Below are 95,326 nucleotides of genomic sequence, written 5' to 3'. Positions count from 1 at the left end.
GGCCAAACCTGTTGCAGCCAAGGCTGCGGCCAAGCCCGCAGCGGCCAAACCTGTTGCAGCCAAGGCTGCGGCCAAACCCGCAGCGGCCAAACCTGTTGCAGCCAAACCGGCAGTCAAAAAACCTGCAGCAGCCAAGCCGGCCGTTGCGGCTCAGCCTAGGCCTCCCGAAGTAATTGCGCCAAAAGCTGAGGTGTTCAATGAGGGGGTGGAAATGAAGCCTGGAGTCGCTCAAAGTCCGCCAGCGCCGGCCGCCCAGTGACCGAAGCGGCTGACTCTTAGTGTTGAGATAGTCAAAAAAGGCCGACTTATTTTTCAAGTCGGCCTTTTGTTATGCGGCTCTGCCCATGAATTTGTTTTGTTCTTTGGCGGCTTTTTCTCTCTGCTTGTCAATGTAGTCTGCAAGGTCTTTTAGATATACGCCTAAAGCTGCTTTTTGACTGTCAGCTCCTAATCGAACAATCGGTAGATCAATTTCTCCTGATAAACATTTCAGTTTGAACTTTTCGACAGTCAGATGCATATAATCCTCGCAAACACGGGTTAACGGTATTACGGCTTGAGCATTGTATTGGGCCATCAGTAAAAATAAGGTGTTCATTGCTCCTCCTCCCACTGAGCCACATTTAAGGCGTCGGCCACTGACTGTACTGATATTGAAGCGTTGCTGAGCATAAAGGACTCGCCGGCCTTAGCTGGTTTGGGAGCCTCCTCTGCGCACACGCCATCAGTGCATAGAAACAACGGATTATTAGCGCACTCTCGGCCTGTAGGCTGCGGCTCGACCAGAGCAGCGTGCTTCCAAGCTCGACGCATCCACGCGGAATAACCTGCTCTGTACGCGTAATGCTCACGCGAAAATTTGGCAGACGTGCTCGCACCAGGGGACGTAATGTACGTCCCACGCTGTTTGCAATACTGCAGCCCCTCAAGTACTGGAAATTCTTTCTCGAACTCGACGCGTTCATCAATTTGAGCGGCCTTGACGACTTCCTGCTCCAGAGCGTCCTGGCCATGCAAAAGTGGTTTATACCCCACGACAGGCTGCGCGGGCGAGCGAGCCTGAGCGATTAGCGTTGCACCAGGTGTGGCTGCCTCGCGCAGCTTTTCGTGGGGTATAAGTGCCTCGGCAGTGGCGCTGAGAGAGGCAATAATGCCTGCTACTGCGCAGCAGGGACTGTTTGTTTCAGTCGTGTCGACACCTGTGGTGTTGCGGAGCAAAGCGGTCGATGTTTGGGTGGTGTTCTGGTCCATTGTCATACCGCTTTCCTCCGATGTTCGATAGCGAGTTGGTCCATCAGGCGCTGGTGAAACGTGAGCCGGGCTTCGGTGGCGGACCATGGGCGGATGGTTTCTGCCATGGGTTCGATGCCAGTCAGGCAATCCCAGATGGCCGGATCGGCAGGCATCAGGTCGCGGCGTTCCGTTGCCAAGGCGACGAGGTCGGCGTGGCGGACAGACGCTGGTAGTTCTAGTTCGAGGTTGAAGCGGGTGCAGATGCGCTCCCAAATCCATTGCTCAACGTCCTGGTACGCATGCATCCATTGCTTCAGCGGTTGCACCATATCGCCGATGTAGGCCTCGGCCGCATCGTGGAAGAGGGCCGTCAGCTTGTCCTGTTCGGGTACCAGATCTGCGACCATGCAGGCATGTTGCGCCACGCTGTAGAACTCACGAGTGTGACCGTTGAAACGGCACAAGTGCGCCAGCGAATGAGCTATGTCACGTGGGTCGATCAGGTCGGCGTCTGGTTCGTACAGGTCAAAGCGCTTGCCGGTAGCGGTAAGAATCTGGCTCATGCAGCCTCCTTGACCAGGTCCGCCAGTAACAAGGCGTTCTTGGTGTTTTTATTCAGTTTGCGCAGGGCTTCGTAGCCGATCAGTGCAGCCAGCTGGCGATCAAACTCTTTGCGAAAACGCGTCATTTCCTGCAACTCGGTGGTCGCTTTGGTGAGCTGTTGTTGCAGGGCGCCGGCTGCTTGTGGGGTCAGGCGCAGCATTGGTGTGGGACGGCTCATGCTGCATCCTCCATTGCTGCGGGTTCTAGCAAGGCCGCCATTGCCAGGGCTTGTTCGCGAAGGGCTAGTGACTCGCGGTGGAGCTTTTTGCCGGTGCGGAATGCGCTGAAGGTTTCGGCCGCGATTCGCAATTTTTCCGCAATATCCAGCAGGGTTTGGCGTTCGGGTTCTCCCAGTTTCGAGGCGGCCAGCGCGAGCTCGTACCGGGCGTACAGTTGCTTGCGGTGATCGCGAGCTTGGTCAAGCAACAGCTTCAGATTGCGGATCGCTTCCGAGGTGTCCGATTGCTGAATGTCTTTGCCTTCTTCAATTCCCTCGACGCGGCCGTCGATGAGGCCGCCGCGATAGCCGGCCCAATAGGTGAGGCCGACAAGCAAGGTGAAAGCGATCAGTGCGCATATCTGAATTGCGGTCATGTGGTGTGCTCCTAGTTGTTTCGCTTGGCTGGTGGTGGCAGCCGTTGGTGGTTGTCTATTCGTCTTCAGGATCGGGTGGGTCGGCCAGCCCGCACATCAGCTTGGCCTGAAACTGCATGTAACCTTCATCGAGTAAGGCGTCGTAACGCCGGTAGTCGACCGCAAGGAAGCAGCACTCACCGCAAAGGCGGTCAGCTGTTTTCTCCGCTGATAGTGACGTTCGGCAGTGCCTACATTGATTGAGAGGTGACATGTCATGCTTCCGGTTTGCTGGTTGTTGGTCGCGGCATGTCTTCGTCTGCCTGGTAGGCGCGGATGTCGATCAACGCGGCAACGTGTTTGATATGGGCATACCTCAAAGCTTTCACGCTTTCGTCGATGGTCGTCACCGGGAGTTGAATCCGCCCGCTGTTGATGGCCTCCGAAAACGTCTTCTCGTTGAGGTTTCTGAAGTAACGCTCGCGCAGCTCTTCAAGGGGGATAAGCACATCGCCAAAGATTTGGTGCAGCATCTCGACGGTGGAGCTGTCCGGTGCGGGAAGTAGTCGCAGCGGTGTTTGGTTGGCATTATTCATGGGCTAGCTCGGCCTCCTTGCGTTTGAGTCGTGATGGGTGATTCCAGGCATTCAGGCAGTGGCGCTTGGTTAGCTCCCGCAGATGTTCAGGCACTTCGAGGAGCGCGGCGTTGCGCTCCTCGCGTGTGCGCATGGCGATAATCTGGCGGGCGTATTCCCTAGGCCACGTCACGGTTGTCGACCGGAATAGCGGGCAGTTCGAGCCCTAGCTGCTCGGCCAGCCAGCGCATGCCGGCTTGCCGGACCTTGGTCGACTGGCTGTATTGCATGCCAGCGATTTCGTGGTACCAGGTACCGTCCTTGATCCGCAGGTACTCGCGGTCGCGAACCGGGAATGCCGGCAGGTTGCGGTCGTTGAGAAGGCCTTTCTCACGCATGAGCGCGATCAGTTTGGGTCGGGTTAGGCCGAAGTACTTGGCGGCTTTTTCCAGGCTACGTTCCATCTCGGCCTCCTAGGCTGCATGCGCGGCAGGAGTCGCCACGGCAGCCAAGTGGTTGATGGATTCGGTTACTTGCTCATAGATCTCGGCATCGCTACCGCACACGGTGAAGCACTTTGTGCGCGGACGTTTTACGCCGATGCTCATGATGGTGGTGACGCCTGGGCGTGTTTGGGTGCGATGGATGGCGACGTGGATGGGGAGATCGAAACCCATGTCTAGACTCAACGCGCCGCCGGTACGCACAAGCTCGAAAATCTGCTGCCGGTGCTCGACATCAAACTGTGCGTATTGGCGGCTTGCATGAGGAGGCGTCAGGCGCTCAGCCGTATTGCTGGGATCTACCGGACCATTTGCAATTTCTTCAATGAAATCGGCGAGTTTCAGATGCATCCTTTTCTCGTTCTTCAAGGTCAGCGAGTGGCGTTCGCTGCCGAGTTCGACCGTGAAGTAAGTATCAGATGGATTGCGCTCCACCTTGAGGCGGAACGTCAGTGCTTCGCGCTTAGGTGTCGAACGCAGGACGTGGCTGAAGGTCTCGGTTAGGTTGACCTGGGCGTTCAGCAGTTGCAGGGTGCGGTTGTCGATTTTGAACGTGTTCATGCTGCGTGCCCTCCGCCATTCGGATCGAAGGGGGCTGGCTCGTAGCTTTTCGCGACAAGTTTAGGTTTGTTGTTGTGGATGACGATCAGGCAGCCGGTGGTGGATTGCAGCTGCTCGATCAGTTTCCGATTGCTGGTGCACGCCGGATGAACGTGCAGGGTGGCTGTGGTGTGCATGATATTGCCTCGCTCTGTGGTGGAAGAGTGAGGCAAATATCACGTATTGTGTTTATCGTGTCAACACGAAATGTGATTACTCTGGTTTGTCGTGCGCAAACCGTGATGATTTCAGTATTCCGCCTACCAGATGGACCTTGGTTACCAAATTTTGATCGAGATGGAGCGGGCTATGGTCCTGGTTAACGCTGTCGAATCGATATACCCCGTCTCGCAGGTAAATGAACTCTTTGATCATTGAGCGGCCATCTTGAGTCTGCACCATGACCTCATCTCCGGTGACGAACACTTTATTGGGTTCAATGAGAACGTATTCGCCGCTTTTTATTCGTGGATGCATGCTATCGCCAATGACTCTAAGGCCGTAAGCATTGGGGTCATCACTATAGATGTGGAGATACCCATCTCCATGACCAACTGGGAAGTCCAGCGCCCCAAAGAATCCATCCATCCCTAGCTTTGCTGTGCCTACCACGGGCACCACTCCTTCCTTCGTAGGGCCAATTGGCCTAACAACGCTTCCTGTTTTCAATGGTGGCAGGGTCGAGGGGTGATGGGTTTGATTGGCTAATGCTGAAAAAATCTGTTGGGAGTCAGTGCCACTGATCAGCTCTGCGACCGAAACGCCTAAGGCAGGCGCAAGCAGTGTCAGATCTGCAAGATTTGGCTCTCTGAGATCACTCTCGTAGTTACCTATTCGCGACTGTGATGACCAGCCGCACTGTTCAGCCAAATTTTTCTGGCTGAAGCCTTTTTGTTTTCTGAGCCGCTTGATGCGGGAGCCTAAAGTTTCCATTCGGAATTTTTATCACGTAATGAAATGTTTTTTTCTCACTTATCGTGTTGAAATAATCACGATACGTGTTTAGAGTGCGCCTATCAAAAGGAGCCAAATTCATGAATCGAATTGCCTGCCTCAGAAAGGAGGCACAGATAAAGCAAAGGGATCTGGGTGAACTGCTTGGTTGGACCCAGACCAGGCTAAGTAATTACGAGTCTGGTCACAGGATGCCGGGGCTTAGTGAGTGCAGGGCAATCACCTCCGCCCTGAATCAGTTGGGGGCCACTTGCTCACTAGATGATGTTTTTCCTCCAGAGATTGAAACATCAAAAGCTGCTTAGAAAAAAGGCGACCAAAAGGCCGCCCAGTTCCTCCCGGCTCGCACCACCACAGCGCTGTCGGGTCGCGATAAAGATAGGCGGGCACACCACATGCTAACCACCTCCCTTTATCGCGCTTTTCCAAGGTATGGAGGCCTTGGTGTTGCTGCCTTTTCCACCACAGATTGGGCAGCTTTGCGCCAGGGGTGAGCAACGGATTGCTCGCCCCGGCACGGTACCGGTGTCGATCTCTAAGATCTAGCCGGCGTTTGGGCCTCTTCAAGCCACGCGGCAAATGTATCACCACTGCATGTCGCGCGGCACTGGCAACTTATAAGGATTAATGCCATGAGCCGAATCGCTCTGAGTTCTATTCAGCGGGCGCAGCGGGAAGTTCTGCCGCTTGATCTCGCGCTTTACCATGCTGCTCGGGACTATCCCGGCGGTGCCGCTGCAATCGCCGCCACCACTGGCAGAAACGCCACCACACTGCAGCACAAACTCTCCCCCACGCACCCGAGCCATACGGTGAACATTCAGGAGTTCGGCGAGATCCTGGAGCTGACCAAGGATCGCCGTATTCTGGATGCGGTGCATGCATTGGTCGGTGACACGACCTGGCAGGAACTGGCTGAGGCGTACACCAATGACATGCCCGAAACGTTGACCACCGGTATTGCTGAGTACTTTCGGCAGGTGGCGGATTTGGCTGATACCTGGGCTAAGAGCATCGGAGATGGGGTGGTGTCCGACGAGGAACTTGCCGCAATTCGCCTGCAGGTGTTTCGCGGGATACAGGGGCTGCTCGGAATGTTCAACCGCGCTGCGTATGTCAACCAGACAACGCGGGGTGCTGACCGTGGCTGATATTGCTGATTTCGCTAACGATCTGGTGCAGGAACGCCTCGATCAGGCGCTAGCTGCGCGTAATGCTGCCAGGCCAGCCTTGGCGGCGCATTCGTTTCTGTTTTGTGAGGGTTGCGATGAGCCGATTCCGGAGGCTCGTCGGTTGGTTCTACCGGGTTGCTCGCAGTGTGTGAATTGCCAATCCATCAACGAAGCACGGGAGGCTCGCCATGCTCGATGAGGTGTTGGGGCAATTCGCAGACTATGGCCTTGAGCCTGAGCAGCCGCTGATCTTTGGCAAGCTCACTCGATGCAAGACTGCCCAGGACAAGGGTAAGGAAAAGAATGGCTGGTATGTAATCCACGAGCACCGGACCGAGAAAGACGAAACGCTGATCTTCGGCAGTTTCGGTGACTGGCGCTCCGGCGATACCCAGAAAATCAAGGTCAAGGCCGGGCGTATGAGCCCCGAAGAGCGCGAAGTTATGCGTGCTCGCCAGGAGGAGGCAAAACGCAGGGCTGCTGAGATTGCAGCCAACGCTGCACGTCGAGCAGCTAACCGTGCAGCAGGCCTGTTCAAGCGCATGCCTGAGAAGGGCAAGAGCGCCTATTTGGATCGAAAGCAGATCGTCGGCTTCAAGGTTCGCTATGCGCCCCGTACCGGCGCATTTTTAGTGCCTATGTGCAACGTGCGGGATCAGATCGTTGGCCTGCAGGTAATCTTCCCGGCAAAGCAAGAAGACACTGGGCGCGACAAGGTCTACTGGCCCGCCGGCATGTCGAAGGAAGGCGCCTTCCATCTGATTGGCCCGCACCCTGAACCGGGGGAGCCGGTGCTTGTATGTGAGGGCTACGCCACGGGGGCTAGCCTGCATATGGCGACGTCACTGACAGTCGCTATCGCATTCGATGCGGGCAACTTACTCCCGGTCTCCAAGGCCATGCGCGAGCGTTTCCCCGGTTGCCCATTGATCCTCTGCCGGGACGATGACTGGAAAACCAAACGCCCCAATGGCGAGCCTTGGAACCCAGGTGAAGAAAAGGCCAACAACGCGGCGTTAATCGTCGGTGGCCAGGTGGTTGGCCCCGTCTTCTCTGGCGAGCGTGAGATCAAGTGGACTGACTTCAACGACCTGCATATTGCCGAAGGCTTGGAGGCTGTCCGCCGCCAGGTGTTGGCGGTGGTCAAGCCTCCTGCAGCTGGTGGTTGGAAAGATCAGTTGGCCCGTACGGAAAACGGCTCCCTGATTGCGCACATGCAGAATGTCGAACTGATCTTGGGCAATGACGAGCGCTGGGCCGGCGTGATCGGTTACAGCGTGTTCAGCTCCAAGATTGTCAAGCTGCGGTCCGCCCCCTTTGGCAGCGGGGCGGGGGATTGGGCCGACATTGATGACATGCGGGTGATGAAATGGCTCGCCCAGCAGTACAACTTGCGAGTGAAAGCGTCCCATGTGATCGAGGCGGTCAGCGTGGTTGCCCACGACCATTCTTTTCACCCGGTGCGCGAGTACCTGGAGAAGCTGGAGTGGGACCGCGTGCCCCGGCTGGAAAGCTGGCTGACCGATGTGCTGGGCGTCCAGGCCAGTGAGTACTCGGCCAAGGTCGGCAAGCGTTGGCCGATCTCTGCGGTGGCCAGGGTGATGCGCCCTGGCTGCAAGGCCGACTCGGTGATGATTCTTGAAGGTGGGCAGGGTGAAGGTAAGTCCACGGCCATGGGCATTCTCGGCGGCGATTGGTTCATGGACACGCCGTTTGCCCTTGGCGACAAGGACAGTTTTCAGGCTATTCGCGGCAAGTGGATTGTTGAGTTGGGGGAACTGGACAGTTTCAACAAGGCCGAGAGCACCAAGGCCAAGCAGTTCTTTTCGGCCTCCACTGACACCTATCGCGAGAGCTACGGCCGTAGAACGAACGACGTGCCACGCCAGTGTGTGTTCGTGGGCACCACCAACCAAGAGGAATACCTCAAGGACGCCACGGGTAACCGACGTTACTGGCCGGTGTTCTGTAACAAGGTCGATCTGGAAAAGCTGCGTGAGATCCGCGACCAGTTGTGGGCCGAGGCGGTGTTCTGTTTCGAGGCCGGTGATATCTGGTGGGTGACGAAGGACGAGTCGTGGATGTTCGCCGAGGCACAGGACGAGCGCTTTGTGGTGGACGAGTGGGAAGGGCCAATCCTGACCTGGTTGGAGGAATCGCAGATCGGCGAGACCGCTACCGGCAATGAGATTCTGACCCAGGCTCTCAAGCTCGATTTCGGGCATTGGGGTAAGCCTGAACAGATGCGAGTCGGCGCGATCATGCACCGGCTGGGCTGGCGCAAGAAGCGTATGCCGGCGTTGGCAAAAAGCGGTGTCCGTCAGTGGGCCTATCAGAAGCCCGCAACGTGGGGGCGAGCTTCTGCATTGCAGCAGGCGGTGGTAGAGGAGCCTTGCTTTGATTAAGCGAATCGATGAAATGCTCAAGCTCTGGGCGCAGGACCTGCATTCACCGACTCCTGAAACCTATGGAGGGGCGAGTGGAGGCAACATGATTGCCATGTTGATGGAGTGCAAGGGCGAGCTGATACGTGGCACTCGGGGTAGTCGGGTGCTGCTGGACGAATCGGCGGATATTGAGCTGATCGTCAACAAACATCTGCCGGCGCAGCTGTCGGTGGTGGTGTGGGAGCACTACTGCAACCATGAAAGCTTTCTGTCACAGAAGTACACCCACTGCGGTTGCAGCCGCGATACCTATTATCAGCGTCTGCATGAGGCGCACCTGCATATCGCAGGTTTGTTGATGGGGAAGGCTGCATGACCCCTGGCGTCACTTCGCATGCCTTTGTCCTACTGTCCGGCCTTGTCCGACTGCCATTTAAGGTGGTCGGACAAGCGCAGGCCGCGCCATTGCTGGGCTGTCCTACTGTCCAACCTTTGCCCGCGCCATGCACACGTAAGCATAGCGGGCACATAGTCGCGCCCATGGCGCGCACGCGTGCTTTTAGTTTTCTCTCTACACACAAGGAAAAGTTAAATAGGTAGGACAGTAGGGCAGAGCCCCGAATTTAGGGGGCTGTAGCTGTCCTACTTCGACTTACGATGGTGGGACAAGTAGGACCGGGCACCAGAAGCGATAGCCGATTGACTGTGTTGTCCCTCCGTTGTACCTGCGTCATACCCACGTTGCACCCATATTGATCCATGGCATTAAAACTCGCTTGCTGCCATCGGAATCCACCTGTAAAAAGTACCCATCTTCGATAGGTGCGACCGCAGAGAGCGGCAAGCACCACACACCAAACCCGGCCATTGCGCCGGGTTTTTGCGTTTATGGAGTAGGGCGATGACGAACGAGCAGCAAGCGCTTGCAGAGATGCCAATCTGGTTAGTGATCGTCCTGGCCTTGGTCGGCGGTGTATCGGGCGAGATGTGGCGGGCGGATAAGGATGGGGCTCGGGGCTGGGTGTTGTTGCGACGCCTGGCGTTGCGGTCCGGTGCCTGCATTGCCTGCGGGGTGTCGGCGATGATGTTGATGATCGCGGCAGGCATGTCGATTTGGGCGGCGGGTAGCTTGGGTTGTCTGACCGCGATGGCCGGCGCCGATGTCGCCATTGGGTTGTACGAGCGCTGGGCGGCGAAGCGGCTGGGGGTCTGCGAAGTGCCACCCGCAGGCGGTGAAAAGGGGTGATGCTTCTTGCCGGGCCGCCGAAAATCGCCGGGGACCCCGGGGTTATCCGGAGGGTACGGGGTCGGAAACCCGCGGGAAAGTGTTAGCGGCAGGGTTGCCAGCTTACTGAAATTCAATCCATTGAAATTGAAAGGTTTGCATTGAAAAGCCGTTGAAAAGGAGGGCTTATGACAGAACCAATGTACCTGTCAAAGAGCGCCTTCGCGGCTCGGATCGGCAGGGCACCCAGCTACATCACCTGGTTGAAAAACAACAACCGACTGGTGCTGACTGCTGATGGTAAGCAGGTGGATGTCACGGCCAGTGAAGCATTGATTCGCGACACCGCTGACCCGAGCAAAGCCGCCGTTGCTGATCGACATCATCAGGATCGGCTGCAGCGTGACGTGTACAGCCAGCTGTCCAGCCAGGTCGAACCGACTTCGATGGCTGCGCCGCCGCCAGTGATTGCCCCTATCGGGCAGTTGCCCGACTTCCAGAAAGCGCGTGCACTGCGCGAACACAACCTGGCCCAGCTCGCCGAGATCGAATTGCACAAGGCCAAGGGCTCGCTGGTCGCCATGTCGGCGGTTCAGACCGGTGCTTACAACGCCGGACGCATGCTGCGCGATCAACTGCTGGGCATGCCGCCGCAATTGGCTCCTGAGTTGGCGTCCATGACGGACCCTTGGGAAATCGAAAAACACCTCACGGCGGCGATCCGTCGCTCGCTGGAAGACGCCGAGCGCATGTCTTCAGCGGACTTAGAACACGAACTGACCACGAGTTAAGCCCATGCCCACAGAGATTCCTGACGGTGCAGAGGTGTACCGAGAGGCGTATTTCCGTGGGCTGCGGCCCGACCCGGACGTCTGGATCGATCAGTGGGCCGATGAGTACATGCGCATTCCGCGCGACACCGGTGCCGCTGAGCCCGGCCAGTACCGTACCTCGCGTACACCGTACGCTCGCGAGCCCATGCGTTGCCTGTCACCGGCTCACCCCTGCAAGCGCGTGATCACCATGGTCGCGTCGCAGCTGATGAAAACCCAGATCGGTCTGAACTGGATCGGTGGCCTGATGCACATGGCGCCGTCGAACATCCTGGCGTTGCTGCCCAGTCTAGGCCTGGCCAAGCGGGTGTCGTCGCGTATTGGTAAAACGATCAAAGCGACACCGGTATTGCGCGAGCGGGTGGCGACCAGCCGCTCGCGGGACTCGCGCAACACCATGGACACCAAGGAGTTCGAGGGTGGGACGTTGTACGTCACCACTGCGGGCTCGGCGGCCAACCTCTCGGAGCTGTCGGCGCGCTACGTGTACGGCGACGAGATCGACCGCTGGGAGGTGGACATCGGCGAGGAAGGCGATCCCATCGAGCTGGCGGAAACCCGGGGCAGTACCTTCGGTCGCAACGCCAAGTTCTACTTTTCCAGCTCGCCCACGATCAAGGGCGCCTCGCGAATTTCCGACCTGTTCGACGGCAGTGACCAGCGTCACTACTACGTGCCATGTCCGAGCTGCGGCCACATGCAAACCCTGGAATGGGAGCGTCTGCATTACTCGAAGGATTACAGCGTCGTGCACTATCAGTGCGCGGGCCCTGACTGCGACGTGCTGATTGAGGAGTTCCACAAGGGCGAAATGCTTGCCAGCGGCGAGTGGCGGGCCCATGCCGAAGGCGATGGCGAGACGGTGGGCTTTCACCTCAACGCGCTGTATTCGCCCCTCGGTTGGATGGACTGGAAGTCGCTGGCCAAACAATTCGAGAAGGCAAAAAAGGCCCAGGCTAAAGGTGACCTTGAGCCGATGCAGGTGTTTTACAACACCCGTCTGGCCAAAGTGTGGGACAGCGCGCAGGAGCAAACCAAGGCCGATACCTTACGCAAACGGGCACGGTTGGAGCTCTTCGGACTCGGTTCGATGCCGGCTGCAGTGTTGATGATCACCGGTGCCGTCGACGTTCAGGCCAATCGCCTAGAGTTCATGGCCATGGGCTGGGGCGTCGGAATGGAGCGCTGGGTCATCGATTACCAGATCGTCTCGGGCGACCCCGCCGATGAGCGCACCTGGGCCGCATTGGACGAACTGCTTAAGGCCAAATACCGCCATCCGTGCGGTGTCGGTCTCGGCATTCTTGCCGTGGCGGTCGACTCTGGTGGTCACCACACCGATGAGGTGTACCAGTTCTGCCGCATTCGCCGCTGGCGCAACGTGTTCGCCATCAAGGGTGCGAGCAAACCCGGCAAGCCGGTGATCGCTCAGCGCCCATCCATGGTCGACGTGACCTGGAAAGGTCAGACCGAACGCAACGGCGCCGAGCTGTGGTTCGTCGGTACGGATACGGCAAAGGACTGGATCTACAACCGCTACCCATTCGAAGCCGGTCCGGGGGCGCTGCACTTTGCCAATGACCTGCCCGACGACTTCTTCGATCAGTGTGTCGCGGAGCGCAAGGTGGCGCGCTACATCCGGGGCCACAAGCGTATCGAGTGGGTCAAGGGTAAGGCCGAGCGTAACGAAGCGCTTGACCTGATGGTGTATTGCCTGGCCATGGCGCATTACCTGGGCCTCAACCGCTACAAGGAACACGACTGGGAGCGGGTGCGTCAGTCCCTGGCGCAGTCCGGTCTGTTCGACGAAGCGTTGGGTATCAAGCCCGTGCAAGTCGAGCCTCTCAGCAATACCGAGCAGGCTACAGCCGCTGTCGTGCCACAACCAGTCCCGCAACCCGCTGCTCCCGTCGTGCAATCACGACCTGCAGCACTGCCACCTCAACGCCGCAGTTCAAGTAGTGGTTACCTAAAACGAAGGTGAATTAAGACGACAAACCTACAAGCGGGCTGATGAGCCTAGCGCCAAGGCCGAGCGCTTCGGATACCAGTCCCCGCATGGTTTCCTTCCCACCTTCCTTGGCTGCATCCGCGAGACGCTCACCAATTGATGGACCGCCGCTCAAGCTTTCGGGAATGGCATTGAGCACCTCTAACCCTTTAGCCGTTAGTACTGCATCTGACACATGCGAACCGGGCCATACGTTTCCCGATAGGTATCCGGCATTTGCGAGCCACTGGGCAGTAGCCATGAAAAACTCAGTCTCCTCGGACGGTACCTCCATTTGTGCGTGTTCATTCCATTTCATGGGAGATTCGACGTACGCATCAGCCATGAGGCACTTCGGCTTTGGAAACTGAAGATACAAGTCGCCGAGAATCTTTCCCGTGAATTCATTAAACACATCGATATTGGAGACAGCCATGTCTGAAAACTCCGAACAAAAAGCGCAAAAGGCGCAAAAAATTAAAGCCGCCGCCGAGCTCCAACAGGAATTGCGTCGAATGGTCGGCGATCAATTAACAGGGCGAATGGATTGGGTACGCGCCCGAACCTATTGGCAGATACGACTCCCAGAAATCCCACCTGAAGAATTAGCCGACGCACTAACTCACGTCTTGGCTGGCGGCAGTTTCAGACAAGAAATTCAGTCTAGAAACCAAAATTTCATCTGACAGTTTTTATATCACATCACCAGCATTCCTCCAGAGCAGCCTCTATGTCATTTACTCAAAAGCACCTCGACGCGGTTGAGGCGGCTATCGCGCGCGGTGAAAAAATCGTGCGTTACACCGACCGCACCGTGGAATACCGCTCTGTCGACGAGCTGCTCAAAGCACGCGACGAAATCCGCACCTCGCTGGTGAACTCGGCCGGGCCGCGCTCTCGCGTCGTTCGGCTTTGCCACGGAGGCAAAGGACTCTAATGGCCCGCTATCCGACGCTCACCCGTAACGGATTCGTGTTGCCGTCGAACATCAAGGCTAGTTACGAAGGCGCCGGAGAGGGCCGCCGATCCACTGGTTGGGATGCGCCGGACAACGGAATCAACAGCATCAACACGCCGGCGCTGCGCAATCTGCGCTCGCGGTCGCGGGCAGCGGTTCGCAATGACCCGTATGCCTACAACGTGATCGACAAGCGTGTCAGCAACCTGATCGGTACAGGCATCACACCGAGGCCGAAAACCGACAACGAAGCCTTGCGCAAATTATTGCAAGAGCTTTGGGACGACTGGGTCGATGAGTCGGATGCCGACGAGCGCACCGACTTTAACGGCCAGCAGGCGCTGGTGGCCCGCACCGTGGAAACCTCGGGCGAATGTTTTGTGCGGTTGCGTCCGCGCGGCCAGGACGAAGGTCTCGCGGTGCCGTTGCAGCTGCAGATTCTGGCCCCAGAGTTCGTCCCGCACGACAAGTTCGAGACCACCCGCGATGGCAACTTCATCCGGGCCGGCATCGAATTCACCCCCGGCGGCAAGCGCGTGGCGTACTGGATGTACCTGGCGCATCCGCGCGATGCCTCGTCGCTGAATGCGGGTTACAACCAGCTGGTGCGGGTACCGGCCGCGCAAGTGTTGCACATCTTCGAACCGGTCGAACCGGGTCAGTTGCGCGGCGTGCCACGCTTGTCGCCGGTGTTGAAGCGCCTGCGCAGCCTCGACAACTACGACGACGCGGTGCTGTTCCGGCAGGAAGTGGCCAATCTGTTTGCCGGCTTTATCAGCCGGCCAGCCCCGGACTCCGGCCCGGTGCCGAGAGACCCGGTCACCGGCCAGCCGCTGAGCCTGGATCGTGACGGCTTCACGCCGATGGTCGCACTGGAGCCCGGCACCATGCAGGAACTGGGGCCGGGTGAGGAGGTTGAGTTTTCCAAGCCGCCGGACGCCGGCAACAACTATCCCGACTTCATGCGGCAGCAGCTGATGGCGGCTGCGGCAGGGACCGGGACGCCCTACGAAATCCTCACCGGCGACATGCGCGAGGTCAACGACCGGGCGCTGCGGGTGGTACTCAACGAGTTTCGGCGTCGTTTGGAACAGCTGCAGTTCAGCGTGTACGTGCACCAGCTCTGTCGCCCAGTCCGGGCGGCGTGGATGGACATGGCAGTGCTGTCGGGTGTCCTCAGGCTGGATGATTACGCCCAGCGACGCCGTGAGTACCTGCGCACCCGTTGGGTGCCGCAAGGCTGGGCCTACATCCAGCCGGTGCAGGACGTGCAGGCACGGCGGATGGAAGTGCAGGCTGGCTTCGCCTCGCGCAGTGAAATGGTCCTGCGTACCGGCTACGACGCAGAAACGGTCGACGCGGAAAACGCCGCCGATCTGGCCCGGGCCACAACCCTTGGCCTCAATTACACCACTCTTGAAGCGTTCGTCCCCGTCGACGACAAGGAGCAACCATGAGCAAGAAGGCGCGGCCACGCGTTTATAACCGGGCGGGCAAGCGCGTGCCGGTGCAGGACAAGACCTGGTACGCGCTGCAGACCAGTGGCGAGGCTGCCGAGCGGGTGATCGAAGTGTTTGTCTATGGCGAGATCGGCGGCTGGGGTATCACTGCCAACCAGTTCGTGCAGGACTTGCGCGCCATGGACGATGGTGTGTCACCGGTGATCGCTGCGTTCAACAGCATTGGTGGTGACCTGTTCGACGGGCTGGCGATGCACAACGCGTTGTCGCGTTTGGGCGAACGCTGTACCGGCCGCATCGACGCGTTGGCGGCCAGTGCCGCCAGTGTGGCGGTATGCGGCGCACACCGAGTCGTGATCGCGTCCAACGCCATGCTGATGATCCACAACCCATGGACCTACGCGGCTGGTGATGCCGACGACTTCCGCAAGGTGGCCGACGTCCTCGATCAGACGATGGAAGCGATCATTGCGGCCTACAAGGCCAAGGCTCCGGACATCGATGAGGACGAGTTGCGGCGCTTGGTCGCCGCTGAAACTTGGTTGACTGCCAGTGAAGCGGTGGCTCTGGGGCTGGCGGATGAAGTTGGTGACGGTGTCACGGTAAAGGCTTGCCTCGGCCAGGGTGCTGTATTGCAGCGTTACCAGCACGCGCCGGCCGAACTATTGGCTCAGCTCGACGAGCCACCCGAGCCGGATCCCGAGTTAGAGCCCGACGATCCGCCCTTGGTACCGCCTGTGGTCGACTCGGCCAAGCTGGCGCTGATGATCACGCAGCGCTGCGCCGAGTCGGGTATCAGCAACCTGATCGAGCCGCTACTCAGCTCCACCCGGCTCGAAAGCGAAGAGATCGTCCAGGCTGGCCTGATGCGGGCCAAGGCCGTGAACGACCTTTGTGTGGCTGCGCGCTTACCGGAGTTCAGCGTCGAGTATGTCGCGGCGGGGCTGGATGTTGCGGCGGTCCGAGCGCGGCTGTTCGACAAGATCGTCAGCAGCGGCAAGGGCTTCGAAATTGACAACAGCTTGCCGCTGAACAATGACCCCGCACCGCAGGTGCAGGCCAAACAACCTGATCCCACTTCGATCTGGGCCGCTCGACAAGCCGCTCAATCTGGAACTGCGCATGGCGCGAAAGGAGCAAGAGCATGACCATCAAAAAAGAACCGATCCACGCCGGTGAGTTTCTGCTGTCCGAAGGGGCCGGGAACATCTCACGTGAAGCGATAAACGTCGCCGCCGGTCCTGCGCTGGAGCCAGGCCAGATCCTCGGTCTGGTGACGGCCACCGGTGAGTTCGCACCGTACGATCCGGACGCAGAAGACGGCAGCGAGACGGCCGTCGCCATCCTCTTCGGTCCGCTGGGTGAGTCGGATGTGGTGCGCCGGGGGCGTGCGGTGGTGCGCTTGGCCGAAGTCAGCGAAGCCCATTTGACCGGGTTGGATCTGGACGCTGAAAAGGCGCTGGCCACTCATTTTCTGATCGTTCGCTAAGTCGATCAGCCAACTTCATGCACCCCGCTTTGTGCGGGGTTTTTCATTTCTGGAGAGTACCCATGGCCGAGATCGCCATTTTTGACGACGAAGCGTTCACTGTTACCGCGCTGACCGCCGCACTCAATGACCAACCCTACCTGCCGGGCCGCATCAGTGCCCTGGGCCTGTTCCGCGAGGAAGGCATCACCACCCTGACCGTGCAGATCGAAAAGGACGGCGACACCCTGGCGCTGGTGCCGGCCGGTGAGCGCGGTGGTTCTGGCCTGGTAGTCGCGGCCAGCAAGCGCAACCTGATCCCGTTCAACACTGTGCACCTGCCGGAGCGCTTCACCATCAAGGCTGACGAGATCCAGGGCATTCGTGCCTTCGGTACTCGCACCGAGCTGCAGGCCGTGCAGGACGTGGTCAATGCCCGCCTGGCCAAAGCGCGCCGTCAGTTGGATGCCACGCATGAATTCCAGCGCATGGGCGCGCTCAACGGTTTGATTCTCGATGCGGATGGTCACACCCCGTTGTTGAACCTTTACGATCGCTTCGGTGTGCAGCGTCAAACTTTGCCCATGGGCTTGGCGGATCAGAACACTGAGCTGCGGGTTAAGTGCGGTGAAGCGTTGGACATGCAGGAGGACGCGCTGGGTAGCGTCACCAGCACCAGTTCCCGTGCCTTCTGCGGCAAGAACTTCTGGAACAAACTGATCGTTCACGACTCGGTCAAGGAGACCTACCTGAACAGTCAGCAAGCTGCGGCGTTGCGTGGTGACGCCCGTGAAAGTTTCGAGTTCGGTGGCATTATCTGGGAACGCTACCGTGGCAAGGTGGCCGGTGTCTCGTTCGTTCACGACGACAAGGCGTTGCTGATCCCCGAAGGTGTGCCGGATCTGTACATCTCGGTGTTTGCGCCGGCCGACTATATGGAAACGGTCAACACCCAGGGCATTCCGTACTACAGCATGCTTGAGCCGCTGCCGTTCAACAAAGGCGTAGCCGGTGAAGCGCAGTCGAACCCGTTGCACCTGTGCACTCGGCCCCGGGCGCAGATCCTTCTGGAACTCTGACCATGGCCTTTCGCGACCTGATTGCCGAGGTCGACGCGGTGGTGTTCGAAACCTTGGGCGACACCGCACGGATCGAAGGCCGGGATGAGCCTGTCCTCGGCATGTTCGCGGCACCTTGGCTGCAGCCGAAGTTCGGCAAGCTCAACACCGGGTTACGCGAGCCTCGCTTTGAGATCCGGGTCAGCGACTCCCACGGCCTGGAGCAGGGCTTGTTGGTCAGTATCGACCTACCGGCCCTGGACGGCGGTGGTGACTATGACTTGCTGCAGCTGGAGCCCAGCGGTGACGGTTTGGTCGCTTTGATCCTGAGGATGCGTGCATGAGCGTTGGTAGCTATTACAAGTCCTCGGCCGGCGGTGGGATGGTCACCATCCAGTCTTCGTCGGCGGATCTGCAAGCTTTCCAGGACTTTGCCAAGGTGGTGCCCAAGGCGGCCGCGGCTGCGCATCGTCGAGCGATCAACAAGACGCTGGGCTGGTTGCGCACGCACATTGCCCGGGCGGTGAGTCGACAGGAACGCATCGCCGTCGCGGCGGTGCGTCAACGGCTGCGCAGCTATCCGGTCAACGGCGGGGCTATGAGCGGCAAGTTGTGGTTTGGCTTGAACGCCATCGAGTCCAGTCGGATCGGCCGAGCGCGGCAAACTGGCAGCGGTGTGTCGGTGGCTGGGCGGCGCTACCAGGGCGCGTTCCTCAAACAGGTCTACGGCAGCAAGCCCGATATCTGGATCCGCACGGCGAGCAAGCATTTCGACGCGGACGACTATCCCGACAGTACGGTGTCCTCAGGACGCGAGCCGAGTTCGGGGTGGGTCACTGAAAATGGCAGTCGGTTTCCACTGGCCAAGGCCAAGGTGTCCTTGGAGCAGGCACGACCCCATTTCGAAAGCTGGGTGCGCAAGGCGGATGAGCGCTTGCTGCAGATCCTGCAGCAGGAGCTCAACTTCGAGCTGCAAAAGTACTTGAGGAGGTAGTGCCGTGTCGGAAGAGCCTTTTAGCCTGGATCAGCTTTACCGGGCCGTTGAGCAACAACTGCTGGCGGAGTTGCCGGGTGTGTGTGCGGTGACGGCCTGGCCGAATATTAAAGATCGTGTGGCGCTGCCGGCGGTGTTTCTGGAGATGGCCGAGATTGAACCTGGCGTCGATATCGGCACCGGGGAAACGACCTTGGTGTGCAGGTTCGAGGCGCGGATCGTCGTCGATCCGATCAAGCCGCACCATCACCAGCAGGCCGTGCAACTGGCCACCCAGCTCGCGGTGATTTTGCGGGCGCAGACCTGGGGGCTGGCGGTTGAACCTGCGGTGTTCATTCAGGCGGGGCAGGATTGGACCCGGCCTGAGTTGGACGGCTACACCGTCTGGCTGGTGGAGTGGCATCAGCAGATTTACCTCGGTCCGCAGCAATGGCCGTGGCCGGATGAGCAACCGGGTTCGCTGTGGTTTGGCTTCAACCACGACCCGAAAGATGAGTTCTTTCCGGCGGATGACGTGCCATGAGCTACGCCCTTGCTGAGCATGACCGCATGATTGCCGCCATGCTGATGCCTTGCGTGGTGGTCGGTGTGGATTTGGCTGCGGCCACGGTTCGGGTGCAGGCCGGTGATTGGGTCAGCGCGTGGGTGCGCTGGCACAGTCTGGCGGCCGGCAATGCCCGTCATTGGCGCGCGCCGAGCCTGAACGAACAGGGGGTGCTGTTCAACCCCAGCGGCCAGGCCGGCATGGGCACCTTCATTCCTGGACTCTACGGTGATGCCGGTGGTCAGCCGGATAACCGCGACCATGTGGAGGTCTGGCGTTTCGATGATGGCGGTTCGTTGGTCTACGACTGGCAGGCCAAGAGCTACGCCATCACCCTGCCGAGCGGCACGGTGACCATCAAAGTCGCCAGCACGGAGGTGGTTGTAACGGACGCCGCTGTCAACGTGATCACCGGGAACATCAATCTGAAAGCGGCGGTGACCATCGACGGCGCCTTACACGTCACGCAGGGCATCACCAGTGCCGGCGCGATCATCGACGCCGGCGGCAACAGCAATCATCACACGCATTAATTTCAATCTTCCAATGGCCCGCCATGAGCGGGCTTCATTATGCCTGGAGCAAACACATGGCCAAGAGCGATACGCCAGTCACTGATTTACCAGCGAGCCCTGAAGCGTTGCCACAGCCGGCATCAGCTCTGGTTTCGACGCTGATGAAGTTCCGCGACAAGGTCTACACCTCCCGCCAACTGATCCTGCCAGAGAGCCAGCGCAGTCTGCCGGTGACCAAGGGCCTGGTTGAAGTGCCGGGCTCCGACACCGAAGCCGTCAAGTTTCTGAAAGCGCATGACGAATTTGAACTACTGAAGGAGTAACGCAGATGATCGGAATGGATCGCCACACCGGCCAGCCCATTTCCGGCATCGAGCATTTGCGGCAGTCAATCGGCGACATTTTGGGCACACCGTTGGGCAGCCGCCGGCATCGGCCTGCTTACGGCAGCACGCTCCGGCGCTTTGTTGACCTGCCCGTTAACGAGGGTTGGAAGAGCTCCGTGCAGGCGGAAGCGGCCAGGGCCTTGGGGCGCTGGGAGCCGCGTTTGAAGCTGGAGCGGGTGCGGGTCATTTCGGTGATCGGCGGACAAATCAATCTGAAAATCGCCGGTAAGTACCAAGGCGACGACGTGCTATTGGAGGTGGGCGTATGAGCATCGTTGATCTGTCGTCGCTACCTGCGCCGAGCGTGCTGGAACCATTGGATTTCGAAGCAGTGTATGAGGAAGGCCTGGGGGTCTTTCGCGGCTACATGGGCGACAACTGGAACGCCGCGCTGGAAAGCGATCCGGTCACCAAGGTGCTGGAGGTAGGGGCCTACATCAAGGTCGGTAACCGCGCCCGGGTCAACGATGCCGGCAAGGCGCTGTTACTGGCACACGCAATTCGCGACGACCTCGATCACTTGGGGGCCAACGTCAATCTCAAGCGGCTGGTGATTCAGGCCGAGGATCTGCTGGCGGTACCTCCGGTACCGGAGGTCAGGGAAGACGACGATCCGTTTCGTGAACGCATTCAGTTGGCCTACGAAGGGCTGACCACTGCCGGCCCGCGTGCCAGCTACATCCTGCATGCGCGCAATGCGTCGGGCCTGGTCGCGGATGCCACCGCCGAAAGTCCGGCACCGTGCAACGTTACGGTCACGGTGCTGAGTTCCGAGGGCAAAGGCGTGGCCAGTCCTGAGCTGCTGGCCACGGTCAAGGCGGCGCTGAATGACGAGGACGTCAGGCCGGTGGGGGATCGCTTGACCGTGCAAAGCGCGCAGATTATCGACTACCGCATCGATGCCATTTTGCACATGAGCAGTGTCGGGCCTGAGGCGGACGCCAGTCTGGCCGAGGCCAAAAGCCGAATTAACGCCTGGATCAATCCACGCAAGCGGCTCGGGGTCGAAGTGGCGCGTTCGGCGGTGGACGCGCAACTGCATATCGCCGGCGTGTCTCGGGTTGAGCTGGTCGGCTGGGTGGACCTGGCCCCGACCAAGGCGCAGGCGGCATTCTGCACCGAAGTCACCGTGAATCTGGCGGGCTGACATGAACAGCCTACTGCCGAGTAATAGCACGCAACTAGAGCGCGCCCTTGAGGCGGCGCTCTACGAAAAAACCATTGTCCCGCTGCGCGCGCTTTACAACGCCGACACCTGCCCAGTGCATTTGCTGCCGCACCTGGCGTGGGCCTGGTCGGTTGATCGCTGGGATTACCGGTGGAGCGAGGCGACCAAGCGCGCTGCGATCAAGGCGTCGTATTACATCCATGCCCACAAGGGCACCATCGGCGCCTTGCGCCGGGTGGTCGAGCCCTTGGGCTACCTGATCGAGATTATCGAGTGGTTCAACACGGTACCGGAGGGGGTGCCGGGCACCTTTGCGCTCAAGGTCGGCGTGCTGGACACCGGGATTACCGAGGAAATGTATCAGGAGCTAGAGCGCCTGATCGACGACGCCAAGCCGGTGACGCGGCATCTGACGAACTTGGCGATCAGCCTGGAAAGCCAAGGCGTTTTGAACGTCGCGGTCAGCGTTTACGAAGGCGACGAAATCGACGTTTACCCACCGGTGATGCGTGACATCGAGGTCAGCGGCACCCTCGGCGTGGTTGGCCGCGAACACTCCATAGACACCCTGGACGTTTATTATGATTGATGCGAATTCGCAGTTTTTCGCCACCCTCACGAATGTGGGGATGGCCAAGCAGGCGAACGCCGACGCGCTCGGCGTTGCCTGGACGTTTGCTCAAATGGGCGTGGGGGATGCCAACGGCACCGACCCGGTGCCCAGCGCGGCGCAAACCAGCCTGATCAATGAGCGCCGGCGCCGGCCGCTTAATCAGGTGAAGGTCGACCCGAACAACGCGGCGGTAATCATCGCCGAGCAGGTCATTCCGGCCGATGAGGGGGGGTGGTGGATTCGCGAAATCGGCCTCTACGACGCGCACGGCGATCTGGTCGCGGTGGCCAACTGTGCGCCGAGCTTCAAGCCGGTACTGTCGCAAGGCTCTGGCCGCACGCAAGTGGTGCGGATGAATTTCATTGTGGGCAGCACCGGAAACATCACGCTGAAGATTGACCCGGCCGTGGTGTTGGCGACCCGCGAATACGTTGATACGCGGATCATTGAAGAGCTGAATAAGCTCGACAGCAAGCAATCGGTGCGCGTGGCCACCACGGCCAACATCGTGCTGGCCGGGCTTCAGACCATAGATGGCGTGGCCCTGGCGGCCGGTGATCGCGTGCTGGTGAAAAACCAAGTCGTGGCCAAGGACAATGGCCTTTGGCTGGCGTCGTCGCTGGCGTGGGCGCGGGCGGCGGATGCCGACAGCAACGCCGAAGTCACTTCGGAGCTGTTGACGTCGGTCGAGCAGGGCGCCACGCAAGCCGACACCCGTTGGCAGTTGACCACCGATGGCGCGATTGTGGTCGGCACCACGGCGCTGACCTTTCAGAACGTGACGCAAGGCTTTGCCCCGATCAACGCGCCGGCCTTGATCAACCCTACGGGGAACACGCCGGCGCAATTCGATGCTTCGCTACGGCTAGTCACCTCGGCGTTCTTGAAGCGCATGGGGCTTGAATACGGCGACTACACCAACTACTCGGCGTCAGCGGTCTTGACCTTCGCGGACATCGGCAAGGTGGCCGCCTTTGCCAGTGGTGGGGCGATGGTGGCTACGCTACCGGTGGGCGGTGGCACCATTCCGCGCGGGGCGACTGTGGGTGTTGTCTGCGGCCTGGGCACGCTCACCGTCACCTGTGACCCGGCGGAGCAGATTGATGCGATCAACTATGTCGGCAACATTTCGCTGGCCCTGGGGGACACCGCAGAGTTTATTCGCATTGGTAACCTGTGGCGCTTGATCGGCGGCACGGTCGCGCTGAAATACGCCGGCATCATGTCCGGGCCGAACTGGAATACGCCGCCGCAATTCGACAACACCAAGACCTTTATCACTTCGGAATATGCGCGGCGCCAGGGCCTGCAATATTCCAGTTACCTCGCGGTCACGGCCAACACCGTGCTGACGTTGAGCGAGGTGGGCGGCCTGACCAGCTTTTCCAGCGCGGCCCAGGTGGGCTGTACGCTGCCGGCGACCAGCACCATTCCCGCGACGGCTGCGGCGATTATCACCGTCGCGAATGCCGGGACGGGGTTGGTCACGGTGGCGCCCGGGGCGGGCGATACGCTCAACACGCTGAGCGGCGTGGTCGGCAACATCGCGCTCGTGCAGGGTGACACCGCCGAATTTCTCCGCCTCGGTGGTCAGTGGCGCCTGATCGGCGGCACGATCGCGGCGCGTTATTCCGCCATGTTCGCCGGGTCTAACGCGGTCAGCGGTTATCAGAAACTGCCCAACGGCCAGCAAGAGTGCCGGGGCACATTCACCTCCAACGTCACCCCAGGTGCGGCGATGCCGGTGACCTTCCCGCAAGGTTTCGGGCGGGTGGATGAAGTCATTGTCACGGCGATGAATGCCTCGACAACCACCACCTCGGCGTGGGCCGACTCGCCGACGCCATCGGGGTTTAACGGCCGCTGCAATATTGGCGGGCTGGTCTGTCACTACGTTGCAAAAGGAACCTCAGCATGACGGTATGGGTTAAGTGGTCGGATGAAGATCAGGCCTTTGTGTTCGCGGAGGTCGACAACGGCGGCAATGAAATCAGTGAGGCCGACTATGCGGCACTGATGCACGGGCTCAGCGCCGGGATGATCATCGTGGCCGATGAGCATGGCGCCCCGGTGCTGGTGGCGCCCCCTGAACCGATGATCTGGGCCAAGTGGATCGACGAAGACCAGCGCTTTCTGTTCCTGGGCAGTGACAACGGCGGGGTAACAATAACCCTGGAAGCGCACCGCGCTTTGCTGGAAGGGCAAGCCGCCGGCCAGCGCATTGCGGTGGATGAACACGGTTCGCCGCTGTTGGCGGCGCCCCTGGTCGCGACGCTGGCCGAGCAAGAGAGCGCCGAGCGGATCTGGCGAGACTTGCAGTTGTCGTTGTCTGACGGCGTTGTCTCGCGTCACCGCGACGAAGTGGAAAGCGGCCTGTCAACCACCCTCGCGGCTGAGCAATACACTGCCTTGCAGGTTTACCGCCGGCAGTTGCGCGATTGGCCGCAAGGTGCGGAGTTTCCCCTGGTGGATCACCGCCCGATCGCCCCGCCATGGTTGGCCGAGCAAACCCAATAAACGCCCCGCACTGACGGGGCGTTTTCTTTTCCGTTACGCGTAACCCGATCACCCCTCACAGCCTCGCGCATGCGGGGCTTTTTCGTTTCTGGAGATTGACTATGAGTGGTTCTTTTTTTCACGGCGTCACGACTTCGCTGATCGAAACGGGGGCGCGCACCATTTCGCTGCCGTCGTCCTCGATCATCGGCCTGTGCGACACCTTCACCCCGGGCCCGACCGCCACGGCCCAGCCCGGCGAGCTGGTATTGCTCACGTCTGAGCGCGAAGCCATTGCCGCGTTCGGTGCGGGCTCGGCGATCGCCAAGGCGGCAGCGGCCATCTACGTGCGCGCCAAGGCGGTGATCGTCGCGGTGGGCGTGGCCAAGCTTGAAGACGAGGCGCTGCAAACCTCGGCCATCATCGGTGGCGTTCTGGCGTCCGGCCAGCGTACCGGACTGCAAGCGCTGCTGGACGGCAAGAGCAAGCACAACGCCCAGCCGAAACTGTTGATCGCCCCGGGGCATTCCTCCACTCAGGTGGTGGCGACCGCCATGGATGCCCTGGCCGGTAAGCTGCGCGCGATCGCCATTGTCGACGGCCCGAACACCACCGACGAAGCAGCGATGGAATATGCCGAGAACTTCGGCAGCAAGCGCATTTACATGGTCGACCCGGGGGTGCAGACCTGGGACACCGTGATGAGTGCGACAGTGGATGCCCCGGGCTCGGCCTGGGTCGCGGGCTTGTTTGCCTGGACCGATGCCAACTATGGCTATTGGGCGTCGCCGTCGAACAAAGAGTTTGTTGGCATCACCGGCACCGTGCGCCCGATCGAGTACCTCGACGGCGACGAAACCTGCCGGGCCAACCTGCTGAACAACGCGTTCATCGCCACGATCATTCGCGACGGTGGTTATCGCTTGTGGGGCAATCGCACGCTTTCCAGCGACCCGAAATGGTCGTTCGTCACCCGTGTACGCACCTGCGACATCCTGATGGATGCGATCCAGGCGGGGCACAAATGGGCGGTCGACCGCTCGATCACCAAGACCTACGTCAAGGAAGTGACCGAAGGCCTGGACGCGTTCATGCGCGATCAAAAAAACGCCGGCGCAATCATCAACTTTGAAGTGTTCGCCGACACCGAACTCAACACCGCCAGCCAGATCGAGCAGGGCAAGGTGTATTGGCGCATTCGCTTCACCGACGTGCCGCCGGCGGAAAACCCGAACTTCCTGATCGAAGTCACCAACCAGTGGCTGACCGAAGTCCTCGACGCTTAAGGAGCGCTAGATGATTCCTCAAACCTTGTTTAACACCAACCTGTTCGTCGACGGCGTCAACTTTGCCGGCGACGTGCCGAGCCTGACTCTACCCAAGCTGACGGTGAAAACCGACGAGTACCGAGCCGGCGGCATGGCCGGTTCCATCGAGATGGCCCAGGGCCTGGAAAAGATGGAAGCGACCTTTGTCACCAAGGGCGTGCGTCGCGAGTCGCTCAAGAACTTCGGTCTGGCCGATGGTTCGGCGTTCAACGCGTCGTTCCGTGGCGCGTTCCGTGGCCACAAGGGGGCCGTCACGGCGGTGGTGGCCACCTTGCGCGGGCTGCTGAAAGAGGTCGACCTCGGTGACTGGAAAGCCGGTGATCCGGCGGAGATCAAACACGCGATCGCACCGGTGTACTACAAGCTCGAAATCGACGGCCGCGTGATGTACGAAATCGACATGATCGCCGGTATTCAGGTGATCGACGGTGTAGACCAACTCGCCGAAGTGCGCGCTGCACTCGGCCTCTAAGGGAATAGAACCGGATGACCATGCAAACTGCAAACAAGCTGCCGGCCTGGCTACTGATCAACATTGACAGCGCGGTGATTACCCTCTCGCGACCGAGCGAGGTCAATGGCGTGAAGGTCGATACGTTGGTGCTGCGTGCGCCGCTGGTGCGCGAAGTCCGCGCCGCCGACCGTGCTGCCGGTGATGATGACGAGCTTCGAGAACTGCAGCTGTTCGCCAGCCTGGCCGAGGCGGGCCTCAAGGATCTTGAAGGCCTGAAGGTGGTGGACTATCGCCGCCTGCAGGCAGCCTATTCGAACCTAGTGCCGCACGTCGACTATTCGAAATCGCTCCCAGCCTGGTTGTCTGTGACCGCCGAAAACGCCGTGGTCAGCCTGTCGCGCCCGAGCGAGGTCAACGGCGTACAGATCGACAAACTGACCCTGCGCTCGCCCACGGTGCGCGAAGTGCGGGCCGCGGACCGGGCGGCAGGCGGTGACGACGAGCAGCGCGAACTGGTGCTGTTTGCGGAGTTGGCCGGCGCGGCGATCGCCGATCTGGAGGGCCTGAAAGTGGTGGACTACAACCGTCTGCAGGCCGGCTATTTTCGCCTGGAGCAAGACGACGGGGTTTGATCCGGGGGTGATGAAGATGGTGGCGAAGCGTCTCGCGGCGGACACCGGATTTTCCGCCGCCGAGATTCAGTCGATGCCGTTCTCCGAGATGGTGTGGTGGCTCACGGATTGAGCCGCTTCCGGTAATGCTCTGCACAGGGGAGCCATGACATGGCGAACAAACTCTCCCTCGGGTTGGTGATCGGCGGGGCCGTCAGTCCTACGGTCGGCGCCGCGTTCAATGAGGTCACCGGGCGCATCAAGCGCCTGGAAGCGGAAGGCAACAAGGCGCGGGTGCTACAGCGCACCATTGGCGACACCATTCGCCTGCGCGATGAATGGAAAAAGGCCCACGACAGCGGCGCCGCTGGGGCGTCCAAGCTGCTGGGTCGCTTGAATTCCAACCTCGACAGCCTGAAAAAACAGGGGGTCGAGGTCGGTCGGCTGGACAAGGCGTACCGCTCGCTTGGCCAGACCGCGAACAGGGCGGAGCTCAAGGCCAAGGGTTACCAGCAGATCGATGCCGGCAAGGCCGGGATGAAAAGCACGGTCGGTCAGGCCGTCGCCGGGGTGGCGACGGTGGGCATTGCGACTAAGGTCAGCGCCGACTTTGGGGCCATTGTCCGTGACATCGCGATCAAGGCCGGGATTGCCAACGATCCGAAAGAAAAGCAGGTGTCGCAGAAGATCATCGAGACTTCGCGCGACACTGGCATGGCGCGCAATGACGTCGCCGACGTGGTCAACCAGTTGGTCGGGGCCGGTATGGACCTGACCAAGGCGCTGGAGTATGCACCGGTCGCGGCCAAGTTTGCCGTGGGCCAGGGCTCGAATGGCGCCGACACGGCGAAGATGATCAATGCGCTGGGGCAAAACGCCAAGATCACCGATGCCAAACAGATGCAGCAGGCGCTCGAGGCCATTGCCTTTCAGGGTCAGGCCGGCAGCTTCGAGGCGGTCGACATGGCCCGCTGGTTCCCTGAGCTGCTGTCGAACATGGGCAACTTGAACATCACCGGCATGGACGCGGTAACGCAGCTGGGCGCCATGCTGCAGGTGCAGATGAAAACCGCCGGCGGTGCCGACGAGGCGGCAAACAACCTCAAAAACTGGATGGGCAAGATCGGTTCGACCGACACCGTGGAGGCGTACAAAAAGGCTGGCATCGACTACAAGGGCTCGATGCAGACCGGTTTGCAGAACGGCATGTCGACGCTGGAGTCGAGCATGGCGTTGGCGCAGAAGTACATCCAGGCGACCGACCCGAAAAGGGCGGCATTGATGGCCGAAGCCACGTCGAAGATCAGCCAGGAGGCGGATCCGGAAAAGGCCAAGGCCATGATGGCGTCACTGGAGGAGGCCTTGCGAACCGGCGACCTGTTCGCCGACATGCAAGTCAAGGCCGCGCTTTCGGCCTACCTGCAGAACAAGGCGCTGTACAGCCAGCTGAAAAACGACTCGCGCGAAGCCTCGGGCATCCTCGATAAAAACCTCGCCGAGCGGCGTGAATCGTCGTCGCAGAAGTGGGCGGAAATGGCGCAGTCGATGGACGATGCCATGCGTAGCGTTGGCGACGCCTTGCGTCCGGTGACGGATACCGTGGCGGAAGCACTGACCAAAGTGACCAAGGGCATCAGCGCGCTGGCGGACAGCTCGCCCGGAGTGGTCACGGGTATTGCGGCGGTCGGGGGTGGTTTGCTCGCGCTGCAGACGGCTGTCAGCTCGTTCAAGATCGGCAAAGGACTGCTCAACCTGGCGCGCGGAACATTGGGCAAAGGCAAATCCGGCGAGGTGCAGAAGGTCTTTGTCACCAACTCGTTAGAAGGGGACCGTGTAGGCACGGGGGCGGAGCCCAAGGGCAAGACGGGTAAGGCCTTGGCATTGGTTGAGACGGGGCTCAAGGCTTTCGCGGACCTCAAGGGTTCGTCCGAGGCCAGCGAAACCGCTGACGGCCAGGAGGGCAAGAAAGCCGGTGGTTTAGATCTGGTGGCGACCGGGCTCAAGGTGGTGTCGCTCGCCAAAGAAACCGCTGGCGGTAGTGAGGTGCAAGCCGGTCTGGAGGACGGCAGCGTCAGGAAGGTGTTTGTGGTAAATGCGGCAGCCCTGGGTGGCGGTGGACCGTTGGAGAGTCGGCCTCAGGGTCGAGGGACTCCTCGAAACTCCTCGAGGCGGCGTCGGGTTGCCACACCGCCACGACCGAGAGGTCCGTCACGCCCACCGGTAGCTGGGCCTCGATCAGCGACACCGGTACCACGACCGCCGATGCCTGTGCCCAAGACGCCGGTGCCGTTGCCTCGGCCAGCTGTTCCCGTGCCGCGTCCACCCGTATCGCTGCCGCCAACTGGTGGAGTGATGGCCAAGGTGGCCGCTGTAGCGGAAACGGTGGGGAAGGTCGGCAAGGTGGGCAAAGTGATCCCGGGCGGTTCGCTGTTGGAGGCCGGAAGCATGGCTGTCGACACTTACCTGAATGCCGAGACGAAAGATGAAAAAGCCGAGGGTTACGGTGCGGCAGCGGGGTCTCTGGCAGGCACCATGGCCGGTGCCGCTGCTGGAGCGGCCATCGGTTCGGTGGTGCCCATCATTGGTACCGCGATTGGCGGTATGGTCGGTGCGTATCTGGGCAGTATGGGCGGTACGGCGCTGGGCGGGGCCGTGGGCAAGTCATGGCTTGGTGGCGAAGAAGAAAAGCCAGCAACACCGGTAACACCGTTGTTGATGGCGCCTCGACCGGGGCCGGTGGTGCCCAGCTTGGCCAGCATGGGACGATCTTTCAACGGAGCGAACGAGCCCGGCGCGCTGCTAATGGCGGCCAGTTCCGCACCCTCCAGCCCAGCTTTGGGTGATGTCGCCCGCGCATTGGCGACACCGGCACCGGTTAAGCCGACGGCGGCGGCGATCCAACCCAAAGCGCCAGAGAAGCCGGCACCCACCAAAGTGGATCAGCAGTTCCAGTACTCCCTGAGCATGCCGGTCACCGTGCAAGGCGACGTCAAGGATCCGCAGCGCTTGGCTCAAGACCTGATGCCGCACATGCAGCGAATGATGGCCGACGCTGCGAAGCAAAACGCGTCGAGCCAGTTGTTCGATGAACCCCACTTGTAAGGAGAGCCCATGGCTTACATGGAACAATTGCAGGCTGGCCTCAAGTACCTGGTCGACGCCGGGGAGTCCGGACGCCGCAGTGCGGACGGCATGCTCGGCCCGGTCAATGGAGCGATCCGGGAGATTACCGGCGCCGCGTCCGAGCTGGAAAGCATCCCGTTCGTGGGGCCGGCAATCGGTGCCAAGCTGCAACGGGTTATGCGCGGCGTGAATGCGGCGCAAGCCAAGGTCGGGCAGGTAGTGGCCACCTACGGCAGGGCCACCCGGGCCGCCGCCGAAGTGCAGGAGCGCTTGGGGACGTTAAAGGAACAGGCGGGCAAGGCGGCGACAGCGATCAACAAGATCGCCGGCAAGGTCAGCCCGTCGCTGGCCAACATTGTGCCCACCAGTGCGTTCGCTACCGATGGCACGCCGGCGCCGGAGGCGGTGAAGCCGTTTCCGCACCTGCTGATCATTCAGCCGCAGGATCCCAAGGCGCAACCGTACTACTTCAACCTGGACACGGCGGCCTTCGATGAACTGTCGCGCTCGACCGAGTTTCGCTGGGCCTCGCAAGAGCGCCTGTCGCGTCGGCCAGCGCAACAGGCGGTAGGGGTCGGTGAAGAGAAAATCACCCTGAAGGGCACGATTTATCCGGGCTTCAAGGGGGGACTGAAGCAGCTCGATACCCTGCGCAGCATTGGCGCTCAACTGAAGCCGTTGACCCTGACCACAGGTTACGGCGATGTCATGGGCACTTGGTGCCTGAAGAGCATCACGGAAGAACAGGGCGCGCTGATGCACGGCGGGATTCCGCGTAAACAAGGGTTCACTCTGGAGTTTGGGCGCTATGGCGACGACATGCAGAACGTCTGATGGGGATCTTCTGGACACCATCTGCCATGACTTTTATGGCCACCTGGTGGGCAGTGTGGAAGCGGTGCTGGATGCCAATCAGGGTCTGGCCGAAGAGCCGCAACCCTATCGAGCCGGCGTGGTTATCACGCTGCCGGATCTGGCGACGCCGGTACAGGAACAGGTCACGCTATGGGATTGATGGTCTACACTCGTGTCGCTTGATAACTCAAGCTCCTTACTTTCATACCCGCCTTGTGCGGGTTTTTTTTTGGAAAAATTCCATGACCCCTAGGTTTCGCATCGTCGCCAATGGAGCCGACATTACGGCCTTGATCAATGATCGGCTGATCCAGCTGCGCACCGTGGACAAGCCTGGGATGGAATCCGACGAGTTTGAATTGCGCATCGATGATCGCGATGGCCAGGTGACCTTGCCGTCACGCGGCAGCGCCATCGAGGTCTACCTCGGCTACGCCGAAACGGCGCTGGCCCGCATGGGCCGCTACGTCGTTGATGAGGTCGAGGCCTCGGGACCGCCGGACACGTTAGTGATCAAGGGCAAGGCCAGTGACATGCGCGGCACTGGCAAGACCATCCGCAGTGGTAGTTGGGAAAACGTACCGCTGTCGACCGTCGTGACCGACATTGCTGCACGCAACGGCTGGCAGCCGGGGTGTCCGGTGTCGACCAAGGTGGTCCGGGCAGATCAGCTCAACGAGTCCGATTTTAACTTTCTCACTCGTCTGGCCAAGCAGTACGACTGCACGGCCAAGGTGGCTGAGGGCAAGCTGCTGGTGATGCCACGCCAAGGCGGGCAGAGCGCGAGCGGCAAGGCCTTCGGCGCCATCACCCTGACGCGCAGCGATGTCAGCCGCTGGCAGTTTCGGTTGGGGGATCGCAATGCGCACAAGGCCGTGGCGACCAAACATCAGGACAAGAAAAACGGGAAGCTGGTGGTGGTTTCCCTGGACAACGACGACGTACCCGACGGCCTCCCAGCGGTGCACACCGACCGGCATATCTACCCCAACAAAACCGCTGCCGAAGCGGCGGCCAAGGCCCGCTTGGCCGCATTCAATCGCTCCGGTGCCGGTGTGCGTCTGGAGATGCCCGGGCGCACGGACATTTTCGCCGAGCGATCGATCAATGCCCAGGGCTTCAAGGACGGGCTAGACGGTGAGTACCTGACGGATTCGGTCGAACAGGTTTACACCCAATCCGGATGGTCGACCACCGTGGAGTGCAACGGCGGCAAACAGGGTAAAGCCAAGGCCAAGGGCAAGAAGAAAAAACAACCGCAAGACCTGAAGGTGGTGCAGCTGAATCAATAGCGCCGTCTTCCGTCCCAGAAATAGGAGCAAGCGAATGCCACTAACTGAGCAACAACTCCAACGCATCATGCCCAACGCCCGCCGCCAAGCGGGCGTTTTTGTATCCGCGCTAAATGCCGCCATGGTCCACCGGCAAATCAACACGCCGAAACGCCAGGCCGCGTTCCTCGCGCAGGTCGGGCACGAATCCGGCCAACTGCAGTACGTACGTGAACTGGGTGGTGACCAGTACCTGGGCAAATACGACACCGGCAATTTGGCCATGAAGCTGGGCAACACCCCGGAAGCAGATGGTGATGGCCAGCGCTATCGCGGTCGCGGCCTGATCCAGATCACCGGCCACAGCAACTACCTACGCTGCAGCCTGGCGCTGTTCGGCGACGAGCGATTGCTGCGCACCCCTGAGCTGCTCGAGCTGCCGCAATGGGCGGCCGAGTCAGCCGCGTGGTTCTGGTGGATACGTGAACTGAACGTGCTGGCGGATCGGGGCGAGTTCGAGGCGATCACCCGCAAGATCAATGGCGGCCTCAATGGCCTGGCGGATCGACTGCAGCTGTGGGAGCGGGCGAGGGCGGTGTTATGCGTCTCGTCGACCTGATCCCGGCGCCGTATCGAGTGCTGGCCATCAGTGGGCTGCTGGCCGTAGTGGGCGGTGGCTCTGCCGCATTAGCTTGGCAGGTGCAGGACTGGCGTTACGGTCAACAGCTGGAGCAACAAGTCCGTCTGCACACCGACACTCTCAACCAACTGACCTTGGCCGCAGCCGCGCAACAGCGCGTTGAACAAGACAAACGTCTGACCCTGGAGCAGCGGCTTTCCGCCAGTGAACAAACCCACTACCGAGCCCTGAGCGATGCCCAACGTGATCAAGGTCGCCTGCGCGACCGTCTTGCCACTGCTGATCTGCGCCTGTCAGTCCTACTCGACGCCACCGATTCAGCCAGCGGCTGCGCAATGTCAGCCACCACCGCCACCGGCGGCGTGGTTCATGGCCCCACAAGAGCACAACTTGACCCAGCGCATGCTCAACGAATTATCGGCATCACCGATGCCGGTGACCAAGGACTGATCGCCCTCGCGGCCTGTCAGGCGTACGCCAAAGAAATCTCAACACCGAAGTGAAAAGAGCGACCGGTCTGGATGCGTCAACATCCAGCCCGGCCGCCGTCCCTGCAGATCGTCCCTGCAAGTCCAGCCAAGGCTCTTACTCCGTGCACGAAGCGCGGCGAGCCTAGCACCTGTTTATCCATACAGTAAAGGTCTTGCTATTTATGTCTACTCCCATCATCCCTTGGATGGGCGGCAAACGCCGTCTGGCCGACCGCCTCATTCCGCTCTTTCCGCCTCACGAGTGCTACGTCGAAGTCTTTGCCGGCGGTGCCGCGCTGTACTTCATGCGGCCCCAAGCTGCGCCCGTTGAAGTCCTCAACGACATCAATGGCGACCTGGTGACGCTGTATCGCGTCGTGCAGAATCACCTTGAAGAGTTCGTGCGCCAATTCAAATGGGCGCTCAGTTCGCGCCAGGTGTTCGAATGGCAGAAGATGACCCGCCCCGAAACCCTCACCGACATCCAGCGCGCCGCAAGATTTTTTTACCTGCAGCACCATGCCTTCGCGGGCAAGGTCACCGGGCAGACGTTCGGTACCGCCACCACCGGCCCGGCCATCAATCTGCTACGAATCGAGGAAAACCTCTCGGCCGCCTGGCAGCGCCTATCCGGCACCTATGTCGAAAACCTTCCCTGGCTGGATTGCGCAGAACGCTACGACCGTGCGCACACCTTCCATTACATGGATCCGCCGTACTGGCAGACCGCCGGCTATGGGGTGGACTTTCCGTTCGAGAACTACGAGCGCATGTCTGATTTCATGCGTCGCTGCAAAGGCAAGGTGATGGTTAGCATTAACGATCACCCAGATATTCGGCGGGTGTTCGAGGGCTTCCACTTTGAGACGCTGGATATTCGTTACAGCACCACCAACCAGCGGCAAGGAAGGGCCGAAGTCAGCGGAGAGCTGGTGATTATGAACTGGGCCCCGGCCTCTTTGGGAGGGCTGTTTTAGTTACTAAACTTGGCCGCTTCCATCGCCTTTTCGTTTCGGATGAGAAGTGAGCAGTCGAAGCAAAATCAGGATCGAGGAGGCCCGGGGCGCTCAATAAGGTCACTAGGTGAGGCTTGAACGCAGGCTTGCACTTGGGCTAATGGAATAGGGCTCCCAATGTGGGAGCCTAAAGCCCTGAAATTACTCTACTCGTCTGTCTGAGTATATCTCTGCGATTGCACCTTCTACTCTAAATTCATCCATGTATAGTAGGGTGCTGTGACCTATGTCGGTTTTGTAAACTTTTACATTCGGTTGAATAATGATAGTCGGTGCTTTTGACCCGTACATCACTGGCAATACGAAGTCCTTATGGGCAATTTTTATCTCGCCGAGATGCGCAGTATGACCTATTAGCTTTTTAGGTTGGCCTTGCTTAATTGCCCCCGCTTCCCAAGCATCGTATTCAGAGGGAGTAGCAGGTTTCAAAGCTTCATTAAATAGTGCCAGCACTGAAGATTCTAATCGTTGAGAATCTTCTCGAGCTTGTTTAGCTTCGATACCAAGTTCAATGGTTTTTTGCCGCGCTTGGTTTAATAGTATTTGCCCTTTTGGGGTAAGCTCCGAGTTGCCCCTCACCCAGCCAAGTAGTCCTTCGTCATTTTTTGCCTGATGAAGTGAAGCAGTAATTTTCATAGTCAGCTCATGTAGATTGTTCCACATGTTGCAGTGCTGAATGTCCAGAATTTTAATTTTAAACTTTTGTAGTAGGTCGATTTTTTCTGGATCAGTTTCGCAATTTTTTTGCGGGAGGTTTCTTGGGGTCTCGTGTATAAATGCGAGTACAGGTTTTCCTTGGCTGAGGGCGTAGTTATATTCTTCCTCTGTATAGCTTATGCCGCTTGGTGAGAGACTTCCATATCTTGCTGCTATCACTAAAAGGTAAATGTCGCTAGCGTCAATAATTGGTCTGATAAGGTCTAATTGATTTTTAGAAGATGCCACAAAATTTTCCATTCCTGCTGGAATGAAATCATTTCGTAAAAGTAACTGAAAGATTTCCTGTCTTTCGTCTATTAGGTCGGTATATGTTGATCCAATAAAAACTTGATATTTTCTTTCCATAAAATAACCTCAAGCTCGGTAGTGTGAATATTCTGCTATTTTTGTTTTCTAAGTGGATTCAGTTTCAAGGGCTTTTATCGCTCCCTAGGAAAGAATTTTTCCTCGACCTGATGAACGAAATCCGAATAAAAACTGAACCCTAATTTTGCTAAATTTATGGGGCTGAGGTCATCAACGGCTTTTCCTAAATGCATCGTAGGAGGGTTGTATCGTTGTCCGCAGGTTTCAACGGCTATCGCCACGGGGCGTGGTGGAATTACCGTTGCTGTAATGGGATCCCCTTTGTAGGCAACCAAACCCTCCTTCGCGTCCAGGTGCAGATGCTCAATGTACCCACCTCTGGACCCTACAAAATCGTAGACAGTGTAACCGGGCTCCAGTTTGGCAAGATCTTGGATGGTGTGATTGTCGGCATCGCGAGCATGTTTCAAATAACGGAGCAGCATGTCTTTTCTTCGCAATGCATGAAATTTTCCTTGCCAGGGTTGAAACTGAGCCTGATGCGGTGCACATGTTCGTTCGGTTTTGGTCCATACCTTCTCTAGGCAGGACAAAAACTCGCGCCATTCTGCCTCAAACTCGTCCATTTTAGTGGCGGCAGTCATAGCATCAATTGCTCGAGATGCTGACCATAATTCTGCCTTTGCTTGGCGAAGCGGCTCGTTGGCCATATGGCGATATCTTCCTTGGTTTATTGGTTTGGTTCATGGCAAAACGTGAGCCGTATCATACTGCTGTACACCGGACTCGTTGCTAGAAAACTCCGCTTTTGGCGACCACAAGCAGTGTACTGATCCACAGAGGGGGAGGCGTCCAATAAACGGCAAAAGACAGCTATTCGATCAGATGAAAATCGTCGCGCGTCCTGGGATCTTGGGTACTACCTCGGCAGTTATGCCCGCGCATGGGTTTCAGTCCTGGCAGAAACACCAGGCCCTCCGCTTCTAAAGCGAAGGACAAGGCTTGCATCGTGACCTGGCGTAATGGTCGCCTGTTTTCTTCAAGGTCTCTAATTGCCCGAACTGAAACGCCAGACCGGAATGCGAGTGCCTCTATTGACCAATCCAGCATGGCGCGTGCAATCGCGCAGTGGTCTGGCGAGAAGGCTAGCGGCAGGTCATTTATTGAAAAGCCAGCTCCCCATTCGATTCCCAGCTCCTTCAATGCTCTGATCTGCTGCAGGTCGATGATTTTTCCGGGCATCACATGAGTCTCTGCGTACTGTTTATTTGTACAGTAGAGCATGAGAGAGAGACCGAGGATAGTGCGTCACGCGAAAACGGGACCAGTCCCGGCAGTGCGGGAGATCTATACAACCGGGCGTGATCAACTGGGGAAGGTGGTGTGGAAATAGTGCTGGGGTGATCCGTCGGCGGGACAGGAGATATAGTCTAAAGCGTGCTGATGATCGTAGAGGCGCTGGTGTCTGTTTTTGCTTGTCTGGAATCTGAGAAAATCAGAAACAGACACCTTAACAGACACCAAGTTGAAGCGGGGAAGGCTGGAGGCCTTGAAAATAGTGGAGCGGTGAAGGGAATCGAACCCTCGTTATCAGCTTGGGAAACTGATAACGAGGAATTGTCCGATTACAGGGGCGTAGATTATTGCCAACGTTCTTTGGTAAATTCGCCAAGTAAGCTCTGCCTGTATTTGAAAGCCATGTAGGCGGTCGCATCTGAAATACCTTTCATTTCTGCACCGCTAATTATTATTTTCCCCATGAACAGCATGTGAAAAGCATACAGGGATATAGACTGGGAAAGTTTCTCATCTATTTTTTGCTGAAGAGCGATGATGTAAGTGTTTTTGAGGTCGTTGAAATCGGAAAATCGTGCGTTATTACTTGAAGTGAATAACGATATTAATTTGCTAGCGGAAGGGTTTTTAATGACTAAAGGTTGATCGAATTTTGTTTTGTTAAAAATATAATTCCCTGTTGCTGCATTCATTGAGGAATAATTTGGGTAAGAAGACATTAGGGTTTGACATTTTTCAGTGAACTCTTGAAGGGTTTGCTCGCGTATAATTCCATTGTTGAAGTAAGTTGAGAGCAGCTCTTTGGCTTTTGTTTCGCATTCTTCTTTCTGTTTTGTTATGTCCATAATGATTCCAAAAATTCTTAAGTGTTTTAGAGTTTTAGTCAAGAGATTTGAACTGTTGCCTATTTGAGGTTACATCCCTACAGCCAAACCTAATTTAAATTTTTCCTGAACGTTAGAGCAGCCTGGCTTGGGTGGTCTGACACGTTTTTAGGAAGGATCAAAAGTTGCCCTTCCAGCGAAGAGTACTCGCTGTATTTCAGTCGATCAGAAATTCGAATCGCCAAACTTTCTGGCTCTATCCAGAGCATCCCAAAATCGAACAAGGTGTGAATATCTGCTCGAAGTAGCAAGCCGTTGGAGACCACGTCCGTTTGGTCACCTAGGTAGGGGTGGATATGAGCAGCCTCAAGTATTGGCTCGATCTCGCATTTCGTCACGGCGCAACGCCCCTCGTAAGCTCTCAGCAGAATTTTCCTGAATCGAGTTTGGCCGCGTCGCCGAACAATAGAGGTGAGAGTCCGCTCGCGTGCGTCCTTGGAGTCAGAGGGGTCAAATGCACCCAGGGCATCTTCCTTTCGCTCAATTTCCTTCAGACTGGTATCTACGCTCTCGGTACCTTCGCGTCTTAAAATGAAGGATGTGGCTTTTGAGTCCAAGTTCGAATGGCTTTCATAAAAGAAAGCTCCCTGATAGCGGAAACCATAGGCCGGATATTCGAGTTTATTCCGGCGATAGAAAACTAGTAGTTCCAGTCCACGTTCCTTGTGCTCAAGAATTAGGTGGTCTGTTCGCCTTTCTTTTTGCCCCTGCATACCCAGAACATCGCCCGTTAGGGTGTCAACGTATTGAGTCTGCTCGCGTGGCTTTTCCTCGGTCAAAAATAGCCAAACCGAGTCATATCCCTTGGGTTGAAAAATGCCATTTTTGAGAGTGGCGTCTTTGATGTCGAAAAGCTGCTTGAGATCGTTCCTTGAGTAGATTGCGTCAGGTTTGAGCCGATCAGATGTTAGGTTTCCCATGTGGCTTCCAGTCCCATAACTGCTGGTGGTGATACTCAATTATATAGCTTGCTAGGGATTGGCGAACGTCCCTAGCCCCGGCACTGCCCACAGAGCGGCGATGGAAGTTCGTATCTGTGATCAATACCTTCTGACTTTTTTTAGAAACTTGGTGGATACATATCCATCTAAAACATAACCTTCGTGTTCGTACGAAACCAATAGCCATGTGCGATCTTCTTTTCCGAGAACTGCCACTACGGCATTTTCTGGGAGCTGTAAGATTACTTCTGAATTCATGCTTGGGTCTTCGCGCAAGTTAACATTTGAACCTTTTACTAATCGTATGTCTCCTGGTTTTCCAGAAAGCTCGATGCGGATGAAGTTTCGAATGTCATGAAAGGACTCGGTCTGCGGAACGCGAGCATTAATATCCACAATTCCTTGCCGGAGTGATTCCCAATTGGTAGCAAAATCTACCGAACTTAAAAGAAAGTGTAGCCAGAATAATAAGAACCAAGTCGGAATGCAGGAGAGGTCGACGGATTTGGTTTTTTTGCTTGGTTCTTCTGTTGTTGAAGAGGAGTGTGGTGTTGCATGCTGATCTAGATTGGTGTGTTGAGTCGATGGTCCAGCGTCAAGCCTTGTTTCCTCTGTAAATTCGGCACGGCCTTTTAGTTCATCTAGCAGTGCTTCAACGTTTAAATTTTCGAGTGCCTTGCTAACTTTTCCCGCCTGCGCGAGCCCTAGAGAGGAGATAGACGCCGCCATCGCCTCGCTATGTGTTCCAGACTGGATGAGCTCCAGTGAGGAAATAGACGCCGCCATGGCCGTGTTGAATGCACCAGCTTGGGTTAGCCCCAGTGTGGAAATAGACGCTGCCATGACTGTACTGAGTATGCCGGCAGGATTGACACTTAACGAGGTAATAGAAGCCGCCATCGCCTTGCTGAGTGCGCCTACCCGGGTGATTCCCATCGAGGAAATGGAATCCGTCAGGGCCTTACTGAGAGACCCTACCTGGGTGATTCCCATCGAGGAAATGGAATCCATCTGGGCCTTACTGAGAGATCCGGTCTGGGTGATTCCCATCGAGGAAATGGAATCCGTCAGGGCCTTACTGAGAGATCCAGCCTGGGTGAGTCCTATTGAGGAGATAGCGTCTGTCAGGGCTTTACTGAGAGACCCGCCCTGAGGGAGTCCCATCGAGGAAATAGAATCTGCCAGGGACTTACTGAGAGAGCCAGCCTGGGTGAGTCCTATCGAGGAGATAGAGTCCGTCAGGGACTTACTGAGAGATCCGGCCTGGGTGATTCCCATCGAGGAAATGGAATCCATCTGGGCCTTACTGAGAGAGCCAGCCTGGGTGATTCCCATCGAGGAAATGGAATCCGTCAGGGCCTTACTGAGAGATCCGGCCTGGGTGATTCCCATCGAGGAAATGGAATCCATCTGAGCCTTACTGAGAGATCCGGCCTGGGTGAGGCCTATTGAGGAGATAGAATCCGTCAGAGACTTACTGAGAGACCCGCCCGGAGGAAGTCCCATCGAGGAAATAGAATCCGCCAGGGACTTACTGAGAAACCCAGTCTGGGGGAGTCCTATCGAGGAGATAGAATCCGTCAGGGACTTACTGAGAGATCCGGTTGGGGCAGGAATTATTGAGGACTGCTTATCCGAAAACTGTTCAACGCTATCGTCCTCGGTCTCAATCGAGTGTTTCTCCTCCGATTCGTTTGTATCCAGAGCTTCAGTTTGCCCCAAAACGAAACTTCCCTTTTCCATTCGTTACTCTTCCCATTCCGATATCTGATTATTCAGGTTAAGCCTGGACTATTGCTCTGACCATTGGCGGTTTTTAACGTAAGTCCATAACAAACGCAGCATGTGAATTTGTTCTGGATCAGCTTGGAATGGTAGGAATAGTTGGAAATTCCCAGCTTTCAAGGACAAAACCTCGTTTCACCAAGGTAGCGCGCCAGGAATCGATCAACGATTTGAGATTGCTTGAATCAGCAAACTGTCGTTTCAGTAGTTCCTCTACGGTGAATGCAGGCTCATCTGAGCTATCGAAAACCCGGAATCGCACGCGTTCGCCATAGTCCCAGCGTTCAGCTACGCAGCGCAGTGGGGTGAATGCCGATTCAATGATTGAAGTCGCACTTTCAGCTGTAAGGTGTGAGCGAGCCATGGTTGCTCCTACGATTCTTTCCCAGAAGGGATTGGCAGGGCGTACGGGCGAGTGAAGGTCGTACCAATCATTGTACCATTGACCGTGTAAGCAGGGTTTAAACCAGGTATTCCAAAGTAAGGAATTGCCCGGTTTCACTGACCCAGAGAACCTTACGTTACCCCTTTAGAATCGCGGTGTAATTCTGCTCGGACAGAATTAGGCCCATTGCTGCCTATCGTGAAGGGCTGCAATCGAAAGCAATCAATCCGGCGTCATCATCACCGCGAGTGTCATCCTGATGAACTCTTCATTTTTTTCGATGGCTTCCAGGGCGCCGCGCACGTTGTCGGCGACCTCCGCGGCTCCCCGCTGCTCGACCCAAATCGTAAGCTCCATGATGGCGGCTTCCAGGGCGAGTTGGTTTTCATTGATCTTGAACAGCAGGGAAGGGAGCAGGTCAGCGTGTGGCATTGAGAATCCTCCTTGAAGCATTCAGCTTAGCAGTCGAGGGGGAGAGGGTGACTTACTGCCGCTAGGGAGCTCCCCCTGAAACGACACACCATAAACCGGTAGTGCCCGTGACAGGCCTGTCTCACAGCTCGCTTAAAAGTTGCTACAAGGAGAAGCAATAAAGCGGGATGGGCCAGGTGGGCCGGGGCTGCGGCGGATGGCTACACCCAATCCATCATGGGCGCGACGGAGAAACGGCGGGAGAGCGGGGCGGGTGTGGCGGTGGTTACGGACATGGGGGATCTGGAATCGGTGAGGCTGAGAGGTGGAGGAGTTTATCAGGAATGGTGCTTGTGGGGTTTGGGCATGCCTCAGGGCGATTTAGCAGGCGCTTTTTTCATGTCTGCTGTTAAATTATGGCGGCTGTGCGCGGGGCACTTTCGGGTGCGCCGGGTTCCTAGATCCCCGGTCTTCCACACCTGCGCACAGCTGCCACCCCATCATGTGGAAGTGATGCTGGCAGTTCCTTTGGTTAATTCTAGGAAGGATAACGATGAAAAAGATAACGCCTGACCCTCCGGAAACCGCAATAGCTTCCGACTCTCTCGATCTTGCTCAACTATCCGTTGACTCTCAGCGGGTGGTCAGCAAACGTCTACGAAACCCGAATCACGTTGACCCCGTCTGCCATGTTTTCACCATTCTGCCCAACGTCGATACTGAAACGCTCTTGTGTAATGCCTGCGAAACCCTTGCATCGTTGAACGTCTTGACCACTGACCTGGCTTGCAAGCTCGAAGGTTCAACACGCAGTTTGGCGCTGTCGATTCAGCAACTGGCGGTGGTGGGGGAGTTGTTGGTGAATCGAGCCTTGGACAATGTCGATCCGCAAGGTAGTGGATGTGAGAGATCGCCAGGTGCGCACGATTCCTGAACCAGCGCTGTCACGCCCCAAAGTTTCATGTTGACCGGCACAGACGAGGCATAGGATGACCGCCAAACGCCATGCCCCTCGCTTCAACCCGCAGGAATCAAAAAATGATCGTAAACCTCGTCAAAGTCTCGCTGCTTGCCGGTGCTTTGTTGTTGAGCGCCTGTTCGGGTGTGAGCGCCCATCGTGATTTTTCGGCCGACTCGGTGCAGCCGGCCGGGTTTGGCCCGGGGCCGACCAGCAGCAATCCCGACAAGATGAATTTCCATGGGAGTGCGCTCGGCAATAGCTTCGGCGAATACGGCTCAGGTTTGCTGCACGACGATTGATGCGCGCTCTGCAATGAAGAAGGGCGCTCCTTTAGGGGCGCCCTTCGTTGTGCAAAAAAAACGAATCGTTACTTGGCGCCGGGCACCGCCAGCCACTGCCGCAGAATCTTCTGGTAGTTGCCTGTCGCCTTGGACAGGTGCAGCCACTGATCGACGTACAGCTTCCAGGTGATGTCGTCGCGGGGTAGCAGGTAGGCTTTTTCGCCGTATTGCATGTAGTGCGTGGGGTTGACCGCGCACAGGCCCGGTTTCAGCTTCTGCTGATACAGCGCCTCGGAGGCGTCGGTGATCATCACGTCGGCTTTTTTATCCAGCAGTTCCTGAAAGATGCTCACGTTGTCGTGCAACTTCAATTGCGCCTTGGGCAGGAAGGCGTGGACGAAGGCTTCGTTGGTACCGCCGGCGGGTTCGACCAGGCGAACCGTTGGCTGGTTTATCTGTTCGACGGTCTGGTACAGCGCCTGGTCTTCGCAGCGCACCAGCGGGATTTTGCCGTCGACGTCCAGGATGCTGCTGAAGAAGGCTTTTTTCTGCCTTTCCAGGGTGACCGAGATGCCGCCCATGGCGATGTCGCACTTGCCGGCGAGCATGTCGGGCATCAGGGTTTTCCAAGTGGTGGGCACCCACTCGACCTTGACGCCAAGGCTGTCGGCCAGGGAGCGGGCCATGGCGATGTCTATGCCGGAGTATTCGTCCTCGGCTTTGAGGGTGTAGGGCTTGTAGTCGCCGGTGGTGCAGACGCGCAGTTGTCCCTGTTGCATGACGCTGTCCAGATGCGAAGGTTCTGCCTGGGCGTCAAGGGAGAGTGCGAGCAAGCCGCCGAGCATCACTGCTCTTTTGATTTTCGTCATTGTTATCGGGCTTATGTGCTGGAGTGGTTTTGAAAGGGGAGTGTAGTGAAACTTTCACCAGTGTGAAAAATCAACGCCCCTGAAGATGACTCACTCCACTTCCGGGCTCAACGTACCCAGCCACGCCACCAACCCCAAAATCAATATCGCCGCGGCCATTTCCACCCACACACTGCGCCGAAGCGCATGGGCTGCCACGCGATATTGGCCCTCTCGCAACGACCGCTCCAGCAAGGGGCCAAGATGAAAGCGGTTCAGCGCCGCCAACACCAGCATCCCGGCAAACAGCAGTATTTTGATCGCCAGCAAAATTCCGTAGTGGCTGAGTAAAACCTCATCGAGTTTCGGACCGACAATGAAGAGGTAGTTCACTACGCCTGTCACGGCGATGATCACAACGACCAGCGCCCCGACAAGCTCAAATCGCTTGACTGCGTGAGCCAGCAACCGTATGTGCGCTTCGGTTTGCAGGGTCCGGGGTTGCGCCATCAACGCAAACGCCAGCAGCGCGCCGAGCCAGACACCCGCCACCAACAGGTGCAGGATGTCCGTAGCGAAATGCCAATAACGGCGACTGCCTTCGTCCATGGCGCCATGCCCGCTCCAGGCCAGGCTGGCGAGGGCGATGCCGCCGGCCGTGGCGGCGATCACCAGGCTGATGCCCGGGGCGCGTGGGTTGAGCATCAACGCCAGACCCGCGACTGCTAATGCAATCATCCGCACGGCCCAGGCCAACCCGACGTCCGTCTCGAACAGCATCATTTCGAGGTGAGGGCGCAACTCGGTAACGTCCGATTCACCGCTCATGACGCAGACCATCAGCACCATGCCGGCGATGGACAGCAGCGCGCCGAGCCCGGCTGTTCCCGTCAATAACCGGCGAAAGGGCAAGACTGTCCCGGATTGCCGTTCCTGTCCCTTGAAGCTGTAGAGCCCGAACAGCGCCACGCCAAACAACAACATCAAATCCACATACAACACAAACCGCAGCACGACGTTGGCCGAGTCGCTCATCAATCATTTCACTTTGAAGGTGACGTTGCCGGTGATCGGGTGGGTGTCCGACGACACCGCGCGCCATTCGACCTTGTAGGTGCCGGCAGCCAAGGGCGCTGCCGGGATGATGAACATGGTCTTCGGATCGCTGCCGCCGCTGACTTTGGCCTTGACCGGCATCGGGGCATGGGCCATGCCGGACATTTCGGTCATCAGCAGTTTTGCACCGGAAAACTGGGTGACGAGGTTTTCGGAGAAGTGCAGTTCGATCTTGTCGGGTGATGCACCTTCTACGCCTTCCGCCGGGGTGGAAGAGAGTAGTTTGGGGTGCGCTTGAGCGAGGGTGCTAACAAGCAGGCCGCTGAGCAACGCGACTGCGATAGCGGTGGGTTTGAAGATGCGCATGCAAGGTCCTTTACCGCTCGAAGCGGTTGTTGTTGGTTTTGGGTGAGTCTGTTCAGAACCACATCCGAACACCGAGCACGAGACGGGTTTCGCTGCGGTCCTCGCCTTCGTCGTTGGCGTAATCGGCGGTGTTGCCGTAGGTGCGGTTCCAGGTCACGCCGAGGTAGGGTGCGAATTCCCGGCGGATTTCGTAGCGCAGGCGCAAACCAGCCTCGGTGTTGGACAGCCCGGCGCCGATGCCCCGTTGCGGATCGTTTTTACCGTAGGCGTTGAGTTCGACGGTCGGCTGCAGGATCAGCCGATTGGTCAGCAGGATGTCGTAGTCGCCCTCCAGCCGCACGGCGCTCTGGCCGCCTTCACCGATGAACGCCGTGGCTTCGGCCTCGAAATTGTACAGCGCCATGCCTTGCACGCCGAACGCAGCCCAGGTTTGCGGGGCACCGGGTTTGAAGTCTTGGCGCACGCCACTGACGACGTCCCACCACGGGGAAATGGCGTGGCCCCAAAGGGCTTGGACTTCCGCGTCCTCGGTCACGCCGTTGGTGCGCTCGCCTTCGGAGCGCAGCCACAGGCGGTCAATGTCACCGCCGACCCAACCGGACAAGTCCCAGGCCAGGGTGCTGCCGTCATCGGCGTCCTGCCATTCCAGTTTGTCGGCGAGGAAAAAGGAATTGAGCGTGCTGTCATGTACGTGGTGACCGGCGGGATCGACATACACCGCAGCGCGATCGGCATCGGTCAGCACCGGGATCGGCGTGCGACTTTCACTGGGCGCGGCGGGCTGCATCTGGCCTTCGTCCATGCTTTGCATCTGGCCGTGGTTCATCTGGCTATGATCCATGCCTTGCATCTGGCCGTGGTCCATCTGGCTGTGATCCATGCCTTGCATGTCGTCGCTGGCGGCCATTGCCGTCGAGGTCACGAGTGCGAAAATAAACGGGGTAAATCGAATCATGGGGTGCACCTCATTCTTCCACGCGAACTTCACGGAACATGCCCATTTCCATGTGGTACAGGAGATGGCAGTGATAGGCCCAGCGGCCGAGTGCATCGGCTGTGACCCGATAGCTGCGCCGGGAGCCCGGTGGCATGTCGATGGTGTGTTTGCGCACCATGAACTGGCCGTTCTCGTCTTCGAGGTCGCTCCACATGCCATGCAGGTGGATGGGGTGCATCATCATCGTGTCGTTGACCAGCACGATCCGTACCCGCTCGCCGTACTTGAGGCGCAACGGCTCTGCATCAGAGAATTTCACGCCGTTGAACGACCAGGCAAATTTTTCCATGTGGCCCGTCAGGTGCAGTTCCAGGGTGCGGCCAGGCTCGCGGCCGTCAGGGTCTTCGAAGGTGCTGCGCAGGTCGGAGTAGGTGAGTACGCGGCGCCCGTTGTTGCGCAGGCCCATGCCGGGGTCGTCGAGTTTCGGTGAGGTAGACATGGCTTGCATGTCCACCAGCGGGTTGTCGGTTTCCGAGGCTGGATGGGACTGCATGCCGGGCATATCGCCCATGTCCATGTTGCTGTGATCCATGCCCGCCATGCTGCCGTGGTCCATGCCGCCCATGCCCATGTCATCCATGGTCACCAGGGGGCGCGGGTCCAGTGGCGGCAGCGGCGCAGCCAGTCCTGTCTTCACCGCCAGGGTGCCCCGTGCGTATCCGGTGCGATCCATCGCCTGGGCGAACAGGGTGTAGGCCGCTTCGGTCGGTTCGACGATAACGTCGAAGGTTTCCGCCACGGCGATGCGAAACTCGTCGACGCTCACGGGTTTGACGTGCAGGCCATCGGCGGCGACCACCGTCATTTTCAGGCCGGGGATGCGCACGTCGAAGTAGGTCATGGCCGAGCCGTTGATGAAGCGCAGCCGCAGCTTTTCCCCGGGGCGGAACACCCCGGTCCAGTTCGAATCCGGCGCCTGGCCGTTCAACAGGTAGGTGTAAGTGGCGCCGCCGACGTCCGCCAGGTCGGTGGGGTTCATCTTCATCTCGGCCCACATTTTGCGGTCGGCGACGGTCGGCCCCCAGCCTTTTTCGCTGACGTCGTGGATGAAATCGCCCACGGTGCGTTTGTTGAAGTTGTAGTAATCGGACTGTTTTTTCAGCGTCTTCATCAGGCCGACTGGGTCTTCGTCGGTCCAGTCGCTGAGCATCACCACGTAGTCGCGGTCGTACTGGAACGGCTCCGGATCTTTGGCGTCGATCACCAGCGGGCCGTAGACGCCGGATTGTTCCTGAAACCCCGAATGGCTGTGATACCAGTAGGTGCCGTTCTGGCGCACGGTGAACTGGTAGACGTAAATGCCGCCGGGCTCGATACCCTTGAAGCTCAGCCCCGGCACGCCGTCCATGTTGGCCGGCAGCAAGATGCCGTGCCAGTGAATGGATGTGCTGTCCTTGAGTCTGTTGCGCACCCGCAGCGTCACCGTATCGCCTTCACGCCAGCGCAACAGCGGACCGGGGATGCCGCCGTTGATGGTCATCGCGGTGCGTGGGCTGCCGCTGAAGTTGACCGGGGATTCGCCGATGAACAGGTCGAAATCATTACCGGCCAACACCTGCGGTTCGCCGGGACTGCTGATTGCCCAAGCCGGCGTGCGCCATAACCCGAGGCCGCCGAAGAGCCCGCCGATGGCCAGGCCTTTGACGAAGGTGCGTCTTGAAGTGTGGGAGTGCATGCCGTGTGTTCCGCCCGTCAGCCTGTTGAACTTATCGACAAGGCTAGCAGGCGGTGCCTTTCAGCTGGCTGAGGCGAAGATTACAGTTTTGACAGGTTGGGTGTCGCTTACCGGCGTGAAGTGGACTTTTCCCTTGAGGCCACCGTGTCGCCGCTGCAGTTTATGTAGGAAGATGACTTCAGCCAGCGTTGGTCCGGGTAGTACGAAAACAACAATTGCCCGTCCTTCATCGAATCAATCAGCCGATGGGCAATCGCCGGTCTGACGGCCGGGCAACCCAGGCTGCGGCCGATGCGGCCATTGGCGCGGGCCAGCACCGGGCTGACATAGGGGGCGCCGTGAATGACGATGGCCCGGTCAAAGGCGTTATCGTTGAAGCCGGGCTCCAGGCCTTCCATGCGCAACGAGTAACCGTTCTGGCCGAGGTAGCTTTGCTGGGTGCGGAACAGACCGATGCTGGTAGCGTGGCTTTCGTTGCGGTTGGAGAACAGCGTGGCCATGTTTTCACCGCTGTTGCGGCCATGGGCGACCAGTTCGTGAAATAGCAACTTGCGCCGTTTAAGGTCGAAGACCCAAAGGCGTTGTTCGGTCGAGGGCAGGGAGTAATCGATCACCGCCAGTCGTTGGGCGGGGGCGACACCTTGGGCACGGCTGCATTGAGTCGCACGAACGGCCAGGGCAATCACTTTGGCGTCGGCGCCGGGTGCTGCTTTGACCAGCGCGTTTTCAAGCGAATCGGCGTAGGCTGACGTTACTGAAAGGCACGTCAGTAAAATGGCAAATAAAAGGCCAAAGCGGTTTAGCGCCATAGTCGGGTCTCATCATGATAATTTCGAGTCTAGCAGCGAGCGGAAAACTAGCCGTTTGAAACGGGGGATTAAGGATTATCCATGGTGCAGTTAACAAGGTCATTCGTCATAAGCCGCATGTTTTTTATGGGCTTTCTGATCAGCGGTGCGGCGTTTGGGCAAGTTTCGCCGATTGAGCCGGTATCTGCGGCGAGCAGCACAATCGATGCCGCGGCGCCCGACGACGCGGTCGGCCAAGCGATTCAAGCGACGCTGGAACCGCTGCGATCGGCTTTTCCGCCGGTGCTCACGTCCAGGCGCCATCAGCGTGTGGATGTCAGTCGGGTGGTGCTGGATTTCTATATGCATCGCAACTATCGCGCCGCGTGGACGGATGATCGTGACGTGGCGCAATTACTCAAGAGCCTCGAAGACACCCGGATCGACGGCCTGAATCCGGCGGATTTCCGCATCACCGAACTGGCTCAGGCCCATGAGTCGCTGGTGGCTGCCATGCCTTCCACGGCGCAACGGGCGATGTTCGACATGGCGGCGACTCGCACGTTCATCACCGCGCTGCTGCAACTGCGCCGGGGTAAAGTCGATCCGTCGCGGCTGGACATTCACTGGAATTTCGATCCTGCCGGCGGTAATGCCCACGAGGACATGAGCAACCTGTTCGCCGCCCTCGATGCCCATGACGTTTCGCGTGCATTCGCCGGTGCGCCTCCTCAGGAAGAGATTTACCGCAATTTGCGTGAAGGCCTGGCCCGGTTGCGCCAGGTTCATGATGCGGGCGGCTGGCCGAAAGTCACTGAAGGGCAATCGCTCAAACCCGGCATGGACGGGGTGGCGGTGGCTCAATTGCGTGCGCGTCTGGTGGCGGGCGGTTACCTGGACGCGCACCTGTCGAAAAAAGCCGGTTACGACGACAAGGTAATCGCCGCGGTGAAGAAGTATCAGACCGAGCAATACCTGGGGGTCGATGGCGTGGCGGGGGCGGCGACGCTGGCGGCGCTGAACGTGCCGGTCGAGGCGCGGATCGATCAGGTGCGGGTCAACATGGAGCGCGCCCGGTGGCTGTTGTACAAACTGCAGGGCACGTTTGTGATCGTCGATATCGCCGGATACAAGGTGGCGATGTACCGTGACGGTCTGCCGATCTGGCGTTCGCGAGTGCAAGTCGGCAAGCCGGTGCGCAGTACGCCGGTATTCCAGGCCGAAATCACCTACATCACGTTCAACCCGACCTGGACCGTACCGCCGACCATTCTCAAGCAGGACGTGATTCCGAAAGTCCAGAGCGATCCGGGTTATCTGGCAGCCAACCGGATCCGCGTGCTGGATCGCGAAGGCAATGTGCTTGATCCGTCGAGTGTCGACTGGAGCAACCCGCGAGGCATCCACCTGCGTCAGGATGCCGGCCCCGACAGTTCGCTGGGGCAGGTAGTGATCCGCTTCCCCAACGACTATGCGATTTACCTGCATGACACGCCACACCGCGAGCTATTTGCCAAGACAGTTCGGGCCACCAGTTCAGGCTGCATCCGCGTGGAAAACCCCTTGCAACTGGTCGAGTTGTTGTTTAACGACCCGGTGCGCTGGAACAGCGCCGGGATTCAAAAACAGTTGGCCAATGGCAGGACCGAGAACATTCCGCTACCGGTGAAAGTGCCGGTGTTGTTGGCTTACTGGACCGTGGACCTGAGTAATGACGGGCGGGTGACGTTCAAGCCCGACATTTATGATTACGATGCCAGGGTGCTGCAGGGCTTGAGTCAGCCTACGAAATTGCCAGCTCTGGATTTGCGTCGCGCAGAGATACCGCTGGTGGTGACGGGGCAGAACAAGCTGTAGCGAAAGACTGGAAACGGGCGGTCATGGGCTGATACTTGTAGGAGCGAGCTTGCTCGCGATGGTCGCTAACGATACCGCATGTTTACTGGTTAAACGCAGCGCCCTTGAGTCCATCGCGAGCAAGCTCGCTCCTACAGGTATTACCAGGCCGTTCGGCAAACTTCCTAAAGCGCCAGCCCTTGCTCGACCACGACAAGCAGATCGCTTTTCGTGAGCGCCACCGCATCCAGTTGCGCGGTGGCCTGCTCGATCGTTTGTAGCCACCAGTGTGTTTCACCGTGTTCGTCCACGGTGCGCAACAGGGCGAGCTCGTTTTCTGTTGTGTGGATCTCGACCCGCCCCTCACCGTCGGCGGTGAAGCGTGCAACCGGGTCAAAGGTAATGCTGTGCTCGTTGCCGATGATCACCAACTGGTCGATGGCGTAGTCGTATTCGTTGCCATCGGGGTGGCTCTCGTAGACGTGGGTGGGGTTGCGCCGCAGGATCAGGCCCGCTTCGGTCAACGGCTGTAGCCAGGTCTCTATTCGTTGATACAGTTCGTAGACTTGGCCCGGCCAGCCATCGATCGCCTGATCCGCGCTGGTCAGCCGTGTCTGTTTCAATTTTGCGGCGAGTTCGTCTGCCTTGCTCATGTCGATTCCCTGTATTGAGGTTTGTCTAATCGTAGCTCGTTGACGCACTGGCAGCGCTTGCCCTGGGTCATGTTTGCAGCGCAGTCAGGGTGCGGACGTTGTGTCCGGGCAGCACCGATGGGCGGTGTGTTACCGCTGGGCAAGTGGCCACCCATTTGTCCTGGATAACCCCGTAAACTACGCCCCCCCGAAGACTGAGGGCTTTGGGTCGTTGCCCATGCCTTGCCCCGACAGGATGAACTTTTGCCCACGCGCTTTAACGACCCGGACCACACCCCTGGCATCGCATTGAAACGCATACCGCTGCGCAAGGCCGCGGTATTGTTCATTGCCACGGTGTGCCTGTGCCTGTGCGGTTTGCTCTACCTGCAACTGGAACAGTCCCGTCGCCACGACCTGAGCCTGGCGCAAGTGGCGTCTTCGAACCTGACGCGGGCCATGGCGCAGCAAGCCGAAGACACCTTCATGAAGGCCGACCTGGTATTGACCAGCCTGGTGGACTGGATTCAGGTCGACGGGTTCGGCCCGGACCAACGGCCACGCTTGCAGCAGACCTTCGCTCGGCGCGTGCTGGCGCTGGATCAGTTGCACGGCATCCTGCTGTTCGACCAGAAGGGCCAGTGGGTGGTGACCTCGTTTGAAAATCTGCCTCGGGGGCCCGGCGTCGCCGATCGCGAGTACTTCAAGTATCACCAGCAGAACGTATCGTCGGTGGCGCATATCGGCCCGGCCATTCGCAGTCGGGAAAACGGTGAGTGGATCATTCCGGTTTCCAAACGGGTCAACGACAAGAACGGCCATTTCCAGGGCGTATTGCTGGCCGGGATCAAGATGTCGTACTTCGACCAGTTCTTCAAAAGCTTCAGCCTCGACGAAAACGGCTCGATGTTTCTCGGCTTGACCGATGGCACGCTGTTGGCGCGTCGACCTTTTGTAGAGGCGCAGATCGGCACGTCGCTGGCCCAGAGCGAGATTTTCCAGAAGTCCCTGCCACTGGCCAGCTCCGGCAATGCGATGTTTACATCCATCATCGATGGTGTGACACGCCTTTACGGTTACCGACAACTGGAGGCGTATCCGCTGGTGGTCACGGCGGCGGCGTCCACGGAATCCATTCTCGCTGGCTGGTACGACACGGCGTTTCGCTCCAGTCTCATTGTTGCCCTGGTATTGCTGGGTGTGGGGTTGTTCGGGTGGGTGTTCCTGCATCAGGTGCGTGTTGGCGAGCGGGTCGAGTCGGATTTGCGCAGGGCACAGCAAGCGCTGGAGCTGATTGCCACCCACGACAGCCTGACCGGATTGGCCAACCGCCGATTGTTCGAGCGGGCGCTGGACGTCGAGTTCGGGCGCGGCGCCCGGCAGACGAGCCCTTTGAGCCTGATCATGGTCGATATCGATTACTTCAAGCGCTACAACGACACCTACGGCCACGTGGTGGGGGATCACTGCCTGGCCGAAGTGGCACGCGCGCTGAAGAGTTGCTGCCACCGCAAGGCCGATCTGGCGGTGCGTTACGGCGGCGAAGAGTTTGCGGTACTGCTGCCGGACACCGACATCCACGGCGCCATGACGATTGCCGAGCAGATCCGCCGCAGCGTCATCGACAAGCACATCAGCCACACCGGCTCGCCCAATGGCTACGTGACGGTGAGTCTTGGTTGCTATTCGTTCGTGCCGTCGGGGCGTGACAGCATGGATGTGTTTGTCGAGCGGGCGGATGCGGCGTTGTATCAGGCCAAGCATTCGGGGAGAAACCGCGTGGCAACGTTGTCGATGGCCGGTGGCGTCGAGGCGTTGATGCGCTCCGACCGTTGAGGTGCTGTTGCTGCCGGTGGTCTGTCTCCCGTACCTGGCGGAATTGATCGTCTAGAGTTCCGATTGTTCTGTCGATCCCGGCAGACATCCACTCGCATGGACGATCGCCAACATGTTGATACCTCAAACGTTGACAGCCGTTGCTTTGACCGTCGCAGCCACTGCCATCTTTCCGCTGGCCAGCCACGCGCAATCGAAAATCACCGCCGAAGAAGCTCACTCGATCGGCGTGGATGCCTACATCTATTTTTACCCGCTGCTGAGCATGGACGTCACTCGCAAGCAGTTCACCAACATCGAGCCGGGCAAGGAGTTCGGCAAAGGCCCGATGAACATGTTTGTGAGTGTGCCGCAGTACCCGCCTGCCGATTTCAAAGGGGTGGTGCGCTCTAATTTCGACACGTTGTATTCGATTGCCTGGCTGGACTTGACCAAGGAACCGCTGGTGATCGCCGCGCCCGATACCGATGGGCGTTTCTACCTGTTACCGATGCTGGATATGTGGACCGACGTATTCGCTTCGCCGGGCTGGCGCACCACGGGCACTGAAGCCGGGCAATTTCTGGTGACGCCGCCGGGATGGACCGGGACGGTGCCCGCCGGGATGAGCCACCTGCCGGCGCCAACCCCGTTTGTCTGGGTCATCGGCCGTACCAAGACTGATGGCGCGGCGGATTACGCGGCGGTGCACAAGATCCAGGCCGGTTACACGGTTACGCCGTTGTCCCGGTTGGGCAAGGAACCTGAAGCCGTCACCGTGAAGATCGACCCGGCGGTGGACATGAAAACGCCACCGAAGATTCAGGTCGATTCCATGTCGGCTGCCAACTACTTCACTTACGCCGCCGAACTGCTGAAAGTGAATCCGCCGCACAGCACCGACCAGCCCATGCTGGCGCAGATCAAACGGATCGGCATCGAACCCGGCAAGCCGTTCGACATGGACACGCTGGATCCGCAAATCCAGGCTGCGTTGCAAAGCGTGCCCCAGGATGCGCAGGCCTTAATGACCTGGAAAGTGCCGACCCTGGCGCGGGAGGTCAATGGCTGGTCGATGAACACTGACACCATGGGTGTCTACGGCAACTACTACCTCAAGCGCGCCATCGTTACGCAGGTGGGGCTCGGTGCCAACCTGCCCGAGGACGCGATTTATCCGTTGAACATCGGCGACAGCAACGGCAAGCCGCTCGAGGGCGCAAACAAGTACGTGCTGCATTTCAACAAGGGCGAGGCGCCGCCAGTGAATGCCTTCTGGTCGATCACCCTGTATGACCCGGAAGGGTTTCAGGTCGCCAACTCACTCAATCGTTTTGCGGTCAGTAGCTGGATGCCGTTCAAGAACAACGCCGATGGCTCGCTGGATCTCTATTTCCAGAACGAAAGCCCTGGCAAGGATCTGGAGGCCAACTGGCTACCGGCACCCAAAGGGCCGTTCAACCTGACCATGCGTCTGTACGGCCCGAAAGCCGAGGCGCTGAATGGCAAGTGGAACCCGCCAGCGGTCAAGCCGATGTAGGCCTGCGGTGACAAAAAGCTGCCAATGACGGCATGTCATTGGCGGCTTTTGCCTGTCCAGCTGCCCGTTCCGCCGCCAGCACCGCCGGTTCCGCCACCGGGCGCACCGGTGCCGCCGCCCGCGCCACTGCCCGGACCATTGACTCCGGTGCTGCCGCTTGAAGAGCCGGGGCTCTGTCCGCGCCGGCTGTTACCCGAAGGATCGCTGGGCCTGTTGTTGTCTGGCAGCAGAATCGAATTGCGGGTTGCGCCGGGTGCCGTACCGGTCGCGCCAGGACTATCACCGGACGCCGCAAATGTGGCCAGGGACGTAGCCGACAACCATCCGGCCAGGAGCAGCGAAGTCATTTTTATGTTCATCATGGTCGTCTCCGGGGATGAGTCGTTACCTGATGTTAGTGTGAAGGGGCACGCGGTTGGTGCCGACCCGGTTGACGAGTGGCACGGGGCTTAGGGGGCACCGATCCATGGCCAAACGAGAACCTTGTGGGAGCGGGCTTACCCGCGAAAGCGACAGGTCAGGCAAATGGTTGGCCACTGATACGACGCCATCGCGAGCAAGCTCGTACACAGCTCTCAGCGTCAGCAAGGCCTATGATCGACCAGCTTGCGCTCAAGGTGCTACCGCCTCAGGGATCGCTGACGCAGCCTGCGAAACCTGTCGGTGTCACACGTCAGGCACCTCGTCATCAGGAGTGTCCGTTCATGAAAAAGTTGCGGATCGCCACGTTCAACGTCAATGGTCTGCGCGCACGCCTGCCAAATCTGTTGGCCTGGCTTGAGCGGGAAAAACCGGATATCGCCTGCCTGCAGGAATTGAAGGCAGTGGACAGCGCATTCCCGGCGGCTGAGCTTGAAGCGGCTGGCTACGGCGCCAGCTGGCAGGGGCAGGCGTCCTGGAACGGCGTGGCGATCCTGGCGCGGGATGCGCAGCCGCTGGAAAGCCGACGCGGGTTGCCCGGTGATGACAGCGACAACCAGAGTCGCTATCTGGAAGCCGCTGTCCACGGGGTTCTGGTGGGTTGCTTGTATTTGCCCAACGGCAACCCACAACCGGGGCCGAAATTCGATTACAAGCTGGCGTGGTTCGAACGGCTTATCCGTTACGCGCAGACGCTTGAAGGCAGCGAACATCCAGTTGTGCTGGCGGGGGACTACAACGTGGTGCCCACCGACCTGGACATCTACAACCCGCGCTCCTGGCTCAAGGACGCCTTGCTGCAACCGGAAAGTCGAGAGTGCTACCAGCGGTTGCTGGGCCAGGGCTGGACCGATTCATTGCGGCACCTGCATCCACAGGATCGGCTCTACACGTTCTGGGATTATTTTCGTCAGCACTGGCAGAAAAACTCGGGGCTGCGCATTGACCATCTGCTGCTCAACCCGGCCCTGAGTCCGTATCTGCAAGACGCCGGAGTGGATGCGTGGGTGCGCAACGAGCCCCATGCCAGCGACCACGCACCGACCTGGATTCAATTGGGCTCGCACAAGCGGCGTTGAGTTTTTTCATGCCGGGTGATTGGCTAAATCAATTGTCGGCGGCAGTGCTTGATCCCGTATACATAGCGACCACTGGCGGAGCAATCCGCCGCTTGCGTGCAAAAGGACTGAACGATGAGTGAGCCACGCCTGACCGACCGTGCTTTGTATCTGCAACGCCTGGGCTTCGATGCACCTCCAGCGCCGACCCTGGAAACCTTGCGCCAGCTGCAACTGCGCCATACCGGCATTTTCCCGTTTGAAAACCTCACCACATTATCCGGCGAGCCGGTGCTGATCGACTTGCCGTCCATAGAGCAGAAGGTCTTGCACGATGGTCGTGGCGGATACTGCTACGAACTCAACAATCTGTTCCTGGCCTTGCTACAGGAATTGGGTTTCGACGCCCGGGCCATCAGCGGCCGGGTGGTGATGGGCCAGCCGGAGGGCTCCTGGACTGCCCGGACCCATCGCCTGAGCCTGGTCATCATCGATGACGTGCGCTACATCACCGACGTCGGCTTCGGCGGCATGGTACCGACCGCGCCCCTGTTGCTTGATACCCGCGCCGAACAACCCACCCCGCACGAGTCGTATCGCATCGATCTGCACGTCGACGGCTTTACTCTGCGCGCCAACGTTGCGGGCGAATGGCGAGCGATGTACATCTTCGACCTGCAACGTCAGGAAGATATCGATTTTGCTGTGGGCAACTGGTACGTCTCGACCCACCCCGAGTCGTCTTTCGTCAAGCAGTTGATGGTGGCGCGCACCGGGGAGGGGTGGCGACGCACGCTCAACAATGGCAGCTTCGCGATTCACCGGATTGGCCATGACAGCGAGCGGCGGGAGGTGACGGATGTTCAGGAACTGATTGGCCTGCTGGGCAGCGAGTTCGGCATTCGCGTACCGGAACAGGCGCAATTGGCACGGACTCTGAAACGATTGATCGCTGCACCCCGGTAGCTCGCTGATCCTGGATATTACAAAGGGCTGGTCTTGATGATCGGCCCTTTGTGTTTCAGGGCTGGACTCCCGGCTCCATCACCCGTTGGATTTCGCGCAAGGCCTCTGCCAGTTTCTGCTCCAGACCCTTGAGTTCGGCAGGGGTGAGGGTTTGTTTCAGGTGTGCGCTCTTGCCTTCGTTGAGCAGGGCTCGGCGCAAGGTATTGTTGATCACCGTCTGGTATCCGTACCCCTCGTGTTCTGCCAGTGCGCGGGCTGCTTCGATGACTGTGTCATCGAGCATGATGGTAATGCGGGTCTTGCCTTTGGCGGGCGCCACGGCCCCGCGCCTGGCGTTGCTGAAATCGTATTCGTCTTTCATCGGTCATGCCTCCAGGTACTGACGACGCTCGCTTTTGGTGGCGATGCGCGCGGAAATGATTCAAACGAAATTCGGATCGCGGTGGGTGTACACGACAACCAGCAATCGGCCTTTGGCGTCCAGCCCCAGGGTGATCCAGCGTTGTTCATCATGGTGGTTGTCCTCGATGGTCAGCGCTCGCTCGTCATGGAATACCGGTTCAGTCTCTGCGAGGCTGATGCCTTGGTGCTTGAGTTTGTTGGCTGCGTTCTTGGCCTTGTGGAACTGAATTTCGAATGACTTAATTATGCATACTTTATATGTATAAAAAAGAGGCGAGCCATACCGATGGTCGCCAGGAATTCAAAAGACTAGTCAGCACGCGGGTGTGGGCGGCGAGGGATGTATTTCAAGGTTTTTGGCGTGGCCAGGAGGGTAGGTGTCAGGCGGAAATGGACAAGTATCCATTTTGTGACTGATAAGTTGTATACAACTCTATAGACATTTGTCCTATGTCTTGCATACAGTGTGCGCATAACAAAAACCAGGGAACCCCCTCCATGAAAACGCCCCATGTTTCACACCAACGGCCCGAGGACGAAAATCTTGGGATCGGCGCGAATATGGCTTATGGCCTGCAACATGTTCTGACCATGTATGGCGGTATCGTCGCGGTGCCATTGATCATCGGCCAGGCGGCCGGGCTCTCGCCGGCGGACATCGGTTTGTTGATTGCTGCTTCATTGTTTGCGGGGGGGCTGGCAACACTGCTGCAAACCCTGGGTTTACCGTTTTTTGGTTGTCAATTGCCGCTGGTGCAGGGCGTATCCTTCTCCGGCGTCGCGACCATGGTGGCGATTGTCAGCAGTGGCGGGGAGGGCGGGTTTCAATCTGTGTTGGGGGCTGTGATAGCGGCGTCCCTGATCGGGTTGCTGATAACCCCGGTGTTCTCGCGTATCACCAAGTTCTTCCCGCCGCTGGTGACCGGCATCGTGATTACCACTATCGGCCTGACGCTGATGCCGGTAGCCGCGCGCTGGGCAATGGGCGGCAATAGCCATGCGCCGGACTTCGGCAGCATGGCGAACATCGGTCTGGCGGCGGTAACGCTGGTGTTGGTGCTGTTTCTGAGCAAAATCGGCAGTGCGACCATCTCCCGCCTGTCGATTCTGTTGGCCATGGTCATTGGTACGGTGATCGCGGTGTTCCTTGGCATGGCGGATTTCTCGTCCGTAACCCAGGGCCCGATGTTCGGCTTCCCGACGCCGTTCCACTTCGGCATGCCGACCTTCCACTTCGCTGCGATCCTGTCGATGTGCATCGTGGTGATGGTGACGCTGGTGGAGACGTCGGCGGACATTCTGGCCGTCGGTGAGATCATCGGCACCAAGGTTGACTCCAAGCGCCTGGGCAACGGTCTGCGCGCTGACATGCTGTCGAGCATGTTCGCGCCAATCTTCGGTTCCTTCACCCAGAGCGCCTTCGCCCAGAACGTTGGTCTGGTGGCGGTCACCGGCATCAAGAGCCGCTACGTGGTGGCCACCGGCGGTCTGTTCCTGGTGATCCTCGGTCTGCTGCCCTTCATGGGCCGGGTCATCGCCGCCGTACCGACCTCCGTGCTGGGTGGTGCTGGCATCGTGCTGTTCGGTACCGTCGCGGCCAGCGGCATTCGGACCTTGTCCAAGGTCGACTACCGCAACAACGTCAACCTGATCATCGTCGCGACCTCGATTGGCTTCGGCATGATCCCGATCGCTGCACCTAGCTTCTACGATCACTTCCCGAGCTGGTTCGCGACCATTTTCCATTCGGGCATCAGTTCTTCGGCAATCATGGCCATCGTGCTGAACCTGACCTTCAACCATCTGACTGCTGGTAACTCCGACCAGCAATCAGTGTTTGCGGCCGGTACCGAGCGGGTGTTGCGTTATCAGGATCTGGCGGCGTTGCGTGAAGGGGACTATTTCAGCGACGGTAAACTGCACGATTGCGACGGCAAGGAAATTCCGGTGCTGGAATCGGAGCATGGCGTGGCAGAACCACGGGCGGTCCACACGAAAAGCAGTGAGCATGTCTGACGTTCACGGCAACTGAAAAAAGCCGATCTGTCGAATAGACAGATCGGCTTTTTGCTTTTCAGGCGTTGGCTTTTCAATCGACCACAAAAAAGCCCCTGGATCTTTCGATTCAGGGGCTTTTCGATGTTGCTGTCTGGCTCCACGACCTGGACTCGAACCAGGGACCCAGTGATTAACAGTCACTTGCTCTACCAACTGAGCTATCGCGGAATGGCGCGTATCTTACTGATTCAAAAAGAGAAGTCAAGCGTCGAATAACAATTTGAGCGAATCAGCGGGGCGGGCGGTGGTTTAGCGGCGATTGGCGGTTAACAGGATCGCCCCAGAGGTCTACCATGGCTGCCCGGAAGTGGTGACACGCGCTGCCGGCCATTCGCCGAAAAGGTACGCGCCATGAATCATTTGACCCTCACACCTCGACACCACGGGATGCACCCATGAGCATCTCTCAGATCAGCCTGCCCAAAGGTGTCGGCCCCCACGCCGAAAAGTTGTTCGACGCCATCACTCAGGCCGGCACCGCTGAAGCATTGAACCGTGCTGGCGGCAAGGCCGAAGGTTTTGTCCTGGGCCTGGAAAGCACTAAAGCGATCAAGAGCCAGGTCGCTGAATCGCTATACGTCGCCTACGACGACGCTGCCAGCCAGCGTGCGACCGAACTGGCTTAACCGCCGAAGGTAATCGTGCCAAGCATCAGTTTGGCGTAGAGCGCCGTGGCTCCCAATTGCACCAGCCACAGGGCCAGGCCGCCGAGGAATACACCAGCCGCGACTTGCATTACCAGGTTGTTGCCGCGTTTTGTCGGGGCGCGGGGGATGAAGTGATCCAGGTCATCCAGGTCATCCAGGTCATCGCGATCGGCGCGCAGGTCATCGTTTTTCATGTGGGTTCTCGCAGGATTCCAGGGTGTATACAGACCTGTAGGAGCGAGCTTGCTCGCGATGAGGGCATCACATTCAACATTGATGTTGGCAGGACAATCGCCATCGTCGGAACGCCGCCCGGAGCAAGCTCGCTCCCACAGTGGATAGTTGTGTGCAGTTTAGAGGGCTCGCTCTAGTTGCCGAAAATTATCTGCAACAAATAAAAAACGGGAAGCCACATGGCTTCCCGTTTTTCATTTCAAGGTGTCATCAGATGACCTGGACGATAGCGTCCGTCACAACCTTGATGTTGCTCTGGTTCAGTGCGGCCACGCAGATGCGGCCGGTGTCCAGGGCGTAGATGCCGAACTCGTTGCGCAGGCGGTGAACTTGCTCAACCGTCAGGCCGGAGTAGGAGAACATGCCGCACTGACGACCGACGAAGCTGAAATCGCGCTGAGGCGCTTTTTGTGCCAACAGGTCGACCATCTGGGTACGCATGCCACGAATGCGCAGGCGCATTTCGGCCAGTTCGGCTTCCCACTGGGCGCGCAGTTCCGGGCTGTTCAGCACTGCAGCGACAACGCTGGCACCGTGGGTCGGCGGGTTGGAGTAGTTGGTGCGGATCACGCGTTTGACTTGCGACAACACGCGTGCGCTTTCTTCTTTCGATTCGCTGACGATCGACAGGGCACCCACGCGCTCGCCGTATAGCGAGAACGACTTGGAGAAGGAGCTGGAGGCGAAGAAAGTCAGGCCCGACTCGGCAAACAGGCGTACGGCAGCGGCGTCTTCGTCGATGCCATCGCCGAAGCCCTGGTAGGCCATGTCGAGGAACGGCACGTGGCCTTTGGCTTTAACAACTTCCAGGACGTTTTTCCAGTCCGCCGGGCTCAGGTCCACGCCGGTCGGGTTGTGGCAGCAGGCGTGCAGCACAATGATCGAGCCGTTTGGCAGCGCGTTCAGGTCTTCCAGCATGCCGGTACGGTTCACGTCGTGGGTCGCGGCGTCGTAGTAGCGGTAGTTCTGCACCGGGAAACCGGCGGTTTCGAACAGCGCGCGGTGGTTTTCCCAGCTCGGGTCGCTGATCGCCACAACGGCGTTCGGCAGCAGTTGCTTGAGGAAGTCGGCACCGATTTTCAGGGCGCCAGTACCGCCAACGGCCTGGGTGGTGATTACACGGCCGGCAGCGATCAGCGGCGAGTCATTGCCGAACAGCAGCTTTTGCACGGCCTGGTCGTAGGCGGCGATGCCGTCGATTGGCAGGTAGCCACGGGAAACGTGTTGAGCGGCACGAATGGTTTCGGCTTCGACAACGGCGCGCAGGAGTGGAATTCGCCCCTCCTCGTTGCAGTAAACACCGACCCCCAGGTTGACTTTGTTGGTCCGGGTATCGGCGTTGAATGCTTCGTTGAGGCCCAGGATTGGATCACGTGGTGCCATTTCGACAGCGGAGAACAGGCTCATTATTGCGGCGGCTCTGAATGGAGTGTGGAGGGACGTGTCGCGCTCCAGCCGAATGCACTAGAGCGGTGCACAAACGGGGAGCTAGTATAGAGGCCATCCGCGATCAATGGCGACAGGCTATTCGGCTTTTAAGGTAAGTTTTTCCGATTATTTTGCGACCGTTAGTCGAATGGTGTCGGCAAAGGTTTTGCGCGATGTAGGACGTTTGCCTTGAAAGCGCTGGCAATCGGCTCCACATTGAGCACAATCCAGTTTTTTCTTCGGGCGACATCGGTCGTTTGCGGTCTTTCTCGTTCGTGCCGGTTCTGCCGGCAAGCGTGATTCCAGAGGTATTTCATGTCTGAATTCCAGCTAGTCACCCGTTTCGAGCCCGCCGGCGATCAGCCGGAAGCCATCCGCCTGATGGTCGAGGGTATCGAAGCCGGGCTGGCGCACCAGACGCTGCTCGGTGTGACCGGCTCGGGCAAGACCTTCAGCATCGCCAACGTGATCGCCCAGGTGCAGCGCCCGACCCTGGTGCTGGCGCCGAACAAGACCCTGGCGGCGCAGTTGTACGGGGAGTTCAAGGCGTTCTTCCCAAACAACGCGGTGGAGTATTTCGTTTCCTACTACGACTACTACCAGCCGGAAGCCTATGTGCCGTCCTCGGACACCTTCATCGAGAAAGACGCCTCGATCAACGATCACATCGAACAGATGCGCCTTTCCGCGACCAAGGCGTTGCTGGAGCGCAAGGACGCGATCATCGTCACCACGGTGTCGTGCATCTACGGTCTGGGCAGCCCGGAAACCTATTTGAAGATGGTGTTGCACGTGGATCGCGGCGACCGGCTCGACCAGCGCGAATTGCTGCGACGCCTGGCCGACCTGCAATACACCCGCAATGACATGGATTTTGCCCGTGCGACCTTCCGCGTGCGTGGTGATGTGATCGATATCCACCCGGCGGAATCCGATTTCGAGGCGATCCGCATCGAGCTGTTCGACGATGAAGTGGAAAGCCTGTCCGCGTTCGATCCGCTCACCGGCGAAGTCATTCGCAAACTGCCACGCTTCACCTTCTACCCGAAAAGCCATTACGTGACGCCACGGGAAACCCTGATGGGCGCGGTCGAGGGCATCAAGGTCGAGTTGCAGGAGCGTCTGGAGTACCTGCGCTCCAACAACAAACTGGTGGAAGCCCAGCGCCTGGAGCAGCGCACCCGTTTCGACCTGGAGATGATCCTCGAACTGGGTTACTGCAACGGCATCGAAAACTACTCGCGCTATCTGTCCGGCCGCGAAGCCGGCGCGGCACCACCAACCCTTTACGATTACCTGCCTGCCGATGCCTTGCTGGTGATCGACGAGTCCCACGTCAGCGTTCCGCAGGTCGGTGCGATGTACAAAGGCGACCGTTCGCGTAAAGAGACGCTGGTGGAATACGGTTTCCGCCTGCCTTCGGCGCTGGATAACCGGCCGATGCGTTTCGATGAGTGGGAAAGCATCAGCCCGCAGACGATTTTCGTCTCGGCGACCCCGGGCAACTACGAAGCCGAACACGCTGGCCGCGTCATTGACATGGTGGTGCGCCCGACCGGGCTGGTGGACCCACAAATCGAGATTCGCCCGGCACTGACCCAGGTCGACGATTTGCTGTCGGAAATCACCAAGCGCGTCGCTCTGGAAGAGCGAGTGCTGGTCACGACGCTGACCAAGCGCATGGCCGAAGACTTGACTGACTATCTGGCGGATCACGGCGTGCGCGTGCGTTATTTGCACTCGGACATCGACACCGTGGAGAGGGTCGAGATCATCCGTGATCTGCGACTGGGTACTTTCGATGTGCTGGTGGGGATCAACCTGCTACGCGAAGGCCTGGATATGCCGGAAGTGTCGCTGGTGGCGATTCTCGATGCCGACAAGGAAGGTTTCCTGCGTTCCGAGCGTTCACTGATCCAGACCATCGGGCGTGCGGCACGTAACCTTAATGGCCGGGCGATTCTGTATGCCGACCGGATTACCGGTTCCATGGAGCGCGCGATCGGCGAAACCGAGCGCCGTCGCGACAAGCAGATCGCCTTCAACCTGGCCAACGGCATCACCCCCAAAGGTGTGTTCAAGGACGTCGCCGACATCATGGAGGGCGCCACCGTGCCGGGTTCGCGCAGCAAGAAGCGCAAGGGCATGGCCAAGGCTGCGGAAGAGAACGCTAAATACGAAGCGGAATTGCGCTCGCCGGGCGAGATCGCCAAGCGTATCAAGGCGCTGGAAGAGAAGATGTACCAGCTCGCCCGCGACCTGGAATTCGAAGCGGCGGCGCAGATGCGCGACGAGATTGCCAAGTTGCGCGAGCGGTTGATTACCGTTTGATTTGTCGTGTCTGAACTGGCCTCATCGCGAGCAAGCTTGCTCCCACAAGGTTCGGTGTGATCCCTGTGGAAGCGAGCTTGCTCGCGATGAGGCCGGTCAGGGCGCTGCAAGTATCAATTAGTGTGCTTCCCCAGCCTTCAACCCCTCCGGCAATTTCTTGGTCAGCAACACCGCCACCATGCTGATCCCCAACGCAATCCCGACAAAATGAAACGCATCGTTGTAGGCCATGATTGACGCCTGCTGGTGGGCGATCTCGCTGAGTTTGCCCAAGGCTGCCGTTTCATTGCCCAGCCGGTCAGCCAGTGAGGCGATCCGTTCAGCGACCTGCGGATTGCTCGGCACGATGGATTCACGCAGGTAGTCAAAGTAAACCTTGGTCCGCGCATCCAGCAGCGTGGCGAGCAGGGCGATGCCGATGGCGCCGCCGAGGTTGCGCAGGATGTTGAACAGGCTCGAGGCCGATCCCGCATCCTGGGGCAGGATGTAGGCGGTGGCGATCAGCGAGATGGTGACCATGATCAGTGGTTGGCCCAGGGCGCGGATGATCTGGATCTGATTGAACTGCGGCCCGGCAAAGTCCGGGTTCAACACGCCCGAAGAGAAACTCGCCAACCCGAATAGCCCGAAGCCCAGTGTGCACAGCCATTTGGGCGAGACGTATTTCATCAACTTGGGCACCAGCGGAATCAGAAACAGCTGTGGCACGCCCATCCACATGATCACTTCGCCGATCTGCAGGGCGTTGTAGTTCTGGATCTGCGCCAGGTACAGCGGCAACAGATAGATCGAGCCATACAAACCGACCCCCATCCCGACACTGGAAATGCTTGATAAGCCAAAGTTGCGATTGCGCAGGATGCCGAGGTTGATCAGCGGATTCGGTTTGGAGGTCTGCACGATCACAAAGCTGATCAGGCTGACCAGTGCGATGCTGCCCAGGGTTACGATCAGGCTCGATTCCAGCCAGTCCTTGCGATGGCCTTCCTCCAGAAACACCTGCAAGCAACCGAGCCCGACGCCGAGGGTGAGAATGCCGGCGTAGTCGGTGCTTTTCAGTAATTCCCAGTGGGCTTCTTTCTTCTCCAGGCCGTACATCAGGCCGGCGATCATGATCAGGCCGGGCGGGATGTTGATGTAGAAAATGTATTCCCAGCCCCAGTTTTCCGTCAGCCAGCCGCCGAGGGTCGGGCCGATGGAGGGCGCGAAGGTGGCGGTCATGGCGAACATGGCCATGCCTTTGGCGCGGTGGTGTTCCGGGAGCTTGATCAGGGTCAGGGTGAACGCCAGCGGAATCAGCGCGCCACCGGTAAAGCCTTGCAGGGCGCGGAACACGATCATGCTTTCCAGGCTCCACGCCATGGAGCAGAGCAAGGACGCGACCAGGAATCCGAGGGACACCCAGACCGCCAGGCGCCGGGCTGACAGCAGCTGCACGAGCCAGGCCGTGAGCGGGATCATGATGATTTCCGCCACCAGGTACGAAGTAGAAATCCACGAACCTTCTTCCAGGGTCGCCGACAGTGCACCCTGGATGTCCTTGAGCGAGGAGTTGGTGATCTGGATGTCCAGCACCGCCATGAACGCACCGAGCATCACGCTCATTACCGCAATCCAGTCCCGCCGGGTCGGTTCGCTGACCGGGCGGATCAGTTGATCACCGGCCATCGTCAGGGGCGTCTTTGTGGCTCACTTTTGGGGTGATTTCATCAGGGGCGTCCTTGATGTTCACCTTGGCGGTGACCGACATGCCCGGGCGGATCTTGCCGCGCAGCGGATTGTCCGCGGCGAAGGTGAGTTTGACTGGAATCCGTTGTACGACCTTGGTGAAGTTGCCCGTGGCATTGTCCGGCGGCAACAGGCTGAACTGCGCGCCCGAGGCGGCGAACAGGCTGTCGACCCGGGCTTTGATCGGGGTGTCGCCGTAGGCGTCGAAGGTCAGTTCGGCTTCCTGGCCGGGTTGCATGTGGCCAATCTGGGTTTCCTTGAAATTGGCCTGAATCCAGATGTCTTCGTCCGGCACGATCGACAACAGGTAAGCGCCAGCCTGCACATATTGGCCTTCACGGGCTGCACGCTGGCCGATCAGGCCGCTGATGGGGGCATGGATTTCGCTGCGGGTCAGGTTCAGTTCGGCCTGGGCCAGGTCGGTTCTGGCGTTGGCGATCTGCGCGTCGAGGCGTTTGATTTCTGCATTCAGTGCATTGACCTGCTGGCGCTGGCTTTGCGCGTCGGCTTGGGCCTTGGCCACTTGCGAGCGTGCGATGTGGTTGTCGGCGGAGAGGGTGGTCACCCGTTCTTCCGAGATATAGCCGGGTTTGCGCAAGGTCTCGGCGCGGGTCAGGTCGATCTGCGAGCGACCCAGGCTGGCCTGGCTGGACGCGACTTGCGCTTCGCTGGCGGCAATCAGGCTGGCCTGCTGGGTCAGTTTACTCTGGGCTTGCAGGCGTTCGGCCTGGCGAGTGGCCAAGGCGGCATTGGCGCGGTCGACAGCGAGGCGGAAGTCGTCACCTTCGAGTTTGACCAGCAGCTGGCCTTTCTCAACATGCTGGTTGTCCTGCACCAGCACCTGATCGATACGCGCGCCCAATTGGCTCGAAACGCGGGTGATCTCGCCCTGGACATAAGCGTTGTCGGTGCTTTCATAAAAGCGCCCCTTCAAGAGCCAATGGGCAAACAAGCCCCCGGCAATCAATAGGACAATCAGCAGGAACGAGAAGAGGCGACGCTTGAGTTGGGCAGGCATGGGGCAAACTGTAGTCGAGAAATTGTAAGAGAAATTATCAGCGGGCAAATCTGGCATACAGCCGATAAGCGGTAAATGCTGTCGGCTGATTTTAGGCCATTCACCTCCCTATACGGGCGTTACAGACGCAACCTTGGCTTAAATGCCCTGTTCACTGGAGCCGGGCGGGTGTCGCCTGTTACCATTCGCGCCTTGTTTGAACTTCGCTTTTATTCTTTTCGAGACATGCCATGACCACCGTCCGCACTCGCATCGCGCCATCGCCTACCGGGGATCCTCACGTAGGTACCGCCTATATCGCCTTGTTCAACTACTGCTTTGCCAAGCAGCACGGCGGTGAGTTCATCCTGCGGATCGAAGACACTGACCAACTGCGTTCGACCCGCGAGTCCGAACAGCAGATTTTCGACGCCTTGCGCTGGCTCGGGATCGACTGGAGCGAAGGCCCGGATGTCGGCGGCCCGCACGGTCCGTACCGTCAAAGCGAGCGTGGCGACATTTACCAGAAGTATTGCCAGCAACTGGTCGAAATGGGCCATGCCTTCCCGTGCTTCTGCACCGCCGAAGAGCTCGACCAGATGCGCACCGAGCAGATGGCTCGCGGCGAAACCCCGCGTTACGACGGCCGCGCGCTGCTGCTGTCCAAGGAAGAGGTCGCCCGTCGCCTGGCCGCTGGCGAGCCCCACGTTATCCGTATGAAAGTACCGAGCGAAGGCGTCTGCGTGGTGCCGGACATGCTCCGTGGCGACGTTGAAATCCCGTGGGACCGCATGGACATGCAAGTCCTGATGAAGACTGACGGCCTGCCAACCTACTTCCTGGCCAACGTGGTCGACGACCACCTGATGGGCATCACCCACGTATTGCGTGGCGAAGAGTGGCTGCCATCGGCACCGAAGCTGATCCTGCTTTATGAGTACTTCGGCTGGGAACAGCCGGAGCTGTGCTACATGCCGCTGCTGCGTAACCCGGACAAGAGCAAGCTGTCCAAGCGCAAGAACCCGACCTCGGTGACCTTCTACGAGCGCATGGGCTTCATGCCCGAAGCGATGCTCAACTACCTGGGCCGCATGGGCTGGTCGATGCCGGACGAGCGCGAGAAGTTCTCGCTGCAGGAAATGGTCGACAACTTCGACCTCAAGCGCGTGTCCCTCGGCGGGCCGATCTTCGACATCGAGAAGCTGTCGTGGCTCAACGGCCAGTGGCTGCGCGACCTGCCGGTGGAAGAGTTCGCCGCGCGCGTGCAGAAGTGGGCGTTCAATTCCGAATACATGATGAAGATCGCACCGCACGTACAGGGCCGGGTCGAAACCTTCAGCCAGGTGGCACCGCTGGCCGGATTTTTCTTTGCTGGTGGCGTGAACCCGGATGCGAAGTTGTTCGAATCGAAGAAGCTGTCGGGCGATCAGGTTCGCCAGCTGATGCAGTTGATCCTGTGGAAGCTCGAAAGCCTGCGCCAGTGGGAAAAGGACAGCATCACCGCGACCATTCAGGCGGTGGTCGAATCCCTGGAGCTGAAGCTGCGTGATGCCATGCCGCTGATGTTCGCTGCGATCACTGGCCAGGCCAGCTCGGTGTCGGTGCTCGATGCGATGGAAATCCTCGGGCCTGACCTGACCCGTTTCCGTCTGCGCCAGGCCATTGACCTGCTGGGCGGCGTGTCGAAGAAAGAAAACAAAGAGTGGGAAAAACTGTTGGGCGCTATCGCCTGACACGCTTGATGAAGGACTGATGGCCATTGTGTGCGCCTGTCGTTGGGCTCGCAGTGGTCCTCAGACCCCTGATTTTCCGGGGGGAGGGTGGTAAGTGATTGTTATGTCGGCAAAAAATTTTAATTTTTTTGAAAAATAAGTTTGACAGGCTTTCGATACGCCCTTAAGATTCGCCCCGTCCTCAGCGATGACATCAACGATGAGGGGCTATAGCTCAGCTGGGAGAGCGCTTGCATGGCATGCAAGAGGTCGACGGTTCGATCCCGTCTAGCTCCACCAATTTACACTTCAAGGTCTGGCCACACCGGCCTTGAAGCGATCAGATCTCAGCACTGATCAGTTGTATAGAAGGGTTTGCGTCCCCTTCGTCTAGTGGCCTAGGACACCGCCCTTTCACGGCGGTAACAGGGGTTCGAGTCCCCTAGGGGACGCCAGTTTTACAGAAGCGATGTTGCAAGATGTCGCTCCGCCGCGAGGCGAAAAATCCGGGGCTATAGCTCAGCTGGGAGAGCGCCTGCATGGCATGCAGGAGGTCAGCGGTTCGATCCCGCTTAGCTCCACCAATTTTACAGTTCAAGGTCTGGCCACACCGGCCTTGAATCGATCAGCACTCAGCACTGATCAGTTGTATAGAAGGGTTTGTGTCCCCTTCGTCTAGTGGCCTAGGACACCGCCCTTTCACGGCGGTAACAGGGGTTCGAGTCCCCTAGGGGACGCCACGATTACCCGCTCTGCGGGATTTATAAGGGTCATTCAATTATTGAATGGCCCTTTTGTTTGTCTGGCGTTTGGCCAAATTCCTCCATTTCCAGAATTTCCAAAAAAACTGTTCTTCAGACCAGCGGTCACGGCCATGACTTGCTAAAATTTATTATGAGAATAATATTTCAATCGTAATATTCGGAGGCGACGATGAACGATAAAAAAGCCCAAACCCGCGAACGCATCCTCAAGGCTGCCAGTGCAGCGCTGATTCAGCGTGGCCCGGCCGAGCCAAGCGTGGGCGAAGTGATGGGCGCGGCGGGCCTGACGGTCGGCGGCTTCTACGCCCACTTCGAAAGCAAGGACGCGATGATGCTGGAGGCGTTCAGGCAATTGCTCGGTCACCGCCGTGACCTGATTGCCGACATGGATGCGCAGTTGACGGGCGAAGAGCGCCGCGCGCTGGTGGCGGCGTTCTATCTGTCGCGCAAGCACCGTGATTCCTCCGAATCGGCCTGTCCGATCCCGGCTTCGGTCGGCGAACTGGGGCGGCTGCCGGAAGCGTTTCGTGTCGCGCTCAATGAACATGTGGAATTGATGGTCGCGCAGTTGGCGGCCAGCCCTGAAGAAACCGAAAAAGCCCTGGCCGACATGGCCTTGATGGTGGGTGGGCTGGCTCTTGCGCGGGCGCTGGGGCCAGGAGAGTTGTCCGATCGATTACTGCGCGCCGCCAAATCGGCGGTGCGTTGACCTGAAGGCTGCGGCCTGAGGAGAATGCGATGAGCACGTTAAAGTGGGTTCGTGGCGTTAATGGCACCTTGGGCTGGTTTGCCCCGAAACTGGTCGCAAGCAAAATGCGACAGGCGTTCATGACGCCACGGGATCTGCCGCTGCGTGACTGGGAACTGCCACTGTTGGCCAAGTCCGAGCGGATCACCCTGCGTTTCGGTCTCTCGGCCTTGCGTTGGGGGCAGGGCCCGGCAGTATTGCTGATGCATGGCTGGGAAGGGCGGCCGACGCAGTTTGCCAGCCTCATCACCGCGCTGGTCGATGCCGGTTACTCGGTCGTGGCCCTGGATGGTCCGGCTCACGGTCGCTCGCCGGGCAGTGAGGCGAATGTGGTGCTGTTCGCCCGCGCCATGCTTGAAGCAGCCGCCGAGTTGCCACCCCTGCAAGCGGTCATCGGCCACTCCATGGGCGGCGCCAGTGCGATGCTCGCGGTCCAGTTGGGCCTGCGCACCGAAACCCTGGTCAGCATTGCGGCCCCGGCGCGGATTCTTGGTGTATTGCGAGGTTTTGCCCGCTATGTCGGGCTGCCACCGAAGGCCCGCTCGGCGTTCATTCGCCAGGTCGAGCAAGACGTCGGCATGCGAGCCGCGACGCTGGATGTCGCGCACTATCAACTCGACATGCCCGGCCTGATTGTCCACGCCGAAGACGACAACTTTGTCTCTGTGAAGGAATCCCAGCTGATCCATGAAGCCTGGTTCGACAGCCGGTTGTTGCGTTTGAAAGACGGTGGTCATCAGCGAGTGTTGGCCGACCCTCGGGTAATTGATGGCGTGTTATCACTGCTGGCTGGGCGCAGTTTGCAATCACGCCAATCCGCCTGAGCTTCCGTTACACTGCCTCGGTCGAAATTATCTGACCAGGGAGTCGGGCATGGGCTGGGATCGGGAAACGCCATTCATCATTGATCTGCAAGTGAGCGCCGAGGACATTGACGGGTTGGGGCACGCGAACAACGCCGTCTACGTGACCTGGCTCGAACGCTGTGCCTGGCGCCACTCCCAGCGTCTTGGCCTGGACCTGGTCGAGTATCGGCGGCTGGACCGGGCGATGGCGGTGGTGCGGCACGAGATCGATTACCTGGCGGCAGCCTATGAGAACGATGAGTTGCAATTGGCGACCTGGATCGTCGATTGGGATCAACGCCTTAAAATGACTCGGCACTTCCAGTTGATCCGCCCCAGTGACAACGCCACATTATTGCGCGCGCAGACCACGTTCGTCTGTATCGAGCTGTCCACAGGCAAGCCCAAGCGCATGCCGGCGGAGTTCATCGAGGGCTATGGCCCGGCGTTGCTATCGCTCTAACCAATGTAGGAGCGAGCTCGCTCGCGATGGTCGTCAACGATAACGCGACCAGCCTGGCTCCCCCGGTGGTCTCAGGCTTTTCGCGAGCAAGCTCGCTCCTACAGGGGATCTGCGATGTTCTGCAGAGTCCTGCTGAAACCAGTAAACTGCCGCACGTTTTTCCTCGAGTGTGTTTTTCATGCAAATTGCTTTGGCGCCCATGGAGGGGTTGGTCGACGACATCCTGCGCGATGTGCTGACCCGTGTGGGTGGTATTGACTGGTGCGTGACCGAGTTCATTCGGGTCAACGACCAATTACTCACGCCTGCCTATTTCCACAAGTTCGGCCCGGAGTTGCTCAACGGTGCCCGGACAGCCTCTGGCGTGCCGCTGCGTGTGCAACTGCTCGGTTCCGATCCAGTGTGCCTGGCGGAAAATGCCGCGCTGGCTTGTGAGTTGGGCTCCGAAGTGATCGACCTGAACTTCGGCTGTCCGGCCAAGACCGTCAACAAATCCCGTGGTGGCGCGGTATTACTCAAGGAACCCGAGCTGCTCAACCAGATCGTCGAACACGTCCGTCGTGCCGTCCCCGCGCACATTCCAGTCACCGCCAAGATGCGCCTGGGCTTCGACAGCCCGGACGGTTCGCTGGTGTGTGCCACGGCTCTGGCCGAAGGCGGCGCCGAACATATCGTGGTGCATGCGCGGACCAAGGTCGACGGCTACAAGCCGCCGGCACACTGGGAATGGATTCCGCGAGTGCAGGACGTGGTCAAGGTGCCAGTGTTCGCCAATGGCGACATCTGGAGCGTCGAAGACTGGCGTCGTTGCCGCGAGATCAGCGGTGTGGAAGACATCATGCTTGGTCGCGGCCTGGTTTCGCGCCCGGATCTCGCCCGGCAGATCGCCGCGGCGCGGGCCGGTGAAGAGGTGGTCGAGATGACCTGGGCCGAGTTGTTGCCGCTGATCCAGGACTTCTGGCTGCAAGCCAAGGCACAAATGACGCCACGCCAGTCGCCGGGCCGTCTGAAGCAATGGCTGGCGATGCTGACCCGCAATTATCCCGAGGCAGTAGAGCTCTTTACCGTGCTGCGTCGTGAGACCGAGCTGGATAACGTCTCGCGTTTGCTGGGGCTGCCGGTGGCGGAAGCGGCCTGAAATTTTTTGTAAAAAATGCAGAAAATAATCTCTTGAAAAGCAATCAGCGGTCCCTATTTAAGGATTACGCGATGCCGAATTCGGGTCGCGGAGACAAAAAACCTTGCTGATTGTTTTCAGGAGATTTGCATCATGGCTACTACATTATCCTTGGCCCCACTGTTCCGTTCCTCGGTAGGTTTCGACCGTTTCAACGACCTGTTCGAGACCGCCCTGCGCAACGAGCCAGGCAGCAGCTATCCACCCTATAACGTGGAGAAACACGGCGACGATCAATACCGCATCGTGATTGCCGCGGCCGGTTTCCAGGAAGAAGATCTGGAGCTCGAAGTCGAGAAAGGTGTGCTGACCATCAGTGGCGGTAAACGCGACGCGAACGAAGACGTCACTTATCTGTATCAGGGCATTGCCCAGCGTGCGTTCAAGCTGTCCTTCCGTCTGGCGGACCACATCGAGATCAAGGCTGCCGGCCTGAGCAACGGTCTGTTGAGCATCGACCTGCTGCGGGTGATCCCGGAAGAGGCGAAAGCCAAGCGCATCCCGATCAACGGGACGCAAAAAAAAGCTCTGCAACACTGAGTCAGAGCCAGAGGTCGGGCTGGGTGAGCGTCACCCAACCGACTGACACCAAAAGACCCCGACTTGTCGGGGTCTTTTTTTGACTCAAGTCCAGCCGTAGCGCACCAGATGAAAGAAGATCGGCGCCGCAAAACACACCGAGTCCAGCCGGTCGAGCATGCCGCCATGGCCTTCGATCATGTGGCCCCAGTCCTTTACGCCACGGTCGCGCTTGATCGCTGACATCACGATGCCACCGGCGAACCCCAGCAAGTTGATCAGCATGGCGATGAACAGTGACTGCCAGGCAGTGAACGGCGTGATCCACCACAAGGCGCAGCCGATCAGTGAGGCCAGCAAAACGCCGCCGACAAAACCTTCCGCGGTTTTGGAGGGCGACAGTTTCGGCGCGATCTTGCGTTTGCCGAACAGCTTGCCGCAAACGTATTGCAGCACATCCGACATCTGCACCACGATCACCAGATAGGCAATCAGCAGCAGATTTCGACCTTCATAGCCGGCAATGTCCAGGGTCAGCAGCGCGGGCACGTGGGACACGCAGAACACAGCGATCATCAGGCCCCACTGATTCCGGAGCCTCTCTAACAGTTAGTAGTTAATTATCTTCCATAAATCAATCGCTTACCTGATCTAACGGTTTTGTCTGACCTTCTGGCCAATACGCATTCCTGGTACCGGTGCTCAATTGAATGAGTAGGAGATATTGATCGGACGCTTCCCTAATTCATCCCGCTGGCGTCTTTGGCCCATCGTGGGCGGGCGCGCTCCGCTTGCGCTCGATGTACATGTCACAAACGTGTGGCTCAGTTAGCCGCCTAGCCAGGTCATCTGGGTCGCCTACATCGATTTAACCGATACGACTTCCACATACTTGTACTTCTTCCTAGCAGCCTTCACAGCCTCCTGTTCAGCAAGTAACGAGCTCAACGTGTCGACCTCATGAGTCAAGTCGTGCATCTTCCCCTCAAATTCGTTCCCAACCTGGAGCGTGACCCTAAGCCTGGGCGTGAACGCTTTCGCCACTTTTTTCTTGGCTACGGGCGCTTCTGCCGCCTTCGTGAGAACAGTCTCTGGCACGGGCTCCTGTACTAAAGGAGCAGACACCTGCTCTTCGGGCTGAGCCGTACCGAACAGGGCACGACGCATTTCTTCTTCAGTTAACTCAGAGTTCATAGAACATCTCAAAGGGGCGGCACTTAGCTCGACAAATTCTACTAGGATTGTCGCTGACAGGTGTCCTTGGGGAACCTGTATGTACGTCAAATCCCCAGCTCGATTTCAATACGGGAGCCTCGCAAGGCTCGCGAAAGCTGTTCCTTCGGCAGTCGTGTAATGAGCCCATCAGCATCCTCAACATATGAGCTAGATCAGCTGGATTCAAACTTGGGTAGCTATACTGGCTACCGCCCAGCATCGACCTAAGGCTTCCCCCATGACTCATTCGCTCAGTGGCCAGCTAGATGTAGTCATTATCGGTGGTGGTCAGTCAGCCTTGGCGGTAGCGTATTTCCTGCGCCGAACTCGACTTTCGTTCGTTATCCTCGATGCGGAGGAAGAACCCGGTGGTGCCTGGCGGCATGGCTGGAATTCGTTACATCTATTCTCACCTGCCACTTGGAGTTCGATACCGGGCTGGATGATGCCGCCCGTGCAAGACGGCTATCCCACAAAAAATCATGTGATTGACTACCTCAATCAATATGAGCAGCGCTACCAATTTCCGGTTGAGCGCCCAGTTCGGGTCGCTTCTGTGGAACGTACAGAGTCTGGCTTACGAGTACGTTCTGACGACAACTATTGGGATGCCAAGGTTGTGGTCAGCGCTACAGGCACCTGGAGCAATCCATACATCCCTCACTACCCCAATGCCGAGTTATTCGACGGTCAGCAGTTGCACTCTGCTCACTATGTCGACGCCCAAACGTTCGCGGACAAGAAGGTGTTGGTGGTGGGTGGCGGGAATTCAGGGGCGCAAATTTTGGCCGAAGTTTCTAAGGTCGCTGAGACTACCTGGGTCACCCCCGTTGAACCTTTGTTCTTACCGGACGAAGTGGACGGACGGGTACTGTTCGAGCGCGCAACTGAGCGCTGGAAAGCCCAACAGGAGGGGCGCGTCATTGAGCAACCCGTTGGGGGGCTGGGTGACATCGTGATGGTGCCGCCAGTTGTCGAAGCCCGTGAGCGCGACGTTCTCAAGTCTGTACGCCCTTTCGAAAGTTTCACTCGCAATGGGGTTATTTGGGTCGATGGATCCGAATCTGCGGTGGACGCGGTGATTTGGTGTACCGGATTCAGACCAGCCCTACAACATCTGGATACGCTGGGGGTGATCAACGCCGAGGGTCGCGTTGAGGTCGAAGGCACCCACTCGACCGAAGAGCCAAGGCTGTGGCTGGTCGGTTATGGCGAGTGGACAGGTTCGGCTTCCGCCACGCTGATCGGTGTAATACGAACTGCACGGAGCACAGTCAGTGAGATCGTGGCCTTTCTTGCCAATCAGTCCATCTGAGGCGGAATGCAGTTGGCCTTGGTATATACCGCTGACTGTTGAGGGGGGCCTTGCTTGATATCTTCCGCTGAAGCGTATAGCTGGATACTGACCATGCAGTCGTCTACTCGCTGAAGGAGGATGTCCTTCAGCAGTCCTTGGCTGTTGGCTGGACAGGTGCTCCCCTCTTTAACCACTAGGGATGCTCGCTTCTCGTCGCGGCTGATCAGGCTGCCAATCTCCGCCGTGCAATCGCCCCATTGCAGCTTGTCGGAGGAAAGCCGAAATGCCGGTAGCGCCAAAGCATCCCTATTATTGCGCCACTCACCTATAAACCATGTCCCTTCAATCGTCTTATCCATACCGGACGGACGCTTGGCTTGTGTCTCGCCTTGATCACAGGCGGCCAATACAACAGCGGTAAGCACCACAAAAGACAGTGCAGGTATGCCGATAAACTTGTTCATGACGTGCCTCCGACATGGGTAGTTCAGGCTCTGCCTCCCCCCACGGCGCGCAGCACGAAGAGGGTCACTTCGTTATGTCTGACGGTTTAAAATCGCCTCGGAATGCCTGGGTAAGGCTATGGAAATTAGCGCGGCCAGCAGAACAAAGACCGAGGAAACCCACAAGCAGGCCTCCAATCCGTAACTCTGATAAATCCAGCCGGACAGCACGGTGCCGAGCAGTCGACCCAAGGCGTTGGACATGTAGTAGAAACCCACATCCAGCGACACCCCATCTTCTTTGGCATACGAGACGATGAGATAGCTGTGCAGCGAGGAATTCACCGCGAACAGCACGCCGAACGCCATTAACCCACCCAGCAACACAACGTGAGGCGACCAACCCACCGAGAGACCGATGGCGATTGCAGCAGGCAGACCTGCCAGCAATGCCGCCCAAACGAAGGCAGCCCGCCCATCAGGGACGTGGCCGTGCTTCTTTCCGGTGATGTTCGGGGCCAACGACTGGACGATGCCGTAGCCGATGACCCAGGCTGCCAAGAAGCCGCCAACCATCCAGAAGTCCCAACCAAACACCGCGCTCAGGTAAACAGGCAACGCCACCACGAACCACACATCGCGGGCACCAAAGAGGAACATTCGCGCCGCCGAGAGGATATTGATCGCCCGGCTCTTGGAGAGAATGTCGCGAAACTTTGGTTTGGCCTTGGCTTTACCCAGATCCTTCTTCAGCAGGAACAGGCTGGCTATCCATATCAGCGCCAGAGTCGCGGCCATTGCCAGCACGGCAACCGTAAAGCCCAGTAATGCCAGCAGCGCACCGCCCAGGAAGAAACCCACGCCTTTGAGCGCGTTTTTCGAGCCAGTGAGAATTGCCACCCACTGGTAAAGGGTGCCTTGCTGGTTGTCGGGCACCAGCAACTTAATTGAGCTTTTCGCGCTCATTTTGTTGAGGTCTTTGGCAATTCCCGACAGTGCCTGGGCTCCCATCACCCAAGGGATGGTCAGCCAGGCGGCGGGCACAGTCAGCATCAACAAGGCTGCCACCTGCAAGCCCAAACCAATGTTCATGGTGCGATTCAGGCCTAGACGGGCACCCAGGTAACCGCCCACTAGATTGGTAATGACACCGAAGATTTCGTAGAACAGAAACAGGAACGCAATCTGCAACGGGCTGTAGCCCAACGCATGAAAGTGCAACACCACCAACATGCGTAGCGCACCGTCGGTGAGGGTAAAAGCCCAGTAATTGCCGGTCACTAACAGGTACTGGCGCACTTGCGGTGAAAGGGCTGACAACGCGTTCATGATCTCTCCCTGTTAATCGGCCAAACCGACCAGTTTGGCCAACTCAACAGCGCGGTTGGCGTAACCCCATTCGTTGTCGTACCAGGCATAGATCTTTACTTGAGTGCCATTGATCACCATTGTCGACAGCGCATCGATGATCGATGAGCGCGGATCGCTGCGGTAGTCGATGGACACCAGTGGGCGTACTTCATAGCCGAGGATATTTTTCAGTGGGCCTTCTGCCGCCGCCTTGAGCAACGCATTAACCTCGTCCACAGAGGTGGCGCGCTCCACTTCGAACACACAATCGGTGAGCGAGGCGTTGGCTAGCGGTACGCGCACCGCGTGACCATTCAGGCGGCCACGCAGTTCGGGGAAGATTTCCGCAATGGCGGTGGCCGAGCCGGTGCTGGTCGGGATGAGGCTCATGCCTGAAGCGCGAGCGCGGCGAAGATCCTTGTGCGGCTGATCGAGGATGCTCTGGGTGTTGGTCAGGTCGTGAATGGTGGTAATCGAGCCGTGGCGAATGCCCAGATTCTCGTGGATCACTTTGACCACCGGGGCCAGGCAATTGGTGGTGCAGGAGGCAGCGGTCACGATACGGTGCTGCGCCGGGTCGAACAGGTGCTGGTTAACGCCCATCACCACGTTCAAGGCACCTTGCTCCTTGACCGGCGCACAGACCACCACACGCTTAACGCCCTGATCCAGGTAGGCCTGCAACACCGCCACAGTCTTCATCTTGCCGCTGGCCTCGATCACCATATCGCAACCCGACCAGTCGGTGTCGGCAATCGCTTTGTTCGCGGTGACCTTGATGCGGTTACCGCCAATCACTACATGATCGCCTTCGGCGCTGGCTTCGCTGTGCCAACGGCCATGCACAGAGTCGAAGTTGATCAGGTGCGCATGGGTTACTGCATCGCCTGCCGGATCGTTGATTTGCACAAACTCGAACTCTGGCCAGCCCCAGGCTGCACGCAGGGCGAGACGACCGATGCGACCGAAACCGTTAATACCAACTTTGATAGTCATGTTGTTTTGCTCTGTATCTGTAGTCAGTGGGAGTTCGACTCAGTGTCAAACTGGCCGATGTATTCAATATGGGCAGGATGCTGGATAGCGCGTGGACGCAACGACTGAACGTCACGGATGGCATCGTTGAATGGCACACCGCTCTCGATTAACAGCTGCGCCGCAATCAAGCCGGTACGGCCCGAGCCACCCTTGCAATGGATGGCAATGGTTTTCCCTTCGTTCAGCAGCTGCTTAAGTCGTGAATGGTGCTGTTCCCATGCGGTTTTGAATGCTTCGCCAGGAGCTTGATCATCGTCCACCGGCAGGTGAAACCACTCGATGCCGAGCATTTGGCACTCTTCGGGCAGCAGGTCGATTTCGTTCTGAAGCAACTCCTCGGTCGGCATCAGCGTCAGCAACGCCGATGCACCTGCTGCCTTAAGGGTTTGCAGCGCCTCGAAAGGTAGGGTGCCCTTGGTGCCGGGGCACGGGGTGAAGATCAATTGGCCACTGAACTGTGTCAGGGGCAGTACGGAATATGGGTGTTGTTGCACGGCGAATTACCCTCAAATGGAGCGTTGATTAACGCGTTTGGAGAGTTCTTCCGCCGATTCCTTACGTTCGGAATAGCGGTCGACCAGATAGTCCTGCCGCTCACGCAGCAGCAAAGTGAATTTCACCAGCTCTTCCATCACGTCCACGACACGGTCGTAGAAGGCTGAGGGCTTCATCCGCCCGGCTTCATCGAACTCCAGGTAGGCCTTCGGCACCGAGGACTGGTTGGGAATTGTGAACATACGCATCCAACGACCCAGCACACGCAGCTGGTTGACCACGTTGAAGGATTGCGAGCCACCACAGACCTGCATTACCGCAAGCGTCTTACCCTGGGTTGGGCGCACCGCGCCCATGGTCAACGGAATCCAGTCAATCTGCGCCTTGAACACTGCGCTCATCGAACCGTGGCGCTCGGGGGAACACCAGACCTGACCTTCTGACCAAAGCACCAGTTCGCGTAGCTCTTGCACTTTGGGATGGCTGTCCGGCACGTCATCTGGCAGCGGCAGCTCAGATGGATTGAAGATGCGTGTTTCTGCGCCGAAGTGCTCCAACAAGCGCGCAGCTTCTTCGGTCAGTAGGCGGCTGAACGAACGCTCGCGAGTCGAGCCATAGAGCAGCAGGATGCGCGGCTTGTGCGTAGCCGACAACGTACTACCGAGCTTATCGAGGGTCGGCAGATCGACCAGTTCGGCATCGAGGTTGGGGATATTTTCTTCGGTCATAAATTTACTCCTGAGCGAGGGCGCCCTTCGGATGATCGAACCAGCGGCGCTTGAGCCAGAGGGCCACGCCAACTAGGGAGATCAGCACCGGCACTTCCACCAGCGGGCCAATCACCGTGGCAAAGGCCACCGGCGAGGCGAGGCCGAAAGTCGCGATGGCCACGGCTATGGCGAGTTCGAAGTTGTTGCTGGCAGCGGTAAAGGCCAGTGCGGTGGTACGTGGATAGTCCGCGTGGAGCAGCTTGCCCATCCAGAAACTGATGAAGAACATCACCACGAAGTAGATGGTCAGCGGAACGGCGATTCGAAACACATCCAATGGCAGTTGCAGCACCATGTCACCCTTGAGGCTGAACATCGCGACGATGGTCAGCAGCAGCGCGACCAGGGTCAGCGGGCTGATCTTCGGAATGAAGCGCTCGCTGTACCAGGTTTGGCCCTTGCGACTGATGAGGATCTTGCGCGTCAGGAAGCCAGCGAGGAATGGGATGCCCAGGTAGATCAGCACGGACTCGGCGATACTGACAAAGTTGGTGTCAATCACGCTGCCCTGGAGGCCGAACAATGGCGGCAGCAGACCAAGGAAGATCCATGCATACACACTGAAGAACAGGATCTGGAAGATGCTGTTGAAGGCCACCAGCCCGGCGACGTATTGGTTGTTGCCGCCAGCGATCTGGTTCCACACCAGCACCATGGCGATGCAGCGCGCCAGACCGATAAGGATCAGGCCGGTCATGTACTCCGGCTTGTCGGCGAGAAACACGATGGCCAATACGAACATCAACACGGGGCCAATCACCCAGTTCTGGATCAACGATAGCGCCAAGATGCGCTTGTCCTTGAACACCTCGTGGAGCTCTTCGTATTTCACCTTGGCCAGCGGCGGATACATCATCACGATCAGGCCGATGGCAATCGGGATATTGGTCGAACCCACCGATAGGCTGTTGAGCCAGGTCGGCAGTCCCTCGAACAGACCGCCCAAGCTGACACCAATCGCCATGGCGAGAAAGATCCAGACCGTCAGATAGCGATCCAAAAAAGAAAGACGGCTTTTACTCATCGTCATGTCTCCACGGTCAGAGGGTGCCAATCAGGGCCAGCTCAGTTTTGAGTTGTTCGGCACTTAACTGCTTGAGCGGTAAAGCCAAGAAGGCTTCGATACGAGTTCTGATCTGTTCCAGGGTGGCTTCGAAAGCCGCTTCGACCTCTTCTGGAGTCCCTGGGTATTCCGAAGGGTCAGCCAGCCCCCAGTGGGCCTTGGTAGCCGGCCCGAAAAATACCGGGCAAGCTTCACCGGCAGCCTTGTCGCACACCGTGATAACGAAATCCGGTGCCAGGTTCACATAGACGTCGCTGGATTTGCTGTAGAGCCCTGCGGGCAAGATTCCAGCTTTTTCTAGCGTCTTCAGGCTTAACGGATGCACTTCGCCCTTGGGTTGGGAACCGGCGCTGAAGGCCTGCATCCCAGTCGGAGCCAAGTGATTGAACATGGCTTCACAAAGAATGCTGCGGCAGCTGTTGGCGGTACAGAGAAACAGGATCTTCATCAGGCAATCTCGTAAAGGCCGAGCCCTATTAGGCTGGCGTTAATTCAGCAGCAAGCGGCCAAGCGCTGAGGGCGATCACCCATCACGTCGAGGCGTTTGGAGTCTGGACTGAGCCAATGCTGGTTGGCATCCAGCGTGGATTTCAGTACCGCGATCACCCAGTCCGGCAGACTGGGGTGCAGGCGGTAATACACCCATTGACCTTGCCGACGATCCTCCAGCAAACCGCAATTGCGCAGTTGCGCCAGGTGGCGGGAAATCTTCGGCTGGCTCTCATCGAGTGCGCAGGTCAGTTCGCAAACGCACAGCTCTTCCTCACGGGTAATGAGCAACATCAGGCGAACGCGGGTTTCGTCAGCCAAGCATTTGAATACGGTGGTCGGTGTCAGATGGTCAGCCATAGCGGTCTCAACGTTTGGTTTTCACCAACACGAACATCTTGATGCGTTCATGGATCTCGTGAAGGGTGTGACGGAATGCATCGTGCTTAGTGCTGGTCGCTGGATCTTCAAAGTTCCAGGCCAGCACCTCTCCAGCTCCTGGCAGGGCATGACACTCCAGAGACGACTTGTCGCACAGGGTTATGACGTAATCGAAACGCTCTCCGGCAAACTCATCGACAGACTTGCTGTACATCCCTTTGGTACTCACACCCAGGTGCTCAAGCGCCCCCAAGGTGCGGGGATCGATCTCGCCGGGGGCGGTTCCGGCACTGAAGGCCTCGAATTGTTCAGAATCAGTGTGCCGAAGCAGCGCCTCAGCCAGCTGTGAACGAGCAGCGTTAGCAACACAAACGAACAGCACGCGGGTCTTATCGGTCATCGCCAAGTCTCGAATTAGATATGGTTTTACGAATATACGTTTTTTCGTATGTTCAGTAAAGCAATAGACCCCATGCATGTGCGCTATGCCAGCATTCCATCCTAGGCGCTCATGATTCAAAGCCCTATTGCGGCACGCAAGCACGCCTCCTGTCGCACCACATATGAATATCCGAATATCCGTTTTTAGTAATTCATCTGTCATCAAGATGGCTTTAGCCTGCCCAGCACCTGAATCCCAAAGAGCAGCCTTGGGATGAGCAAGCCGACCCTGACTGTCCATTGCTGACTGAAGTCATCCACCCGCATTTACTACGCATCTGCGTTCCACAGGTACAGAACCGGTGACGGCAGTGCAGCGATGATCAGCTACAACAGTGAAGCCCCATGCGAATTGCACCTATCTTGACCGGAGCATTGCATCGCCATTGATCGGTCATATGAATTCACCCGGCATCTAAGTCGTTTTGGCCACAAAACAGGGCTTTCTGTCCTATGCTGAATAGGTTGAACGAATAGCTGCTTACGACACAGACAGGGCCGACTGCATCGCAAGCGTAATGCGGAGGCAGACATGACATCCATTTCCAGAAGAACCTTCTTGAAGGTGGGAGGCGGAGTTGCTGCGAGCGCGGCCTTCGGAGTGCCCAATTTAACTCAAGCCGCACCTTCAACGCCTGCGGTTGAGGGGCGAGTCAATCTCCCGTACCAGATGAAGGCGATCAGCAAAGCGCAGAAGTTGCAGGTCAATATGCCAGTGCTATTTGCCTACCCCGATGCTGCGTCACCTTGTGCATTGCTCAAGATGGGCGCTCCCGTTCCGGGCGGCGTCGGCCCGGATCGCGACATTGTTGCCTTCAGCACTCTGTGCACGCACATGGGCTGCCCGGTCGCCTATGACGCCGAACGGCGATTATTTAAATGCCCCTGCCATTTCAGCATCTTCGACCCCGAGCATGCCGGTCAAATGGTGTCTGGCCAAGCCACCGAGAGCCTGCCCAGCGTAGTGCTCGAATACAACCCCCAAGACGATTCGGTACGAGCAGTTGCCGTCGAAGGGTTGATCTACGGACGTCAGTCCAACCTCCTGTGACAAGGAGATTCAAATGGCAACCAACAAAGATCGTGTGGCGCTCCCGCCTCCAGGGGCCCAAAAGACTAACCTGACCTGCCACTTCTGCATCGTGGGATGTGGTTATCACGTATACAAATGGCCGGAGAGCCAAGAAGGCGGACGGGCTCCCGATGAAAATGCACTCGGGCTCGACTTCCGCAAACAATTGCCGCCCTTGGCCGTCATCATGACCCCGGCAATGCAAAACACGATCACCGACAAGGACGGCAAGCGCTACAACATCATGATCGTGCCGGACAAACAGTGCGAAGTTAATAAAGGCCTCTCGTCCACACGAGGCGGACAGTTGGCCAAGGTCATGTACAGCCCAGATGGCGTCGGTAAGGAGCGATTACGCAGTCCACGCGTTTATGTGGCTGACCAGTGGGTGGATACCAGCTGGGATGATGCGCTGGCGCTTTATGCGGGCGTGACCAAGAAGATTCTCGATAATGACGGGCCCGCCGCACTCGCCTTTGACTGCTTCGATCACGGAGGTGCCGGAGGCGGGTTTGAGAATACCTGGGGCACCGGCAAGTTGATGTTCACGGCGCTGAAAACACCGCTGGTACGTATCCACAACCGTCCCGCCTATAACTCCGAGTGCCACGCTACCCGCGAGATGGGCATTGGCGAACTCAACAACAGCTATGAAGACGCCGAGTTGGCCGACGTCATTATTGCCATCGGCTGCAACTCATACGAAACCCAAACCAACTACTTCCTGGCCCACTGGCTACCCAACTTGCAGGGGCAGACTGTCGAAAAACGTAAACAGCGTTTTCCTGGTGAGAGTGTCGTCCCTGCGAAAGTAATCTTTGTTGACCCGCGCAGGACGCCCACTATCGCGGTAGCCGAACAAGCGGCAGGTAAGGACAACGTGCTTCACCTCGATATCGAGCCGGGGTCAGATATCGCTCTGTTCAACGGCCTACTGACCTACGTGGTCGACCAAAAATGGCATGACCAGGAATTTATCGCGGCCCATACCAAGGGGTTCGATCAAGCACTTCAAGCAAACCGGCTGTCGCTTGAAGAAACCAGCCGTATCACCGGCGTGTCGGCAGATAAACTCAAGCTTGCAGCCGAATGGGCCTACAAACCCAAAGCGTCTGGTCACCGCCCCCACACCATGCATGCATACGAGAAAGGGATCATCTGGGGGAATGACAACTACCTCATCCAGTCCGCTTTGGTCGACCTAGTGCTGGCGACCCATAACGTCGGACGCCGAGGTACAGGTGTGGTGCGTATGGGTGGGCATCAGGAGGGGTACACACGTCCTCCCTATCCGGGCGACACCAAGATCTATGTGGATCAGGAGATCATCAATGGCAAGGGCATGATGTATACGGCATGGGGGGCCAACCCGTTCCAGACCACGCTCAATGCCGAGCAGCATCGCACGGTCATTCTGCGACGAGCCAATATTGTCAGAGAAGCCATGGCCAATGTCCGTGGCGGTTCAACCGCGCAGATGGTCGATGCGATTTACGATGCGGTGAAAACCAAAGGCGGGCTTTTCCTTGCCAATATCAACCTCTACCCCACCAAGCTGGCAGAAGCCGCACACGTAATGCTGCCGGCAGCCCATCCGGGTGAGATGAATCTCACCTCGATGAATGGCGAGCGCAGGATGCGGCTATCGGAACGATTCATGGATCCTCCTGGCTCAGCGAAAGCCGACTGCCTGATCGCGGCGGCTATCGCCAATACCCTTCAGCAGATGTATCTCGCAGAAGGAAAACAGGAAATGGCGGCGCGTTTTTCCGGGTTCGATTGGAAAACCGAGGAGGACGCCTTCAATGATGGCTTCCGTATGGTCGGCCAAGCCGGTGCCGGCCCTATCGATAGCCAGGGCGGCAGCACGGGCAATCTTGTCACCTACGAACGGTTGAGGGCCATGGGCAACAATGGAGTCCAGTTACCCGCCAAAGAATACCGAGATGGCAAACTGATCGGCACAGAGATGCTCTACACCGACTACAAGTTCGACACTCCGGACGGCAAGGCTGAGTTCAAGTCCGCGACGTGGCCAGGATTGCCGAAGCCAGTGGCAGAGCAGAAGGAAAAATACCAGTTCTGGGTCAACAACGGACGCATCAACGAAGTGTGGCAAACGCTCTACCACGATCAATACAACGACTTCGTACAACGGCGCGTGCCGATGGCCTATCTGGAAATCAACCCCGAAGATGCACAAGCCTTGGCTATTACATCGGGGGACGTGGTCGAGGTGTTTAATGACTACGGTTCATCCTACGCGCTGGCCTACCTGGAGCCGGATATCAAGCGTAACCAGACGTTTATGCAGTTCGGCCATTTCAACGGCGTGATGGGCGATCTGACCACGCCATGGACAGACCGAAACGTAATCCCATATTACAAAGGGACGTGGGCGAGCATTCGCCGCATCGGGAAAGTGGAGGAATTCAAAGAGAAGATCAGCTTCAAGTCGCGGAGGTTTAACGTGTAATCACGCTTGTTTTGCAGCTAGCGGGGCGGTTCTTGCCTAGGTCGTCCAGCTAGACACTCCGCCCCTCGTGCCTAGTTAATCTGCATGAGGGGCGCTAGGTATCCTTCTCAGTCAGGAAGAGGTCTGGGCAAACGCCTAGTTACTTCGCATAGGGCTACGAGCAGCAGGAGCGGGTCGATGTCGGCACACCTTCAGCAGCCTTATCCGCATCTGTGCAACAAGTTGGCTCGCAGCAGTCTGGGTTTGCCGCACGGTCGCAGCAGTCAGCATCATCGAATTGCGTACTGCACACGCCTGTCTCTGGCAAGACCAATTCAACTCGCTTGGCCGCATCCCAATCACCGGCCAGCGCCGCGACCACCGAACGCACCTGCTCATAACCTGTCAGGAGCAGGAAAGTCGGGGCACGGCCATAGCTCTTCATTCCTACGATGAAGACCCCTTCATCAGGGTGAGCCAACTCGACGGCACCATGCGGGCGAACCGTGCCGCAACTGTGCTCATTCGGATCAATCAGTGGGGCTAGATGGATAGGGCTCTGAGTCGCTGAATCCAGCGCCAGGCGCAGTTCTGCAAGTAGCCCCAATTCAGGTCGGAAGCCCGTTGCAACCACGACCTCATCCACCACGGGGAGAGCTTGAGCGCCCGCTTCAACAACGATGCCATCGTCAGTTGCAACAACCCTGTCGATGGCGATGTTGGTGAACAGCTCAATGGCCCCATCGTTCAACAGCTGGCGAATCCTCTGTCCCAGTTTTCCGCGCTCCTCCAGCTTGTCGTTTGCCCCTCCGCCCAATATGCGATCCAAAGAGGAGCCGCGAATCACCCAGAAAATCTTCGTGCCAAGCTCCTGGAGGGCAAGCCGGGCCAAGTCTTGCAAGACGTTGAACGCAGAGTGCCCACTGCCTACCACCATGACACGCCGATTTGCATAGCGTTGGCGTTGACTATGAAGCACTTCGGGAATGCCATAGGCGATACGTTCAGCCAAATCCTTCTCGCCCAACGCAGGAATACCATGTGCTCCCATCCAATTTGGCGAGCGGAAGGTGCCGGATGCATCTATGACGGCGCTGGCGAGCACATCCTTTTCGCCCTCTGGAGTCCTGACCCGAAGCAGAAATGATGCGGCTGCACGGTTCTTCGTCTTCATGACGTCCTGGCCGAACCGAGTAACTGCTAGGACTTCGGTGTTCAGGCATAAATGCCTATTCACGGATGGCAGTGCTGAAAGTTGATATACGTAGTCATCTAGCAGTTCACGCCCGGTGGGATAAACGCCCTCAGCGGGCGCCACCCATCCTTGGGCCGTGAGCAGAGTGGCGGCCTGCTTGTCGATGTTGAACCTCCATGGAGAGAACATCCGCACGTGTGCCCAGTTTTCGATACTTGCCCCGGCACTGGGCCCTGCCTCGAAGATCATGGGAGTCAGCCCTCTCGCGATGAGGTGGCAGGCAGCAGCCAACCCCACGGGGCCCGCGCCGATAATGGCGATAGGAAGTTTACTGTCCAAGACTGACTCCTTGCTTTAGTACGGCTGATTAGCAGGGATTAGATGCTCGACGATCACACAATCAAGCCACCGACCTTCAAGGCATGCATGTTTTTCGTACACACCCACCTCCCGAAACCCACATGAACGGCACAACGCCAAACTAGCCGCATTAAAGGTAAAGATGCGGGACAGCACCTTCCAAAACCCTCGGGCATGGGCCTCATCCAGTAGAGCTTGAAGCAAAACTTTTCCTAGTCCCTGGCCTCGAACACCGCGATCCAGATAGATCGAAAAATCTGCGATACCGTCGTAGCAGGCGCGAGAACGATAGCTACTCAATCCTGCCCACGCGACCACTTCATCCGCATCGTTGACCATAACCAGGGTCGGATAGCGCTCCATCAGGGAGATGCGCTCAAGCATGTCATTTGGATTACGCGGCGCTGTCTCGAATGTAGAGCTTCTCTCTTCAATACCCTGGTTGTAGATGCCAGCTATCGACACAGCGTCCCTGACTTCAGCAAATCGAATATGCATGCTTATCCATCCAGTTGGTAGTAACAACATTTCTAATAAAAAAAAGGGGCTTCGCCCTCATTTCACATCGGGCACTGACGGGCAGCAGCCACTGACCAGACCACAACGAATCTCTGTCGCTCGAGAGATTTGTTTCAGCAAGCTCAACGCCCCTTGGCGCGCTTCGGGTGACATCTGTTCGATCATTGCCCGCTCTTCAGCGATCAGGTCAGCGCGGATCTTCTGGTAAAGCTCATGACCAGATTCAGTAACCTCAACCTGCACTGCACGACGATCCTCACTGTCCTCCACCCGCGACACATAGCCCTTGCGCTCAAGCGTATCGACCACCCGGCTTGCAGTGCTTTTATCCAGAAACATCTCTTCTGCCAGCGCTTGCAGGCGGAGTCGGCCCATTTTGACCAGAGTCTCGATGGCATAGCATTGCGTGACCGAAACGTCGTAGCAACAGATGCGATCCCGGTCGCGGAACTGATACACCCGGACGAGTTGGTTCAAGGCTTCGTATAGATCTTCGGAATCCTGAGTCAGCTGGTCTTTTTTTCGCTTTGCCATGGCCATCACAAATTAGTTGTTAGGTGCAACGATAATCTTGGTTTCAGGAAACGGTCAACCACTTCCTCATTTTGGTTGACGATGCTGTACCGGCCTCGCTAATTTGTTGCATCTAACAACTAATATGGGCTCGCACCTTGTGAGTTATCCAATCAGCAGACAGGGCACGGTCAATCGAGTTGGGCTGGTCTGGGCGATGGGCATCGCACAGATACTCGCCTGGAGTACAACGTATTATTTGCCCGCAGTCCTCGCGACGCCGATTGCACGAGAGATGGGATGGTCGATTACCAGCACCGTGGCCGGACTTTCATGGGGTTTGTTGGTTGCAGGGGCTTGTTCCCCCTTGGTCGGGAGGCAGATAGATCGGCATGGTGGCCGCCCCGTCCTGGCAACCAGTTCGATATTGATGGCACTGGGGCTGCTGCTGATGGGTGTGGCGAGCAACCTGGTCATCTACTACCTGGCCTGGACATTCATTGGTGCCGCTATGGCTGCGGGTCTGTATGACGCAGCCTTCTCGACTCTTGGACGACTATTTGGCGAGGGCGCACGCACTTCGATGACCGGCCTCACTCTACTGGGTGGGTTCGCCAGCACTTTGGGTTGGCCATTGATCGCCGGCCTGGAACATCAGATTGGCTGGAGATATAGCTGCGTCACGTTAGCCGCAGCTCATCTGGTCATAGGATTACCGATTCATCTCTTGTTGATTCCAAAGAGTGAGAGCATTCCTAACAGTGCGGCAGTTCCTACACACGCCTCTTCCGTGGCCACCGCCCATCACACCAAATCAGGTAATCGCCTCTTTCTGCTGTTGGCAGCGCTACTGACACTCCAGTCGCTGGTGATCTCTTCAATTTCTGTGCATTTGCTTGATGTGCTGAAGCTGCTCGGCATCGCTACAGCCACTGCACTGGCCATCGGCATGATGATAGGGCCATCTCAAGTCGTAGCCCGGCTTGCAGAGTTCTCCCTTGGGCGAAACTTGCATCCGACCACATCCGCCAAGGTCGCTATATTGCTAAGCGGGATAGGAATCGCGCTGCTGATACCGGCTATTCCATGGTTGGCATTCATTGCGATGGCGCTATACGGCGCTGGAAATGGGATTCTGACCATTGCACGAGGGACGCTACCATTGGCTCTTTTTGGGCAAGATGGCTACGGCGCCCGCATGGGCTTATTGGCCCGTCCAATGCTGGTCGCACAGGCCGTAGGCCCTGTGGCAGCTGCAGTTATTCTGGATAACCTCGGCTCAACGGCTTTGCTTGTTGTGATGTGCATTCTAACGACGGCAAGCCTCATCGCCAGCTTCGGTCTTCCTTCAAAATAGATGGCTGACTCCAGAGAAGGCCACGCTCACATCGCAGTGCCCGGCCTCACATAGCCAACTCGACACGCTACTCAATATCAATGGTCATGGAGAGACCTTGGTGGTCATATTTCGCAACCACTTAAACGGCGAAATAGTGGCAAAAAGCCATTCTGCGCCTACGCTCAAGGATTTACCCGTGAGATAGGTACGCCATGTCGACGATTGAGATAGAGCCGGTAGTAGCTGATGATTTCGAGACTTGGCTGAACGGACGCCCTAAATGGTTGCAGACAGCAGCTCGTATGCTGATCGACTCGAAGCGACAGCTGAACCAAGAGGAGATCAAAACGCTAGCTAGGCTGTGCAAGCTCGAAGCCAAGGATGAGGCTGATCCAGGATTTCTGACCGTAACTCCTGGTACGTTATCGCAGGCAGCCAACAGACCCTTGCTTCGGATTGACGAGATCCTTGATGTGCATGGGTTGAACGCGATTAAAGCCGGCGCCAATCTCCCATTCGGTAAAAGCAATCTCGCGGTGATCTACGGACAGAATGGAACCGGCAAGAGCGGATTTGCCCGGTTGCTAAAGCAGATCTGCGGATCACGTTCCAAGGACGAGATACACAGCAATGTCTTCGATCCAACCCATACGCCATGCCGTGCTCATTTCAAGGTGTCCATTGACGGCAAGCCCGCTGATGTTCACTGGGATATACCCAGCGGGCCCCACAAAGCTCTACGGCATGCACAGGTGTTCGACAGCAAGGCAGCCCAGCAGTACATGGGCAGGACTGAGGCATGCTATGAACCCAGCCGGATGAAGTTTGTATCGGCGCTGATCATTACAGCGGACGCAGTTAACGCAGAGCTTGCCGGTGAAAAGGCATTACTCAGCAAAGCACTACCCGCCATCCCTGAGATCCTAAATCAAACTGCCGAAGCGAAATGGCTTCAGGGTCTGAAGGGTACGACTACTACCGCGAGCATTGATAAGGAATGTCTGTACACCGACCAACTTGATCGGGAGCGTATAGAGAACGAAGCCTTGCTCGCAGAGAAGGATATTGCTGGTCGGCTTTTGGCCATCAACAAAGAAAAAACCGTACTGAAAAATATTGAAACAACGATGTCGACACTCCAGCTGGGATTGAACGACGCAGCGGCGGCTGAGCTGGAAAATCTGAAAAATACAGCCGTCAAGGCAAGAAGCACCTGCGAAGAGGCGGCGGCAGCCATTTTCGGGAAAGCAGAGCTTGAAGGCGTCGGCTCTGCGACCTGGCAGCAGATGTGGGAACACGCCCGTGCTTACTCTACCGGCATGGCCTACGCTGAATCTCCGTTCCCCAACGTTTCGGCTGATTCGCGTTGCGTGCTTTGCCACCAAAGCCTCGGCGAGGAGGCAAAAGTCCGCCTGGCCGGGTTTGAAAAGTTTGTAACCGACGGCCTTGAGACTACCGCCAAGAAAGCTGAAGGTAGTTTTACTGATCGCAAAAAACAGCTGCCGGCTCTTCCAGGACAAGCGGACTGGATTGTTCAAATGTCCACTCTGGGCTTCGAAGAGACCGATGGGATCACCTGGCTTGGCATGCTGAAAGCGCGGCTTGATCAAATTGTACTGGGGAGCCCTGTCGGCACCTTGCAGCCTATCGACTGGTCGAGCATAAACGAAGCGGCAAAAGCTAAGTCTGCAGACCTGATTGCCGAAGAAGTGAGCCTGTCGGCCCTGTTGAAGGATGAGCATCGCCAGGCAATGCAAGACCGAGTTCAGCGCCTTCAAGCCAAGCAGTGGCTCTCACAAAACAAGTCCTCCATCAGCGCTGAAAGGGCTAGGCTGATCGCAGTTGCAGCGATAGACAAAGCTTCACGCTCAGCAGCCACCAACTCTCTCACCACCAAGAAAAATGAGCTGGCTAAGACCGAACTGGATGCTGGTTACCAAGCTCGATTCATCGACGAGTTGAAGCTCCTGGGCGGCCACCGCATACCAATAGCTCCGCAAAGCAAATCTGGTGGCAAAGGGAAGATCACCTTCGGTTTGAACCTCGTAGGTGCACATGGCTCACACGGCCTGGAATACATCTTGAGCGAAGGTGAAACCAGAATCGCCGCACTCGCCGCGTTCCTTGCAGACACCACAGGCTCAAACCAACTGGCCCCGTTCATTTTCGATGACCCGATTTCGTCGCTTGACCAAGACTTTGAAGAGAAGGTGGTCGAGCGCCTCGCGTCCTTGTCACAGACAAGGCAGGTCATCATATTTACCCACCGGCTTTCTCTCGTTGCCCAGGTAGAAGCTGTTACTAAGAAATGGGAACAGACGCCAGGGAAGCCCTCCATCAAGTCAACGCTGACGTCACTTCGGAGGATGGAAAAAACGGCAGGCATTGTCGCCACTGCGAGTGCTAGAGACTTGAGACCGGAAAGCGCTGTCAGGGGTTTAATCGACAATACGATTACCCGTCTGAGAAAGCTTCAGGAGAAGGCTGAGGTCGAGACTTATGAGGTGCTCGCCAAGAGCGCCTGCAGTGACTTCAGGATCATCGTCGAGAAGACGATTGAGTACGTTCTGTTGGCGGATGTCGTCGGTCGCTTCAGGCGTGCAATCAATACCCAGGGCAAGTTGTACAAGGTGGCCAAGGTAACAAATGACGACTGCAATTTCATTGATGACCTAATGACTCGCTACTCAGTGTTTGAGCATGCTCAGTCTGAGGAGATGCCAAGTAGCGGTCTTGAGCTGGATGTATTTGAAGCCGATGTGACAGCCCTGTACAACTGGATCATCGAGTTTGGATCTAGAGCCAGTTAACTTGAGTTATTGAGCATGGGTCAGAATCAAGCCAATCCCTCTGATTCTGGCCTGCTCCTAGACAGCATGACCTGACTACCCCCTTCCGGGGCAGGTCTGGGCTGGGTCTCCGAATTCGATCTACATTCCCAGCTCAGCCTCAAGCCGGGCCCCCTTCAAACTGGGCGGAAGCTTTCCGACCGGCATGGCCTGCAATAGCCCGCGTGCAAGATGCTCGGCGTGTGCGGAATAGATCGCGATCCTGCCTGACTCAACCGGCCTGTAAGGCACAACCGCGCCTACAGCGATTTGAGCAATTCTCAGTAAATTCAGCACGTCACCGCCAACGTGGTCGCTGTCCAGGTACTCGACAGTTGGACGAGCCGCAGGCCGGGCACTAGGCCAAATCTCGACAACAAATTGATGGAGACCTATGGGGCCAAGGTGTTCCAGAGCAGTCTTCCACAGCTGTCCTTCCTGTGACATTTTCAGTCGGGTGCTGGTCATTTAGAGGTCATTCGGAAATCACGGATGTTCGGGTGTGGTTGTTTTTAGATATCTGCGAACGGTAGTTTTCGACAGCCCCAATGTTTCCGAAATCTCGGCCACGGATACTCCTTCGTTGTTCAGACGATTAGCCTCTGCAGCCTTGTCCGCCGCCCCGGATCGAGGTGGTCGACCAGGTGGTAGCTTCCCAGCACGTGACAACGACTCCATCTCAGAATCGACGCCATCTCTTTTAATCTTATTCAACTGCTTGTTTAGACGCTTCAGCCCTTCCCGGAATGGTTCATTGGACTGCAGAGAGGTCGCCATGAGGATCAACGAAGCCGCCTCTACCTCCAGTAGCGCTGCTAGTCGAATGAGGACGTCAATCGTGATGTTTACTTCCCCACGCTCTATCTGGCCCCAGTAGGAACGGTCGATGCTGATCAGGTTTTCTTGAGATAGGCCTTTTCTTCTACGCACGGCGCGTACCACTACAGCTAGTGCTTCTGCCGCCTCCATGACTTTTCCTCAAGTAAATCGAGGATAAAGCCATATTGCGACGCACCATAACACGGGCTATGATCCGTATTGCGGTGCGCGCCGAGTTCTAAGGTCGGCCTTCCATGATTTAGATCGTCGCAAATAGCGCAACGCAGCACGCGTGCGGGAGGCCTATCCGCACGACGGCGAACTGCAACAAACAGGATTGAATTGTCAATTTCCTGGTTATTAATCAAAGGACACCCTATGGCTAGCGTCGAAGAACCCGACTTTATGAAAGGGCCACGGACGCCTCTTGAAGGCCTGTCCAGCAGCTCAGAAGCACGAGCGCTGGTGAGCCAACGCTTCCCCGGTAAACCGTACTGTTTGATCACGGACTGGACAATATTTCGCATTGATGTCACGCCCGATGAGCTCGCCAAAGTTCATGCAGTCGGCCAGCTCCCAATGATCGTGTTTGCTCACAATGTGGTCGAGGACAGTCAGGGACGTTTTCAGCAAGGCGACTGGGTTCGTTCAAGCATGTGCACCAGCTTCAATGACGGCGTCGTGTTCGAAACCAGAAATACGGCTTACGTCTTGCTTGGCCCAGGTCATGAACAACCTGCGAGCCTGAAAACCATTTTTTCCTTCTTCTAACCTGCGCTCCGTAACGGAGCCCCTTGAGACACAAGAACATACGATGTTTAGAACACACGACGACGACATGCTCGGTCTGCCGGGCATGTTTGGGGAAGGTGAATGCCAATGGCATCAGGTATCCAGATTGCTTCGTACTCATTGGTATCACGTCACAGTCCAGGCGAAGCACCAAGGCCGAATCACCGAGGCGGCTCTGATGGTCGACAGCGAACCTCGGCTCCAACAGATGCTAATAGCGCAGGACGCAGAGACCTTCATCACAGACGTGCAAGTAGTCACTCCCGGTTACATGAATGGAACAGAAGGCTGGCGAATGGAGACACTGACGAAAGTAACGCTTGGTGAAGACGATAACGAGTGCTTCGTTTGCCTACTAGAAGTGGAGACAGGCTCCAAGTACCACAGCTCTCACCAAGCTGGGTTCAGAAGCGACTTGCTGGCCAATCTAAGTCCGATTTTCCATGCGGACATGATCCGCGCAGCCTGAAATCCATCAGGTTTTCGGCACGGCATCAGATTGGATGATTTCGTGTCGAACTCCTGGTCGCGCCATACGAGCGGTCAAAGGAAGAATTATGCTGAACAGGACTGAGGTAAGTTTTCACGTTAAGCGCCATACAGATTTCGATCTTATGCGAATCATCAAAGCTCAGGGGCAAGGGTTTGACAAGCCCGTTACCGCCTACCTCTGTGGAGTCGCCATCAGGGCGCGCACCTGCATAGGCGTAGTTTTTGGCCACAAACGCGAAGACCAGTACGGTCGGTTCGGCGATGGTCATTTAATCCGAACTTCAGACGTTATTAAGGCTGAACGCGAGGGACGATTTTGGGTGCTGACAACGGTGAACTCACGGTACGTGATCGCGACTTTTCAGCGAGGGAACGGGCGCTCAAGCCTCCGTGAGTTCTTGCGTCTTTCACAGGGGCACCACCATTTGCCGCCCCAAGTGCTGCAATGATGGACGTGTTCATTTTTGTATGGGCGAACCTTCCTAGACAAATACAAAGTGTCGTTATGATCGTGAAGGCAGGCGAAGTCATATGCATAGCTTCAGGCATTTTTGAAGGGTAACGTAGTCGTCAATGGCTAGGATAATCGGCGACTACTTGATCGGTACAGTCTGACCTATCACCTGGTACGGCTGTTTGGTTTGGCCGTACTCCACCAGCGGGCATACCCGGCGCCGCAACTCCAACGAGGTCGGGGTGATTCTGAGTTCTTCAGTTTCAAAATAATCCTTACCGGCAGCAGCAACCGCCGCCGTTCCCGCCACAGCCCGAGGTTTTCTTACTCGCTACGCTTTCCACTGTCGCCAGCTGTGCTGGATAGCCTGCGTCCTGTAAGGCTGCAACCAGCGCATGGCTGTCCGAATCGCCGCTGACCTTCACCCGTCCGGCTTGTAAATCCACCGCTACGTCACTCACGCCTTCAACTGGGCGCAGCGCTTCGGTGACATGTTTGACACATGAACCACAGCTCATGCCTTGGACTTGCAGTTCAACAGTTTTCATTGGTGACCCCTCACAACAAAGTTGATCATGGAACGACTGACGCATGAGGCTTTTCTGCGGCGTTGGCTTATCCTCAACCTTGCTGCCATGGCAAGGTCAAGCGGTCGTTTTCATTCAATCAATGGAAGCCTGGCGCAGACGCAAGGCGTTGAATACCACCGACGCCGAGCTCACGCTCATGGCCAGTGCGGCAATTAGCGGTGACAGAAGGTGACCGGTAAGAGGGAAGAACAAGCCGGCGGCCAGTGGGATGCCCATGGCGTTGTAAAGGAAGGCGAAGGTCAGGTTCTGGTGCATATTTCTCACCGTTGCGACTGACAGGCTGCGAGCACGCAGGATGCCGAGCAGATCGCCCTTGACCAGGGTGACCTGAGCGCTGTTCATCGCCACATCAGTGCCAGTGCCCATGGCGATACCTACATCAGCGCGAGCCAGTGCGGGGGCATCATTAATGCCGTCGCCAGCCATCGCCACGCGGTGTCCGGCTTGTTGCAGAGATGCCACCAGACGTTCTTTATCTTGCGGTTTGATCTCGCCGTGCACCTCCTCGATGCCCAACTGGCGAGCTACCGAGCGAGCAGTCGTAAGGCCGTCGCCAGTGGCCATGATGACCTTGACGCCATCCGCCTGCAGACGCTCGACGGCCAGCTTCGTGGTGGGTTTGATGGGGTCGGCAACAGCCAGCAAACCCGCCAGGGCGCCATTGACTGCCAGGTACATGATGCTCGTGCCGTCGCCGCGAAGCTTCTCGGCATGTGCTTGCAAGCTCTCTGTGGAAACGCCGGCCTCCTGCATCAACGCGGTATTGCCTAGCATCAGGCGGCGACCCTCGACCTGACCGCTTACACCAATACCTGAGGCT

At 58.0% G+C, this 95,326-nt stretch carries 107 protein-coding genes, 5 tRNA genes and 2 pseudogenes (1 of these 114 running past the window's edge); 63 read left to right on the top strand and 51 right to left on the bottom strand.

Annotated elements, in window-relative coordinates; all coding sequences use genetic code 11:
- Positions 1 to 259, top strand: a pseudogene (locus AC3WTM_RS13805) (phasin family protein); the annotation flags it as partial.
- A gap of 69 nt (positions 260 to 328) precedes the next feature.
- On the opposite strand, the gene AC3WTM_RS13800 reads toward AC3WTM_RS13805, so the two are convergent.
- The 10 genes from AC3WTM_RS13800 to AC3WTM_RS13755 form a co-directional block, all read right to left on the bottom strand.
- A complete protein-coding gene (locus AC3WTM_RS13800) occupies positions 329 to 598 on the bottom strand; it encodes a pyocin activator PrtN family protein (protein WP_102668883.1) in 270 nt (89 codons plus the stop codon).
- Positions 595 to 1,257, bottom strand: coding sequence for a hypothetical protein (locus AC3WTM_RS13795; RefSeq protein ID WP_256585982.1), 663 nt, complete (start codon positions 1,255 to 1,257; stop codon positions 595 to 597). The genes AC3WTM_RS13800 and AC3WTM_RS13795 overlap by 4 nt, the downstream gene beginning before the upstream one ends.
- Positions 1,254 to 1,796: a phosphohydrolase gene (locus AC3WTM_RS13790; RefSeq protein ID WP_102668882.1), complete on the bottom strand. Its 543-nt coding sequence runs from the start codon at positions 1,794 to 1,796 to the stop codon at positions 1,254 to 1,256. The genes AC3WTM_RS13795 and AC3WTM_RS13790 overlap by 4 nt, the downstream gene beginning before the upstream one ends.
- On the bottom strand, positions 1,793 to 2,014 hold the full coding sequence (locus tag AC3WTM_RS13785; RefSeq protein ID WP_102668881.1) for a hypothetical protein: 222 nt from the start codon (positions 2,012 to 2,014) through the stop codon (positions 1,793 to 1,795). The genes AC3WTM_RS13790 and AC3WTM_RS13785 overlap by 4 nt, the downstream gene beginning before the upstream one ends.
- The gene (locus AC3WTM_RS13780) at positions 2,011 to 2,430 is read right to left on the bottom strand and encodes a hypothetical protein (RefSeq protein ID WP_102668880.1); all 420 of its coding nucleotides are present in this window, start codon (positions 2,428 to 2,430) and stop codon (positions 2,011 to 2,013) included. Before AC3WTM_RS13780 ends, AC3WTM_RS13785 begins: the two co-directional genes overlap by 4 nt.
- Before the next feature lie 254 nt (positions 2,431 to 2,684).
- A complete protein-coding gene (locus tag AC3WTM_RS13775) occupies positions 2,685 to 3,005 on the bottom strand; it encodes a pyocin activator PrtN family protein (protein WP_102668878.1) in 321 nt (106 codons plus the stop codon).
- A gap of 158 nt (positions 3,006 to 3,163) precedes the next feature.
- Positions 3,164 to 3,448 (bottom strand): phage antirepressor KilAC domain-containing protein, encoded by a 285-nt coding sequence (locus AC3WTM_RS13770; RefSeq protein WP_102668877.1) that lies wholly within the window; start codon positions 3,446 to 3,448, stop codon positions 3,164 to 3,166.
- Positions 3,449 to 3,457: 9 nt separating this feature from the next.
- Positions 3,458 to 4,048, bottom strand: a complete 591-nt coding sequence (locus tag AC3WTM_RS13765; RefSeq protein ID WP_102668876.1) for a hypothetical protein — start codon at positions 4,046 to 4,048, stop codon at positions 3,458 to 3,460.
- A complete protein-coding gene (locus tag AC3WTM_RS13760; RefSeq protein ID WP_102668875.1) occupies positions 4,045 to 4,224 on the bottom strand; it encodes a hypothetical protein in 180 nt (59 codons plus the stop codon). The genes AC3WTM_RS13765 and AC3WTM_RS13760 overlap by 4 nt, the downstream gene beginning before the upstream one ends.
- A 76-nt stretch (positions 4,225 to 4,300) precedes the next feature.
- On the bottom strand, positions 4,301 to 5,020 hold the full coding sequence (locus tag AC3WTM_RS13755) for an XRE family transcriptional regulator (RefSeq protein WP_102668874.1): 720 nt from the start codon (positions 5,018 to 5,020) through the stop codon (positions 4,301 to 4,303).
- A gap of 101 nt (positions 5,021 to 5,121) precedes the next feature.
- On the opposite strand from AC3WTM_RS13755, the gene AC3WTM_RS13750 reads away from it, so the two are divergent.
- From AC3WTM_RS13750 to AC3WTM_RS13715, 8 genes are all read left to right on the top strand, one after another.
- Positions 5,122 to 5,346 (top strand): helix-turn-helix transcriptional regulator, encoded by a 225-nt coding sequence (locus tag AC3WTM_RS13750; RefSeq protein ID WP_102668873.1) that lies wholly within the window; start codon positions 5,122 to 5,124, stop codon positions 5,344 to 5,346.
- A 327-nt stretch (positions 5,347 to 5,673) separates the two neighbouring features.
- Entirely contained in the window at positions 5,674 to 6,192 is a 519-nt protein-coding gene (locus tag AC3WTM_RS13745) for a phage regulatory CII family protein (protein ID WP_173677888.1), read from the top strand.
- Positions 6,185 to 6,412, top strand: a complete 228-nt coding sequence (locus AC3WTM_RS13740) for a TraR/DksA family transcriptional regulator (protein ID WP_102668995.1) — start codon at positions 6,185 to 6,187, stop codon at positions 6,410 to 6,412. The genes AC3WTM_RS13745 and AC3WTM_RS13740 overlap by 8 nt, the downstream gene beginning before the upstream one ends.
- The gene (locus tag AC3WTM_RS13735; RefSeq protein WP_102668871.1) at positions 6,402 to 8,618 is read left to right on the top strand and encodes a VapE domain-containing protein; all 2,217 of its coding nucleotides are present in this window, start codon (positions 6,402 to 6,404) and stop codon (positions 8,616 to 8,618) included. The genes AC3WTM_RS13740 and AC3WTM_RS13735 overlap by 11 nt, the downstream gene beginning before the upstream one ends.
- The gene (locus AC3WTM_RS13730; protein ID WP_102668870.1) at positions 8,611 to 8,976 is read left to right on the top strand and encodes a PA0613 family protein; all 366 of its coding nucleotides are present in this window, start codon (positions 8,611 to 8,613) and stop codon (positions 8,974 to 8,976) included. Before AC3WTM_RS13735 ends, AC3WTM_RS13730 begins: the two co-directional genes overlap by 8 nt.
- Before the next feature lie 525 nt (positions 8,977 to 9,501).
- Positions 9,502 to 9,846: a phage holin family protein gene (locus tag AC3WTM_RS13725; protein WP_102668869.1), complete on the top strand. Its 345-nt coding sequence runs from the start codon at positions 9,502 to 9,504 to the stop codon at positions 9,844 to 9,846.
- A gap of 167 nt (positions 9,847 to 10,013) precedes the next feature.
- A complete protein-coding gene (locus AC3WTM_RS13720; protein WP_102668868.1) occupies positions 10,014 to 10,616 on the top strand; it encodes a terminase small subunit in 603 nt (200 codons plus the stop codon).
- A gap of 4 nt (positions 10,617 to 10,620) precedes the next feature.
- Complete coding sequence (locus AC3WTM_RS13715) at positions 10,621 to 12,642, top strand: phage terminase large subunit family protein (RefSeq protein ID WP_102668867.1); 2,022 nt, start codon at positions 10,621 to 10,623, stop codon at positions 12,640 to 12,642.
- Between the two features lies 1 nt (position 12,643).
- Here AC3WTM_RS13715 and AC3WTM_RS13710 read toward each other — a convergent pair whose 3' ends face one another.
- On the bottom strand, positions 12,644 to 13,084 hold the full coding sequence (locus AC3WTM_RS13710; protein ID WP_102668866.1) for a hypothetical protein: 441 nt from the start codon (positions 13,082 to 13,084) through the stop codon (positions 12,644 to 12,646).
- Between AC3WTM_RS13710 and AC3WTM_RS13705 the strand changes: the two genes are divergently transcribed.
- The 26 genes from AC3WTM_RS13705 to AC3WTM_RS13580 all read left to right on the top strand — a co-directional run bounded on the left by AC3WTM_RS13705 (position 13,083) and on the right by AC3WTM_RS13580 (position 34,037).
- On the top strand, positions 13,083 to 13,334 hold the full coding sequence (locus tag AC3WTM_RS13705; RefSeq protein ID WP_102668865.1) for a hypothetical protein: 252 nt from the start codon (positions 13,083 to 13,085) through the stop codon (positions 13,332 to 13,334). The two genes, AC3WTM_RS13710 and AC3WTM_RS13705, sit on opposite strands and share 2 nt — an antisense overlap.
- Before the next feature lie 44 nt (positions 13,335 to 13,378).
- Positions 13,379 to 13,585 (top strand): phage head-tail joining protein, encoded by a 207-nt coding sequence (locus tag AC3WTM_RS13700; RefSeq protein WP_102668864.1) that lies wholly within the window; start codon positions 13,379 to 13,381, stop codon positions 13,583 to 13,585.
- The gene (locus tag AC3WTM_RS13695) at positions 13,585 to 15,063 is read left to right on the top strand and encodes a phage portal protein (protein ID WP_102668863.1); all 1,479 of its coding nucleotides are present in this window, start codon (positions 13,585 to 13,587) and stop codon (positions 15,061 to 15,063) included. Before AC3WTM_RS13700 ends, AC3WTM_RS13695 begins: the two co-directional genes overlap by 1 nt.
- Positions 15,060 to 16,214, top strand: coding sequence for a head maturation protease, ClpP-related (locus AC3WTM_RS13690; protein ID WP_102668862.1), 1,155 nt, complete (start codon positions 15,060 to 15,062; stop codon positions 16,212 to 16,214). Before AC3WTM_RS13695 ends, AC3WTM_RS13690 begins: the two co-directional genes overlap by 4 nt.
- Positions 16,211 to 16,555, top strand: coding sequence for a head decoration protein (locus AC3WTM_RS13685; protein ID WP_102668861.1), 345 nt, complete (start codon positions 16,211 to 16,213; stop codon positions 16,553 to 16,555). Before AC3WTM_RS13690 ends, AC3WTM_RS13685 begins: the two co-directional genes overlap by 4 nt.
- A gap of 62 nt (positions 16,556 to 16,617) precedes the next feature.
- Complete coding sequence (locus AC3WTM_RS13680; RefSeq protein WP_102668860.1) at positions 16,618 to 17,613, top strand: major capsid protein; 996 nt, start codon at positions 16,618 to 16,620, stop codon at positions 17,611 to 17,613.
- A gap of 2 nt (positions 17,614 to 17,615) precedes the next feature.
- Positions 17,616 to 17,936, top strand: coding sequence for a head-tail joining protein (locus AC3WTM_RS13675; RefSeq protein WP_102668859.1), 321 nt, complete (start codon positions 17,616 to 17,618; stop codon positions 17,934 to 17,936).
- Positions 17,933 to 18,586, top strand: a complete 654-nt coding sequence (locus AC3WTM_RS13670) for a hypothetical protein (RefSeq protein ID WP_102668858.1) — start codon at positions 17,933 to 17,935, stop codon at positions 18,584 to 18,586. Before AC3WTM_RS13675 ends, AC3WTM_RS13670 begins: the two co-directional genes overlap by 4 nt.
- Before the next feature lie 4 nt (positions 18,587 to 18,590).
- Complete coding sequence (locus AC3WTM_RS13665) at positions 18,591 to 19,109, top strand: hypothetical protein (protein ID WP_102668857.1); 519 nt, start codon at positions 18,591 to 18,593, stop codon at positions 19,107 to 19,109.
- Entirely contained in the window at positions 19,106 to 19,663 is a 558-nt protein-coding gene (locus tag AC3WTM_RS13660) for a phage baseplate assembly protein V (RefSeq protein ID WP_102668856.1), read from the top strand. The genes AC3WTM_RS13665 and AC3WTM_RS13660 overlap by 4 nt, the downstream gene beginning before the upstream one ends.
- 56 nt (positions 19,664 to 19,719) lie before the next feature.
- A complete protein-coding gene (locus tag AC3WTM_RS13655) occupies positions 19,720 to 19,968 on the top strand; it encodes a hypothetical protein (RefSeq protein WP_102668855.1) in 249 nt (82 codons plus the stop codon).
- Positions 19,969 to 19,973: 5 nt separating this feature from the next.
- Positions 19,974 to 20,300: a GPW/gp25 family protein gene (locus tag AC3WTM_RS13650; RefSeq protein WP_102668854.1), complete on the top strand. Its 327-nt coding sequence runs from the start codon at positions 19,974 to 19,976 to the stop codon at positions 20,298 to 20,300.
- Positions 20,297 to 21,178, top strand: a complete 882-nt coding sequence (locus AC3WTM_RS13645; RefSeq protein ID WP_102668853.1) for a baseplate assembly protein — start codon at positions 20,297 to 20,299, stop codon at positions 21,176 to 21,178. Before AC3WTM_RS13650 ends, AC3WTM_RS13645 begins: the two co-directional genes overlap by 4 nt.
- Before the next feature lies 1 nt (position 21,179).
- Positions 21,180 to 21,788: a phage tail protein I gene (locus AC3WTM_RS13640; RefSeq protein WP_102668852.1), complete on the top strand. Its 609-nt coding sequence runs from the start codon at positions 21,180 to 21,182 to the stop codon at positions 21,786 to 21,788.
- Positions 21,781 to 23,730, top strand: a complete 1,950-nt coding sequence (locus AC3WTM_RS13635; protein WP_256585983.1) for a phage tail protein — start codon at positions 21,781 to 21,783, stop codon at positions 23,728 to 23,730. Before AC3WTM_RS13640 ends, AC3WTM_RS13635 begins: the two co-directional genes overlap by 8 nt.
- Positions 23,727 to 24,329 (top strand): hypothetical protein, encoded by a 603-nt coding sequence (locus tag AC3WTM_RS13630; protein ID WP_256585984.1) that lies wholly within the window; start codon positions 23,727 to 23,729, stop codon positions 24,327 to 24,329. The genes AC3WTM_RS13635 and AC3WTM_RS13630 overlap by 4 nt, the downstream gene beginning before the upstream one ends.
- 101 nt (positions 24,330 to 24,430) lie before the next feature.
- Complete coding sequence (locus tag AC3WTM_RS13625; protein ID WP_102668851.1) at positions 24,431 to 25,594, top strand: phage tail sheath subtilisin-like domain-containing protein; 1,164 nt, start codon at positions 24,431 to 24,433, stop codon at positions 25,592 to 25,594.
- A gap of 10 nt (positions 25,595 to 25,604) precedes the next feature.
- A complete protein-coding gene (locus AC3WTM_RS13620; protein ID WP_102668850.1) occupies positions 25,605 to 26,108 on the top strand; it encodes a phage major tail tube protein in 504 nt (167 codons plus the stop codon).
- A 20-nt stretch (positions 26,109 to 26,128) separates the two neighbouring features.
- Positions 26,129 to 26,722, top strand: a complete 594-nt coding sequence (locus tag AC3WTM_RS13615; RefSeq protein WP_173677887.1) for a phage tail assembly protein — start codon at positions 26,129 to 26,131, stop codon at positions 26,720 to 26,722.
- A gap of 150 nt (positions 26,723 to 26,872) precedes the next feature.
- Complete coding sequence (locus AC3WTM_RS13610) at positions 26,873 to 29,803, top strand: phage tail tape measure protein (protein WP_102668848.1); 2,931 nt, start codon at positions 26,873 to 26,875, stop codon at positions 29,801 to 29,803.
- A 9-nt stretch (positions 29,804 to 29,812) separates the two neighbouring features.
- The gene (locus AC3WTM_RS13605) at positions 29,813 to 30,658 is read left to right on the top strand and encodes a phage tail protein (RefSeq protein ID WP_102668847.1); all 846 of its coding nucleotides are present in this window, start codon (positions 29,813 to 29,815) and stop codon (positions 30,656 to 30,658) included.
- Complete coding sequence (locus AC3WTM_RS13600) at positions 30,633 to 30,839, top strand: tail protein X (protein ID WP_102668846.1); 207 nt, start codon at positions 30,633 to 30,635, stop codon at positions 30,837 to 30,839. The genes AC3WTM_RS13605 and AC3WTM_RS13600 overlap by 26 nt, the downstream gene beginning before the upstream one ends.
- Before the next feature lie 82 nt (positions 30,840 to 30,921).
- On the top strand, positions 30,922 to 31,971 hold the full coding sequence (locus AC3WTM_RS13595; protein WP_102668845.1) for a phage late control D family protein: 1,050 nt from the start codon (positions 30,922 to 30,924) through the stop codon (positions 31,969 to 31,971).
- A 34-nt stretch (positions 31,972 to 32,005) separates the two neighbouring features.
- Positions 32,006 to 32,569, top strand: coding sequence for a glycoside hydrolase family 19 protein (locus AC3WTM_RS13590; RefSeq protein ID WP_102668844.1), 564 nt, complete (start codon positions 32,006 to 32,008; stop codon positions 32,567 to 32,569).
- Entirely contained in the window at positions 32,551 to 33,093 is a 543-nt protein-coding gene (locus AC3WTM_RS13585) for a lysis protein (protein ID WP_102668843.1), read from the top strand. The genes AC3WTM_RS13590 and AC3WTM_RS13585 overlap by 19 nt, the downstream gene beginning before the upstream one ends.
- A 149-nt stretch (positions 33,094 to 33,242) precedes the next feature.
- Positions 33,243 to 34,037, top strand: a complete 795-nt coding sequence (locus AC3WTM_RS13580; RefSeq protein ID WP_102668842.1) for a DNA adenine methylase — start codon at positions 33,243 to 33,245, stop codon at positions 34,035 to 34,037.
- A 180-nt stretch (positions 34,038 to 34,217) separates the two neighbouring features.
- Here AC3WTM_RS13580 and AC3WTM_RS13575 read toward each other — a convergent pair whose 3' ends face one another.
- From AC3WTM_RS13575 to AC3WTM_RS13540, 8 genes are all read right to left on the bottom strand, one after another.
- Positions 34,218 to 35,141, bottom strand: coding sequence for a DUF4062 domain-containing protein (locus AC3WTM_RS13575; protein ID WP_102668841.1), 924 nt, complete (start codon positions 35,139 to 35,141; stop codon positions 34,218 to 34,220).
- A gap of 74 nt (positions 35,142 to 35,215) precedes the next feature.
- Positions 35,216 to 35,812 carry a hypothetical protein gene (locus AC3WTM_RS13570; RefSeq protein ID WP_102668840.1) on the bottom strand — a complete coding sequence of 199 codons (597 nt, stop codon included), beginning with the start codon at positions 35,810 to 35,812 and terminating at the stop codon, positions 35,216 to 35,218.
- 163 nt (positions 35,813 to 35,975) lie between these two features.
- On the bottom strand, positions 35,976 to 36,344 hold the full coding sequence (locus tag AC3WTM_RS13565) for a helix-turn-helix domain-containing protein (protein ID WP_146023678.1): 369 nt from the start codon (positions 36,342 to 36,344) through the stop codon (positions 35,976 to 35,978).
- A 398-nt stretch (positions 36,345 to 36,742) separates the two neighbouring features.
- A complete protein-coding gene (locus tag AC3WTM_RS13560; protein WP_102668839.1) occupies positions 36,743 to 37,243 on the bottom strand; it encodes a hypothetical protein in 501 nt (166 codons plus the stop codon).
- Positions 37,244 to 37,332: 89 nt separating this feature from the next.
- On the bottom strand, positions 37,333 to 38,202 hold the full coding sequence (locus AC3WTM_RS13555; RefSeq protein ID WP_102668838.1) for an HNH endonuclease: 870 nt from the start codon (positions 38,200 to 38,202) through the stop codon (positions 37,333 to 37,335).
- A 120-nt stretch (positions 38,203 to 38,322) separates the two neighbouring features.
- On the bottom strand, positions 38,323 to 39,966 hold the full coding sequence (locus AC3WTM_RS13550; protein ID WP_102685543.1) for an SH3 domain-containing protein: 1,644 nt from the start codon (positions 39,964 to 39,966) through the stop codon (positions 38,323 to 38,325).
- A 118-nt stretch (positions 39,967 to 40,084) separates the two neighbouring features.
- On the bottom strand, positions 40,085 to 40,372 hold the full coding sequence (locus AC3WTM_RS13545) for a hypothetical protein (RefSeq protein ID WP_146023677.1): 288 nt from the start codon (positions 40,370 to 40,372) through the stop codon (positions 40,085 to 40,087).
- A 243-nt stretch (positions 40,373 to 40,615) separates the two neighbouring features.
- A complete protein-coding gene (locus AC3WTM_RS13540) occupies positions 40,616 to 40,825 on the bottom strand; it encodes a hypothetical protein (protein ID WP_102668836.1) in 210 nt (69 codons plus the stop codon).
- Between the two features lie 532 nt (positions 40,826 to 41,357).
- Here AC3WTM_RS13540 and AC3WTM_RS13535 point away from each other — a divergent pair.
- Positions 41,358 to 41,738 carry a DUF6124 family protein gene (locus tag AC3WTM_RS13535; RefSeq protein ID WP_102668835.1) on the top strand — a complete coding sequence of 127 codons (381 nt, stop codon included), beginning with the start codon at positions 41,358 to 41,360 and terminating at the stop codon, positions 41,736 to 41,738.
- Between the two features lie 104 nt (positions 41,739 to 41,842).
- Positions 41,843 to 42,064, top strand: coding sequence for a hypothetical protein (locus AC3WTM_RS13530; RefSeq protein WP_102668834.1), 222 nt, complete (start codon positions 41,843 to 41,845; stop codon positions 42,062 to 42,064).
- 68 nt (positions 42,065 to 42,132) lie between these two features.
- Here the strand turns inward: AC3WTM_RS13530 and AC3WTM_RS13525 are convergent, their stop codons facing one another.
- The 6 genes from AC3WTM_RS13525 to AC3WTM_RS13500 form a co-directional block, all read right to left on the bottom strand.
- The gene (locus AC3WTM_RS13525) at positions 42,133 to 42,891 is read right to left on the bottom strand and encodes a transporter substrate-binding domain-containing protein (RefSeq protein ID WP_371918570.1); all 759 of its coding nucleotides are present in this window, start codon (positions 42,889 to 42,891) and stop codon (positions 42,133 to 42,135) included.
- Positions 42,892 to 43,005: 114 nt separating this feature from the next.
- Positions 43,006 to 43,929: a copper homeostasis membrane protein CopD gene (copD, locus tag AC3WTM_RS13520; protein WP_102668832.1), complete on the bottom strand. Its 924-nt coding sequence runs from the start codon at positions 43,927 to 43,929 to the stop codon at positions 43,006 to 43,008.
- A 3-nt stretch (positions 43,930 to 43,932) separates the two neighbouring features.
- Positions 43,933 to 44,316: a copper homeostasis periplasmic binding protein CopC gene (gene copC / locus AC3WTM_RS13515; protein ID WP_090454177.1), complete on the bottom strand. Its 384-nt coding sequence runs from the start codon at positions 44,314 to 44,316 to the stop codon at positions 43,933 to 43,935.
- Positions 44,317 to 44,368: 52 nt separating this feature from the next.
- On the bottom strand, positions 44,369 to 45,271 hold the full coding sequence (locus AC3WTM_RS13510) for a copper resistance protein B (RefSeq protein ID WP_102668831.1): 903 nt from the start codon (positions 45,269 to 45,271) through the stop codon (positions 44,369 to 44,371).
- Positions 45,272 to 45,281: 10 nt separating this feature from the next.
- Positions 45,282 to 46,988, bottom strand: a complete 1,707-nt coding sequence (locus AC3WTM_RS13505) for a copper resistance system multicopper oxidase (protein WP_102668830.1) — start codon at positions 46,986 to 46,988, stop codon at positions 45,282 to 45,284.
- 107 nt (positions 46,989 to 47,095) lie between these two features.
- Complete coding sequence (locus AC3WTM_RS13500) at positions 47,096 to 47,797, bottom strand: murein L,D-transpeptidase catalytic domain family protein (protein ID WP_102668829.1); 702 nt, start codon at positions 47,795 to 47,797, stop codon at positions 47,096 to 47,098.
- Positions 47,798 to 47,878: 81 nt separating this feature from the next.
- On the opposite strand from AC3WTM_RS13500, the gene AC3WTM_RS13495 reads away from it, so the two are divergent.
- Entirely contained in the window at positions 47,879 to 49,633 is a 1,755-nt protein-coding gene (locus tag AC3WTM_RS13495) for a L,D-transpeptidase family protein (protein ID WP_102668828.1), read from the top strand.
- A gap of 164 nt (positions 49,634 to 49,797) precedes the next feature.
- Here AC3WTM_RS13495 and AC3WTM_RS13490 read toward each other — a convergent pair whose 3' ends face one another.
- Complete coding sequence (locus tag AC3WTM_RS13490; protein ID WP_102668827.1) at positions 49,798 to 50,265, bottom strand: hypothetical protein; 468 nt, start codon at positions 50,263 to 50,265, stop codon at positions 49,798 to 49,800.
- A gap of 243 nt (positions 50,266 to 50,508) precedes the next feature.
- On the opposite strand from AC3WTM_RS13490, the gene AC3WTM_RS13485 reads away from it, so the two are divergent.
- Positions 50,509 to 52,080: a sensor domain-containing diguanylate cyclase gene (locus tag AC3WTM_RS13485; RefSeq protein ID WP_102668826.1), complete on the top strand. Its 1,572-nt coding sequence runs from the start codon at positions 50,509 to 50,511 to the stop codon at positions 52,078 to 52,080.
- A 112-nt stretch (positions 52,081 to 52,192) separates the two neighbouring features.
- Positions 52,193 to 53,599, top strand: a complete 1,407-nt coding sequence (locus tag AC3WTM_RS13480) for a DUF1254 domain-containing protein (RefSeq protein ID WP_102668825.1) — start codon at positions 52,193 to 52,195, stop codon at positions 53,597 to 53,599.
- 35 nt (positions 53,600 to 53,634) lie between these two features.
- Here the strand turns inward: AC3WTM_RS13480 and AC3WTM_RS13475 are convergent, their stop codons facing one another.
- Complete coding sequence (locus AC3WTM_RS13475) at positions 53,635 to 53,961, bottom strand: hypothetical protein (protein ID WP_173677886.1); 327 nt, start codon at positions 53,959 to 53,961, stop codon at positions 53,635 to 53,637.
- Positions 53,962 to 54,303: 342 nt separating this feature from the next.
- Here AC3WTM_RS13475 and AC3WTM_RS13470 point away from each other — a divergent pair, with 342 nt between their 5' ends.
- Both AC3WTM_RS13470 and AC3WTM_RS13465 read left to right on the top strand, forming a co-directional pair.
- Complete coding sequence (locus AC3WTM_RS13470) at positions 54,304 to 55,098, top strand: exodeoxyribonuclease III (RefSeq protein ID WP_102668824.1); 795 nt, start codon at positions 54,304 to 54,306, stop codon at positions 55,096 to 55,098.
- Positions 55,099 to 55,212: 114 nt separating this feature from the next.
- The gene (locus AC3WTM_RS13465; protein WP_102668823.1) at positions 55,213 to 56,043 is read left to right on the top strand and encodes an arylamine N-acetyltransferase family protein; all 831 of its coding nucleotides are present in this window, start codon (positions 55,213 to 55,215) and stop codon (positions 56,041 to 56,043) included.
- A gap of 55 nt (positions 56,044 to 56,098) precedes the next feature.
- Here AC3WTM_RS13465 and AC3WTM_RS13460 read toward each other — a convergent pair whose 3' ends face one another.
- Positions 56,099 to 56,404: a BrnA antitoxin family protein gene (locus tag AC3WTM_RS13460; RefSeq protein WP_102668822.1), complete on the bottom strand. Its 306-nt coding sequence runs from the start codon at positions 56,402 to 56,404 to the stop codon at positions 56,099 to 56,101.
- A 60-nt stretch (positions 56,405 to 56,464) separates the two neighbouring features.
- Entirely contained in the window at positions 56,465 to 56,689 is a 225-nt protein-coding gene (locus AC3WTM_RS13455; protein WP_102668993.1) for a BrnT family toxin, read from the bottom strand.
- Between the two features lie 254 nt (positions 56,690 to 56,943).
- Here AC3WTM_RS13455 and AC3WTM_RS13450 point away from each other — a divergent pair, with 254 nt between their 5' ends.
- Positions 56,944 to 58,461: a nucleobase:cation symporter-2 family protein gene (locus tag AC3WTM_RS13450; RefSeq protein ID WP_057715592.1), complete on the top strand. Its 1,518-nt coding sequence runs from the start codon at positions 56,944 to 56,946 to the stop codon at positions 58,459 to 58,461.
- Between the two features lie 134 nt (positions 58,462 to 58,595).
- Here the strand turns inward: AC3WTM_RS13450 and AC3WTM_RS13445 are convergent.
- A tRNA-Asn gene (locus AC3WTM_RS13445) sits at positions 58,596 to 58,671 on the bottom strand.
- Positions 58,672 to 58,898: 227 nt separating this feature from the next.
- Here AC3WTM_RS13445 and AC3WTM_RS13440 point away from each other — a divergent pair.
- Complete coding sequence (locus AC3WTM_RS13440) at positions 58,899 to 59,129, top strand: hypothetical protein (protein ID WP_007978659.1); 231 nt, start codon at positions 58,899 to 58,901, stop codon at positions 59,127 to 59,129.
- On the opposite strand, the gene AC3WTM_RS13435 is transcribed toward AC3WTM_RS13440, so the two are convergent.
- Together AC3WTM_RS13435 and AC3WTM_RS13430 are read right to left on the bottom strand one after the other, a co-directional pair.
- Entirely contained in the window at positions 59,126 to 59,344 is a 219-nt protein-coding gene (locus AC3WTM_RS13435) for a hypothetical protein (protein ID WP_102668821.1), read from the bottom strand. The genes AC3WTM_RS13440 and AC3WTM_RS13435 overlap by 4 nt on opposite strands.
- A gap of 250 nt (positions 59,345 to 59,594) precedes the next feature.
- A complete protein-coding gene (locus AC3WTM_RS13430) occupies positions 59,595 to 60,791 on the bottom strand; it encodes an amino acid aminotransferase (RefSeq protein ID WP_008050829.1) in 1,197 nt (398 codons plus the stop codon).
- Positions 60,792 to 61,127: 336 nt separating this feature from the next.
- Between AC3WTM_RS13430 and uvrB the strand changes: the two genes are divergently transcribed.
- Positions 61,128 to 63,143: an excinuclease ABC subunit UvrB gene (gene uvrB / locus AC3WTM_RS13425; protein ID WP_102668820.1), complete on the top strand. Its 2,016-nt coding sequence runs from the start codon at positions 61,128 to 61,130 to the stop codon at positions 63,141 to 63,143.
- A 117-nt stretch (positions 63,144 to 63,260) separates the two neighbouring features.
- Here uvrB and AC3WTM_RS13420 read toward each other — a convergent pair whose 3' ends face one another.
- Positions 63,261 to 64,811 (bottom strand): MDR family MFS transporter, encoded by a 1,551-nt coding sequence (locus AC3WTM_RS13420; RefSeq protein WP_102668819.1) that lies wholly within the window; start codon positions 64,809 to 64,811, stop codon positions 63,261 to 63,263.
- Positions 64,801 to 65,889, bottom strand: a complete 1,089-nt coding sequence (locus AC3WTM_RS13415) for an HlyD family secretion protein (RefSeq protein ID WP_102668818.1) — start codon at positions 65,887 to 65,889, stop codon at positions 64,801 to 64,803. The genes AC3WTM_RS13420 and AC3WTM_RS13415 overlap by 11 nt, the downstream gene beginning before the upstream one ends.
- Positions 65,890 to 66,119: 230 nt before the next feature.
- Between AC3WTM_RS13415 and gltX the strand changes: the two genes are divergently transcribed.
- The 10 genes from gltX (at position 66,120) to AC3WTM_RS13365 (ending at position 72,117) form a co-directional block, all read left to right on the top strand.
- Positions 66,120 to 67,601 (top strand): glutamate--tRNA ligase, encoded by a 1,482-nt coding sequence (gene gltX / locus AC3WTM_RS13410; protein ID WP_102668817.1) that lies wholly within the window; start codon positions 66,120 to 66,122, stop codon positions 67,599 to 67,601.
- Positions 67,602 to 67,804: 203 nt separating this feature from the next.
- Positions 67,805 to 67,880: transfer RNA gene (locus tag AC3WTM_RS13405), tRNA-Ala, on the top strand.
- Positions 67,881 to 67,959: 79 nt separating this feature from the next.
- A tRNA-Glu gene (locus AC3WTM_RS13400) sits at positions 67,960 to 68,035 on the top strand.
- Between the two features lie 53 nt (positions 68,036 to 68,088).
- Positions 68,089 to 68,164 (top strand) — tRNA-Ala (locus tag AC3WTM_RS13395).
- 80 nt (positions 68,165 to 68,244) lie between these two features.
- Positions 68,245 to 68,320 (top strand) — tRNA-Glu (locus tag AC3WTM_RS13390).
- Positions 68,321 to 68,513: 193 nt separating this feature from the next.
- On the top strand, positions 68,514 to 69,053 hold the full coding sequence (locus AC3WTM_RS13385) for a TetR/AcrR family transcriptional regulator (protein WP_008050839.1): 540 nt from the start codon (positions 68,514 to 68,516) through the stop codon (positions 69,051 to 69,053).
- 29 nt (positions 69,054 to 69,082) lie between these two features.
- A complete protein-coding gene (locus AC3WTM_RS13380) occupies positions 69,083 to 69,916 on the top strand; it encodes an alpha/beta fold hydrolase (RefSeq protein ID WP_102668816.1) in 834 nt (277 codons plus the stop codon).
- Between the two features lie 49 nt (positions 69,917 to 69,965).
- Positions 69,966 to 70,400, top strand: a complete 435-nt coding sequence (locus AC3WTM_RS13375; RefSeq protein ID WP_102668815.1) for an acyl-CoA thioesterase — start codon at positions 69,966 to 69,968, stop codon at positions 70,398 to 70,400.
- A gap of 178 nt (positions 70,401 to 70,578) precedes the next feature.
- A complete protein-coding gene (locus AC3WTM_RS13370; protein ID WP_008050845.1) occupies positions 70,579 to 71,538 on the top strand; it encodes a tRNA dihydrouridine synthase in 960 nt (319 codons plus the stop codon).
- Between the two features lie 132 nt (positions 71,539 to 71,670).
- Positions 71,671 to 72,117 (top strand): Hsp20 family protein, encoded by a 447-nt coding sequence (locus AC3WTM_RS13365; protein ID WP_056722160.1) that lies wholly within the window; start codon positions 71,671 to 71,673, stop codon positions 72,115 to 72,117.
- Between the two features lie 84 nt (positions 72,118 to 72,201).
- Here the strand turns inward: AC3WTM_RS13365 and AC3WTM_RS13360 are convergent.
- Positions 72,202 to 72,684: pseudogene (locus AC3WTM_RS13360) on the bottom strand (phosphatidate cytidylyltransferase); the annotation flags it as partial.
- Between the two features lie 270 nt (positions 72,685 to 72,954).
- Positions 72,955 to 73,290, bottom strand: a complete 336-nt coding sequence (locus AC3WTM_RS13355) for a hypothetical protein (RefSeq protein WP_102668814.1) — start codon at positions 73,288 to 73,290, stop codon at positions 72,955 to 72,957.
- Positions 73,291 to 73,549: 259 nt separating this feature from the next.
- Between AC3WTM_RS13355 and AC3WTM_RS13350 the strand changes: the two genes are divergently transcribed.
- Complete coding sequence (locus AC3WTM_RS13350; RefSeq protein ID WP_102668813.1) at positions 73,550 to 74,626, top strand: ArsO family NAD(P)H-dependent flavin-containing monooxygenase; 1,077 nt, start codon at positions 73,550 to 73,552, stop codon at positions 74,624 to 74,626.
- Here the strand turns inward: AC3WTM_RS13350 and AC3WTM_RS13345 are convergent.
- From AC3WTM_RS13345 to AC3WTM_RS13305, 9 genes are all read right to left on the bottom strand, one after another.
- Positions 74,614 to 75,072, bottom strand: a complete 459-nt coding sequence (locus AC3WTM_RS13345) for a hypothetical protein (RefSeq protein ID WP_102668812.1) — start codon at positions 75,070 to 75,072, stop codon at positions 74,614 to 74,616. The genes AC3WTM_RS13350 and AC3WTM_RS13345 overlap by 13 nt on opposite strands.
- A gap of 72 nt (positions 75,073 to 75,144) precedes the next feature.
- Positions 75,145 to 76,380 (bottom strand): organoarsenical effux MFS transporter ArsJ, encoded by a 1,236-nt coding sequence (arsJ, locus tag AC3WTM_RS13340; protein WP_102668811.1) that lies wholly within the window; start codon positions 76,378 to 76,380, stop codon positions 75,145 to 75,147.
- A 12-nt stretch (positions 76,381 to 76,392) separates the two neighbouring features.
- Positions 76,393 to 77,397, bottom strand: coding sequence for an ArsJ-associated glyceraldehyde-3-phosphate dehydrogenase (locus tag AC3WTM_RS13335; protein WP_102668810.1), 1,005 nt, complete (start codon positions 77,395 to 77,397; stop codon positions 76,393 to 76,395).
- A 23-nt stretch (positions 77,398 to 77,420) separates the two neighbouring features.
- Positions 77,421 to 77,933: a phosphatase domain-containing putative toxin gene (locus AC3WTM_RS13330; RefSeq protein ID WP_102668809.1), complete on the bottom strand. Its 513-nt coding sequence runs from the start codon at positions 77,931 to 77,933 to the stop codon at positions 77,421 to 77,423.
- A 12-nt stretch (positions 77,934 to 77,945) separates the two neighbouring features.
- Positions 77,946 to 78,662, bottom strand: coding sequence for an arsenical resistance protein ArsH (gene arsH / locus AC3WTM_RS13325; protein WP_102668808.1), 717 nt, complete (start codon positions 78,660 to 78,662; stop codon positions 77,946 to 77,948).
- A 4-nt stretch (positions 78,663 to 78,666) separates the two neighbouring features.
- On the bottom strand, positions 78,667 to 79,728 hold the full coding sequence (arsB, locus tag AC3WTM_RS13320; protein ID WP_102668807.1) for an ACR3 family arsenite efflux transporter: 1,062 nt from the start codon (positions 79,726 to 79,728) through the stop codon (positions 78,667 to 78,669).
- A 16-nt stretch (positions 79,729 to 79,744) separates the two neighbouring features.
- A complete protein-coding gene (locus AC3WTM_RS13315; protein ID WP_102668806.1) occupies positions 79,745 to 80,215 on the bottom strand; it encodes an arsenate reductase ArsC in 471 nt (156 codons plus the stop codon).
- A gap of 44 nt (positions 80,216 to 80,259) precedes the next feature.
- Positions 80,260 to 80,616 (bottom strand): metalloregulator ArsR/SmtB family transcription factor, encoded by a 357-nt coding sequence (locus AC3WTM_RS13310; RefSeq protein WP_102668805.1) that lies wholly within the window; start codon positions 80,614 to 80,616, stop codon positions 80,260 to 80,262.
- A 7-nt stretch (positions 80,617 to 80,623) separates the two neighbouring features.
- The gene (locus AC3WTM_RS13305; RefSeq protein ID WP_102668992.1) at positions 80,624 to 81,037 is read right to left on the bottom strand and encodes an arsenate reductase ArsC; all 414 of its coding nucleotides are present in this window, start codon (positions 81,035 to 81,037) and stop codon (positions 80,624 to 80,626) included.
- Between the two features lie 573 nt (positions 81,038 to 81,610).
- Between AC3WTM_RS13305 and AC3WTM_RS13300 the strand changes: the two genes are divergently transcribed.
- Together AC3WTM_RS13300 and AC3WTM_RS13295 are read left to right on the top strand one after the other, a co-directional pair.
- Positions 81,611 to 82,129 (top strand): arsenate reductase (azurin) small subunit, encoded by a 519-nt coding sequence (locus AC3WTM_RS13300; protein WP_102668804.1) that lies wholly within the window; start codon positions 81,611 to 81,613, stop codon positions 82,127 to 82,129.
- 13 nt (positions 82,130 to 82,142) lie between these two features.
- Entirely contained in the window at positions 82,143 to 84,626 is a 2,484-nt protein-coding gene (locus tag AC3WTM_RS13295) for an arsenate reductase (azurin) large subunit (protein WP_102668803.1), read from the top strand.
- A gap of 154 nt (positions 84,627 to 84,780) precedes the next feature.
- Here the strand turns inward: AC3WTM_RS13295 and AC3WTM_RS13290 are convergent, their stop codons facing one another.
- Genes AC3WTM_RS13290 through AC3WTM_RS13280 form a run of 3 tightly spaced genes read right to left on the bottom strand, consistent with a single transcriptional unit; the run spans position 84,781 to position 87,213 of the window.
- A complete protein-coding gene (locus AC3WTM_RS13290) occupies positions 84,781 to 86,139 on the bottom strand; it encodes an NAD(P)-binding domain-containing protein (RefSeq protein WP_102668802.1) in 1,359 nt (452 codons plus the stop codon).
- 15 nt (positions 86,140 to 86,154) lie between these two features.
- Complete coding sequence (locus AC3WTM_RS13285) at positions 86,155 to 86,658, bottom strand: arsinothricin resistance N-acetyltransferase ArsN1 family A (protein ID WP_102668801.1); 504 nt, start codon at positions 86,656 to 86,658, stop codon at positions 86,155 to 86,157.
- Between the two features lie 57 nt (positions 86,659 to 86,715).
- Positions 86,716 to 87,213 carry a MarR family winged helix-turn-helix transcriptional regulator gene (locus AC3WTM_RS13280; RefSeq protein ID WP_102668991.1) on the bottom strand — a complete coding sequence of 166 codons (498 nt, stop codon included), beginning with the start codon at positions 87,211 to 87,213 and terminating at the stop codon, positions 86,716 to 86,718.
- Between the two features lie 139 nt (positions 87,214 to 87,352).
- On the opposite strand from AC3WTM_RS13280, the gene AC3WTM_RS13275 reads away from it, so the two are divergent.
- Together AC3WTM_RS13275 and AC3WTM_RS13270 are read left to right on the top strand one after the other, a co-directional pair.
- The gene (locus AC3WTM_RS13275) at positions 87,353 to 88,549 is read left to right on the top strand and encodes an MFS transporter (protein WP_256586060.1); all 1,197 of its coding nucleotides are present in this window, start codon (positions 87,353 to 87,355) and stop codon (positions 88,547 to 88,549) included.
- Between the two features lie 194 nt (positions 88,550 to 88,743).
- Entirely contained in the window at positions 88,744 to 91,341 is a 2,598-nt protein-coding gene (locus tag AC3WTM_RS13270; RefSeq protein WP_102668799.1) for an AAA family ATPase, read from the top strand.
- A 504-nt stretch (positions 91,342 to 91,845) separates the two neighbouring features.
- Here the strand turns inward: AC3WTM_RS13270 and AC3WTM_RS13265 are convergent.
- Complete coding sequence (locus AC3WTM_RS13265) at positions 91,846 to 92,328, bottom strand: helix-turn-helix domain-containing protein (RefSeq protein ID WP_102668797.1); 483 nt, start codon at positions 92,326 to 92,328, stop codon at positions 91,846 to 91,848.
- Between the two features lie 228 nt (positions 92,329 to 92,556).
- On the opposite strand from AC3WTM_RS13265, the gene AC3WTM_RS13260 reads away from it, so the two are divergent.
- The 3 genes from AC3WTM_RS13260 (at position 92,557) to AC3WTM_RS13250 (ending at position 93,911) form a co-directional block, all read left to right on the top strand.
- On the top strand, positions 92,557 to 92,949 hold the full coding sequence (locus AC3WTM_RS13260) for a DUF6957 family protein (RefSeq protein WP_102668796.1): 393 nt from the start codon (positions 92,557 to 92,559) through the stop codon (positions 92,947 to 92,949).
- A 67-nt stretch (positions 92,950 to 93,016) separates the two neighbouring features.
- Positions 93,017 to 93,439 carry a hypothetical protein gene (locus AC3WTM_RS13255; RefSeq protein ID WP_306283494.1) on the top strand — a complete coding sequence of 141 codons (423 nt, stop codon included), beginning with the start codon at positions 93,017 to 93,019 and terminating at the stop codon, positions 93,437 to 93,439.
- Positions 93,440 to 93,527: 88 nt separating this feature from the next.
- The gene (locus AC3WTM_RS13250) at positions 93,528 to 93,911 is read left to right on the top strand and encodes a hypothetical protein (RefSeq protein WP_102668794.1); all 384 of its coding nucleotides are present in this window, start codon (positions 93,528 to 93,530) and stop codon (positions 93,909 to 93,911) included.
- A 280-nt stretch (positions 93,912 to 94,191) separates the two neighbouring features.
- Here the strand turns inward: AC3WTM_RS13250 and AC3WTM_RS13245 are convergent, their stop codons facing one another.
- Positions 94,192 to 94,464: a heavy-metal-associated domain-containing protein gene (locus tag AC3WTM_RS13245; protein ID WP_102668793.1), complete on the bottom strand. Its 273-nt coding sequence runs from the start codon at positions 94,462 to 94,464 to the stop codon at positions 94,192 to 94,194.
- 114 nt (positions 94,465 to 94,578) lie between these two features.
- Positions 94,579 to 95,326, bottom strand: the 3' portion of a protein-coding gene (locus AC3WTM_RS13240) for a heavy metal translocating P-type ATPase (RefSeq protein ID WP_102668792.1). Its footprint extends 1,523 nt past the window's final position; 748 of the gene's 2,271 nt are visible here — the last part of the coding sequence; the start codon falls outside the window, past its right edge; it ends in the stop codon at positions 94,579 to 94,581.

The sequence above is a fragment of the Pseudomonas sp. EU05-FHT14B02 genome, from assembly GCF_058791055.1.
Note: the sequence above shows the minus strand (reverse complement) of the source record. Positions and strands in the feature narration are given on the sequence as shown.

What these genes read in the sequence shown, in the direction of transcription:
- AC3WTM_RS13800 (WP_102668883.1), bottom strand. Translation starts at nt 598, where the DNA reads ATGAACACCTTATTTTTACTGATGGCCCAATACAATGCTCAAGCCGTA.
- AC3WTM_RS13795 (WP_256585982.1), bottom strand. Translation starts at nt 1,257, where the DNA reads ATGACAATGGACCAGAACACCACCCAAACATCGACCGCTTTGCTCCGC.
- AC3WTM_RS13790 (WP_102668882.1), bottom strand. Translation starts at nt 1,796, where the DNA reads ATGAGCCAGATTCTTACCGCTACCGGCAAGCGCTTTGACCTGTACGAA.
- AC3WTM_RS13785 (WP_102668881.1), bottom strand. Translation starts at nt 2,014, where the DNA reads ATGAGCCGTCCCACACCAATGCTGCGCCTGACCCCACAAGCAGCCGGC.
- AC3WTM_RS13780 (WP_102668880.1), bottom strand. Translation starts at nt 2,430, where the DNA reads ATGACCGCAATTCAGATATGCGCACTGATCGCTTTCACCTTGCTTGTC.
- AC3WTM_RS13775 (WP_102668878.1), bottom strand. Translation starts at nt 3,005, where the DNA reads ATGAATAATGCCAACCAAACACCGCTGCGACTACTTCCCGCACCGGAC.
- AC3WTM_RS13770 (WP_102668877.1), bottom strand. Translation starts at nt 3,448, where the DNA reads ATGGAACGTAGCCTGGAAAAAGCCGCCAAGTACTTCGGCCTAACCCGA.
- AC3WTM_RS13765 (WP_102668876.1), bottom strand. Translation starts at nt 4,048, where the DNA reads ATGAACACGTTCAAAATCGACAACCGCACCCTGCAACTGCTGAACGCC.
- AC3WTM_RS13760 (WP_102668875.1), bottom strand. Translation starts at nt 4,224, where the DNA reads ATGCACACCACAGCCACCCTGCACGTTCATCCGGCGTGCACCAGCAAT.
- AC3WTM_RS13755 (WP_102668874.1), bottom strand. Translation starts at nt 5,020, where the DNA reads ATGGAAACTTTAGGCTCCCGCATCAAGCGGCTCAGAAAACAAAAAGGC.
- AC3WTM_RS13750 (WP_102668873.1), top strand. Translation starts at nt 5,122, where the DNA reads ATGAATCGAATTGCCTGCCTCAGAAAGGAGGCACAGATAAAGCAAAGG.
- AC3WTM_RS13745 (WP_173677888.1), top strand. Translation starts at nt 5,674, where the DNA reads ATGAGCCGAATCGCTCTGAGTTCTATTCAGCGGGCGCAGCGGGAAGTT.
- AC3WTM_RS13735 (WP_102668871.1), top strand. Translation starts at nt 6,402, where the DNA reads ATGCTCGATGAGGTGTTGGGGCAATTCGCAGACTATGGCCTTGAGCCT.
- AC3WTM_RS13725 (WP_102668869.1), top strand. Translation starts at nt 9,502, where the DNA reads ATGACGAACGAGCAGCAAGCGCTTGCAGAGATGCCAATCTGGTTAGTG.
- AC3WTM_RS13720 (WP_102668868.1), top strand. Translation starts at nt 10,014, where the DNA reads ATGACAGAACCAATGTACCTGTCAAAGAGCGCCTTCGCGGCTCGGATC.
- AC3WTM_RS13715 (WP_102668867.1), top strand. Translation starts at nt 10,621, where the DNA reads ATGCCCACAGAGATTCCTGACGGTGCAGAGGTGTACCGAGAGGCGTAT.
- AC3WTM_RS13705 (WP_102668865.1), top strand. Translation starts at nt 13,083, where the DNA reads ATGTCTGAAAACTCCGAACAAAAAGCGCAAAAGGCGCAAAAAATTAAA.
- AC3WTM_RS13710 (WP_102668866.1), bottom strand. Translation starts at nt 13,084, where the DNA reads ATGGCTGTCTCCAATATCGATGTGTTTAATGAATTCACGGGAAAGATT.
- AC3WTM_RS13700 (WP_102668864.1), top strand. Translation starts at nt 13,379, where the DNA reads ATGTCATTTACTCAAAAGCACCTCGACGCGGTTGAGGCGGCTATCGCG.
- AC3WTM_RS13695 (WP_102668863.1), top strand. Translation starts at nt 13,585, where the DNA reads ATGGCCCGCTATCCGACGCTCACCCGTAACGGATTCGTGTTGCCGTCG.
- AC3WTM_RS13690 (WP_102668862.1), top strand. Translation starts at nt 15,060, where the DNA reads ATGAGCAAGAAGGCGCGGCCACGCGTTTATAACCGGGCGGGCAAGCGC.
- AC3WTM_RS13685 (WP_102668861.1), top strand. Translation starts at nt 16,211, where the DNA reads ATGACCATCAAAAAAGAACCGATCCACGCCGGTGAGTTTCTGCTGTCC.
- AC3WTM_RS13680 (WP_102668860.1), top strand. Translation starts at nt 16,618, where the DNA reads ATGGCCGAGATCGCCATTTTTGACGACGAAGCGTTCACTGTTACCGCG.
- AC3WTM_RS13675 (WP_102668859.1), top strand. Translation starts at nt 17,616, where the DNA reads ATGGCCTTTCGCGACCTGATTGCCGAGGTCGACGCGGTGGTGTTCGAA.
- AC3WTM_RS13670 (WP_102668858.1), top strand. Translation starts at nt 17,933, where the DNA reads ATGAGCGTTGGTAGCTATTACAAGTCCTCGGCCGGCGGTGGGATGGTC.
- AC3WTM_RS13660 (WP_102668856.1), top strand. Translation starts at nt 19,106, where the DNA reads ATGAGCTACGCCCTTGCTGAGCATGACCGCATGATTGCCGCCATGCTG.
- AC3WTM_RS13655 (WP_102668855.1), top strand. Translation starts at nt 19,720, where the DNA reads ATGGCCAAGAGCGATACGCCAGTCACTGATTTACCAGCGAGCCCTGAA.
- AC3WTM_RS13650 (WP_102668854.1), top strand. Translation starts at nt 19,974, where the DNA reads ATGATCGGAATGGATCGCCACACCGGCCAGCCCATTTCCGGCATCGAG.
- AC3WTM_RS13645 (WP_102668853.1), top strand. Translation starts at nt 20,297, where the DNA reads ATGAGCATCGTTGATCTGTCGTCGCTACCTGCGCCGAGCGTGCTGGAA.
- AC3WTM_RS13640 (WP_102668852.1), top strand. Translation starts at nt 21,180, where the DNA reads ATGAACAGCCTACTGCCGAGTAATAGCACGCAACTAGAGCGCGCCCTT.
- AC3WTM_RS13635 (WP_256585983.1), top strand. Translation starts at nt 21,781, where the DNA reads ATGATTGATGCGAATTCGCAGTTTTTCGCCACCCTCACGAATGTGGGG.
- AC3WTM_RS13630 (WP_256585984.1), top strand. Translation starts at nt 23,727, where the DNA reads ATGACGGTATGGGTTAAGTGGTCGGATGAAGATCAGGCCTTTGTGTTC.
- AC3WTM_RS13625 (WP_102668851.1), top strand. Translation starts at nt 24,431, where the DNA reads ATGAGTGGTTCTTTTTTTCACGGCGTCACGACTTCGCTGATCGAAACG.
- AC3WTM_RS13620 (WP_102668850.1), top strand. Translation starts at nt 25,605, where the DNA reads ATGATTCCTCAAACCTTGTTTAACACCAACCTGTTCGTCGACGGCGTC.
- AC3WTM_RS13615 (WP_173677887.1), top strand. Translation starts at nt 26,129, where the DNA reads ATGCAAACTGCAAACAAGCTGCCGGCCTGGCTACTGATCAACATTGAC.
- AC3WTM_RS13610 (WP_102668848.1), top strand. Translation starts at nt 26,873, where the DNA reads ATGGCGAACAAACTCTCCCTCGGGTTGGTGATCGGCGGGGCCGTCAGT.
- AC3WTM_RS13605 (WP_102668847.1), top strand. Translation starts at nt 29,813, where the DNA reads ATGGCTTACATGGAACAATTGCAGGCTGGCCTCAAGTACCTGGTCGAC.
- AC3WTM_RS13600 (WP_102668846.1), top strand. Translation starts at nt 30,633, where the DNA reads ATGGCGACGACATGCAGAACGTCTGATGGGGATCTTCTGGACACCATC.
- AC3WTM_RS13595 (WP_102668845.1), top strand. Translation starts at nt 30,922, where the DNA reads ATGACCCCTAGGTTTCGCATCGTCGCCAATGGAGCCGACATTACGGCC.
- AC3WTM_RS13590 (WP_102668844.1), top strand. Translation starts at nt 32,006, where the DNA reads ATGCCACTAACTGAGCAACAACTCCAACGCATCATGCCCAACGCCCGC.
- AC3WTM_RS13585 (WP_102668843.1), top strand. Translation starts at nt 32,551, where the DNA reads ATGCGTCTCGTCGACCTGATCCCGGCGCCGTATCGAGTGCTGGCCATC.
- AC3WTM_RS13580 (WP_102668842.1), top strand. Translation starts at nt 33,243, where the DNA reads ATGTCTACTCCCATCATCCCTTGGATGGGCGGCAAACGCCGTCTGGCC.
- AC3WTM_RS13575 (WP_102668841.1), bottom strand. Translation starts at nt 35,141, where the DNA reads ATGGAAAGAAAATATCAAGTTTTTATTGGATCAACATATACCGACCTA.
- AC3WTM_RS13570 (WP_102668840.1), bottom strand. Translation starts at nt 35,812, where the DNA reads ATGGCCAACGAGCCGCTTCGCCAAGCAAAGGCAGAATTATGGTCAGCA.
- AC3WTM_RS13565 (WP_146023678.1), bottom strand. Translation starts at nt 36,344, where the DNA reads ATGCCCGGAAAAATCATCGACCTGCAGCAGATCAGAGCATTGAAGGAG.
- AC3WTM_RS13560 (WP_102668839.1), bottom strand. Translation starts at nt 37,243, where the DNA reads ATGGACATAACAAAACAGAAAGAAGAATGCGAAACAAAAGCCAAAGAG.
- AC3WTM_RS13555 (WP_102668838.1), bottom strand. Translation starts at nt 38,202, where the DNA reads ATGGGAAACCTAACATCTGATCGGCTCAAACCTGACGCAATCTACTCA.
- AC3WTM_RS13550 (WP_102685543.1), bottom strand. Translation starts at nt 39,966, where the DNA reads ATGGAAAAGGGAAGTTTCGTTTTGGGGCAAACTGAAGCTCTGGATACA.
- AC3WTM_RS13545 (WP_146023677.1), bottom strand. Translation starts at nt 40,372, where the DNA reads ATGGCTCGCTCACACCTTACAGCTGAAAGTGCGACTTCAATCATTGAA.
- AC3WTM_RS13540 (WP_102668836.1), bottom strand. Translation starts at nt 40,825, where the DNA reads ATGCCACACGCTGACCTGCTCCCTTCCCTGCTGTTCAAGATCAATGAA.
- AC3WTM_RS13535 (WP_102668835.1), top strand. Translation starts at nt 41,358, where the DNA reads ATGAAAAAGATAACGCCTGACCCTCCGGAAACCGCAATAGCTTCCGAC.
- AC3WTM_RS13530 (WP_102668834.1), top strand. Translation starts at nt 41,843, where the DNA reads ATGATCGTAAACCTCGTCAAAGTCTCGCTGCTTGCCGGTGCTTTGTTG.
- AC3WTM_RS13525 (WP_371918570.1), bottom strand. Translation starts at nt 42,891, where the DNA reads ATGCTCGGCGGCTTGCTCGCACTCTCCCTTGACGCCCAGGCAGAACCT.
- copD (WP_102668832.1), bottom strand. Translation starts at nt 43,929, where the DNA reads ATGAGCGACTCGGCCAACGTCGTGCTGCGGTTTGTGTTGTATGTGGAT.
- copC (WP_090454177.1), bottom strand. Translation starts at nt 44,316, where the DNA reads ATGCGCATCTTCAAACCCACCGCTATCGCAGTCGCGTTGCTCAGCGGC.
- AC3WTM_RS13510 (WP_102668831.1), bottom strand. Translation starts at nt 45,271, where the DNA reads ATGATTCGATTTACCCCGTTTATTTTCGCACTCGTGACCTCGACGGCA.
- AC3WTM_RS13505 (WP_102668830.1), bottom strand. Translation starts at nt 46,988, where the DNA reads ATGCACTCCCACACTTCAAGACGCACCTTCGTCAAAGGCCTGGCCATC.
- AC3WTM_RS13500 (WP_102668829.1), bottom strand. Translation starts at nt 47,797, where the DNA reads ATGGCGCTAAACCGCTTTGGCCTTTTATTTGCCATTTTACTGACGTGC.
- AC3WTM_RS13495 (WP_102668828.1), top strand. Translation starts at nt 47,879, where the DNA reads ATGGTGCAGTTAACAAGGTCATTCGTCATAAGCCGCATGTTTTTTATG.
- AC3WTM_RS13490 (WP_102668827.1), bottom strand. Translation starts at nt 50,265, where the DNA reads ATGAGCAAGGCAGACGAACTCGCCGCAAAATTGAAACAGACACGGCTG.
- AC3WTM_RS13480 (WP_102668825.1), top strand. Translation starts at nt 52,193, where the DNA reads ATGTTGATACCTCAAACGTTGACAGCCGTTGCTTTGACCGTCGCAGCC.
- AC3WTM_RS13475 (WP_173677886.1), bottom strand. Translation starts at nt 53,961, where the DNA reads ATGATGAACATAAAAATGACTTCGCTGCTCCTGGCCGGATGGTTGTCG.
- AC3WTM_RS13470 (WP_102668824.1), top strand. Translation starts at nt 54,304, where the DNA reads ATGAAAAAGTTGCGGATCGCCACGTTCAACGTCAATGGTCTGCGCGCA.
- AC3WTM_RS13465 (WP_102668823.1), top strand. Translation starts at nt 55,213, where the DNA reads ATGAGTGAGCCACGCCTGACCGACCGTGCTTTGTATCTGCAACGCCTG.
- AC3WTM_RS13460 (WP_102668822.1), bottom strand. Translation starts at nt 56,404, where the DNA reads ATGAAAGACGAATACGATTTCAGCAACGCCAGGCGCGGGGCCGTGGCG.
- AC3WTM_RS13450 (WP_057715592.1), top strand. Translation starts at nt 56,944, where the DNA reads ATGAAAACGCCCCATGTTTCACACCAACGGCCCGAGGACGAAAATCTT.
- AC3WTM_RS13440 (WP_007978659.1), top strand. Translation starts at nt 58,899, where the DNA reads ATGAGCATCTCTCAGATCAGCCTGCCCAAAGGTGTCGGCCCCCACGCC.
- AC3WTM_RS13435 (WP_102668821.1), bottom strand. Translation starts at nt 59,344, where the DNA reads ATGAAAAACGATGACCTGCGCGCCGATCGCGATGACCTGGATGACCTG.
- AC3WTM_RS13430 (WP_008050829.1), bottom strand. Translation starts at nt 60,791, where the DNA reads ATGAGCCTGTTCTCCGCTGTCGAAATGGCACCACGTGATCCAATCCTG.
- uvrB (WP_102668820.1), top strand. Translation starts at nt 61,128, where the DNA reads ATGTCTGAATTCCAGCTAGTCACCCGTTTCGAGCCCGCCGGCGATCAG.
- AC3WTM_RS13420 (WP_102668819.1), bottom strand. Translation starts at nt 64,811, where the DNA reads ATGGCCGGTGATCAACTGATCCGCCCGGTCAGCGAACCGACCCGGCGG.
- AC3WTM_RS13415 (WP_102668818.1), bottom strand. Translation starts at nt 65,889, where the DNA reads ATGCCTGCCCAACTCAAGCGTCGCCTCTTCTCGTTCCTGCTGATTGTC.
- gltX (WP_102668817.1), top strand. Translation starts at nt 66,120, where the DNA reads ATGACCACCGTCCGCACTCGCATCGCGCCATCGCCTACCGGGGATCCT.
- AC3WTM_RS13385 (WP_008050839.1), top strand. Translation starts at nt 68,514, where the DNA reads ATGAACGATAAAAAAGCCCAAACCCGCGAACGCATCCTCAAGGCTGCC.
- AC3WTM_RS13380 (WP_102668816.1), top strand. Translation starts at nt 69,083, where the DNA reads ATGAGCACGTTAAAGTGGGTTCGTGGCGTTAATGGCACCTTGGGCTGG.
- AC3WTM_RS13375 (WP_102668815.1), top strand. Translation starts at nt 69,966, where the DNA reads ATGGGCTGGGATCGGGAAACGCCATTCATCATTGATCTGCAAGTGAGC.
- AC3WTM_RS13370 (WP_008050845.1), top strand. Translation starts at nt 70,579, where the DNA reads ATGCAAATTGCTTTGGCGCCCATGGAGGGGTTGGTCGACGACATCCTG.
- AC3WTM_RS13365 (WP_056722160.1), top strand. Translation starts at nt 71,671, where the DNA reads ATGGCTACTACATTATCCTTGGCCCCACTGTTCCGTTCCTCGGTAGGT.
- AC3WTM_RS13355 (WP_102668814.1), bottom strand. Translation starts at nt 73,290, where the DNA reads ATGAACTCTGAGTTAACTGAAGAAGAAATGCGTCGTGCCCTGTTCGGT.
- AC3WTM_RS13350 (WP_102668813.1), top strand. Translation starts at nt 73,550, where the DNA reads ATGACTCATTCGCTCAGTGGCCAGCTAGATGTAGTCATTATCGGTGGT.
- AC3WTM_RS13345 (WP_102668812.1), bottom strand. Translation starts at nt 75,072, where the DNA reads ATGAACAAGTTTATCGGCATACCTGCACTGTCTTTTGTGGTGCTTACC.
- arsJ (WP_102668811.1), bottom strand. Translation starts at nt 76,380, where the DNA reads ATGAACGCGTTGTCAGCCCTTTCACCGCAAGTGCGCCAGTACCTGTTA.
- AC3WTM_RS13335 (WP_102668810.1), bottom strand. Translation starts at nt 77,397, where the DNA reads ATGACTATCAAAGTTGGTATTAACGGTTTCGGTCGCATCGGTCGTCTC.
- arsH (WP_102668808.1), bottom strand. Translation starts at nt 78,662, where the DNA reads ATGACCGAAGAAAATATCCCCAACCTCGATGCCGAACTGGTCGATCTG.
- arsB (WP_102668807.1), bottom strand. Translation starts at nt 79,728, where the DNA reads ATGAGTAAAAGCCGTCTTTCTTTTTTGGATCGCTATCTGACGGTCTGG.
- AC3WTM_RS13315 (WP_102668806.1), bottom strand. Translation starts at nt 80,215, where the DNA reads ATGAAGATCCTGTTTCTCTGTACCGCCAACAGCTGCCGCAGCATTCTT.
- AC3WTM_RS13310 (WP_102668805.1), bottom strand. Translation starts at nt 80,616, where the DNA reads ATGGCTGACCATCTGACACCGACCACCGTATTCAAATGCTTGGCTGAC.
- AC3WTM_RS13305 (WP_102668992.1), bottom strand. Translation starts at nt 81,037, where the DNA reads ATGACCGATAAGACCCGCGTGCTGTTCGTTTGTGTTGCTAACGCTGCT.
- AC3WTM_RS13300 (WP_102668804.1), top strand. Translation starts at nt 81,611, where the DNA reads ATGACATCCATTTCCAGAAGAACCTTCTTGAAGGTGGGAGGCGGAGTT.
- AC3WTM_RS13295 (WP_102668803.1), top strand. Translation starts at nt 82,143, where the DNA reads ATGGCAACCAACAAAGATCGTGTGGCGCTCCCGCCTCCAGGGGCCCAA.
- AC3WTM_RS13285 (WP_102668801.1), bottom strand. Translation starts at nt 86,658, where the DNA reads ATGCATATTCGATTTGCTGAAGTCAGGGACGCTGTGTCGATAGCTGGC.
- AC3WTM_RS13280 (WP_102668991.1), bottom strand. Translation starts at nt 87,213, where the DNA reads ATGGCAAAGCGAAAAAAAGACCAGCTGACTCAGGATTCCGAAGATCTA.
- AC3WTM_RS13270 (WP_102668799.1), top strand. Translation starts at nt 88,744, where the DNA reads ATGTCGACGATTGAGATAGAGCCGGTAGTAGCTGATGATTTCGAGACT.
- AC3WTM_RS13265 (WP_102668797.1), bottom strand. Translation starts at nt 92,328, where the DNA reads ATGGAGGCGGCAGAAGCACTAGCTGTAGTGGTACGCGCCGTGCGTAGA.
- AC3WTM_RS13260 (WP_102668796.1), top strand. Translation starts at nt 92,557, where the DNA reads ATGGCTAGCGTCGAAGAACCCGACTTTATGAAAGGGCCACGGACGCCT.
- AC3WTM_RS13255 (WP_306283494.1), top strand. Translation starts at nt 93,017, where the DNA reads ATGCTCGGTCTGCCGGGCATGTTTGGGGAAGGTGAATGCCAATGGCAT.
- AC3WTM_RS13250 (WP_102668794.1), top strand. Translation starts at nt 93,528, where the DNA reads ATGCTGAACAGGACTGAGGTAAGTTTTCACGTTAAGCGCCATACAGAT.
- AC3WTM_RS13245 (WP_102668793.1), bottom strand. Translation starts at nt 94,464, where the DNA reads ATGAAAACTGTTGAACTGCAAGTCCAAGGCATGAGCTGTGGTTCATGT.